General features: G+C 33.4%; 92 protein-coding genes and 2 tRNA genes (2 of these 94 only partly in view). 74 read left to right on the top strand and 20 right to left on the bottom strand.

Annotated features, from left to right (window positions below):
- Nucleotides 1-473: the 5' portion of a hypothetical protein gene (locus tag Q0X14_RS03460; protein WP_297842469.1), read on the bottom strand. It extends 190 nt beyond the left edge of the window; the window shows 473 of its 663 coding nt (coding positions 1-473); it begins with the start codon at nucleotides 471-473; the stop codon falls past the left edge of the window.
- A 174-nt stretch (nucleotides 474-647) separates the two neighbouring features.
- Here Q0X14_RS03460 and Q0X14_RS03455 point away from each other — a divergent pair, with 174 nt between their 5' ends.
- Genes Q0X14_RS03455 through Q0X14_RS03440 form a run of 4 tightly spaced genes read left to right on the top strand, consistent with a single transcriptional unit; the run spans nucleotide 648 to nucleotide 5,637 of the window.
- The gene (locus tag Q0X14_RS03455; RefSeq protein WP_297842467.1) at nucleotides 648-2,483 is read left to right on the top strand and encodes an alpha-amylase family glycosyl hydrolase; all 1,836 of its coding nucleotides are present in this window, start codon (nucleotides 648-650) and stop codon (nucleotides 2,481-2,483) included.
- 14 nt (nucleotides 2,484-2,497) lie between these two features.
- A complete protein-coding gene (locus tag Q0X14_RS03450) occupies nucleotides 2,498-3,961 on the top strand; it encodes an MFS transporter (protein ID WP_297842465.1) in 1,464 nt (487 codons plus the stop codon).
- 27 nt (nucleotides 3,962-3,988) lie between these two features.
- Nucleotides 3,989-4,798 (top strand): hypothetical protein, encoded by an 810-nt coding sequence (locus tag Q0X14_RS03445; RefSeq protein ID WP_297842463.1) that lies wholly within the window; start codon nucleotides 3,989-3,991, stop codon nucleotides 4,796-4,798.
- Nucleotides 4,795-5,637, top strand: coding sequence for an EamA family transporter (locus Q0X14_RS03440; protein ID WP_297842460.1), 843 nt, complete (start codon nucleotides 4,795-4,797; stop codon nucleotides 5,635-5,637). The genes Q0X14_RS03445 and Q0X14_RS03440 overlap by 4 nt, the downstream gene beginning before the upstream one ends.
- A 140-nt stretch (nucleotides 5,638-5,777) precedes the next feature.
- Here the strand turns inward: Q0X14_RS03440 and Q0X14_RS03435 are convergent, their stop codons facing one another.
- The 3 genes from Q0X14_RS03435 to Q0X14_RS03425 all read right to left on the bottom strand — a co-directional run bounded on the left by Q0X14_RS03435 (nucleotide 5,778) and on the right by Q0X14_RS03425 (nucleotide 8,602).
- The gene (locus Q0X14_RS03435) at nucleotides 5,778-6,272 is read right to left on the bottom strand and encodes a transposase (protein ID WP_297842457.1); all 495 of its coding nucleotides are present in this window, start codon (nucleotides 6,270-6,272) and stop codon (nucleotides 5,778-5,780) included.
- Nucleotides 6,273-6,616: 344 nt separating this feature from the next.
- Nucleotides 6,617-6,931 (bottom strand): hypothetical protein, encoded by a 315-nt coding sequence (locus Q0X14_RS03430; RefSeq protein WP_297842453.1) that lies wholly within the window; start codon nucleotides 6,929-6,931, stop codon nucleotides 6,617-6,619.
- A 162-nt stretch (nucleotides 6,932-7,093) separates the two neighbouring features.
- On the bottom strand, nucleotides 7,094-8,602 hold the full coding sequence (locus Q0X14_RS03425; RefSeq protein WP_297842451.1) for an MFS transporter: 1,509 nt from the start codon (nucleotides 8,600-8,602) through the stop codon (nucleotides 7,094-7,096).
- A 165-nt stretch (nucleotides 8,603-8,767) separates the two neighbouring features.
- Here Q0X14_RS03425 and pabB point away from each other — a divergent pair, with 165 nt between their 5' ends.
- From pabB to Q0X14_RS03305, 24 genes are all read left to right on the top strand, one after another.
- Entirely contained in the window at nucleotides 8,768-10,597 is a 1,830-nt protein-coding gene (gene pabB / locus Q0X14_RS03420; RefSeq protein WP_297842448.1) for an aminodeoxychorismate synthase component I, read from the top strand.
- A 71-nt stretch (nucleotides 10,598-10,668) separates the two neighbouring features.
- Entirely contained in the window at nucleotides 10,669-12,240 is a 1,572-nt protein-coding gene (locus Q0X14_RS03415) for a type I restriction-modification system subunit M (protein WP_297842445.1), read from the top strand.
- 107 nt (nucleotides 12,241-12,347) lie between these two features.
- Complete coding sequence (locus Q0X14_RS03410; RefSeq protein WP_297842442.1) at nucleotides 12,348-13,658, top strand: restriction endonuclease subunit S; 1,311 nt, start codon at nucleotides 12,348-12,350, stop codon at nucleotides 13,656-13,658.
- A 92-nt stretch (nucleotides 13,659-13,750) separates the two neighbouring features.
- Nucleotides 13,751-14,128: an endonuclease domain-containing protein gene (locus Q0X14_RS03405; protein ID WP_297842437.1), complete on the top strand. Its 378-nt coding sequence runs from the start codon at nucleotides 13,751-13,753 to the stop codon at nucleotides 14,126-14,128.
- A gap of 202 nt (nucleotides 14,129-14,330) precedes the next feature.
- Nucleotides 14,331-17,264 (top strand): HsdR family type I site-specific deoxyribonuclease, encoded by a 2,934-nt coding sequence (locus tag Q0X14_RS03400; RefSeq protein ID WP_297842433.1) that lies wholly within the window; start codon nucleotides 14,331-14,333, stop codon nucleotides 17,262-17,264.
- On the top strand, nucleotides 17,257-17,580 hold the full coding sequence (locus tag Q0X14_RS03395; protein ID WP_297842430.1) for a M48 family metallopeptidase: 324 nt from the start codon (nucleotides 17,257-17,259) through the stop codon (nucleotides 17,578-17,580). Before Q0X14_RS03400 ends, Q0X14_RS03395 begins: the two co-directional genes overlap by 8 nt.
- Before the next feature lie 96 nt (nucleotides 17,581-17,676).
- On the top strand, nucleotides 17,677-18,717 hold the full coding sequence (gene fni / locus Q0X14_RS03390) for a type 2 isopentenyl-diphosphate Delta-isomerase (RefSeq protein WP_297842427.1): 1,041 nt from the start codon (nucleotides 17,677-17,679) through the stop codon (nucleotides 18,715-18,717).
- On the top strand, nucleotides 18,714-19,709 hold the full coding sequence (locus Q0X14_RS03385) for a polyprenyl synthetase family protein (protein WP_297842424.1): 996 nt from the start codon (nucleotides 18,714-18,716) through the stop codon (nucleotides 19,707-19,709). Before fni ends, Q0X14_RS03385 begins: the two co-directional genes overlap by 4 nt.
- Entirely contained in the window at nucleotides 19,709-19,975 is a 267-nt protein-coding gene (locus Q0X14_RS03380; RefSeq protein WP_297842422.1) for an HPr family phosphocarrier protein, read from the top strand. The genes Q0X14_RS03385 and Q0X14_RS03380 overlap by 1 nt, the downstream gene beginning before the upstream one ends.
- Nucleotides 19,972-21,738: a phosphoenolpyruvate--protein phosphotransferase gene (gene ptsP, locus Q0X14_RS03375; protein ID WP_297842420.1), complete on the top strand. Its 1,767-nt coding sequence runs from the start codon at nucleotides 19,972-19,974 to the stop codon at nucleotides 21,736-21,738. Before Q0X14_RS03380 ends, ptsP begins: the two co-directional genes overlap by 4 nt.
- A gap of 6 nt (nucleotides 21,739-21,744) precedes the next feature.
- Nucleotides 21,745-22,779, top strand: coding sequence for a bifunctional phosphoglucose/phosphomannose isomerase (locus Q0X14_RS03370; RefSeq protein ID WP_297842417.1), 1,035 nt, complete (start codon nucleotides 21,745-21,747; stop codon nucleotides 22,777-22,779).
- Between the two features lie 18 nt (nucleotides 22,780-22,797).
- On the top strand, nucleotides 22,798-25,611 hold the full coding sequence (locus tag Q0X14_RS03365; RefSeq protein ID WP_297842416.1) for a hypothetical protein: 2,814 nt from the start codon (nucleotides 22,798-22,800) through the stop codon (nucleotides 25,609-25,611).
- The gene (locus Q0X14_RS03360) at nucleotides 25,608-26,741 is read left to right on the top strand and encodes a PQQ-binding-like beta-propeller repeat protein (protein ID WP_297842413.1); all 1,134 of its coding nucleotides are present in this window, start codon (nucleotides 25,608-25,610) and stop codon (nucleotides 26,739-26,741) included. Before Q0X14_RS03365 ends, Q0X14_RS03360 begins: the two co-directional genes overlap by 4 nt.
- 16 nt (nucleotides 26,742-26,757) lie before the next feature.
- Entirely contained in the window at nucleotides 26,758-27,444 is a 687-nt protein-coding gene (locus tag Q0X14_RS03355; protein ID WP_297842410.1) for a PEGA domain-containing protein, read from the top strand.
- A 26-nt stretch (nucleotides 27,445-27,470) separates the two neighbouring features.
- Nucleotides 27,471-28,325 carry a peptide chain release factor N(5)-glutamine methyltransferase gene (gene prmC, locus Q0X14_RS03350; RefSeq protein ID WP_297842407.1) on the top strand — a complete coding sequence of 285 codons (855 nt, stop codon included), beginning with the start codon at nucleotides 27,471-27,473 and terminating at the stop codon, nucleotides 28,323-28,325.
- Nucleotides 28,322-28,786: a D-aminoacyl-tRNA deacylase gene (dtd, locus tag Q0X14_RS03345; RefSeq protein WP_297842404.1), complete on the top strand. Its 465-nt coding sequence runs from the start codon at nucleotides 28,322-28,324 to the stop codon at nucleotides 28,784-28,786. Before prmC ends, dtd begins: the two co-directional genes overlap by 4 nt.
- Nucleotides 28,783-29,688, top strand: a complete 906-nt coding sequence (locus Q0X14_RS03340) for a metalloenzyme (protein WP_297842403.1) — start codon at nucleotides 28,783-28,785, stop codon at nucleotides 29,686-29,688. Before dtd ends, Q0X14_RS03340 begins: the two co-directional genes overlap by 4 nt.
- A complete protein-coding gene (locus Q0X14_RS03335) occupies nucleotides 29,685-32,072 on the top strand; it encodes a DNA internalization-related competence protein ComEC/Rec2 (RefSeq protein WP_297842400.1) in 2,388 nt (795 codons plus the stop codon). Before Q0X14_RS03340 ends, Q0X14_RS03335 begins: the two co-directional genes overlap by 4 nt.
- A complete protein-coding gene (locus Q0X14_RS03330; protein ID WP_297842397.1) occupies nucleotides 32,073-33,224 on the top strand; it encodes a 5-(carboxyamino)imidazole ribonucleotide synthase in 1,152 nt (383 codons plus the stop codon).
- Between the two features lie 8 nt (nucleotides 33,225-33,232).
- Nucleotides 33,233-33,727 carry a 5-(carboxyamino)imidazole ribonucleotide mutase gene (gene purE, locus Q0X14_RS03325; protein WP_297842395.1) on the top strand — a complete coding sequence of 165 codons (495 nt, stop codon included), beginning with the start codon at nucleotides 33,233-33,235 and terminating at the stop codon, nucleotides 33,725-33,727.
- A gap of 214 nt (nucleotides 33,728-33,941) precedes the next feature.
- Entirely contained in the window at nucleotides 33,942-36,125 is a 2,184-nt protein-coding gene (locus tag Q0X14_RS03320; RefSeq protein ID WP_297842392.1) for a T9SS type A sorting domain-containing protein, read from the top strand.
- Between the two features lie 150 nt (nucleotides 36,126-36,275).
- Nucleotides 36,276-38,405 (top strand): T9SS type A sorting domain-containing protein, encoded by a 2,130-nt coding sequence (locus tag Q0X14_RS03315; protein WP_297842389.1) that lies wholly within the window; start codon nucleotides 36,276-36,278, stop codon nucleotides 38,403-38,405.
- Between the two features lie 142 nt (nucleotides 38,406-38,547).
- Nucleotides 38,548-39,738 (top strand): choice-of-anchor J domain-containing protein, encoded by a 1,191-nt coding sequence (locus Q0X14_RS03310; protein ID WP_297842386.1) that lies wholly within the window; start codon nucleotides 38,548-38,550, stop codon nucleotides 39,736-39,738.
- Between the two features lie 83 nt (nucleotides 39,739-39,821).
- On the top strand, nucleotides 39,822-40,259 hold the full coding sequence (locus Q0X14_RS03305) for a hypothetical protein (RefSeq protein ID WP_297842383.1): 438 nt from the start codon (nucleotides 39,822-39,824) through the stop codon (nucleotides 40,257-40,259).
- Here the strand turns inward: Q0X14_RS03305 and Q0X14_RS03300 are convergent.
- From Q0X14_RS03300 to Q0X14_RS03265, 8 genes are all read right to left on the bottom strand, one after another.
- The gene (locus tag Q0X14_RS03300; RefSeq protein WP_297842379.1) at nucleotides 40,242-41,357 is read right to left on the bottom strand and encodes a glycosyltransferase family 9 protein; all 1,116 of its coding nucleotides are present in this window, start codon (nucleotides 41,355-41,357) and stop codon (nucleotides 40,242-40,244) included. The genes Q0X14_RS03305 and Q0X14_RS03300 overlap by 18 nt on opposite strands.
- Nucleotides 41,347-42,504, bottom strand: coding sequence for a glycosyltransferase (locus Q0X14_RS03295; RefSeq protein ID WP_297842376.1), 1,158 nt, complete (start codon nucleotides 42,502-42,504; stop codon nucleotides 41,347-41,349). The genes Q0X14_RS03300 and Q0X14_RS03295 overlap by 11 nt, the downstream gene beginning before the upstream one ends.
- 38 nt (nucleotides 42,505-42,542) lie before the next feature.
- Complete coding sequence (locus Q0X14_RS03290) at nucleotides 42,543-44,051, bottom strand: magnesium chelatase (RefSeq protein ID WP_366522795.1); 1,509 nt, start codon at nucleotides 44,049-44,051, stop codon at nucleotides 42,543-42,545.
- 4 nt (nucleotides 44,052-44,055) lie between these two features.
- Nucleotides 44,056-45,156, bottom strand: coding sequence for a VWA domain-containing protein (locus Q0X14_RS03285; protein WP_297842370.1), 1,101 nt, complete (start codon nucleotides 45,154-45,156; stop codon nucleotides 44,056-44,058).
- Between the two features lie 83 nt (nucleotides 45,157-45,239).
- On the bottom strand, nucleotides 45,240-46,724 hold the full coding sequence (locus Q0X14_RS03280; protein ID WP_297842368.1) for a serine hydrolase: 1,485 nt from the start codon (nucleotides 46,722-46,724) through the stop codon (nucleotides 45,240-45,242).
- A 59-nt stretch (nucleotides 46,725-46,783) separates the two neighbouring features.
- Nucleotides 46,784-47,404: an ATP-dependent Clp endopeptidase proteolytic subunit ClpP gene (gene clpP / locus Q0X14_RS03275; protein ID WP_014560568.1), complete on the bottom strand. Its 621-nt coding sequence runs from the start codon at nucleotides 47,402-47,404 to the stop codon at nucleotides 46,784-46,786.
- Nucleotides 47,394-48,713: a trigger factor gene (tig, locus tag Q0X14_RS03270; protein WP_297842362.1), complete on the bottom strand. Its 1,320-nt coding sequence runs from the start codon at nucleotides 48,711-48,713 to the stop codon at nucleotides 47,394-47,396. The genes clpP and tig overlap by 11 nt, the downstream gene beginning before the upstream one ends.
- Before the next feature lie 36 nt (nucleotides 48,714-48,749).
- Nucleotides 48,750-48,835 (bottom strand) — tRNA-Leu (locus tag Q0X14_RS03265).
- 166 nt (nucleotides 48,836-49,001) lie between these two features.
- Between Q0X14_RS03265 and Q0X14_RS03260 the strand changes: the two genes are divergently transcribed.
- The 10 genes from Q0X14_RS03260 (at nucleotide 49,002) to Q0X14_RS03215 (ending at nucleotide 62,512) form a co-directional block, all read left to right on the top strand.
- Entirely contained in the window at nucleotides 49,002-49,739 is a 738-nt protein-coding gene (locus tag Q0X14_RS03260; protein ID WP_297842360.1) for a protein phosphatase 2C domain-containing protein, read from the top strand.
- Entirely contained in the window at nucleotides 49,717-51,603 is a 1,887-nt protein-coding gene (locus tag Q0X14_RS03255; RefSeq protein WP_297842357.1) for a protein kinase, read from the top strand. Before Q0X14_RS03260 ends, Q0X14_RS03255 begins: the two co-directional genes overlap by 23 nt.
- A gap of 11 nt (nucleotides 51,604-51,614) precedes the next feature.
- Nucleotides 51,615-52,880 carry a UDP-N-acetylglucosamine 1-carboxyvinyltransferase gene (gene murA, locus Q0X14_RS03250; protein WP_297842355.1) on the top strand — a complete coding sequence of 422 codons (1,266 nt, stop codon included), beginning with the start codon at nucleotides 51,615-51,617 and terminating at the stop codon, nucleotides 52,878-52,880.
- Complete coding sequence (locus Q0X14_RS03245) at nucleotides 52,870-55,059, top strand: tetratricopeptide repeat protein (protein ID WP_297842352.1); 2,190 nt, start codon at nucleotides 52,870-52,872, stop codon at nucleotides 55,057-55,059. The genes murA and Q0X14_RS03245 overlap by 11 nt, the downstream gene beginning before the upstream one ends.
- A complete protein-coding gene (locus tag Q0X14_RS03240; protein WP_297842349.1) occupies nucleotides 55,056-56,471 on the top strand; it encodes an HD domain-containing protein in 1,416 nt (471 codons plus the stop codon). Before Q0X14_RS03245 ends, Q0X14_RS03240 begins: the two co-directional genes overlap by 4 nt.
- A gap of 170 nt (nucleotides 56,472-56,641) precedes the next feature.
- A complete protein-coding gene (locus Q0X14_RS03235; RefSeq protein ID WP_297842346.1) occupies nucleotides 56,642-57,991 on the top strand; it encodes a TolC family protein in 1,350 nt (449 codons plus the stop codon).
- A 25-nt stretch (nucleotides 57,992-58,016) separates the two neighbouring features.
- Nucleotides 58,017-59,294 carry an efflux RND transporter periplasmic adaptor subunit gene (locus Q0X14_RS03230; protein ID WP_297842342.1) on the top strand — a complete coding sequence of 426 codons (1,278 nt, stop codon included), beginning with the start codon at nucleotides 58,017-58,019 and terminating at the stop codon, nucleotides 59,292-59,294.
- Nucleotides 59,295-59,306: 12 nt separating this feature from the next.
- Nucleotides 59,307-60,029, top strand: coding sequence for an ABC transporter ATP-binding protein (locus Q0X14_RS03225; protein WP_297842339.1), 723 nt, complete (start codon nucleotides 59,307-59,309; stop codon nucleotides 60,027-60,029).
- Entirely contained in the window at nucleotides 60,026-61,261 is a 1,236-nt protein-coding gene (locus tag Q0X14_RS03220) for an ABC transporter permease (RefSeq protein WP_297842337.1), read from the top strand. The genes Q0X14_RS03225 and Q0X14_RS03220 overlap by 4 nt, the downstream gene beginning before the upstream one ends.
- A 27-nt stretch (nucleotides 61,262-61,288) precedes the next feature.
- On the top strand, nucleotides 61,289-62,512 hold the full coding sequence (locus tag Q0X14_RS03215) for an ABC transporter permease (protein WP_297842336.1): 1,224 nt from the start codon (nucleotides 61,289-61,291) through the stop codon (nucleotides 62,510-62,512).
- A 3-nt stretch (nucleotides 62,513-62,515) separates the two neighbouring features.
- Here the strand turns inward: Q0X14_RS03215 and Q0X14_RS03210 are convergent, their stop codons facing one another.
- Together Q0X14_RS03210 and traF are read right to left on the bottom strand one after the other, a co-directional pair.
- Complete coding sequence (locus tag Q0X14_RS03210) at nucleotides 62,516-64,534, bottom strand: helix-hairpin-helix domain-containing protein (protein WP_297842334.1); 2,019 nt, start codon at nucleotides 64,532-64,534, stop codon at nucleotides 62,516-62,518.
- The gene (traF, locus tag Q0X14_RS03205) at nucleotides 64,534-65,379 is read right to left on the bottom strand and encodes a conjugal transfer protein TraF (protein WP_297842331.1); all 846 of its coding nucleotides are present in this window, start codon (nucleotides 65,377-65,379) and stop codon (nucleotides 64,534-64,536) included. The genes Q0X14_RS03210 and traF overlap by 1 nt, the downstream gene beginning before the upstream one ends.
- A 72-nt stretch (nucleotides 65,380-65,451) precedes the next feature.
- Here traF and Q0X14_RS03200 point away from each other — a divergent pair, with 72 nt between their 5' ends.
- A complete protein-coding gene (locus tag Q0X14_RS03200) occupies nucleotides 65,452-66,333 on the top strand; it encodes a DUF4835 family protein (protein ID WP_297842328.1) in 882 nt (293 codons plus the stop codon).
- On the opposite strand, the gene Q0X14_RS03195 is transcribed toward Q0X14_RS03200, so the two are convergent.
- From Q0X14_RS03195 to Q0X14_RS03185, 3 genes are all read right to left on the bottom strand, one after another.
- On the bottom strand, nucleotides 66,334-68,313 hold the full coding sequence (locus Q0X14_RS03195) for a peptidylprolyl isomerase (RefSeq protein ID WP_297842326.1): 1,980 nt from the start codon (nucleotides 68,311-68,313) through the stop codon (nucleotides 66,334-66,336).
- Nucleotides 68,295-69,416: a hypothetical protein gene (locus Q0X14_RS03190; RefSeq protein WP_297842324.1), complete on the bottom strand. Its 1,122-nt coding sequence runs from the start codon at nucleotides 69,414-69,416 to the stop codon at nucleotides 68,295-68,297. Before Q0X14_RS03190 ends, Q0X14_RS03195 begins: the two co-directional genes overlap by 19 nt.
- A gap of 64 nt (nucleotides 69,417-69,480) precedes the next feature.
- A complete protein-coding gene (locus tag Q0X14_RS03185; protein WP_366522794.1) occupies nucleotides 69,481-70,617 on the bottom strand; it encodes a pyridoxal phosphate-dependent aminotransferase family protein in 1,137 nt (378 codons plus the stop codon).
- 158 nt (nucleotides 70,618-70,775) lie between these two features.
- On the opposite strand from Q0X14_RS03185, the gene Q0X14_RS03180 reads away from it, so the two are divergent.
- Nucleotides 70,776-71,768, top strand: a complete 993-nt coding sequence (locus Q0X14_RS03180; RefSeq protein WP_297842319.1) for an NAD(P)-dependent oxidoreductase — start codon at nucleotides 70,776-70,778, stop codon at nucleotides 71,766-71,768.
- On the opposite strand, the gene Q0X14_RS03175 is transcribed toward Q0X14_RS03180, so the two are convergent.
- Nucleotides 71,765-72,163 (bottom strand): c-type cytochrome domain-containing protein, encoded by a 399-nt coding sequence (locus Q0X14_RS03175; protein WP_297842317.1) that lies wholly within the window; start codon nucleotides 72,161-72,163, stop codon nucleotides 71,765-71,767. The genes Q0X14_RS03180 and Q0X14_RS03175 overlap by 4 nt on opposite strands.
- Before the next feature lie 116 nt (nucleotides 72,164-72,279).
- Between Q0X14_RS03175 and Q0X14_RS03170 the strand changes: the two genes are divergently transcribed.
- The 13 genes from Q0X14_RS03170 (at nucleotide 72,280) to Q0X14_RS03110 (ending at nucleotide 82,628) form a co-directional block, all read left to right on the top strand.
- Nucleotides 72,280-72,352 (top strand) — tRNA-Ala (locus Q0X14_RS03170).
- Between the two features lie 74 nt (nucleotides 72,353-72,426).
- Nucleotides 72,427-73,791: an MATE family efflux transporter gene (locus tag Q0X14_RS03165; protein WP_297842314.1), complete on the top strand. Its 1,365-nt coding sequence runs from the start codon at nucleotides 72,427-72,429 to the stop codon at nucleotides 73,789-73,791.
- Nucleotides 73,792-73,880: 89 nt separating this feature from the next.
- Nucleotides 73,881-74,267, top strand: a complete 387-nt coding sequence (locus Q0X14_RS03160) for a hypothetical protein (RefSeq protein ID WP_297842311.1) — start codon at nucleotides 73,881-73,883, stop codon at nucleotides 74,265-74,267.
- A gap of 81 nt (nucleotides 74,268-74,348) precedes the next feature.
- Nucleotides 74,349-75,527 carry a SpoIID/LytB domain-containing protein gene (locus tag Q0X14_RS03155; protein WP_297842308.1) on the top strand — a complete coding sequence of 393 codons (1,179 nt, stop codon included), beginning with the start codon at nucleotides 74,349-74,351 and terminating at the stop codon, nucleotides 75,525-75,527.
- Nucleotides 75,520-76,098, top strand: coding sequence for a Maf family protein (locus tag Q0X14_RS03150; protein WP_297842305.1), 579 nt, complete (start codon nucleotides 75,520-75,522; stop codon nucleotides 76,096-76,098). The genes Q0X14_RS03155 and Q0X14_RS03150 overlap by 8 nt, the downstream gene beginning before the upstream one ends.
- Nucleotides 76,099-77,052, top strand: coding sequence for a lysylphosphatidylglycerol synthase transmembrane domain-containing protein (locus Q0X14_RS03145; protein WP_297842302.1), 954 nt, complete (start codon nucleotides 76,099-76,101; stop codon nucleotides 77,050-77,052).
- A 114-nt stretch (nucleotides 77,053-77,166) separates the two neighbouring features.
- On the top strand, nucleotides 77,167-77,586 hold the full coding sequence (locus tag Q0X14_RS03140) for a YtxH domain-containing protein (RefSeq protein WP_297842301.1): 420 nt from the start codon (nucleotides 77,167-77,169) through the stop codon (nucleotides 77,584-77,586).
- Between the two features lie 10 nt (nucleotides 77,587-77,596).
- Nucleotides 77,597-77,983: a hypothetical protein gene (locus Q0X14_RS03135; RefSeq protein WP_297842300.1), complete on the top strand. Its 387-nt coding sequence runs from the start codon at nucleotides 77,597-77,599 to the stop codon at nucleotides 77,981-77,983.
- A gap of 48 nt (nucleotides 77,984-78,031) precedes the next feature.
- Complete coding sequence (gene fusA, locus Q0X14_RS03130) at nucleotides 78,032-80,125, top strand: elongation factor G (RefSeq protein ID WP_297842298.1); 2,094 nt, start codon at nucleotides 78,032-78,034, stop codon at nucleotides 80,123-80,125.
- Nucleotides 80,126-80,161: 36 nt separating this feature from the next.
- The gene (locus tag Q0X14_RS03125; RefSeq protein ID WP_297842296.1) at nucleotides 80,162-80,665 is read left to right on the top strand and encodes an HIT domain-containing protein; all 504 of its coding nucleotides are present in this window, start codon (nucleotides 80,162-80,164) and stop codon (nucleotides 80,663-80,665) included.
- A gap of 12 nt (nucleotides 80,666-80,677) precedes the next feature.
- Nucleotides 80,678-81,208, top strand: a complete 531-nt coding sequence (locus Q0X14_RS03120) for a hypothetical protein (protein WP_297842294.1) — start codon at nucleotides 80,678-80,680, stop codon at nucleotides 81,206-81,208.
- A 20-nt stretch (nucleotides 81,209-81,228) separates the two neighbouring features.
- Nucleotides 81,229-81,720, top strand: coding sequence for a tetratricopeptide repeat protein (locus Q0X14_RS03115; protein ID WP_297842291.1), 492 nt, complete (start codon nucleotides 81,229-81,231; stop codon nucleotides 81,718-81,720).
- Nucleotides 81,720-82,628, top strand: coding sequence for a DUF58 domain-containing protein (locus tag Q0X14_RS03110; RefSeq protein WP_297842290.1), 909 nt, complete (start codon nucleotides 81,720-81,722; stop codon nucleotides 82,626-82,628). The genes Q0X14_RS03115 and Q0X14_RS03110 overlap by 1 nt, the downstream gene beginning before the upstream one ends.
- Here Q0X14_RS03110 and glmM read toward each other — a convergent pair.
- Complete coding sequence (gene glmM, locus Q0X14_RS03105) at nucleotides 82,620-83,969, bottom strand: phosphoglucosamine mutase (RefSeq protein ID WP_297842289.1); 1,350 nt, start codon at nucleotides 83,967-83,969, stop codon at nucleotides 82,620-82,622. The genes Q0X14_RS03110 and glmM overlap by 9 nt on opposite strands.
- Before the next feature lie 233 nt (nucleotides 83,970-84,202).
- Here glmM and nth point away from each other — a divergent pair, with 233 nt between their 5' ends.
- From nth to Q0X14_RS03055, 10 genes are all read left to right on the top strand, one after another.
- Complete coding sequence (gene nth, locus Q0X14_RS03100; RefSeq protein WP_297842288.1) at nucleotides 84,203-84,913, top strand: endonuclease III; 711 nt, start codon at nucleotides 84,203-84,205, stop codon at nucleotides 84,911-84,913.
- 96 nt (nucleotides 84,914-85,009) lie between these two features.
- Nucleotides 85,010-86,128, top strand: coding sequence for a 4-hydroxyphenylpyruvate dioxygenase (hppD, locus tag Q0X14_RS03095; RefSeq protein WP_297842285.1), 1,119 nt, complete (start codon nucleotides 85,010-85,012; stop codon nucleotides 86,126-86,128).
- A gap of 110 nt (nucleotides 86,129-86,238) precedes the next feature.
- On the top strand, nucleotides 86,239-87,405 hold the full coding sequence (locus Q0X14_RS03090; protein ID WP_297842283.1) for a homogentisate 1,2-dioxygenase: 1,167 nt from the start codon (nucleotides 86,239-86,241) through the stop codon (nucleotides 87,403-87,405).
- A 78-nt stretch (nucleotides 87,406-87,483) separates the two neighbouring features.
- Nucleotides 87,484-87,933 (top strand): four helix bundle protein, encoded by a 450-nt coding sequence (locus Q0X14_RS03085; protein ID WP_297842282.1) that lies wholly within the window; start codon nucleotides 87,484-87,486, stop codon nucleotides 87,931-87,933.
- A gap of 86 nt (nucleotides 87,934-88,019) precedes the next feature.
- Nucleotides 88,020-89,054, top strand: a complete 1,035-nt coding sequence (locus tag Q0X14_RS03080; RefSeq protein WP_297842279.1) for a fumarylacetoacetate hydrolase family protein — start codon at nucleotides 88,020-88,022, stop codon at nucleotides 89,052-89,054.
- Nucleotides 89,055-89,084: 30 nt separating this feature from the next.
- Nucleotides 89,085-90,059, top strand: a complete 975-nt coding sequence (locus Q0X14_RS03075) for a flavin reductase family protein (protein ID WP_297842276.1) — start codon at nucleotides 89,085-89,087, stop codon at nucleotides 90,057-90,059.
- 17 nt (nucleotides 90,060-90,076) lie between these two features.
- The gene (locus Q0X14_RS03070; protein ID WP_297842275.1) at nucleotides 90,077-92,032 is read left to right on the top strand and encodes an acetoacetate--CoA ligase; all 1,956 of its coding nucleotides are present in this window, start codon (nucleotides 90,077-90,079) and stop codon (nucleotides 92,030-92,032) included.
- A gap of 153 nt (nucleotides 92,033-92,185) precedes the next feature.
- Nucleotides 92,186-98,842 (top strand): hypothetical protein, encoded by a 6,657-nt coding sequence (locus tag Q0X14_RS03065; protein ID WP_297842273.1) that lies wholly within the window; start codon nucleotides 92,186-92,188, stop codon nucleotides 98,840-98,842.
- Nucleotides 98,843-98,853: 11 nt separating this feature from the next.
- Nucleotides 98,854-100,956 (top strand): fibronectin type III domain-containing protein, encoded by a 2,103-nt coding sequence (locus Q0X14_RS03060; RefSeq protein WP_297842270.1) that lies wholly within the window; start codon nucleotides 98,854-98,856, stop codon nucleotides 100,954-100,956.
- Nucleotides 100,957-100,970: 14 nt separating this feature from the next.
- Entirely contained in the window at nucleotides 100,971-102,941 is a 1,971-nt protein-coding gene (locus tag Q0X14_RS03055; protein WP_297842268.1) for a hypothetical protein, read from the top strand.
- 3 nt (nucleotides 102,942-102,944) lie between these two features.
- Here Q0X14_RS03055 and trxA read toward each other — a convergent pair whose 3' ends face one another.
- Nucleotides 102,945-103,760, bottom strand: coding sequence for a thioredoxin (gene trxA, locus Q0X14_RS03050; protein ID WP_297842266.1), 816 nt, complete (start codon nucleotides 103,758-103,760; stop codon nucleotides 102,945-102,947).
- 146 nt (nucleotides 103,761-103,906) lie between these two features.
- Here trxA and Q0X14_RS15590 point away from each other — a divergent pair, with 146 nt between their 5' ends.
- The 11 genes from Q0X14_RS15590 to Q0X14_RS03000 all read left to right on the top strand — a co-directional run.
- Entirely contained in the window at nucleotides 103,907-104,293 is a 387-nt protein-coding gene (locus Q0X14_RS15590) for a Rieske (2Fe-2S) protein (protein WP_366522789.1), read from the top strand.
- A gap of 4 nt (nucleotides 104,294-104,297) precedes the next feature.
- The gene (locus Q0X14_RS03045; protein WP_297842263.1) at nucleotides 104,298-107,027 is read left to right on the top strand and encodes a hypothetical protein; all 2,730 of its coding nucleotides are present in this window, start codon (nucleotides 104,298-104,300) and stop codon (nucleotides 107,025-107,027) included.
- Nucleotides 107,028-107,115: 88 nt separating this feature from the next.
- Nucleotides 107,116-108,747: an alkaline phosphatase PafA gene (gene pafA / locus Q0X14_RS03040; protein ID WP_297842260.1), complete on the top strand. Its 1,632-nt coding sequence runs from the start codon at nucleotides 107,116-107,118 to the stop codon at nucleotides 108,745-108,747.
- Between the two features lie 377 nt (nucleotides 108,748-109,124).
- Entirely contained in the window at nucleotides 109,125-109,571 is a 447-nt protein-coding gene (locus Q0X14_RS03035; protein ID WP_297842257.1) for a MerR family transcriptional regulator, read from the top strand.
- Nucleotides 109,568-111,772, top strand: coding sequence for a molybdopterin-dependent oxidoreductase (locus tag Q0X14_RS03030; RefSeq protein WP_297842254.1), 2,205 nt, complete (start codon nucleotides 109,568-109,570; stop codon nucleotides 111,770-111,772). The genes Q0X14_RS03035 and Q0X14_RS03030 overlap by 4 nt, the downstream gene beginning before the upstream one ends.
- A 1-nt stretch (nucleotide 111,773) precedes the next feature.
- Complete coding sequence (locus Q0X14_RS03025; protein ID WP_297842251.1) at nucleotides 111,774-112,313, top strand: 4Fe-4S dicluster domain-containing protein; 540 nt, start codon at nucleotides 111,774-111,776, stop codon at nucleotides 112,311-112,313.
- Nucleotides 112,314-112,323: 10 nt separating this feature from the next.
- Nucleotides 112,324-113,289: an NrfD/PsrC family molybdoenzyme membrane anchor subunit gene (gene nrfD, locus Q0X14_RS03020; protein ID WP_297842248.1), complete on the top strand. Its 966-nt coding sequence runs from the start codon at nucleotides 112,324-112,326 to the stop codon at nucleotides 113,287-113,289.
- Between the two features lie 14 nt (nucleotides 113,290-113,303).
- Nucleotides 113,304-113,879 (top strand): YeeE/YedE thiosulfate transporter family protein, encoded by a 576-nt coding sequence (locus tag Q0X14_RS03015; RefSeq protein ID WP_297842245.1) that lies wholly within the window; start codon nucleotides 113,304-113,306, stop codon nucleotides 113,877-113,879.
- Nucleotides 113,876-114,481, top strand: a complete 606-nt coding sequence (locus Q0X14_RS03010) for a YeeE/YedE thiosulfate transporter family protein (protein WP_297842243.1) — start codon at nucleotides 113,876-113,878, stop codon at nucleotides 114,479-114,481. The genes Q0X14_RS03015 and Q0X14_RS03010 overlap by 4 nt, the downstream gene beginning before the upstream one ends.
- Nucleotides 114,478-115,152, top strand: coding sequence for a rhodanese-like domain-containing protein (locus Q0X14_RS03005; RefSeq protein ID WP_297842241.1), 675 nt, complete (start codon nucleotides 114,478-114,480; stop codon nucleotides 115,150-115,152). The genes Q0X14_RS03010 and Q0X14_RS03005 overlap by 4 nt, the downstream gene beginning before the upstream one ends.
- Before the next feature lie 35 nt (nucleotides 115,153-115,187).
- A protein-coding gene (locus tag Q0X14_RS03000; RefSeq protein WP_297842239.1) for an outer membrane protein transport protein crosses the window boundary here: on the top strand, nucleotides 115,188-115,343 show its start. It continues 1,110 nt past the right edge of the window; the window shows 156 of its 1,266 coding nt (coding positions 1-156); its start codon is at nucleotides 115,188-115,190; its stop codon lies off the right edge, out of view.

Raw genomic sequence — 115,343 nt, 5'->3', positions numbered from 1 at the left:
CGAGCAGTTACAGTTCGAGTAATAGTTTTACCATCTGATTTTGTGAGCTTATATTGATCTCCAACCTTTGCATCATATTTAACTAATGTATGTGGTTTTTGATCTTTATTGAAGAAGTCCTGAATTCCGGCAGTGGTGATTTTAAATTGAACTTCGGCATCTATATTTCCTTGAGCATCGTAAACATTACCAGGAATTTTATCAAGAAGTTGTTTGATTTTGTTTGATTGCGAAACATTGGCTTTTATTTTAAAGGTAACCAAACCATTATTGTTGCTTACAACTTTTATTGTGTCATTCAGATCAACATAGTCATTCCCAACTTGAACACTTAAAAAAAATTCATCTCCAACATTACTTATTTCAGTATTTACATCTCCACCAAGACTGTTAGGATCATTTGAATCTTCTTTGTCGCAAGCAAAGAACAAGAAACCTAATAAAATTAAACCAGCGATTTTTACTGCTTTCATTTTCCCCTCCTGAAGGATGTTGATTGTTAAATATTATTATTTCGATAGCAACATAAAATAAAAGTTACTAAAAATAAATTTGCGATTTATCAACAATTATTTTGAAAAAAATATTTTATAAAAATGTTTAGTTAATAGTATTTCACTATCTTTGCCAAAATTTTTAAGAGAATTATGATTAAGAAGATAATATTTTTAAGCTTTTATCTGGTCTCGTTTTCATTTCCACAAAAATTTAATGTGGAAAGAATCGAGCCGCCTAATTGGTGGTTTGGATTAAAAACAGATACAATTCAGATTCTTATCTATGGAAAGAATGTTGGTAATGCTGAGATTTATCCTTCGCATAGAGGAGCAACTGTAATTGATTATCATAAAACAGAAAGTCCAAACTATCTTTTTATTGATTTAGTTGTTGATAATTCAATTAATGAAAATCTGAATTTTGAAATCGGGTTTGCAACAAATGAATACGATACAGTAATAAGCTTTCCAATTCTTAAAAGAGAAAAAAGAGAGAAAGCTTTTCAGGGATTTAATCAAAGTGATGTTGTTTATTTAATTATGGCAGATCGTTTCTGCGATGGCAATCCTGAAAACAACAATCTTGGTGATAGTCTGGATGAATTTACAGAAAAAGATTTAGATGGAAGAAAAGGTGGGGATATTGAAGGAATAATTTCAAAACTGGATTATCTTAGAGAACTTGGTGTGTCTGCAATCTGGATTACTCCAATGCTCGAAAACAATATGTGGATGAGTTATCACGGCTATGCTGCAACAGACTTGTATAAAATCGATCCAAGATTTGGAAGCAACGAGTTATTTAAAAAACTTGTTGATGAAGCACATAAAAAAGATTTGAAAATTATAATGGATCATGTTTCAAATCATATTGGAATTAATCATTGGTGGATTAAAGATTTACCATTTAAGAATTGGATAAATGGAGAGCCGGGAAATCATCTTCCTGCAAATCACAATAAAATGACTTTCCCTGATCCTTACAGTCCTGGTGAATCAGTCGCTTTAACCTGGAACGGATGGTTTACCGATTATATGCCCGATTTAAATCAGAGTAATCCATTTCTGAAAAATTATCTTATTCAAAACACAATATGGTGGATAGAATATCTTGGTATTGATGGAATTCGTGAAGATACTTATCCCTATGTTAATCAATATTATTTATCTGATTGGGCAAAAATTATTCTGAATGAATATCAAAACTTTAATATTGTTGGAGAAATCTGGACAGGCGAACCACCTTTTTTAGCAGCTTATCAGAGAAATAATAAATTCGGATTAAAACTTAATTCCAATTTGCCATCAATAACTGATTTTGCTTCGGCGGATGCATTCCGCGATTATCTTTCAGGCAGAAGAGGATTAGAAGCGATATTTAATATTCTTGCGATGGATTACATTTATTCAGAACCCGAAAATCTTCTAACCTTTATTGATAACCACGATATCGCACGTGGATTATATTTAGCTAATGAGAATATTGAAAAGTTTAAAGTCGCACTAACAATTCTTTTAACAACTCGTGGCATTCCAAAAATTCTATATGGAACTGAAATCGGAATAGTTGGAGATGATAGACACGGAACTATAAGAACACCTTTTCCCGGAGGTTTCAAATCAAGTGATCATAATGCATTTAGCAAATGTGGAAGAAATGATACGGAGAATAATCTTTTTAATTATACTCAAAAATTAATTTCGTTAAGAAGAGACTTTAAATCATTATCAACAGGAAACCTTACACATTATTATCCCTTCAATAATGTATATGTTTATTTCAAAAATTTGAACGATGAAACAACAATGATTGTTGTAAACGGAAGTGATAAAGAACAAACAATAGATTTTTCTTCATACAGTGAAATGCTTTCTTCAAAAAGTAAATTAATTGATTTGATGAATGATGATGAAATAACATTGTCTAAAAATTCTAAAATGGAAATTGAGCCATTGAGTTCTAAAATCTTTCTTATAGAAAAATAAGCTGAGGAAATTTTATGCTTGAGATTCAAAAAAAATTAACCAATGCATTTTATGCGTTGCTTGCTTTACCGGCAACAGCAATGGGCTTTGCATTATCAATTCAGATTTCAGCTTTAAGCTGGATACTTAGTACTAAATACAAACTTGATATTCACGATGTTGGATTGGTTTGGGCAGCAGGACCGATTGCAGGAATTCTTGGACAAGTAATAATCGGAATTATCAGTGACAATGTTTGGTTTCTTAATGGAAGAAGAAGACCTTTCATTTTGATTGGTGGATTTCTCGCTGCAATGATGCTTCTTGCTTTGCCTAATATTGATGTTATTTCATCAACACTCGGAATTGATGGAATACTTGGAGTTGCAATTGCAGTTGCTTTAACTCTCGATTTAGCAATCAACATTAGTTTTAATCCGACGCGTTCAATCATCGCCGATGTAACTCCGGAAGGCGTAGAACGAACCAAAGGATACACCTGGATGCAAACAATTTCAGGAACATTTGGTGTACTTGCTTATGTAATCGGCGCAGTGTGGAATAATTATGTTTTAATTTATTTCGGAGTATTTCTGGTTCTTGTTCTTTCAATTGTTCCAACTCTTTTTATTGAAGAACCAAGATATCTTTCAAAAGGTGCAAATCAACAGGATAAACACGAAACAAAAGCATCATTTGGAGCCATTCTTGGTTACATCGAACCGCTTTGGGGATTTTTGATTTATTCTATTTATGCAATTGTAATGCGAGTGCTCAATATTCACTTTGATAATTACTATGCAGAGATAATTTGTTTTGCTATTACTATAATCTTCATCTTAAAAGTTTTATTTCAGAAAACTGATGGAAAAAGTGCTGCAGAAAAAGGTTTGATTGGATTTAAAAAAGTTCTTGCAGCACATTCATTTACCTGGGTTGGAATCCAGACAATGTTTGTTTATATGTTTGCTTATGTTCAATACAAAGTCTTTGGTTATGATGCTAATTCTGTAATTCCTGAGGATGTATCAATACAAATGGGAAAAGTTGTTACAATTTCATTTTTAATCTTCAATGCTGTTGCTGCAGTTCTTCCGGTTCTGGTACTTGAACCTATGGCAAGAAAGATTGGAAAAGTCCGAACACACTTTCTGAGCATTGCATCGATGGCTATTGCTTATGCTGCAATGCTTTTCTTTGGTTTTTCTCCTTTAGTTATTTACATCATTATGGCTTTGCTTGGAATCGGTTGGGCATCAACAATCAGTTTGCCTTTTGCAATTATGTCGCAACAAATTGATCAGACAAGAATGGGTCTGTTTATGGGATTATTTAATCTTTCAGTAGTATTACCACAGTTGGTTGCAAGTTTTGGAATTGGTCAGGCGATAAGTGCTGCACAAGATAAAAGTTTAATATTCATTATAAGTGCAGTAACTCTTTCAATTTCTGCAATCCTTTGGATGTTGGTTAAAGAAGAGAAAGTGCATACTGATTAAAAGTAATTTTAATTACATTTTAATAATATGAGAACGATTAGTATTCTTGGTTGTGGTTGGCTTGGTTTACCTTTAGCAGAATCACTCATTAGTGATGATTATATTGTTAAAGGTTCAACAACCTCTGATTTGAAATTATCTTTGCTACATAGCAAATCAATCGAGCCGTATAAAATTTTACTCAACCCGCAATTAATTGGCGAAAATGTAGAAAAATTTTTTGATTGTGATATTCTGATAATAAATATTCCTCCTTTACGAAGAGACGACCTAATTGAATATCATTTTCTTCAGATAGAATCTGTTGTTAAGCACTTAAAAAATTCACATTGCAGAAAAGTTATTTTCATCAGTTCAACTTCAGTCTATGGAAACAAGAATAACGAAGTTGACGAAGACAGTAAAACTCTACCTGATACACTATCTGGTGAAGCGTTAGTTATTGTAGAAAACTATTTAAAGAAGAATGAAATTTTTGATACAACTATCATTCGTTTTGGCGGTTTGATTGGTTCAGACAGAAATCCCGCTAAGTTCGCTTTAACCAGAACTGTAATTGAATATGCAGATACACCATTAAATTTGATTCATCTTGATGATTGTATTGGAATAATCAAAAGTGTTTTGGAAAAAGAGATTTGGAATGAAGTGACAAATGGCGTCTGTGAATATCATCCTACAAGAAGAGAATTTTATTCATTATCTGCAGAAAAACTTTCACTTCCAATACCTGAATTCAAAGATGGAAAAGAGCCGTATAAGATTGTTAAATCAAAGAAAATTAATTCACTATTAAATTATCAATTCAAATATTCTAACCCGTTGGACTCATTATGATTTATCTTCTTCTTGCTATAATCTGTTCAAGCAGTCTTGCATTGATTCTTAAACAGGGAAATGTTAAAAAATCAAACACGGCTATTCTGATAAATGCAAATTATCTGACTGCCTCTGTTCTTTCTCTTGTTTTTGTTTTTTATAAAGGTTCATTAACAATTTCATTACAAGCGTTTTTATTTGCAATGTTTCTCGGATACTTATTTGCAGCTACATTCTTTATCTATTCAAAAGCTGTTGGTCTGGCCGGAACAGCATTAGCAACAGTAAGCGCCAGATTATCAGTACTTATTCCGGTTTTATTTTCAATAATTCTTTATGGCGAATCACCAAACATTAAAATGATATTTGGATTTGCGATGGCTTTGGTGACTCTCTATTTGTTTTATCTGTCACTTAAAAATCATGATGGCAAACCACATTCAAAGGGAAGTTATTTAATTCTGATTTTATTGTTATTTGGAATCGGCTTAGTTGATTTCTCAATGAAAATATTTGAAAGAAATTTTCCATCAGAAGAAAAAGGAACTTTTGTCTTTACAATTTTCTTTTCAGCTTTTGTTTATACTTTAGGATATATTCTTTATAAGAAAATTAAATTTGAGTCGCATACATTTAAATTAGGTTTGCTGCTTGGACTTCCGAATGTTTTAGCGATACATTTTGTTCTGGCAGCATTGAGTGAATTGGAAGCCATTGTAGTTTTCCCAATTCAGAATATCGGTGTAATAGTGTTTACTGCAATTATGGCGTATATAATCTGGAAGGAAAAAATTAACAATTATGGAATCGCAGCATTAATCGCCGGAATAATTTCAATAATATTATTGAGAATTTAATCTAAGGAGACGGTCTCCCGGTCGTTCCGGATTCAAAAACCGTAAAAAAAATGGAATGAACAGGAGTCCATTCCCTGCAAAGGAAAATAAAATTTAATAATAAAAATGTAGGGAACGGTCTCCCGACCGTTCCGGATCCCTTACATCAATAAATTTTCTGGATTTCCTTTTTCTATTTCCCATTTAATTGGATTCTCTTGAATATACTTTCTGATTTCGTAAAATTCTTTCTCATTTCTAATTATTCTGTCAAAAAATGATGTTTGCCAGTGAAATTCGTTTGGAGGTTTTAGCTTCTCTCTGATTTTTTTAGTTGTGAATGACTTGAATTTACCAATTATGTCAGATAAGGAATAATTTTTAATACTACTTAACTCGTTATCAAGTACGAGGATTAAATGAATATGATCAGGCATTATTACAAAATAATCCACTTCTACAGGATAAAAACGATTAAGGTTTTTTAGGATTTCATTTAAGATTTTTCCATATTCTGTTAAGACCACTTTGTAATCAATTATATTTGAGAAAAATTCTCTTCTATCTTTAATACAAAGAGTTACAAAATAATACCCGTATTGAGAGTAATCATATTCTTTTAGGCGAGTTCTTTTTCTGTGTGGTAATTTATTCACTGTAAGAAATCATTAAATATATTATAAGTATGTTTTACTATTTACTTAAATAGTCCGAACAATCAACTTACAAAAATAAATAATTGTTGGTAACGGTCTCCCGGTCATTCCGGATTCAGAAGTAATAAAAAATAAACGGAATGGACAGGAGTCCATTCTCTACAAATGAAAATAAAAATTAATAATAAAATTGTAGGGAACGGTCTCCCGACCGTTACGGATTCAAAAGCCATAGAAAAAACGGAATGGACAGGAGTCCATTCCCTACAAAGGAAAATAAAATTAATAATAAAAATGTAGGGAACGGTTTCCCGACCGTTCCGCAAAATTTATGATGTTTTAATTTACGATTTGATTTCTTGCCAGACTTGTTTGATTGACTTACTATCAGAATTATCTGATTTCATTCCTTCAAGATAAGGGCAGGAGTTTTTATCTGATTTAATTTCTCCGTTCAGAAATGGACACTGCTTACCAGCTTCACTTTGTAACTTATCCTCAGATGATTTTCCGGAATAAGGACATTCTGATTGTGCCTGCTGCTGAAGATATGGACATTTTGCTTTGGAATCAGATTTCTTATCATCGTTCGAAGTGGAGAAAGCAAAACTGAAACTCAAAACTGTTAAAACTGCTAAAGATAAAATGAACCTTTTCATAATGACTCCTTTTATTTTCAACAACCATATACCAAAAAAATTAGTTCCATACAATCCCTAAAATTCAGGAAATAATTTTCCAAAGTTTAATCTTAAACAGAATATGAAATTAAGTTATAACTAATGAGAAAAAGCTAATTAACATAATTTGAGCATTCAAGCTCAATCAACATCATCAACAAACATTACCATCAATCCGGCAATAGTCATTGATATTCCACCGAGTAATAAAGCATAAATTGCTTCGCCGGAGAAAATTTCTCTTACAAAAAATCCAAGAATAGCTGCTGCGGTTATTTGTGGAATCACGATAAAGAAATTAAAAATGCCCATATAAACTCCCATCTTTTCGGGAGGTAAAGAGCCGGCAAGAATAGCATAAGGCATTGCAAGAATTGAAGCCCACGCAAGTCCAATTCCCAGTTCAGATATCAGAAGCAGTTGAGGATTTTTAATTACATAAAAAGATGCAAAAGCAATTCCACCTACAATTAAACTTATCATATGAACTGTTTTACGATTGGTTTTCTTTGCAAGCCAAACCAATACAAAAGCCATCACAGCTGCAAAACCATTATAAACTGACATTAGAACTCCAACCCAATCAGCACCTTCATTGTATAACTCTGAAGTTGGATCTGTTGCACCGTAAATATGATGCGTTACTGCAGGAGTGGTGTAAATCCACATTGCGAACAGAGCAAACCAACTAAAGAACTGAACAACCGCGAGCTGACGCATAGTCTTTGGCATTTTGTACAAGTCATTGAGAACAACAACAAAACCGCCATCTGTTTTGCCTCTACTCGTCAGCATTCCAGCTATAATCTGTAGAATACCAAAAATTATTGAACCAACGAACAACACATACAATCCATAATCATTTTCACGCAAAATAAAATGAAGAATTGCAGAACCAATTATTCCGACGATTGACCAAATAAATCCGAGTTTAATGAATTTGTTCTGCGGAATTCTTTCATCAACTCTGGATGAAGCATCCTTGTGTTTTTCTGTTTTATCTTCCTCAGAAAATCTTTTTAATTCCTCCGGTGAATATTCTTTTGTGCTGATTACTGTCCATAATACTGCGAGAAAGAAAACGGCTGCACCGATATAAAAAGAAAATTTAACTGAAGCGGGAATTTCACCTTCCGGTGCAGTGTTAGAAATTCCAAACCAGTTTGTCATCATATAAGGTAATGCAGATGCAATGATTGCTCCTGTTCCGATGAAAAAACTTTGCATCGAAAATCCAATTGTTCTTTGCTCGGATGGAAGCATATCTCCAACAAAAGCTCTGAATGGTTCCATTGAAATATTTATTGACGCATCCATAATCCATAACATTCCAGCAGCAAACCAAAGAGCCGGAGAGTTAGGCATTATAACAAGTGCAAGTGATGCGAGTATTGCACCAATTAAAAAATAGGGTCGTCTTCTGCCAAGTCGGTTCCAGGTTTTATCACTCATATGTCCGATAATTGGTTGAACAATCAATCCGGTAACAGGTGCAGCAATCCAGAGTATAGGAATTGAATCAATGCTTGCACCAAGTGTTTCAAATATCCTGCTAACATTTGCGTTTTGAAGTGCGAAACCGAATTGAATACCGAGAAATCCGAAACTCATATTCCAGATTTGCCAGAAAGAAAGACGAGGTTTGCCCATAAATAATCCTTAGTATTGTTAAATTAGCGACATCGAAAAATAAGTAATGCAACATAATTAGCGTAATTGTTGTTCAATCTTTTACTATGTTGCCTTAGTGCCGGTAATACAGAGGGATTTTACCACTTAGTTACTAAGCGCACAAAGATACACTAAGAAAGTTAAATGAAAATTTCAGAAATCGTAAATAAAGTTTTATCAAATCCTTATTCGGCATTTTTTTATACTCCACCGATTTATCCAAATGCAAAATCATTTTTATTTGATAAACCATCAGAGATTCTGACTATTTATGGACTGAATGATTTTGAACCAATGCTATCAAAAGCAGATAAAAAGATTGCGAAAAATTTATTTGGTTATGCAACTCTCAACTATGAGTTAGGTTATTTATTTGAACAAAGGTTACACAAATTTCTAAGAGAAGATAAACCACTCGCTCATTTAGTATTTTTTAATGATAAAAATGTTAAAGAGATAAATTCCGAATCCATAAAGTTATCTGCTGAACTAAATTTTATAGTTTCTGATTTTCATCTCAATACATCTAAAACTGAGTACATCAATTCAATAAGAAAAATTAAAAAGTACATTGCTGACGGTGATACTTATCAAATCAATTATACAGTAAAGGGTAAGTTCAATTTTGAAGGAGACATTGCTTCGTTCTTTTCAAATCTGATTTTCAATCAGTCGGCAAAATATATTGCTATCATTAATCTTGTTGATGAAATAATAATTTCAATCTCACCTGAATTGTTTTTCGAAACAAATCTGAGAAATATTATTACCAAACCGATGAAAGGAACGATTACTCGAGGAGTAAGCTATCAGGATGATCAGATGAAAAAACACGAGCTTGAAAACAGCATTAAAAATCAGGCAGAGAATGTTATGATTGTTGATTTGTTGAGAAATGATTTAGGAAGAATTTGTGAATTCGGTTCTGTTCAAACAACAAAATTATTTGAAATTGAGAAATATGAATCATTGTATCAGATGATAAGTACAGTTAAAGGCAAGCTGAGGAAGTCTGTAAAGTTTTCGGATATAATTAAAAATATTTTTCCTTGTGGCTCTGTTACAGGAGCACCAAAAATAAGAACGATGGAAATAATCAGAGAGCTTGAAAAGGAAGAAAGAGGAATCTATACAGGAGCAATCGGTTTGATGCTTGGGAAAAATCTCGTTTTCAATGTAGCAATCAGAACAATTCAGTTTGACCGTGAAATGAAAAAAGGTACAATTGGCCTTGGAAGCGGTGTAGTTTGGGACAGCAAACCTGAAAAAGAGTATAATGAAGTGTTGCTCAAAAGTAATTTTCTCATTAAGCCAGAACCTTACTTTGAGATTTTTGAAACTGCAAGAGTTGAAAATGGCGAAGTAACTTTTCTAACTGACCATCTTCAAAGAATGAAACAGGCAGCAGATTATTTTCTATTCAATTATGATGAAAAGAAAATTGTTAAGAAAATAAATAATGAACTCAAGACACTTGACGCAAATAAGGTTTATCGGTTAAAAATAATTTTAAATAAAACAGGGAAAGTCGAATTACAAATTCAGGAATTCACTCAGAAAAAATCAGTTATAAAGATCATTCTTTCAAAAAATAAAATTAACAGCTTAAATAAGTTTCAGTATTTCAAAACGACAAACAGAAAACTATATGATGAAGAATATAATCATTTTAAAGCAAAGGGTTTCTTTGATGTAATTTATCTGAACGAAAATGAAAATGTTTCGGAAGGTTCAATCACAAATATTTTTATCAGGAAGGGTAATGTAATTACAACTCCAACTGTGCAATGTGGAATTTTGTCAGGCATTTACAGAAAGTATTTCATAAGGACTCATCCCGAAACAAAAGAAAAAAGAATTTCATTAGATGATTTACTAACTGCAGACGAAATAATTCTCACAAACTCTTTAAGAGGAGCAGTTAAAGTTGATGAGTTTTATCTGAATGAGAAGGAATATATTGCATATTTATGAATACGAAATCTGTGTTTCTTTTTACGATCATAATTAAATAATTTTAAATAAATTTATGGGAAAATTTTTGGATGAGTAATAATAATAATTCTAAATCCCTCGAATCCTGGATTTGGGATGCTGCTTGTGCAATCAGAGGAGCACAAGATGCACCCAAGTACAAAGACTTCATACTACCACTCATTTTTGTAAAACGACTGTGCGATGTATTTGATGATGAAGTTCAGAAAATTACTGATAAGATTGGGGATAAAAAGAGGGTATTAAAACTAATCGAAAAAGACAGAAAGCTTACACGCTTTTATATCCCATTCAGACCTGAAAATATAGATGATCCAACCTGGTCTGTCATTCGTAAACTATCAACTAACATTGGTGAAGAACTAACAAACAAGCTGAGAGATATTGCGAGAGAAAATCCACGTTTGCAGGGAATAATAGATCGTGTTGATTTTAATGCAACCACACACGGACAAAGAGATATTGATGATGATAAACTTAGTAACCTTATTGAAGAAATAAGCAAGAAGAGATTAGGACTCAAAGATGTTGAACCTGATATTATTGGCAGAAGCTACGAATATCTTATAAGAAAATTTGCTGAAGGTGGAGGACAAAGTGCAGGCGAATTCTACACTTCCAAAGAAGTAGGAATGATTATAGCTCGTATACTTGATCCCGAACCCGGAATGGAAGTTTATGATCCTTGCTGTGGGTCTGCAGGATTACTTATTAAATGTCAGTTGGTGCTTCAGGAAAAAATGGAACTTCGGTCAAAACAAAAATATGCACCGTTAAAGTTATATGGTCAGGAATTTATTGGAACTACCTGGGCAATGGCAAATATGAATATGGTTATTCACGATATGGAAGGCACTATTGAAATTGGCGATACAATGAATTCACCAAAGTTTAAAGAAAGAAACAAACTTAAAAAGTTTGATCTGGTTACTGCTAATCCAATGTGGAATCAGGATAATTTTAATCAATCAACTTATGAGAATGATGAATTTGAAAGATTTTCAGCAGGATTTCCTCCAAACGGTACTGCGGACTGGGGATGGGTTCAACATATTCTTGCTTCACTGAAAGAAAATGGAAGAGCAGGAATTGTTTTGGATACTGGTGCTGTATCGAGAGGTTCGGGAAATCAAAGTACTAACAGAGAAAAGGAAATTAGAAAATGGTTTGTTGAAAAGGATTTGATTGAAGGCGTGCTTTACTTACCTGAAAATCTTTTCTACAATACTTCTGCACCGGGAATTGTTTTATTTCTTAACAAGAAAAAAGATAACCTGCCTGCCGGCAAGGCAGGAAGCAGAAAAAATAAAATCCTTTTAATAAATGCTTCCAAAGAATTTCAAAAAGGACAGCCAAAGAATTTCATACCAGAAGAGAACCAAAATAAAATTGTTGATACCTATCTCAATTGGAAGGAGATTGAAAAGTTTAGCAAGGTAATAGACAAAGATGAGATAGTTAAGAATGATTATAATTTATCTCCAACACGATACATACATACAGCGGAAGAAGAAACATACAGACCAATTGGTGAAATACTCGAAGACCTGCGTGAACTTGAGCAAGAACAGAAAGAAATTGATAGAGAATTAAAAAATATTTTTAAAAAATTAGGTTACTAATTTGAAACCTTTGAAACGGTTTATAACCTTTGACCATATAAATAACCCCCGACTTAAGTCGGTAGCTAATGAAACCAAGCTGCAAATAGCAACTGTTTTAACAGTTTATGAATAAGAAAACAAAAAATAACTCACAACAAATCCCAACCGGCTTTAAGCAAACCGATATTGGTTTAATCCCTGAAGATTGGGAGTTGAAAAAATTAAGTGAAGCTTCGGAAATCATAATGGGGCAATCTCCACCTTCCAGCACATATAATTCTGAAGGTAATGGATTACCTTTTTATCAAGGGAAGGCTGATTTTGGGAATGTGTATCCTACTCCGAGAATTTGGTGTACCTCACCTGCAAAGATCGCTGAAAAAAATGACATATTGATTTCTGTTAGAGCACCTGTTGGTCCAACCAATTTGTCGTTTGAAAAAAGTGGGATTGGTCGTGGCTTATCGGCTATCCGAACAAGAGAGAATCACTATCTTTATCTTTATTATTATCTAAATAAAATTGAAAAAGTAATTGAGAAGCTTGGGACTGGAAGTACTTTCAAAGCGATAAATAAAAGTCAGTTATACAATATTGAAATTCCTCTCCCTCCTCTTCCCGAGCAAAAAAAAATTGCTTATGTGCTTTCGAAAATACAGCAGGCAATTGAGGTGCAGGAGAAAATAATTAAAACCACTCAGGAGCTTAAAAAAGCTTTAATGCAAAAACTCTTTACCGAAGGGCTCTACGGCGAACCACAAAAACAAACAGAGATTGGTCCCATCCCAGAAAGTTGGGAAGTTAAGGAAATGAGTGAAATAACAAAGATAACAAGTGGAGGGACACCAAGTAGAAAAATTCCTAAATATTATACGGGTGAGAATTTATGGGTAAAATCAGGTGAATTAGAAGATAATATAATAGAAGATACAGAAGAGAAAATTACAGATGAAGCTATAGCAAATTCATCCGCAAAAATTTTTCCACAAGATACAATACTTATAGCAATGTATGGTGCAACAGTTGGTAAAACCGCTATTCTTAAGAAAAAATCTACAACGAATCAAGCTGTATGTGCGATATTACCTAACTATGACCTCTTCGATCCTGAATTTCTTAGACATTATTTTATTACAATTAGAGATAAATTTCTTAGCCAAAGGTATGGAGGTGCACAACCTAATATTAGTCAGACTATAATCAAGAATACAAAGGTTCCAATTCCATCGATTACCGAACAAAAAGAAATATCTAAAATATTTAAAAATTTAGATCTCAAAATAGTCCTACAAAATAATCATCTCAGTATTCTAAAAGAGTTTTTTCATACTACCTTAAATCAATTAATGACTGGTCAAATTCGAGTTAAAGATATTGAATTCAAAATAGAGGAAACGCAGCTATCCCTTCTTGAGAAGGGACAAAGGGATGTGTAAGAATGTTGAGTGACTTTAAAATAAGATTTGGACACACCCCTCGGTCTTCTCAAGATGCGACAATACGCTTTTTTAACAGAAGGGGTGTGTAGATGAGAAGGAAAATTATCCTATACAACCCCTCACTAAAAGAAAAAGCCAGACAGTTACGCAACAACAGCACATTTACTGAAATAATGCTCTGGCAGCAGCTGAAAGGCAAACAAATTAAGGGATACGATTTCCATCGGCAAAAACCACTTGACAACTACATAGTAGATTTCTTCTGCAACGAACTTATGCTGGCAATTGAGGTTGATGGTGAAAGTCATTACGGAAATGAAGAACACGATAGAATGCGACAAAAGAAACTGGAAGAATTTGGTATCAGCTTTTTACGTTTTGATGATATGGAAATAAGACATAATCTGGATGGAGTAATAAAACGGATTGAAGAGTGGATTGATGAATTTGAGAGTAAAAAGGTATGATAAGCTTAAGTAAAGACACACCCCTCGCCCCTCTCAAGAGGGGACGGTACGATTTAAAAATACAAGTCTATCCCTTCTCGAGAAGGGACGAAGGGATGTGTAATTTATTGTGGCTCACAAATGAGCTACAATTTGATTTGTGGCTCACATATTGAAATTTTTGAGCCACAAAACTTGAAAGAAATTAAAAACTTTTACGAATATGAGTAATTCATTCACTGAACATACAACAGTTCAAAAAAGAATTTTAGAGTATGCATCTCAGATTGGCTGGCAGCTATTGTCACAAGCCGAAACAGAAAAGTTAAGACACTTTGATACTTCATCAACATTACCAGCAGAAAGAGCTAAAAATTCTTATCCATTCTTAAAAGATTTTTTACTTCAAAAAGTAATGGAGTTTAATCCCAAATACTCGGAAAAAGACAACAACCTTTTTTCAAAACTAAATGGTCTTAGAACCGATATTCACGGCAATAAGGACTTTCTTCAATATCTCAAAGGAGAGAAAACATTCTTCTCTTCAGAGGATAATCGTGAATATAATCTTAAACTTATTGACTTTGACAATCCATCGAACAACACCTATCACATTTCGGAGGAATATTATTTTAACAACAGCAGATATGGAAACAGGGAAGATGTTGTATTCTTCATAAACGGAATACCTGTAATTTTCGTTGAATGTAAAAACGCAACCAAAGATGAAGCTCTTGCAATCGGAATTGATCAGATAAGGCGCTATCATAGAGAAACTCCGGGAATGCTGATTCCTCAGCAGATTTTTACAGTTACAGAGGCAATCGGATTATTGTACGGTGTAACCTGGAATACGAACCGTAAAAATCTCTTCTACTGGAAAGCCGTAAAAGATGAAAATGAGATTGGAAATCTTGAATCAAAAGTAAAGACATTTTTTGATATCAGAAGCATTCTCGCATTTCTTAAAAATTACATATTATTTGTTGAAAAGGATGAAGAGTTAAATAAATTTATTTTGCGTCAGCATCAGGTTGAAGCTGTTGAGAAAGTTGTTGAGAGAGCTTTAGATGATGAAAAGAAAAGAGGATTAGTCTGGCATACTCAGGGTTCAGGTAAAACTTATACTATAATCAAATCAGCGGAGATATTGTTCAAACACCCGCAAGCTGATAAACCAACTATCATTCTACTGATTGACAGAAATGAACTTGAAGATCAGATGATAAGAAATTTGAGAAGTTTAGGAATTGAAAATGTGAAACACGCCAATAGTATTGCTGCAATGAGAGATTTGTTGAGGGAAGATTATCGTGGGTTGATACTCAGTATGATTCATAAGTTCAATGATATGCCACCTGATATCAACAAACGACAAAATATTTATGTTTTAGTGGATGAAGCTCATAGAACAACTTCCGGTGATTTGGGAAATTATCTGATGGCTGCAATTCCAAATGCAACACTGATTGGATTTACAGGGACACCGATAGACAAGACAGCTTATGGCAGAGGAACATTTAAAACTTTTGGAATTGATGATCCGAAAGGTTATCTGGATAAATATTCAATCTCAGCTTCCATAAATGATGGAACAACTTTACCGCTTTATTATTCTCTTGCACCGAATGAATTAAGAGTGCCGGAAGAAATTCTTGAAAAAGAATTCCTGAAACTTGCAGAGGCTGAAGGTGTAAGTGATATTGAAGAATTGAATAAAATTTTGGAAAAAGCTGTTCAGACAAAAAACTTCTTAAAAGGTAAACGAAGGATAAATAAAATTGGAAAGTTTGTTGCAGAGCATTATAAAACTTATGTAGAAAACCTTGGTTACAAAGCATTTTTGGTTGGAGTGGACAGAGAAGCTTGTGCTCTTTACAAAAAAGCATTGGATAAATATTTACCTACGGAATATTCACAAGTTGTTTACACAGCAGGATATAATGACACAGAAGAATTAAAGGAATATCATCTTGACAAGGACGAAGAAAAAACAATTAGAAAAAATTTTGCTAAAAGCGGAACTCTACCTAAAATTTTGATAGTTACAGAAAAACTTCTTACAGGATATGATGCTCCGGTACTTTACACGATGTATTTAGATAAACCGATGAGAGATCACACATTACTTCAGGCAATAGCTAGAGTTAATCGTCCCTATGAAGATGAAGAAGGAAAGAAAAAACCTTTCGGATTGGTAATTGATTTTATTGGAATATTTGATAAGCTGGAAAAAGCCCTTGCATTTGATTCGGATGATGTTAAAAGTGTAATTAGAGATTTAGTCCTATTAAAAGAATCATTCAGAAAACATTTGGAAAAACAAGCACCGAAATATTTAAATCTGATAAAGCCGCCTTACAGTGATAAAGAAGTTGATAAGCTGATTGAACATTTCAAATCAAAATCTAAGCGTAAAGAATTCTTTAAGTTCTTCAAAGAAGTTGAAATGCTCTATGAAATCATTTCACCGGATGCATTTCTAAGACCTTATATGGAAAACTATAAACTTCTTACTCAAATTTATTACATAGTCCGTAATGCTTATGCAAATAAGGTTTATGTCGATAAAGAATTTCAGAGAAAAACAATTGATCTGGTGAAAGAGACGGTTGATATTACAAATATTGAATCCGTTACTGATGCTTACGAATTGGATGCAAAGACGATTGAATTGATTAAGGAAGGTCAGAAACCGGATAATGTTAAAGTAATTAATCTCATCAAAACAATTCTCAGGCAAGCTGAGGAACACAGCGGTGATCTTGTACTTATTTCCATAAAGGATAAAGCGCTGGCAATTCAGGAAAATTATGAGAACAGAATCATTACTACGAAGGCTGCTCTTGAAGAGCTTGAAGCATTAGTTAAAGAAATAATCAATCAGGAAGAAGAAAAAAAAGCTAAAGGTTTTGATGATTTAACATTTTTCTTCTCAAAAAAACTCTCTGAGTATGGATTGAGTAATAGTGATAACATTGCAAAAAGCTTTATTGAGAGCTTTAAAAAATATCCCAACTGGAAACAAAGCGAAGCAGAAACAAGAGAACTTCGTCAGGACTTATATTTAAATCTATTATCTGAGATTGATGATATAGACAAAGCCAATCAAATCATTGATGAACTGTTTAATATAATCTTAAAAGCTAATGAGTAAATGGAAAGATAAAACTGAGTTTAAGAAAGAAGTGGTAAAGTACGCAGTCAAGTTAGATATTACATTAAAACGTATTTCCATTCGTCCAATGAAACGTAAATGGGCATCCTGCTCAACTGATGGCAACTTAAACTTTAATGATGAATTAATTAATTTGGATAAAAGACTTGGCAGATATGTCATTGTTCACGAGTTATTGCACTATCATTATCCCAATCACGGTAAGCTCTGGAAAAGCTTAATGAGAGCTTATTTGGGGAATTATGAAAATTTAGAAAAACATTTATCAAAACTGTCGAACAGGAAACAAGAATAAAACATCTGAGCAGATACTAACTCTCTGCAACTTTTATTTTATTTTAATATCTTGCATCAAAAATTATAAACCTTTACCTATGTTACATATCATTATATGAGTGAGTCGGCTTCAAATACTTCTCAACGAAAATCTGAACACATCCGTTTGTGTCTGACTAACGAAGTTTCTTTCAGACAGAAAACAAATGGATTTGAAAATTATGAGTTCATTCATTCCGCAGTAACTGAAGTTGATATAAATAAAATTTCATTTCAAAAAAAACTTTTTGGTAAGAAAATAAATTATCCTTTTCTTATTTCCTGTATGACCGGCGGAACAACTGAAGCAGAAAATATAAATAGTATGCTTGCTGAAGTTGCTGAAGAGATAAAAATTCCGATTGGAGTCGGAAGTCAGAGACAGGCACTTGAGAATGCATATTTTCATAACACTTACAAAGTAATTCGCAGCAAAGCTAAAGATGTTCCTGTGTTGGGGAACATCGGAGCAGCTCAACTTGTTCATCTGAATGTTAAAGAAATTCAGAAACTTGTTGATATGCTTGATGCCGATGCATTTGTTGTTCATCTGAATCCTTTACAGGAATTACTTCAACCTGAAGGTGAACCTTATTTTGTTGGCTTATTAAAAAAGTTGGAATCTGTTTGTAAAAAACTTTCAGTGCCTGTGATAGCAAAAGAAGTCGGCTCAGGAATAGATAAAATCTCTGCCAAAAAATTACTTGATGTTGGTGTAAAAGGTATTGATGTTGCGGGTGCTGGTGGAACAAGTTGGGCCGGAGTTGAACTTATCCGAAAGAATGAAATTGAAAATCCTTTTTGGGATTGGGGACTTCCGACAGCTTATTGCATTAGAACAGTAAATGAATTAAAAAAGAATTATAATTTCCTGTTAATTGGCTCTGGTGGCATTAATAGTGCATCAGAAATGGCTAAAGCTTTTTCGCTTGGAGCAGATTTAACAGCTTCTGCAAGAATAGTGCTGCAAAAATTAATGAGTGAAGGTCAGGAACAGGTTAAACTAATGATTGAAAGTTGGTTTAAATATCTTCGCGAAGTAATGTTTCTTACCAATTCGCAGAAATTATCCGATTTGCAAAAAAATAAAATTCAAAAAAAGGAATTACTGACTTGAAAAAATTTAATCCGTTAAAGTACGCAGCACTTTATGAAGAAGAGAGAAAGAAAATTGATAAAATGCTGGCTTCTTCATTAAAGAAAAGAAAACCAAAATCTCTTTATGAACCTGCATCTTATATTTTACAAAGTAGTGGCAAAAGACTAAGACCTTTACTGGTTTTACTTTCTGCAAAAGCAGCCGGTGGAAAATTTAAAGATGTTTATAATGCTGCAGTTGCCGTCGAGATAATGCACAACTTTACACTTGTTCACGATGATATAATGGATAACGCAGACTTAAGAAGAGGCAATCAAACTCTGCATAAAAAATATGATTTGAACACAGCAATACTTGCAGGTGATAGTCTTCTCTCAATTGCCTATGAATTTCTATTGAAAGATTGTAACGGAAATACTAAAGCCGCAGTAAGTGCGTTCACTCAAGGTTTGATTGAAGTTTGTGAAGGTCAGAGTATGGATACAGATTTTGAAACAAGAAATGATGTTCAGCTTAAAGAATACATTGTAATGATTACCAAGAAAACTGCTGCGATGGCTAAAATGTGTTGTGAGCTTGGTGCAATTTTAGTTGATGGAAAAAAGTCAGACATCAAATCACTCTCAAATTATGGACTGAATCTCGGAATTGCTTTTCAGATTCAGGATGATTTGCTTGACATCATTGGTGAGGTAGACAAATTCGGTAAAACTGTTGGTGGTGATTTAATTGCCGGTAAAAAAACTTTTCTCTTTATAAAAGCATTTGAAAAAGCTGAAGGACAGGATAAAATTGATTTACAAAAAATGATGGACAATAAAGGTATCAAACCCGAAGAAGTTCAGCATTACAAAAATATTTTTGAAAAACTTGGAGTTCTTGAAGATGCTAAGAATGAAATCAGAAAATACACGAACAGAGCATTGTCATCTATTGATATGATTTCAAAAAAATCAGAAACAGGAATTTTTCACTGGTTAGCAGATTCACTAATTAAAAGAAACAGATGATGATCGAGAAAAAAGTTAAAATCATTAACAAGGCAGGACTTCATACAAGACCTGCTGCAACAATCGTTAAAATGGCTTCAAAATATAAATGTGATTTTTATATCAATCGTGATGGGATGAGCATCAATGGTAAAAGTATTATTGGAGTAATGACATTAGCTGCTGAAATGGGCTCTGAGCTAACACTTGTATTTGATGGTGAAGACGAACAACAGGCAGCTGAAGAAATTGTTTCATATTTTGAAAGGGGATTTGATGAATTATGAAATCATTTAAAGAAATAATCTCAAAAGCTCAGAATAAAATTCCTGGTATTGCCGCAGCTCCAGGAATTGTAATCGGAAAAGCATATCTCTTCACAAAAGAAAAAATCGAAATCTCAAAAGCTCCTATAACTGATATTGACGAAGCAATAAAAAACCTCAATGAAGCACTCGCACAATCAAAAAAAGAACTACAGAAAATTTTTCAGATTGCAAAAGAAAAAATGGATGATACGAGAGCAGGAATTTTTGAAGCTCATTTGATGATTCTCGATGACCCTGTTCTGCTTAAAACGATTGAAGAAAGAATTAAAAAGGAAAAAGTACAACCTGAGTTTATTGTTGCCGATGAAATATCCAAATATCAGGAATTGATGATTATCTCAAATGAATCATATATGAAAGAAAGGGCGCAGGATATTGAAGACATTAAAAACAGAATAATCAGAAATCTCCAGAAGAAAAGACTTCATTCAAAAATTGAAGACGGTGTAATTGTTGTAAGTGAAACTTTAACTCCAGCCGATACTTTGCTTTTTTCGAAACATAATTCACTTGGATTTGTAACTGATCACGGTGGATTGACTTCACACGCTGCAATAATTTCAAGATCACTTAACATTCCCGCTGTAGTTGGAACTCACAATGCTACACAAATAATTAAAGACGGAAGTATAATTATCGTTGATGGTTTTCACGGTTATGTATTTTATGAACCAACCGAAGAACAAATAAATTTCTATTCTGAAAAACAGAAAAGATTATTTGAATTACAGAAAGGACTTGAAGAATACAAGGACAAAGAAGCAATTACTTCAGACGGCAAGAAAATAAGTGTTGAAGCCAATGTCGATGTAAGCGGTGAAATTGATATAGTAATCTCAAGTGGTGCAAATGGTATCGGGCTTTATCGTTCTGAACAAATTCTTGATGAACTTGGTGAATTTCCGAATGAAGAAGAACAAACAACAATTTATACAAAACTTGCCAGCCGAATGTATCCGCTTTTTTGTACTATCAGAGCATTTGATATTGGCGGAGATAAATTCCGTTTTCAGGAATATAAAGAACCGAATCCATTTCTCGGTTTGCGCGGAATAAGATTCTTACTTGAGAACGAAGCTTTATTCAGAACACAGGTTCGTGCAATACTCAGAGCAAGCAAACACAAAAACATCAGATTGATGTTACCTATGGTTTCCACGATAGATGAGATATGGCGTTCAAAAAAAATTATTGACGAATGTAAGAAAGAACTAAGAAAAGAAAAGATTGAATTCGATAGCAAAATTAAAATCGGAATTATGATTGAAGTTCCATCCGCTGCTGTTATGGCAAGAGATTTTGCAAGTGAAGTAGATTTCTTCAGCATCGGTACAAATGATTTGATTCAATATCTGATGGCTGTTGATCGCGGTAATGATCTTGTTGCTGATCTATATCAGGAATTTTCGCCTGTTGTTGTCAGAACTATTCATCATATTGTTCAAGGTGCAAAAGAGTTTAATACACCAGTAAGTCTTTGTGGCGAAATGGCGGCTGATACACTTGCAATTCCTTTGTTGGTTGGTCTTGGATTGGATTCATTGAGTATGTCACCTGCAACAATTCTTTACGCCAAAAGAATTATCAGTTCCTTCGCATTCAAAAAAGCAAAAGCAATGGCAGAGGAATGTCTGACTTTTAAAACTCATAACGAAATTGAAGAGAGAATTAAAAAATTCTTTGAAGAAAATAAAATTATCAGAACCAGAAACATTATTTAGGTGATTATGAAAATTTCAGAATTCATTCAGAAGTACGATACACAAAATCAGTATCAGATATTAAAAGAAACATACAAACAAATTGAGTATGCAATTAATAATTCATATCCTGATTTTGGATTTTCAAAAAATCAGATTAACAAAATTATTATTAGTGGTTTGGGAGGTTCTGCAATAAGCGGCGATCTTCTTAAAAATTTTTTGAAAGATGAACTAAGTATTCCTGTTATCGTCAACAGAAATTATTTTTTACCATCATTCGCAGATGATAAAACTTTACTGATTGCTTCATCATATTCAGGTAACACAGAAGAAACTTTATCATCATTTAATGAAGCAGTTAAAAAAGGATGTAAGATTATTTGTATTTCAACCGGCGGAAAATTAGAGAAGCTTGCTGAGGAAAATTCAGTTCCATTTGTAAGATTACAAAAAGGGTTTCAACCTCGATATGCATTGGGATTAAGTTTTTTTACTTTACTAAAAGTATTTGAAAAACTTGAATTAATCTCTCCACAAAATGAATTTGTTGATGCTACACTTCAACTTTGGAAAAGAAAAGCCGATGAATACTCAACTGAAGAAAATCATGCTGTTTCAGTTGCTCAGCAATTGTTAGGATTTATTCCTGTTATTTATTCTGCTTCCGATTACACAAATGCAATTGGTTACAGATTAAAATCGCAGATTAATGAAAATTCAAAACTTCACGCGTTCCATCACGAATTCCCGGAGATGAATCACAATGAAATTATTGGCTGGGAATCTCATCAACAAAAAAAGCTTCACACAAAGGTTATTTACATACTCGATGAAATTTATCATCCTCAAATCAAAAAACGATTTCAAATCGTATCTGAATTTATAAACAAAGCTGATGTTGAAATAATTTCACTGCAAAGCAATGAAAAGAATTTTAAGGTACGCATTATGGATTTGATTTTTTTAGCTGATTGGATAAGTTTTTACTTAGGCATATTAAGAGGATTTGATCCAAGTGAAATCGAGTATATCAATCTTCTTAAGGAAAGATTATCCTGAAACTAAACTGAGAGAGTCTTGAAAATTCTTTTCAAGTTTATTACTGTAATTTTGCTATCCATTACAGCGGAATTACAAGCGCAATATTTTTTCTTCGGCAGAAATAAAGTTCAGTATGAAGATTTTGACTGGAAAGTTCTTCGTACAGAACATTTCAATATTTATTATTACGGAGAAATGGAAACCATTGCGGAAATTGGTGCTGCTTATGCCGAAGAAATTTACTCCGAACTTGCTGAAAAACTAAATCATGTTGTTACGAGAAAAATTCCACTGATATTTTATAACACTTCAATTCATTTCCAGCAAACGAACATCACGCCCGGATTTATTCCTGAAGGTGTTGGAGGTTTTTTTGAATTTCTGAAAGGAAGAGTAGTTATTCCTTCAACCGGTTCGCTATCAGATTTCAGGCATGTAATAAGACACGAACTTGTACATGTCTTTATGACAAACAAAGTATTTCGCGTTCTTCGTGATCACCGCCAACCGACTGATATGCTTCCTCCGCTTTGGTTTGTTGAAGGACTTGCCGAATATCTTTCAACAGAAGTTGATGCTCAGGCAGAAATGGTTATGCGTGATGCAGTGATAAATAATTACTTTGTTGGGTTAAAAGACATCTTTAAAATCTATGGTTCATTTCTTATGTACAAAGAAGGTCAGAGTTTTCTGGAATTTGTTGAAGAAAAATATGGAGCAGAAAAAATCCCTTTGATTCTTGAAAATTTCTGGATGTATAAAAATTTCAGTGAAGTTCTTGAACATACTCTGGGCAAATCAATAGATGAATTAGATAATGAGTGGAGTTATTATCTTAAAAGAAAATACTTCCCATTACTTTCCGATAAAGTTCCGCAGGAAATAGGTGCAAAAAAATTAACTTATTGGGGATTTAATTTCTCTCCGGTTTATCATCAAAAAAAAGATAGTAGTTTTATTTTCTTTAGTGCTAACCGTGATGGCTATTCTTCGCTTTACAAATTAGCTCTTGATAAAAATTATAATCCGGTTGATGAACCGGAACTTGTTTTACGCGGAGAGAAAACCGATGAGTTCGAATCTTTCCATCTTTTTCAGTCGAGTATTGATGTTTCAAAAAATGGAATTTTAACATTTGTAACAAAGAGTGGCGCAACTGATGTAATTCATTTTTTAGATGCTAATTCTTATCAACTTATTAAAACATTTCAAAGAGATTATTTGATTTCAATCAGTTCACCAAAATTTTCTGATGATGGAAATAAAATAGTTTTTCAGGCAGTTGATCAGAAAGGATTCAGTGATATTTATTATTATGATTTATCAATTGATACTCTTATTCGTTTAACGAACGATTACTATGACGATCGCGATCCTTGTTTTGGAATTTCAAACAAAATAATTTTTTCATCTGACAGAACTTCTGGTGAGTATTCAGGCAAGTATAATCTGTTTTCAGTTAGTCTTGATGATAAAGAAATAAGATATGTAACTCTTGCCGATGCAAATTTTTCAAATCCGGTTATTTCAAAAGATAAGACGAAATTATTTTTTACAAGTGACATTGATGGAGTTCGGAATATCTGGATGCAGAAAATTACTGATGGAAAATTTGAAAATAAGATTTATCAGATTTCAAATTTCTTTACGAGTGCATTTGACCCGAGAATAATAAACGATTCGATAATTGTCTTTTCAGGTTTCCAGAATTTCTCGTTTCATCTATACAGAAAAAATATGAACTTAAATCAGACCGATTCGCTTAACACTCTAACATTTGAATCCGAAAAACCAAAAGGCAAATGGCTTGCTTCGTCACTTCATTATGAAAGTGAATTCCAAAAATTAAAATATGAGAAAGAGTACGCATTGGATTATGCTCAAAGTGTTGTTGCAACTGATCCTGTATTCGGCACACGAGGCGGAGCAATTCTTACATTAAGTGATTTACTTGGAGATGATCAGTATTATATTCTGCTCTACAATACGGCTGAAGTTCAAAGTGATTTTCTGAAAAGCTTTAATGTTGCAATCACAAGAATTAATCTTTCGAAGCGGGTAAATTTTGGTTATGGAATTTTTCATTTTAACGGAAGAAGATATGACATCCGTGAATCGAACGAATTCTTTTATGAAAAAAGTTATGGCGGAACTTTTCTTTTAAGCTATCCTCTCACAAAGTTTGAACGCATTGAAGCTGCAACAACTCTTGCCGATACTGAAAGAGAAATTGTAGAAGGAATATCAGAAAGAAAAGCATTCCTTCTGAGCAATTCAATTTCAATAGTCCACGATAATTCTCTATGGAGTACTTCAGGTCCGGTTGATGGCTCGCGATGGCTCGTTCTTCTTGGTTATACGACTGACATCAAATTCAGTAATGTGAATTACTTTAGTGTTATTGCCGACTACAGATATTATTTAAGATTTGGACTAAGAACAGCGCTTGCAACACGAATTGGAATTTTTTATAACGAAGGTAAAGATGCAAGAAGATATTTTATGGGTGGAAGTTGGGATTTACGCGGCTGGCCCCGATGGTCAATTCGTGGTGAGAAAATGTGGTTAACTTCTCTCGAGTTTCGTTTTCCTTTGATTGATCAGTTGAATATTAAATTTCCTTTTCTTGATTTGGGTTTCTGGGGATTTCGTGCAGCAACATTTTTTGATGCAGGAAGTGCCTGGGATAAAGAATACAAAACAACTTATGGAAGTGTAGGAGTTGGTTTCAGATTTAACATATTCGGTGTGCTGGTTTTGAGATATGATATTGGTAAAAAAATAGAAAATGATTTCAGACAATTTCAACCGGGATTATTTTATCAGTTTTTCTTCGGATGGGATTTTTGAGAAAATTAATTTTAATAATATCAGCTTTGATTATTGCAGGTTGCGCTAAATCTCTGATTCAGTTTAGCAGCAAAAAAGTAGAAAATATTCATCCGATGTTTGGAAAAAACAGCGAAAGAAATTTTTATTATAATTTCATTTCATCAGACAGTTTAAAACTTATCTGGACAGCAGATGCATTCGGTAGTTTCAATAATTCTTCAGTTGTTGCAAATGATTCATTAATCTTTATTGCTGATCTTGCCGGAAGAATTCATGTTTTTAATCTTGAAAACGGAAAGCAAAGAGGAGTTCTTAAAACAAAAGGAGCAATTTTCTCAACACCGTTACTTTATAGATTAAGAATTTATTATCCACTTGTAAAAGATGGAAAGAAATTAACAGAGTTTATCGTATATGATTACTTTGCCGGAAAGGATTTGTACATAATAGAAATCGAAGACCTGATTACAAATCAAATGCTTTCAGATGATGAAGCAATTTATCTCTTTGCTGAAGATGGAACAATTTATAAATATGATTACGAAGCAAAATTACTCTGGTCAATCGAAACAAATCAGAATAATCATTTTGTACCGGCAATGAAAAAAGACAAAATATTTTTTGGTAATGATGCTGGTGAATTTATTGTTGTTGATTCAAAGCAAGGAGGAATTATTCATAGAGAAAAAATTACATCAGGTTTCTTTTCAGGCGCTTCAATAGATAACAATTTATGTTATCTCGGTGATGATGAAGGAAATCTTTATGCTATAGATATTGATACTTACAATATAAAATTCAAAATCAAAACTGATGGAAGAATACTGATGAATCCGGCTGTTGATGAGAAAAATATTTACTTCGGAAATATGAAAAGAATGTTTTATTGCATTGATAAAAATGATGGGAAAATTGTTTGGTCAAAAAAAATGAAAGGTTACTTTAATTCAACACCAGTTGTAACTAAATATCATTTGTTCGTGCCAAATCTGTTTAAATCATTATTGATTGTTGATAAATCAAACGGAGAATTGCTTAAAGAAGTAGAATTGGATAATCGCGCTAAATTATCTCCGGTAATTATCAACAATAAAATTATAATCGGATATGATGAAGGAGTTATTGCTGCGTATGAATTTATTAACTAAAATAATTTTGTTTTTTATGCTCACTATTTTTTCAATTCTTGCACAGGATTGTCACAATGTTCTGAAAATTAATTCTGATATAACTGAAGCAAATATTTATTTGAATGATTCGTTAGTTTCAAACAACGGAAAAATTGAATTAGAACTTCAGGATGGTGAGTATATAATCGTAGCAGATGAGATAAGTGACAGATGGAACTCAAAATCATTTTCGGATACAATTGAAATTTCTGGCTGTGAACAAAAAATCATTAATTATTTTTTCAAATCCGAAACACTTTTAGAATCAATACCTGAAGACGCTTATGTATTTTCAAACGACTCACTAATTGGATTTACTCCAATTAAAGTTCCGGGAACTTTTCAGGAATTAAGAATTTCAAAACCAGGTTTTATTGAAAAGAAAATTTTTCTGGATGGTAGTCCAGTTCAAAAAGTAAATCTGGATTTTAATGGAGTGACAAAATCTGAACCTTTTGTAAATACTACAATGTTCAAAATTCTCACTGGCTCTGCTATAGTACTTGGTGCAGTTACAGCATATTTCAAATTGAAAGCAGATGATAAGTTTGATGAATACAGATTTTCAGGTGATAAAAAATTTCTTGATGAGACAAATCGCTTTGACACTATAAGTGGAATTTCATTAGCATTATTTCAGATAAACTTTGGCTATATCATTTACAGATTTTTAGCTGAATAAATTTTCCTTCCTTATTTTTGCTTTGTATGATTACTGTTTTAGAAGCTCTTAATCTTTCAACCGATTATCTCAATAAAAAGGGAATTGAATCTGCCAGATTAAATGCAGAACTGATGCTTGCTTCAATTCTTAACTGCAAGCGATTGGAATTGTATCTTATGTTTGACAGACCTTTGGACGATAATGAACTTCAGCTATATAGATCATTCCTTTCGAGAAGAGCACAAAGAGAACCGCTTCAGTATATTCTTGGAGAAGTTGAATTTTTTAATGTAAAGCTGAAAGTAAATAAAAGCGTTCTGATTCCCAGACCTGAAACTGAACTACTTGTAGAAAAAATTATAAATGACTTTAAAGAGAAAACCCATTTCAGATTTCTTGATATTGGAGTTGGTTCAGGAAATATTTCAATTGCTGTATTGAAAAACTTGATTCAGGCAAATGCCGTTGCAATCGACATTAGTGAAGAAGCATTGTCACTTGCAAAAGGAAATTCTGTTTTGAATGAAGTAAACGACCGGATTGAATTTTTGAAGTTTGATATTCTGAATGATGATATAAAAAATTTGGGAAAGTTTGATATTGTTATTTCCAATCCTCCTTATGTCTCTGCAGATGATTATGAAACTCTTGAACCTGAACTTAAAGTTTACGAACCGAAAATTGCTCTTACTGATTTATACAATGGTTTTACTTTTTATAAAAAAATTATTGAACAATCTTCTTTGTTATTAAATGAAAATGGAAGGATTTATTTTGAGTTAGGGAAAGGTCAATCAGATGATGTGAAGATGATGCTAAAGGAAAAAGGATTTGACAAGATTGATATAATCAAAGACTATCAGGGAATTGAAAGAATCATTTTGGGAGAACTCAAATGAAAGTTGTTGTTCAGAAAGTTACTGAAGCAGGAGTTTATATTAACGATGAAAATTATTCTGCAGAAATCGGAAAAGGTTTGGTAATATTACTTGGAATTAAACACGATGATTCGATTGAAGATGTTAATTTTCTTGCGGATAAATGTTCGAACCTTCGAATATTTCTTGATGAGAATGAAAAGATGAATTTATCAGTTAAAGATGTTGATGGCGAAGTGCTGGTCATCTCACAATTTACACTTTATGGAGATGCTCAAAAAGGAAATCGACCGAGTTTTACCGACGCTGCAAGACCTGAAACAGCAATTCCACTTTATGAAAAATTTATTCAACGAATGAAAGAGAATCTTGGCGGGAGTAAAGTTAAATCCGGAATATTTGGTGCAATGATGCTCGTTAAAATTTTTAATGATGGTCCGGTTACTATAATTATTGACTCAAAGAGGCTGGAGAAAAATTGAATTCAGTTCTGATGGTTTTTATAGATGGTGTTGGAATTGGTAAAAAAGATTATGAGTATAATCCGTTTTTCAAATTAGGATTTAAGACATTTGAAAATATCTTCAAACAAATTCCTCACCTTCAGATTCCTGTTCTTCAAACTGATTCAATTTATCTTAAACCAGTTGATGCAAATCTCAGCGTTGATGGATTGCCACAAAGCGGTACCGGACAGGTTTCAATATTTTGCGGAGTTAACGCTGCTAAGTTAGTCGGAAATCATTTTGGACCTTTTCCTCATTCAAAAACAATTGATGTGCTGCGTGATAAAAATATTTTCAGAGAATTTCTGAACAGAGGCAAAAAAGTTTTTTTTGCAAACGCATATCCCAAAATATTTTTTGATTATCTTAAATCGGGCAAAACGAGATTGAGTGCTACTTCACTTAGTTGCAGATTGACAAATATAAGATTGAATACCGCAACTGATGTTCGTAAAGCGAAAGCTTTAACAGCGGAGATAACTAACGAGCGATGGAATAAAAAATTACATTATAACATACCTGTTATTTCTGCCCGAGCCGCTGCAAGAAGACTTTTACGAATTTCTTCAAATTACCATTTTACTTTGTACGAATTTTTTCTGACTGATCATCTTGGTCACGGAAGAATAAAAGATGAATTTCAGAATGTTCACAAAAATTTAGATGAGTTTTTATTTGAGTTGCTTACAAAATTCAATAAAGAAAAAATGGATATTATTATTTGCTCAGATCATGGCAATTACGAAGATTTATCAGTTAAAGGTCATACAAGAAATCCGGCTCTGTTTATCGCAGCAGGAAAAAATGCAAAGCAAATCGCTGATTCGGTTAATGATCTTACGCAAATTAAATCTGCAATAATCAAAAATTGTATGTGAAGAATTATCCTTTCATAAAATTTGCTATTCTGTTCATCATTGGAATCGTTACGGGAAGCTTGCTTTCTGTTTCAAACATACTTGTCTTTACTTTAACAATATCTTCAATAATTCTTTATATCACCTCAAAGAAAATTTTTAATTCGAAAATTCTTCAAATAATTTTATTTGCGGTATTTTCAATATCACTCGGATTATTTATTCAATCAATTCAAAAAGAAGAAATAAATTCAAAGCTGTCATCCTACCGGAAAGAAAAAAATGTTTCGGTAGTCGGAACAATTAAGGAAATAGAATTAAAAAGAGATTATGAAATTTCGTTTATTCTTCAAACCGATAGTGTTTCAATCGAAAACCGGGTTATCAAGACAAATGAAAATCTTTTATGCAGATTAAGAAGTGATAGCATTGACAGAAAGATATTTTACGATAATGCAAAACCCGGAAATAAAATTTTAGTCAAAGGAACATTTCAGCAGGGCAGAGATGTCCGGAATCCTGGTGAATTTGATTACAGAAAATTTCTTCTTTCCAAAGGAATCACAGGTTTAATAACCTCTTATGATTCTGCCTCTATTAGTTTCCTTTCTTATGAATATGATTTTTTCAATAACTTGATTTTCCAAACCAGAATAAATATTGATGAGTTGATTCATCAACTTCACAATTCTCAAACTGCTGGTTTATTGAGAGGATTACTTCTCGCAGACAGAACAGAGATTGACTACGAGACAAAACAAAATTTTGTTAACTCAGGAGTAATTCATATCCTTGCTGTATCAGGTTTGCATGTCGGATACATTTTATTATTCTTTGTGGTTTTGTTCGGACGGTTCAATATTTACACAAGATCATTCCTTACAATTCTCGGATTAATTTCTTTTATGATTATAACAGGTATTCCAGCTTCAGTTTTTCGAGCAACACTGATGTCAGTTATTCTTATAATTGCTTTTCTTTCCGGAAGAAGTACAAATCTTTTAAACTCAACCGCACTCTCAGCAGTTATAATTTTAATTTTCAAGCCAAATGAAATTTTTAATCCCGGATTTCAACTTTCATATTCCGCAGTACTTTCAATTGCTATCATTTATCCTGTAATTCAAAAAATTATACTTGAATTATCAATCACAAATAAATATTTGAAAAATATTTTACTGTTTGCCGGAGTTTCCCTGAGTGCTCAGATAGGGACTTTACCTTTCACACTTGCTTACTTCAATAAGTTATCTGTCATTTCATTGTTAAGCAACTTAGTTGTTATACCATTAGCAGGAATAATAGTTGGTTTAGCAATCATCACTTTAATGATTGGAAGTTTTATTCCGTCATTTGCAATTTATTTTGCAATAGTAAATAATGTTATCACTTCGTTAATGATGGATTTGATAAGATTCACCGGAAGTCTGGATTTTGCTTTCATTAGAATAAATAATTTTTCGCTGTTGGACTCAATTATTTTCTATTTATTCATAGCAATACTGATTTATTTATTCAGAATTTCTGAAAGTATTAAAATCAAGCTTGCAGTAACCTTAATAACATTTGCAAATATTTTTGTATTCACTCAATTCGATGACAAAAAACTTTTACCTGATGGAGTTTTAAGTGTAATGATGATTGATGTTGGTCAAGGCGATTCTTTTCTCATCAAGTTTCCAAACAACAAAACAGCAATCATTGATGCAGGTGTTGTTGATCCTTATTTTGATACCGGTGAAAGAATAATTATTCCATTACTTGATTATCTTGGAATTGAACAAATTGATTATGGATTTGTCAGTCATCTTGATACAGATCATTATGGAGGTTTTGCATCTTTACTTTATAATAAAAGAGTGAATGAGATTTACCGGCCAAAACCCGATTCATCCGATAAATCAATAAGGTTTGAAAAGGTTTTAGATAAGCTGAAAATTCCGAAATACATTTATGAAAAAAATAAAAAAGAAATTGGAAATGTGTCGTTATACATTCTGAATGACTTTAATGAAGAAGATTTCAATTCACTATCTTCAAATGACAGAAGCGGAATATTAAAGATTGTATTTGGTAAAACAAGTTTTTTATTTGTCGGTGATGCAGAAATTCCTGCTGAAAAAATTTACTTGCATTCAAACCGAAAATTTCTTGATTCTGATGTATTAAAAGTCGGGCATCACGGAAGTAAAACAGGATCTTCGATAGAATTTTTAGAAGCAGTCAGTCCGGAAATTTCTTTGGTTAGTGCCGGAATTAAAAATAAATTTGGACATCCATCTGAAATAGTTTTGCAAAGATTGAAAGAAATAAAGTCTGAAATTTTAAGAACGGATTCTCTCGGAGCAGTTCTGCTGCAATCTGATGGAAACAAAATTAAAGTTGTGGATTGGAGAAATTTCTGAATGGCAGTTTTAAGAAAAGATAGAAATACAGTAATTGGAATATTAGGTGGTGGACAGCTCGCTCGCATGTCTGCTATGCAAGCAATTCAATTGGGTTTTGATGTTGCGATATTGGAAAAAGAAAAAAAATCTCCTGCAGGAATTCTGACTAAAAAAGAGTTTATTGGTTGGGTTGATCAAAAAAAAATATTTGATGAATTTATAGAAGCAAGTGACATTATCACGCTTGAAAATGAATTCATTGATTATAAATATCTTGAGTACATAGAAAATAAAGGAAAGAAGGTCATTCCGGATTCTAAAACTATCTCATTAATTCAGGATAAGTTCATACAGAAAACTACATTTCAAAACTCAGGAATTCCTGTTCCAAAATTTCTGAATGTTAATGAAACAACTACTTATGAATTTATTAAGTCTGAACTTGGTAGCAAGTTTGTCTTGAAGTCAAAAAAAATGGGTTATGATGGATATGGAAATGCAACAGTAAAAAATAAAAGTGAATTTACAGAAGCTCTGCAAAGACTATCTGAAAGGCACACAGAAATTTATGCGGAAAAGTTTGTTCCTTTTGTTAAAGAACTAGCAATAATGGTTGTACGAACAAAAAAAGAAATTAAAACTTATCCCATAGTTGAGACAATTCAAAAAAATCATATTTGCCATACAGTTATTGCACCTGCCAGAGTAAACGAAAAAATAATCCGTTCTGTAAACGAAATTGCTGTTGAAGCTGTTAGGTCAATCAATGGCTTTGGGATTTTTGGAATAGAATTTTTTCTGCTTGAAGATGATTCTGTTTTGGTTAATGAAATAGCCCCTCGACCACATAACACTGGACATTATACAATTGAAGCTTGCACAATCTCACAATTTGAAAATCATATCAGAGCAGTTCTTGATTTACCATTAGGAAATACTGAATTAGTTCAACCCTATGCTGTTATGATAAATTTGTTAGGAAAAAGAAATGGTGTAGGTGTAGTGCAGAATTATTCTGAAGCTTTGAAAAGTAATAATGTCCATCTGCATATTTATGGTAAAGCTGAATCGAGAATAGGAAGAAAGATGGGACATATTACAATCATCGGTTCGGATTTGAATAAAATTCTTTTGCAGGCGAAAAAAATAGAAAAGCAAATAATCATATGAGGAATAAAATGAAAAAATCTAAACCTTTAGTTGGAATAATAATGGGCAGTGATTCAGACTTACCGGTAATGAGTGAGGCAGCAAAGATTCTTGATGAGTTTAATATTCCTTATGAAATTAAAATCGTTTCAGCTCATCGAACTCCGGACTTGATGTTTAGCTATGCAAAGAGTGCTGCAAAGAGAGGACTCAAAGTAATTATAGCAGGTGCTGGTGGCTCAGCGCATTTACCTGGTATGACTGCATCGAATACAATTCTCCCGGTGATAGGTGTTCCGATAAAGTCAAAATCACTTGATGGTTTGGATTCATTATTATCAATAGTTCAGATGCCGGTAGGAGTGCCAGTCGCTACTGTTGCTATTAATGGAGCTAAGAATGCAGGCATTTTAGCTGCTCAGATATTAGGTTTGGAGGATTCCTCTTTATCGGCTGCACTAGTCAGGTATAAGTTGAAGATGAAGAATGAATCTTTAAAGAAAAATTCTAAATTGAATAATTGAGTAATACTCTGGCACAAAATTTTTTTTTACAATTATTCAAATATTTCTTGTATTTAATTCCATTTATCAATAAAATTCCATTGTAAAAATTACTACTTGCTTAAACGAAATAGATAATTAAATCCTGGACTGCAATATTTTCTTACAGTAAGAAATTTTTTGCTTCCATTTTGAATTAACTAACTAATCGTTCAACAATCTCAAGGAGGGTCTGATGACCAAATCTATTCAATCTCTACTGATGGGATTAGCTTTAATATTTAGCTTTTCTCTATCAGTTCTTGCTCAAAGTTCTGAACATTCCTTCGGTCTAGCACCTAATGTGCAGAATCTGAAAGGGGAAACCGCTTATGGTGAAGGAGCTAATTTACCTGAATCATTATATGGTTATGGAACTGATGCTCTATCTACACCAGCTAACGCTTTCGTTCAATTTCCATTTCCTGCTGGTTCGCCGCTTACTCCTGTTTCAAACGGACCAGATTGGTTATCTGGTGCAGATTTTGGACCAGGTGGACTAATATATGGTTGCGGTTATGGAACCGGTGCTGCTCCATTTACTTTGTATTCAGTTAATCCGTCGACGGGTGCTTTCAGTGTTATTAGTAACAGTGTAAATGTGACAGGAACAGTTACAGGTATGGGATACCACGAAGCAAGTAACACAATGTATCTTGCCTCAACAACTGGAACAGTTTCTTACCTTTACACAATTGATGTCAATACTGGTAACACATCATTAATCGGCACTGTCACAAACTCAGCACTTTTAATTGCAATTGCTGTTAATTGTGCAGGACAAATTTACGGTGTTGATTTAAGTGATGTACTTTTGAGCATTGATCCTAATACCGCTGCTGGAACAGTAATTGGTAATATAGGATTCGATGCTAATTTTGCGCAGGATGCAGATTTTGATGCTACAACCGGAGTTATGTATCTTGCTGCATATAATAATACATCTAGCCAGGGACAATTCAGATCAGTTGATTTGAATACAGGAAATACAACCTTAATTGTAGCCTGGTCTGGTTCAGAAATTACAGGAATGGCTTTAGATGGTACTTGCGGACCACCTTGCCCGGTTGGTCAACCTTCTAATCCAAATCCTCCAAGTGGTTCTATAAATGTTCCAATCAATCCTGGAAACGCTACCTGGACAAATGGTGCTGGTACTACTGCAGTAGAAGTTTGGTTTGGTCCTGTTGGAAATCTTTCTCAGGTTTACAATGGCTCCCCAATAACTTCAATCGCTATTCCAGGTCCATTAAATTATAACACTAATTATGGTTGGAAAGTGGTAAATAAAAATGATACTTGCAGTGTATCGGGTCCAGTCTGGACATTCAGAACAGAACTTAATCCAGGAACTTTGTTTAGCGAACCGTTCAACGATCTTTCGAACTGGACGCCGGTAGGTCCACTTGGTTTAACAAACTGGTCTACTCAGAGTTCAAATAATGCAACAGGTCAGTCAGCACCTGAATTAAGATTCAGCTGGAATCCTTCATTTAATGGTGCTTCATATCTTAAGTCTGTTGCAATCACTGGTCCAACAAATCAGGAATTAACACTCACTTTGAAACATTTCCTTGACTGGTACGCAGACCCAAGCGGTTCAATGGGTATTGCAGTAACCTATGATGATGGCGCAACATATACACCATTATGGCAATTAACTGACCCAACAGGAAATGTCGGACCAGAACAAATTTCTGCTAACTTTACTGCAACATCTTCACCATTTAAGTTGGCATTGTTCTACAACGGTAATTCATTCAATATCGACTTCTGGTATGTTGATGATATTGAAGTTACTTATATAATTCCTGTTGAATTAACTTCATTTGTTGCAACTTCAATTGGAAATAGTGTTGAACTTAATTGGTCAACCGCAACAGAAACAAATAACCAGGGCTTTGAAATCCAGAGAAGCAATGGTGGTGAATTCGTAAAAGTTGACTTTGTAGCAGGCAATGGAACAACTGCTCAGCCACAATCATACAGATTTGTTGATCAGAATGTTCCTGCAGGAAAATATACATACAGATTAAAGCAGATTGATTTCAACGGTCAATTTGAATATTCACCTGCAGTTGAAGTTGATGTAACTGGAGTAACCGAATACTCATTACATCAGAATTATCCTAATCCATTTAATCCATCAACATCAATCAGTTTTGATTTGGCAACCGAATCAAAAGTTACACTAAGAATATTTGATATTCTTGGACAGGAAGTAGTAACAGTATTTTCTGGTAATCTCAATGCAGGAAATCATAAAGTTGATTTCAATGCAAATGGATTAAACAGTGGTGTTTACTTCTATCAGATTGATGCAACCGGAATTGATGGTAAAACATTCTCAGCAACAAAGAAGATGATTTTGAATAAGTAACTATTCAAAAGATAATTTTCTCGAAAAGCCGGCTGGAAACAGTCGGCTTTTTTTATGAGTAATATTGACTGGTAATTAATTTTTATATAAGTTCGTTTTCGGATTTCAACCAACTAACTAATTTCACTCTATAAATATCAAGGAGGATCTATGCAGAAAAAACTATTCTTTCTTTTTTCTCTAATTCTTCTTTGGTCTGTCATTCCTGTAATTGCTCAGGACAATTCTAAAGAAGTTAACAGAGACAGAACTTATTCTGAACCACAGAAACTGGAATATCAAACTATTCCACTTGAAAGTTCAGAAGCAGTACTGTTTGATAACGGACCATTAGTAACATTGCCGGGAGGTGGCTGTAGTGGTGGAGATGCCAGTATTCTGGATGGTACTCTTGGTTTAACAGTTTATGGCTTTGGTGCGCAACAAGCAAGCGGAAATTATATTGCAGATGATTTTACAAATACTGCAGCGTGGAATATTGATTCGTTGAAATTTTTTGCATACCAAACCGGTGCGACCACAGTTACCATAAATGGAATTTATGTACAAATCTGGAATGGACAGCCAAATGCAGGTGGTACAGTTATTTGGGGAGATTTAACTACAAACAGACTTTCAGCTGCGAGATTCACAAATATTTACAGAGCATTGAATACAACACCTACTGATTGTAACAGAAGAATTCAGGAAGTAGTAGTAAACACAAGCGGATTAAATCTTGCACCTGGAAATTATTGGATTCAATGGGGATTTACCGGAACAGGTACTTCTGGTCCATGGCAACCTCCAGTTACTATCTCAGGACAAACTAATACTGGTAACGGATTACAAAATTTAGCCGGAACCTGGGGAGACTTGCTTGATGGAACCTTCCCTCAGGGAGCCCCATTTATTGTTTATGGAACTTCAGGGCCACCTTGTCCTGTAGGTGCACCTAGCAACCCAAATCCTGCAGATGGTTCAACCAACGTTTCCATAAATCCGGGTAATGCTACCTGGACAAATGGTGCAGGTACAACTCAGGTTGAAGTTTGGTTTGGTCCTCAAGGAAATTTACAACAGGTTTATAACGGTCCTGCAATAACTTCTTTAGCTATTCCTGGTCCACTAATGTACAATACCACTTACGGTTGGCGAGTTGTTTGTAAGAACGATACCTGTGGTGTAAGCGGTCCAACCTGGACTTTTACAACAGAACAGGACCCCAATCTTTGGTGCTTTGTTGACAATTTCGAAAGTGGTACGGGCAATTGGACAATAGTTGACAATGGAGGCAATCCGCCTACCTGTGTTTGGACAATTTATACCCCTCCATATCCAAATGCCTACACGATTCCTAATTCCTCAGGTGGTGTTTTTGCAGCAGATGTTGATGAATGCGGAAGCGGTTCCAGCTTAAATTCTACCGCAACAATCACTAATCCTTTTGATTTCTCTATTTATCAAACTGTTGTAATTGAGTTTGATCAGGACTTTAATGCATTAACTGCAAACGATGCTTGTTATGTTGAAGTAAGCACTGATGGAACAAATTGGAATATAGTTTGGCAACAGGTAGGAGTAGATTTGAGAAATACTCACGAAATTGTAGATGTAAGTTCTTCGGGTGCATTGCAATCAACATTTTATGTAAGATTACGCTCAGTACAGCCCGGATGGGATTGGTGGTGGGCAATAGATAACTTCAAGGTTTGTGCAAGCAATCCAATTCCAGTAGAATTAACTTCTTTTGTTGCATCTGTAACTGGAAATAATGTTACACTTAATTGGTCAACTGCAACCGAAACAAATAACCAGGGCTTTGAAATTCAGAGAAGCAACGGTGGTGAGTATCAGGTTGTTGGTTATGTTGCCGGACACGGAACTACAGTTGAACCAAAATCTTATAGCTACACAGATCAGAATGTTGGTAGAGGAAGATATCAATACAGATTAAGACAGATTGATTTTGATGGTAAATCTGAATATAGCTCTGTTATTGATGTTGAAGTTATTGGACCAAAAGAATTCAGCTTGGCTCAGAACTATCCAAATCCATTCAATCCATCAACAACGATTGACTTTACATTGGCAGTTGATAGCCGTGTAACATTAAAGATATTTGATGTATTGGGACAAGAAGTAATGACATTAGTAAACGGAAATTATACATCAGGCAGCCATAAAGTTAATTTCGATGCAAGTGGATTGAATAGTGGAGTTTATGTTTACAGAATTGATGCAACCGGAATTGATGGTAAAACATTCTCAGCAACAAAGAAGATGATTTTGAATAAATAGTATTCAAATAAATCTTACTATTAAGCCGGCATTGGAAAACTTCTAATGCCGGTTTTTTTATAAACTATTGACAACTATTAAATTTTTTTTTATTATTGCCGCAGAATAACTAATCATTCCAACAAATAAAAAAGGAGAAATAATGAATAAACTTCTAACATTTTTGTCTGTTTTTCTATTGTTTAGCAGCACTTTGTTAATTGCACAGGATGAGCAATTAACTCAGGAACAAAAACTCTATCTTGATCAGTTTGGAAACCCGTCGGTTGCAGAGAATATTCCCGTTAGAACAAATGGTGTGATCAAATGGTCGGAAGGTTTTGAAGATGCTACATTCCCTCCAAGCGGATGGAATGTTTATAATGTTGATGGAGGAACTCAACTATGGTTGCGCTATACAACCACTCCAATTTTCGGTTCCGCATCTGCTGCAATAAGGTGGGAAAGTTCAACTCTTACAAATGACGATTGGTTGGTAACTCCACAATTTCTTGTTGATGCAGGAGATACACTAAAATTCTGGGCTAAAATGCAAAGCACTTTTTATACTGATTCTTGTCAAATTTATTATTCTACAACCGGAGGAACTCCTCCAACCGATTACAGTTACATTACCACAATCATTCCAACTACAACCCCTGAACTTTATCAGGTCGATTTAAGTTCTCTGGCTGGTCAAAATGTTTTCCTGGCTTTCAGGTACAATGCACTTGATCAGTTCAGATTATATCTTGATAGTGTTTATGTTGAAAACTCAGTTGTACCGGTTGAACTGACTTCTTTTGTTGCAAGCATTACAGGAAACAATGTTAAACTTATGTGGAAGACCGCAACTGAAACAAATAATATGGGATTTGAAATTCAAAGAAGCAATGGTAGTGATTTCAAAGCAATTGGTTTTGTAAATGGAAAAGGTACAACCACTGAGACTCAAACCTATTCATTTGAAGATAAAGGACTCCAAACAGGGAAATATTCATATCGACTTAAACAAGTTGATTTTGACGGTACATCTGAATATAGCTCTGTTGTTGAAGTTGAGATCCTTGGACCAAAAGAATTTAGCTTAGCACAGAACTATCCCAATCCATTCAATCCATCAACCACAATCAATTTTAGTTTAGCATCTGATAGCAAAGTTACCTTAAAAGTATTTAACATACTTGGGCAGGAGTTATTAACTTTAGTTAATGGTAATTACTCAGCAGGAAATCATAAAATTATTTTCGACGGTAGTAATCTAAATAGCGGTATTTATATGTATAGGTTAGATGCAACCGGAATTGATGGTAAAACATTTTCATCAGTTAAGAAAATGATTCTGAATAAATAATCTTAAATATTTTTTTGATAAGCCGACTGAAAATCAGTCGGCTTTTTTTATTATTTTCTTGAAGAATTTTTGAAACTTATCTAATGGCTATACAAAACATTGAACTTCTCGAAAAGCTGAAACAAACCCTGGATTTGGAAGTAACATATCCTCCGGTTTTAATTGCAGTTTCATTTTTTATTTTTCAATCAGTTGATAATTCATTACCAGTTCTAACTATGTTAATTATTGCAGCAGCAAAAATGGCGATTCCGTTTATTGTTTATGTTTTAATTAAGGAAAAGAAATTCGGTTGGATATTATCACTATTGGTTTTTATTGTTATTCCATCGGTTATAATTTATTTTATAATCAGAGAATCTATTTTCAGTAAATACTTTTTGCTTATACCATTTATTATTTTCTTCTTTTATTGTCTGCTGCTAAAGAATTCTGTCAGAGATTGGTTAGCTGAAGCTCAGGCAAGAGAAGAAAGAGAAGAAATGAAAAGTGAATCAGCTAAACTAAAACTTGATGAGTGAATTTATTTTTTCTAAAATCATATCAGATGTAATCTTATCCATACAGTTCGGAACAAAATCACAATCCTGTTTATAGCAAACCAAACAATCCATATCAGGAGTAATTTTTATTATTCTTCCATAATCCTCAATTTCATTACTTGATGTCGGACCAAATAAACAAATTACTCTTTTGTTTAATGCAGTTGCTGCGTGTAAAGCTAATGTATCACCGGTTACAAGAACATCAACTAACTCTATTAATGAAAAAAACTGTCGTAAAGAATTGTTTGTACCTGTGTCAATAACGCGATCTGAAAATGATTTAAGGGTATTAACAAGTTCGATTTCAATTTCACCACCGAAAAGCAGAATTCCAATTTCAGTATTTTCACTTAAAGCTTTGATTACTTCTTTGAATCCTTCAATTCTCCACTTTTTATATTTCCAACGACGACTGCCGCCTGTATTTAAGCCAACGATAAATTTGAATCGGTCAAGTTTGTTCTCATTAAAAAAATTCTCTCGAAAATTTATCTCTTCTTCAGTCAGATTTAAGATGATTTCATCTTTGCGATATTTTAGTTTCAGCAGAGAGTGAATTATTTCCTGATAAGTTTTTTTATTTGCTTTTTTCAACTGATCAAAAGCACCCATTTCAAACCATTCAATCGCTTCTTCGTTGCATACCTGAACTTTACCTTTATCATCTAAAGTAAATCCTCTTTTTTCTTTTGCAGGAATAATTTTAGCGTAGGCAGAACTAACAGGATTAGCATCAGGATGTAAAATCAAATCAAAGTTTTGTGATAATAGTTTTGGAAGAGTAAAATTATTTTCGACTGCTAAAACCTCATCAACTAAACCGTTGCCAATAAAAATATCTGTTGCATTTGATTTCGTTAGCCAGCTAACACGGCTTTCAGGAAATTCTCTTTTTATTGCCGGAAGAATTGATGTGGTTCTTAAAACATCACCTATCGCATCAAACTTTATTATTAAAATATTTTCACCAACTTTTTTATAATACTCACAATCATTACAAGTCTTTCCAAATTGCTTATTTGCAAAGCAAGGTCTGTCACCAGGAAAATGAATACAATCAGTCTTAAGAATCATTGTTATCCTCTAAAACTTTGTTGATGATTTCATTTAAGTTGTTGAACCTATTTGACTTAACAAATTCAGCAATGTTTTTTCTAAAATCAATTTTGTTTTCAATTTCAAAAAATTTTTTAATTGTATTTGCAAGTGAATCTGCTTTAGCTTCATCAACTACTAAACCTGTAAATTGGTCAATAACAAATTCTGCTAAACCACCGACTTTGGTAACAATAACCGGTTTTCTGAATCCATAAGCTAAATTTAATATCCCACTTTGTGTTGCATTTCGATAGGGAAGAACGACCACATCGGAAACAAGAAAATATTCCTTAACCTTTTCGTTTGGTATGTATTCATTTTGCATAATTACTCGTTTTTCCAAATCGTACTTTTTTATTAATTCAGAATAAAATTCTTTATCATCGTAAAATTCACCAGCTACAATCAATTTAATTTTTTGAGATTCAGATTTAAGAATATTTAATGCTTCTAATAAAATATCGAGTCCTTTATATTTTCTGATATATCCAAAGAACAATAAAACTTTTTCATCTTCTGATATGGAAAATTTCCGTTTCAATGAGTTTATATCTTCTGCATTACCCGATAAATGATCATATATCGGAAGTTCGGAACGATAAATCTTTTTGTTCTTGAAATTTTGTTTTAATTCATCCTCAACTTTTTGAGAAAGCGCAATGAAATATTTTGCATGATGAAGTCCAATTCTGGTAAGCCATCTATCAATAAAATGTCCTTCGTGAGAAATATAATTTTCAGTTATAAAGAGAATTCTTTTCTTAAGTTTTTTATTTATGAATGAACTTATAAAGAAATGACATAAAGCAAAATAAGGATGCCACCAATCGAATATTATTAAATCAGGTTTTTCAGAATTAATTCTTGAAGCAATACTAATCCAATTGAATGGATTTAATGAATTTACAATTCTTTCCGAAGGAATTTTTTTTATTTCACCACTTGTATCGAACTGTGTTTTACCAGGGAATAAGAATGAAGGATATAAAAGTTTGTAATTAAAAATTTTTACTTCGAACTCTTTGGAAAGTGTTTCATAAACAAATGAAACATATAAAGAATTACCACCACGATAAGGATAAGTTGGTCCGATAATGATTATTTTCTTTTTGCGAGAATTCAAAATTTAACCGGAAAATTTCTTCGGCAAAGATAAAAATATTATTTGAAGAAATCAGAATCCTCATCAATATCAAAATCATCTTCAGGTTTCATATTAAACATTGAACTCAACATATCCTTGAACTGAATGCCATTTTCTAATTTGAATTTACTCAGCATAGAAAATTCAGATAAACCATAAATAACAAATTCCATAAATAACAAAGTAAGTCGTTCATCTGCATCGGGTTGAAATTCGTCAACAACTTTTTGTAAACCCGGTATTGAGCGCAATGTCTTTGAATATTCTTTATCTGACATCGAAGTTAATAAATCAACACTGTTACCCTTACCAAACCAGCTTATGATTTGAGAGTATGGATTGTTTGCCTGCTTTTTCTTTATCTGTTCAGGGTTTGGGAAGTACTGTTCAAACGCAGAGCGAATAGCTTTACCGATGAGAATCTGTGCAACTTTAGCAGGACCTTCTTGTTCACCTTCGTAAACTAGTTCAATCTTACCGGTGATTGCCGGAATTACCCCAACCAAGTCACTAATCCTCGCTGTTGTTTGATTTTCATTATTCAAAATTCTTCTTCGCTCAGCAAAGCTAACAAGATTTTCAAATGCAGAAATTGTCAATCTTGCAGACACTCCACTTTTCTCATCAACATATTCACTTTCACGAGCTTCAAAAGCAATTTGCTCGATTATTTGCTTCAATAACTCAGGCACGATGATTTTTTCTCTCTGCTCATTAGTGAGCTGAGCTTCCTGTTCAGTAATCATTTGTGAAACCAAAGTTGATTTCGGATAATGCGTGAGAATCTGGCTATCAATTCTGTCTTTTAATGGCGTTACAATTGAGCCACGATTTGTATAATCTTCAGGATTTGCAGTAAAGATAAATTGAATATCAAGTGGTAATCTGATTTTGAATCCTCTTATCTGAATATCATTTTCCTGAAGAATATTAAAAAGTGCAACTTGAATTCTTGCTTGCAGATCCGGTAATTCGTTTATTACAAAAATTCCACGATGAGATCTTGGAATTAGTCCAAAGTGAATTACTCTTTCATCTGAGTAGGGAAGTTTTAATGCAGCTGCTTTAATTGGATCAACATCACCAATCAAATCTGCAACAGTAACATCAGGAGTTGCAAGCTTTTCCGTATATCTTTCCGAACGATGAAGCCAGGAAATTTTAGTATCATCACCAAATTCTTTTATCAAATCTTTTGCGTACTTTGAAAGAGGATTAAAAGGATCATCATTTATTTCAGAACCTTCAACAACGGGAATATATTCATCAAGAAGATTGGTAAATAATCTTGCAACTCTGGTTTTAGCTTGTCCTCTTAATCCAAGCAAAATTATATTATGTCTTGAAAGAATTGCAGTTTGAAGTTCAGGAATGACTGTATCATCATATCCAATTATTCCTTCAAAAGGATTTTTTCCTTGACGAAGGAATTCAATCATGTTTTTTCTGAGTTCTTCTTTTACAGATAAAGTTTTGTAACCGCTTTTCTTTAAATCTCCGATGGTTTTGATTTTACTAATGTTCATACTGCTATCTGACTTTCTTTCTTCTGTTTCTGATGTAATCTTCAAAAATGAAATCACCTAAATTATTAAGCGAACTGTAAAAAGCTCTTCCGTTATTTATCCTGGTAAATTCTCGAACAAATTCCTGAAGATAAGGATCGCGAGCTATCATATAAGTCGTGATTGTTATTCCAAGTCTCCTGCATATCGCTGCCTGATCTAAAGTTTTATTCAAAATTTTTCTATCAAGTCCAAAACTGTTTTTGTAATATTTAACGCCTTCTTTCAAACAAGTTGGTTTGCCATCCGTAATCATGAAAATCTGTTTGTTGTTGGTTTTCTTTCTTCTCAGAATGTCTGTAGCTAACTGAATTGCTGCAACAGTGTTTGTATGATAAGGTCCAACCTGAAGATAAGGAATGTCTTTTATATCGATTTGCCAGGCATCGTTACCAAATACAATTACATCCAAGGTATCTTTGGGATATTTAGTGGAAATCAATTCTGCCAAAGCAATTGCAACTTTTTTTGCAGGAGTAATTCTGTCTTCGCCATATAAAATCATTGAATGAGAAATATCTATCATTAGTACTGTTGAAGTAAGCGCTTTGAAATCTCTTTCCTCAACTTCCAGATCATTTTCTGTTAATTTGAATTCATCAATACCATGGTTTATCTGTGCATTTCTGATTGAACCTGTAATATCAATCTGTTCAATCATATCACCGAAAAGATATTCTCTTCTTTCCGAAGTTGGTTCATCACCAATACCGGGACTGAAAGTTTGGTGATTTCCTTTCATAGATTTTTTTATTTTACTGAAAATTTCCTCAAGAGATTTTTTCCGTATTGTTCGATCGGTCTTTGAAGTTGGTATAAGTTGAATCCCGTTTTCATCTTCTTTGATGTAACCTTGTTTCTTTAAATCCTCAATGAAGTCACCCATTCCATAATCATCGTTTGTAATTTTGTATTGTCTGTCTATATCATTCATCCAATCTAAAGCTTCAGCAACATTTCCTGAAGTAATAAGTAAAAGATCGAGAAAAATCTTCAAAAGATTTTCAAATGCAGTTTTTGATTTCTGCTTTGATGGTATGTATTTAGTGAATCTATAGCCAATCATAATTATTAAAACAAAAAGTATTATTGAAAGTTCAAATGAATTTATGAATGGAAAAATCTTAACTGTTTTCCTGTGGCAAAGTATTATTTTTTGGTGAGCTTGTCAATCATATTTTTTACATATGAATCGTCGGGCTTGAGGGCGAGTGCTTCGCGATAATATCTGATTGCCAGACCATCATTCTTATCTTTATTGTAAGTATCGCCAAGCGCTTTTAGAATTGAAAAGTTATTTGGATTTCTTCGGTTAAGGACACGAAGATATCTGACTGCATCAGAAATTCTGTTTATTTCGGTAAGTGCTGTCCCGACATAAACACATTCGTCAATGCTTAGATTAAATTCAGGATCCTGTATATCATAAAGTCTGTTGAATTCAAAAAGCAGACTATCAATTCCGAAAGAATTATATTTGTCAAAAAGATGATCTGCCAGGGTTTTAGTGATTCGTATTTCTTTTCCTTTTATTATTTGAATTAAATCTCTTGCAGGATTGCCCAAATTTCGATCACGGATATTTATAAGATAAACAGCAGCCAACTTCTCTTCTGGCAATATCATTAAACCCGAGGAAAATCCTGTTCCTCTGCCTTCGTGTCCAAACCATTTTAATGAATCAGATGGATCAGATAATGAAAATCCAAAACCATAATTTATTCTCTGACCGGTTTTAAGAAATGTTGGTTTGATCATCATTTCAAGTGTTGAATTCGAAATCAAAGTCCCATCAAATAATGCTTTGACAAAAAGAAGTAAATCTTCAGATGTGGAAATCAATCCTCCACCGGCAACTTTCAAACTCAAATCTGCAAGTGGTGCGTTAATAAATCTTCTGTCCGGAGATTTTTCATACCCTCTGACTCTTTCATAAATAATGCTCCTTTGCCTATCAACTCTTGTTGATTTCATTCCGGCAGGTTCGAAAATGTTTCTTCGCAGATAATTCTCGAAAGCAGTTTTTGAAACATTTTCAATCAAAGCAGCTAACAGAGAATAACCGAGTGAAGTATAATTATATTTTGTTCCGGGTTCGAATAATAAATCATCATTAGCGAAAGTAAGAACAGCATCACGAGTCGTTGAATAAAACATTTTACTGTTAAATTCTTCTTCACTTTTATATGAACGAATACCACCTGTATGAGTTAAAATATGCCTTACTGTTAGCTTCCATTTTTTCTTTGGAAAGTAGGGAACATAAGTATTTATTTCTGCATCAAGATCAATCAATCCTTTTTCATAAAGCTGCATTACAGCAACAGCTGTTATTGATTTTGTAATTGAAGCAATTCTATAAAGAGAACTGTTTTTTGCTGGAACAAAATTTTCAAGGTCAATTAGTCCTTTTGCATCGAGCCAATAAATTTTATCCTTTCTGTAAACTCCTGCAGAGATTGAGGGAATTCGTTTATAGTCAATGTAAGTTTGAAGATATGATGATAACTTTTTGAAAGTCTCAATATCATTCTTCTGTGAATAAAGGTTACTTGAAAAAATTAAAATAAAAGAAGCAAACAGAAACAGTATTCTGACACAAACGAAGGGAGATTTTCTTTTTGATAGATTCATAATAAAAAAGCGTTACACGATTATATAATCGTCTAACGCTTAAAAGTTTTTAATCAATTTTATTTTTTCGGACTTCTTTTTTCGATAATATCATCAATCAAATTATACTCTTTAGCTTCCTGAGCTGTTAAGAAATAATCTCTTTCGCAATCTTTTGCAATTTGTTCGTATGGTTTTCCAGTATGCTCAGCAAGAATATTGTACAGAGTTTCTCTTGTTTTAAGCATTTCTTTTGCGTGAATTTCAACATCAGTTACCTGACCACCAATTCCTTGAGTCCACGGTTGATGAATTAAAATTTTTGAATGTGGAAGCGCAAATCTTTTTCCTTTAGTTCCACCTGCTAAAAGAACAGCAGCCATACTTGCAGCCATTCCGACACAAATAGTTGAAACATCAGGTTTAATAAATCTCATCGTATCATAAATTGCGAGTCCGGCAGTCACACTACCGCCAGGAGAATTTATGTAGATATGAATATCTTTTTCGGGATCTTCAGCTTCAAGAAAAATTAGTTGAGCTATTGTTAAACTTGCAATATGATCATCAATTGGAGTTCCGATGAAAACAATTCTTTCGCGCAACAGACGTGAATAGATATCCATTCCACGTTCGCCGCGTCCGGTTTGTTCAATTACATAAGGAACAAGTTGATTAAAGATTTCGATTTTACTGCTCATTTATTTCCTCTTTCTGTGGATATAAGGTTTTAGGATCAACTCTTTTTATTTTGTTGTTTGATTTAAGAAAGTCGAAAAGTTTTTCGTCAATAATTCTTTCAACCTGATTAGAAGCTTTGTAATAATTCATCAACTTATCAACTGATAATCCGGTTTGCTCAGCTTCTTTTTGAGCGAACTCTTTAAGTTCATCTTCAGTCACAGAAATATTTTCAACTTTCTGAATTTGTTCTTTTATCAAATACCATTTGACTTCATTCTCTGCACTTTTTCTTAAACGGTTTCTTGCTTCTTCTTTATTAAATGAAATTTTGTTCTGCTTAGCATAGTTTTCTTCGCTCTTCAGATATTCCTCAAGAACATTATTCACAAGAGTTTGAGGAGGAGTAAAATCATTATTCTTGATAATCTCAGAGAGCAATTTAGTTCTGGTTATTTCTTCAACTCTTTGATCATAATACTTTTGAATATCTTTTTTAATCTCGTCTTTGAAAGCTTCGACATCAGAGAGACGATCTTTGGTAACTTTCTTCACTAATTCTTCATTCAATTCTGGTAACTGCACTTTTTTAATTGAAAGTATTTTAGCAGTGTAGTAATAGTTATCAGTTACATCTTCTTCAACGCCTTCGCTATTAGTTTGTTTTCTCTGATCAGCAAACTGAAAAGTGAATGACTCTCCGACTTTTTTGCCTCTGGAATTCTCTATAATCTGCGGATGAATCTGTTCATTTGTAAGATCAATTGTTAGCTTTTCTGGTTTAGTATCAGGTAAGATATTACCTTGCTCATCAGTACGATTTATTTCAACCTCGATATGATAGTTTCTATCGTCACCAACTTCATCTGCATCAATCAGAGTTTGATTTGCTTTCAGGATGAACTCAATTTCTTTTTGAACTTCTTCATCTGTGACAACGAAATCAGGTACTTCGATTTCAATATCTTTATAATTCTGAACAATAATTTCCGGCAAAGTTTCATACTTCACTTTGAATGTAAGATGTTTTTCCGGCTCAAAGTCAAGACTTGTCATTGCAGGTTTGCCTATTGGTCTCAGGTCTTTTTCATCAGCAACTTTCCAGAAAAATTCAGTAGCAACTTTATCTGCCGCTTCGTATTCAAGTGCATCACCAAACATTTTCTTCAAAATATTTCGTGGTACTTTTCCTTTCCTGAAGCCGGGAACCTGAAGGTTTTTGGTTTGTTTCTTTACTTCATTTTCAATGCTCTCTTTAATTTCATCGTATGAAAGCTTAATCTCGACTTCTTTTACAGAAGCATTTAATACATTTACATTGTATTCCAAATTATCCTCTCGATTTTCCTTTTAATAATTAAAATTTGGTGCGAGAACGGGGACTCGAACCCCGACACCTTGCGGTACTAGATCCTAAGTCTAGCGCGTCTACCAAATTCCGCCATTCTCGCAAAGTTTGAATTTTTTTGAGTGGTAAATATAAATTTGAGGTGTTTGTTTATCAAATAAAGCTTTGGTCATAAAGCACAGTACAACACAATAATCTCTCGATAAATACTTATTTTTGAACATTAAAATAATAGTGCGAATTATACAAAATCCCTAATGGAAAAGTATTTGATTTCAAAATTCACTGCCAAGGGCGCAAATAAAACCACAAATGAAGATGCTATTGAAACAGTATTTGTTGATGATGGTTTACTTTGCATACTTTGCGATGGAGTAGGTGCTGATTATGATCCCGAAGTTGCCTCAAGAATAACAGTTTCAGCAGTCAAAAATTTATTCGATGCTTCCAATCAAAGTGACTACCTTGAAAGAATCAAAGAAACTATTGTTGATGCAAATGATTTTCTTATAAAATATTCTCAGCAGAAAAAAGATAAAAATCAGATGACCACAACTCTGGATATGTTGTATCTTAAAGATAACTTTGCTTATTGGGGTCATCTTGGTGATTCAAGAATTTATTACTTAAAAGGAAATACTCTTAGATTATTAACAAAAGATCACACTCTTATTCAGAAATTGATTGAAGAAGGTTTTTTAACTTTAAAGCAGGCGAATAATCATCCAAGCAGTAATATAATATTAAAAGCACTTGGAAAAGAAAATCCCGAACCTGACTTAAGCAAAATGCGTTTGAGTAACCTTGAAAATCACCGTTTCTTCCTTTGCTCAGATGGCGTTTCTTCTCTTATAAATGAAACAGAGCTTCAGCAAATTCTTTCCGAGAAAGATTTTGATTCAATTCAGAATACAATCATCTCTCTTGTTCGTAGTCGTGGTGCAGCCGATGATTATTCCTTTATCTTAATCGAAAAAGTAAATAATGGTTGGAAAGAGAATTCTTAATTATCAAATCATTTCTCTTCTGGGCGAAGGTGGAATGGGAAGTGTTTATAAAGCTTATGACCTTCAGTTGGAAAGATATGTTGCAATTAAGATAATCAACCCAAAACTTTTAAAGGATCCAATCTTTGTTGAGCGATTCCGAATTGAAGCAAAAAATCAGGCAAAACTTAACCATCCGAACATTGTTACAGTTTATGGTTTTATCGAAACAAGAGAAGCAACCGGCTTTGTAATGGAATATGTTGACGGTTCGACTATAAGTCAATTAATAACAACATATGGAAGACTTGATTTAATTTATTCACTAAGAGTTCTTCAGCACGTTTTACTTGCAATAGATTACGCACATTCAATGGGATTTGTTCATAGAGATTTGAAACCCTCAAATATTATTATTGATCGTAATGGTATTGCAAAAATCATGGATTTTGGAATTTCAAAATCACTTAATGAAAATCAAAGAATTACTCGTGTTGGCTTCAATATCGGAACAATCCATTATATGAGTCCAGAACAAATAAAAGGATTAGAACCATCGCCACAAACGGATATTTATTCTCTTGGAATTACATTATATGAGATGCTTTCTGGTTCACCTCCATTTACTTTCAAATCTGACTATGAAATTTATGAAGCACATCTGAAAATGATTCCAGGAAAACTTTCTGAAACTTTTCCCGAAATACCAAACGAAGTTGATGACTTGATCCTTAGTGCCTTGAATAAATCAAATAAGAAAAATTTCCTAAATGCTTATGAATTCAGAAGTTCAATAGAACAATTGATATTTAATTTGCCATTATTGGTCAGTAGACCTTCAGTCAATCAATCTCAAACTACTTCAATATCTCAGAAAAAGACCCGTTCGGCAAACTTCATAGTAGCTTTTATTGTTTTACTTACTGTTTTGATAATTGGGTTATCCTATGTACTTGTTGAAAAATTTATAATTAAAGAAAAGATAAACTCATCGTCAGAGAATGAGAGCGAAGTAAATTATTTAAGTAACGAACATTATTTTTCTGCTCCGTGGCAAGTTGTAAAAACCAATATTCCAGCAAACCTTAATACAATTGCTTTCATCGGTTCAAGTTTATTTGTCGGTGGAACAAATGGAAGTTTACTAATATCAAAGAACAATGGTCAAAGCTTTGATAAAATAAACTTCAATGAAAAGGTTGATATACATTCCTCAGTAAATATATCTGGAAAGGTATTATTAACTGCTTCTGATGGAAAAATATTTTTATTGAATGAAAAGGGGAAGATATTACAATCAATTAAACTTACTGATGAAAATCTTTTATCATCCTTCATAAAAGATAAAATTTATATTTGTGGAAGTGATGGTATAATACTTAAATCAGATAAATCTAAACTGAATTTTCAAAAAATTAATTCTCCTGACAAAAGCACTTTATATGACATTATTGAATTAGGCAATTCATCGTTTATAATCTGTGGCTGGAATGGAAGCGTTTACAAAACTACCAATGATGGACTAAGTTTCAGTGAAAGTAAACTAAGTCAAAGCTATCTGAAGAAACTTTTCTTCATTAATCAATTTCTTGGATTTGTTGGTGGAGCAGACGGTAATCTTTTCAAAACTACAGACAGTGGTGAAAGTTGGACTAAAGTTAAAATCAATACTGTTGCAACAATTAATGATATTATTTTTGTGAATCAAAAAACCGGATACATCGTTACATCAGATGGCGAACTATTTATCTCAGAAAATTCCGGAGAAGATTGGCTAAAAGTTTCCCTGAATATTAAAAGTTCATTAAATAAGGTTTTGGTTCTAAATAATGGTTTGATCTTCTTAATAGGAAATAATGGACTAATTTTAAAGAATAAAATTTAATAGGAGTTGAATTGGATAAATTTATTATTCACGGCGGAAAAAAACTCAAAGGAACCGTAACAGTAAGCGGTGCAAAAAATGCATCTTTAGCTCTTATGCCTGCCGCATTACTAACTAACGGTGTGAACAGATTCTACAACACTCCTGAATTAAATGATGTTTATACAATGTTAAAGTTATTATCTCAGATGGGAGTTAAATATTCATTTACAAATCATTTACTTGAGTTAGATACAACAAATATAACAAGCTATGAAGCTCCTTATGAACATGTAAAAAAGATGAGAGCTTCGATTTATGTTCTGGGACCATTGCTTGCACATTATGGATATGCTAAAGTTTCTATGCCTGGCGGATGTGCCTGGGGTCCCCGACCTGTGAATTTACATTTAATGGCAATGGAAAAACTTGGTGCAGAAATTCAGCTTGATCAAGGTTATATAATTGCAAAATCAGACCGATTAAAAGGTAATTACATTAACTTCGATATACCATCAGTTGGTGCTACCGGAAATACTTTAATGGCAGCTGTGTTAGCAAAAGGTCACACTATTATTAACAATGCTGCCTGTGAACCTGAGATTACCAACCTTTGCAACTATCTTATTAAAATGGGAGCAAAAATTAATGGTATTGGTACATCGATAATTGAAGTTGAAGGTGTTGATGAATTAAAACCAGCTGATATTGAAACTATACCGGACAGAATTGAAGCGGGAACACTTTTAATTGCCGGTGCAATAACCAAAAGTCATATTAAAGTTATTGGTGGAGTTACTCACCACTTGCATTCAATCTTATCTAAACTTGAGGACAGTGGTTGTAAATTGTTATATAATAAAGAATTTATCGAAATAAATGCAGAAAATATTGAGATAACACCTGTTGATGTAACAACTGCAGTCTTTCCCGGCTTTCCAACTGATATGCAGGCACAATGGATTGCCTATATGTCTCTTGCAAATGGAACATCAAATGTTACTGATACAATTTATACAGATAGATTTAATCATGTTCCTGAATTAATCAGACTTGGAGCTGATATAGTTGTGAATGAAAATACTGCAAGAGTTGTTGGAGTAAAGAAACTAACTGGAGCAAAGGTAATGTCTACTGATTTGCGAGCGAGTGCTTCACTGGTTCTGGCAGGATTAGCTGCTGAAGGAACAACAGAAGTTTTGCGCGTTTATCATATTGATAGAGGTTATCAGAAAATTGAAGAGAAGCTAAAAACTTTAGGCGCTGATATTGAAAGAGTTGAGGGTAGTGAATACTAATTTCTTCCATTCAAAAATAATCTTCGGATTATCACTAACATTTATTGCAATTTTTTCTTTTATCCTCTTTCAACTACCACTTACTTCGTCATTTGGATACGAGTTTGCTGTATTGTTCGCAATTTTGTTTTTCCTTTTAGGAGGACTATTAAATTTCTGGAGATTAAAACAGAAAATTTCCTTTTCAGTTTACTTGAAATTTTCTTTGTCTGTAGTTCTTGTTCCTATATTAATAACACTTCTCGTTTCACTTACAAAAGACATTTGTTCATTCTGGTTTGGAATTTCATTTTATCTGACTCTTTCAGTCGTTTCATATATTCTCAGCTTTTTTCTTAGTGAAATAATTTTCCGATCATTCTTAAAATATCATAAAATATTTTTCATTATTGCATTTGTAATTCTTGCTTTAATTCCTATAGCCGAGATTTACTTTAATCCACAAATTTATTTCTATTCACCAATAATTGGATTTTTCCCCGGTACGATTTACGACGAGGACTTATCAGTTAATTCAACTCTACTAATTTATCGTGGATTGAATTTAGTTTATTTTGGAACTTTCTTTTTATTCCTCAGAAAAAATTTCATAAAGAATAAATTATTAACAATACTTTCATTTATCATCATTGCAATCTTATTCATTTTCTTCTCATCTGAATTTGGTTTTGCAACCAGCCATGATAAATTGAAATCAATATTAAACAGCAGAATTGAATCAGAAAATTTTGTTCTTAATTATGATGAGGAAATTATAGATTCCTCGGAAATAAAAATTATAATCTTAAATCACGAGTATTATTTTGAAAAGCTGAAAAGAGAATTAGGTTTTTGTCCGGAAGAAAAAATTGTATCTTTTCTTTTCAATGACAGAATGCAAAAGAAAAACTTTTTCGGATCAGAACAAGCTGATGTTGCAAAACCTTGGCTCAATGAAATTTATCTAAGCAGAGATTCGTGGGAAAGCACATTAAATCACGAATTAGTTCATATTTTTTCCGCTGAAATTGGAGCCGGAATTTTCAAATTGGCAGACTCATTTAATCCTGCTTTGATTGAAGGTTTTGCTGAAGCAATTGATAACGCGTATGATGATATTGATTTACATTTACTTGCTTCAGCCGCTTATCATTATGGATTTATAATTTTCATTCCGGATTTATTCAGTGGTTTAAATTTCTTCAAATCATTTTCCGGTTTATCATATTTATATGCTGGTTCATTCTCAAAATATCTTATTGAAAAATATGATATAGAATCTTTCTCATTATTCTATCATTCGGGAAATACTAATAAAGCATTTGGTAAATCTTTAGATGAATTATCTGATGAATACATTGAATTTCTTAAATCACAAAAAATTCTTCTATCTAAAAATCAGATTGAATATTATTTCGGAAGGCAATCAATCTTTCAAAGAGTATGTCCAAGACAAATCGCCTCGGATTTGAAAGAAGCGGAAAAATTGATACTAAATAAAAAGTACTCCGAAGCAGAAAATCTGTTTACAAAAATTTTAAATAAAACTTCAAGCTATTCAGCATTAATCGGATTAGTGAATATTTATATCGAACAGAAAAAATTTGATGAGGCAAAAGTTTTAATCAGCAAACACATAAATGAATTTGAGAAAACTCCATATTATTACTTGATGACATTGCTTGAAGGTGATGTTCAAACTTTACTTTCTAATGACTCGATTGCCGAATCCAATTATAAATTCATTTCTGAAAGTTATCCTCATATTCAATTAAAGTTACTCGCAGACCTTAGAATAGAATTACAAAAAAATGAAGTACTTAAAAAATATTTGATATCTTCTGACTCTATTAAATTCCAGATTTTATTGGAATTGAACAAAGAAAAAAATGTGATTTCTTCAATACTTCCTATAATAAGTCTGGCAGAGAAAATAAATATCCCAACAAATGTATTATTGGAATCCTTTCATTCACCACTGATTCCTGAAAGCATTGAAGATGCTTATGTATTATTCAGATTTTCAAAATACTTATTGAAGAAAGGCGATTTGGTTAATGCCAGAAAACTTGCGTCACTTGCAAATAGAAAATCATTAGATTCTATTTATTATATTGCAATCAAAGAACAATTTGAAAAATGTAATTGGTTCATAAAAAACTTTGAAAATCTACAATTTCAGCTTTATAAAAACGAATGAACTTTAGTGAAGAGATAAATAAAATTCCGATCATCAAAATCATTTCATCATTTGCAGATGAGAGCAAAACAGAAGTTTTTATGGTTGGTGGTGTAGTAAGAGATTTAATCCTGAAAAGGGAAAGAAGTGATCTTGATTTTCTTGTGATTGGAAATAGTCTTGAGTTTGCAGAAAATGTAGCAAAGCAGTTAGGGATTAAGAAAGTATCCAAATTCAAAAATTTTGGCACAGCTCATTTCAGATATGAAAATTTTGATGTTGAATTTGTTGGTGCAAGAAAAGAATCTTATAACCGAAACTCCAGAAAACCCATTGTTGAAGATGGAACATTTGAAGATGACATCAAACGCAGGGATTTTACCATCAATGCGATGGCAATCTCACTAAATAAAAATAATTTCGGTGAGCTAATTGATTTGTTCAATGGTTATGAGGACCTTCAAAGTAAATTAATCCGAACTCCGCTTGATCCTTTTCATACCTTCGATGATGATCCTTTAAGAATTATGAGAGCATTTCGTTTCGCTTCACAGCTCGAATTTAATGTTGATGATTCAATTATGAATGCTGCAAGACAGATGAAAGAACGATTACGAATTGTTTCTCAGGAGCGAATTACAGATGAATTTCTTAAAATTCTTTCTTCGCCAAAACCTTCAATCGGATTAAAACTTTTATATGATGCTGAAGTTTTGGAAATAATCTTTCCTGAAATTCATAATCTTGCCGGAGTAGATCAGAGACAGGATTATCATCATAAAGATGTTTTTCTTCATACATTAATTGTTGTGGATAACATTTCAAAAGCGACAGAAAATGTATGGCTAAGATTTGCTGCTTTGGTTCACGATATTGCAAAACCCCAAACAAAAAAATTTGTTGAAGGAATTGGTTGGACATTTCACGGACACGAAGAACTTGGTGCAAGAATGATGAAAAATATTTTTCATCGTATGAAGTTACCTATGAATAAACTTGAGTATGTGGAAAAGCTTGTCAGACTTCATCTCAGACCAATTGCTCTTGCAAAAGAGGAGGTTACTGATTCAGCAATCAGAAGACTAATTGTGCAGGCAGGTGAAGACTTGCAAGATTTAATCACATTGTGTCGTGCAGACATAACGAGTAAAAATCCGCAGAAGGTCGAAATGTATCTTGCTAACTATGATGCAGTAATGAAAAAAGTATTGGAAGTTCAGGAAAAAGATAAGTTGCGTGCATTTCAATCTCCGGTTAGTGGTGATGAGATAATGAGAATTTGCAATCTAAAGCCATCAAAAAAAGTTGGAGAAATTAAAAAAGCAATTGAAGATGCTATACTTGATGGTGTGATTGAAAATAATTATGAAGCTGCAATGTCTTACCTTTTGAAGATAAAAGATAAATTCCTTAAGAGCGAAGATTCAAAATAAATCCTCCTAATAGAACCATTATCATTTTTATTTCGTTATGAAGGTTAATAATGCCATTAGTGTAATTATTTTGCCGTTCATAAAGTTAAAAACTAAATGAAACTGAATTAAACTATTTTTGAACAGTAATTATTAAAATCTTAACAAATCAACTTATCATTGGAGTATCAATGATTACAAATTTCAAGTACTTATTTCTGATAATTCTTATAAGCGGGCTTTCATTTGCTCAAACTAAAATTACTTTGAAAGACGCAATTCAGTTAGCACTACAGAAAAATACAATTCTCAATCAAGCTGAAAATAATATATTGTCACAGGAATCCGGTGTAACAGCAGCTTACGGAAATTTTATGCCGTCATTAAGTGGCTTTGCTTCCTGGGGTTGGGATAGAAATGAACAAGCCGGTTCGATTCGTTACATAAATGGAATTCCTTTTAACATACCTAAAATCACAAGTGAAACAAGAAGTTACATCGCTTCCGTAAATTCTGATGTTACTTTGTTCGATGGACTTTCAAACATTGCGAATTTATCAGCGGCAAACAATAATCTGAATTCAACAAGATTATATGTTGAATTCCTAAAACAGCAAACTGTTATAAACACAATTACAAGATATTATAATCTTATGACTCAAATGGCATTATTAAAAGTCCGTGAAGAAAATGTTAAAAAGCAGGAAATAAATTTCAAAACGATTGAAGAGAAAAACAGACTTGGAGCTGCTACTTTAGCTGATTTATACCAACAACAGGTTGAACTTGGTAATGCTGAATTACAGGTGATAAATCAGAATCTTGAAGTTCAGAAAGCAAAAAATAATCTTTTAATATTCTTAGGTCTTGATGTTACTGGTGATTATACGTTCGAAACTGATTTTACTTTACGCGAAGAAAGCATACTAACAACAGACCTTGAAGAAGATTATAAAAATATTCAGGAAAGAATAAGCGATGCATACAATAATCGACTTGATTATAAAAGTAAATTGTATGAATTGGAAGGTTCATTGAATCAGGTTACGATAGCACGTTCGGGGCATTTTCCAAGATTGACCGGCTCACTTGGATTTTCTTCTTACTCAAACAAATTTGATGAACTGTTCAAATCAAAAACATACTCAGTGGGATTGAATTTAAACATTCCAATCTTTTCAGGATTCTCAGTTAGCAATCGTGTTCAGATAGCTGAGGTTCAATCAATGAATAAGGAACTAGAAGTAAGAGAACTTGAAAGAAAAATTAAACAGGAAATTAATGAATCATATCTTTCTCTGATTGCAGCAAAAAAATCTTTATCTGTAAGTGAAAAGAATGTTAAAGCAGCTGAGGAAAGATTAAAGATTGAACAGGAAAGATATAATCTCGGCTCAGGTAAATTGCTTGATTTACTGATTGCAAATTCATCATTCATTACTGCTAAGACTGATTATGTTAATGCGCAATATTCATACATCATAATCAGTGATCAGATAAAATATTATCTGGGAATTCTTGATATAACTAAGTACGAATAAATTTTAATCATAGGAGAATATTTAAATGGCTAACGGAAAATCTAAATCGAAAAAGAAACTTTTTATTTTCGGTGGATTAGGATTATTGCTCGTAATCCTGGTCGTTGTGGTTTTAACTGCCGGAAGTAAAGAAGATATAGTTTTGGTTACAACAGAAAAAGTTGAGAAACGAACAATCACTCAAACTGTCGCTGCAACTGGTACAATTGAACCAGAATTTAAAGTAGTAATTACTCCCGAAGTCACCGGTGAAATTATTGAGTTACCGGTTAAAGAAGGTGATCAGGTTAGAAAAGGTCAATTGTTAATTCGTATCAAAGGAGATCAGTACAAAGCGCAGAAAGAGCAGCTTGAAGCAGGTTTACAATCTGCAAAAGCGTCGTTGAAAATAAGAGAAGCTGAACTTCAGAAAATTACCTCTGATTATAACAGAATTAAAGAACTTCATGCTAAAAATTTAGCAAGTGATTCTGAGAAAGAAACAGCTGAAGCAAACTACCTAACAGCAAAAGCTTCATATGATGCTGCTGTAGCTAATGTTCTTCAAAGTGAAGCAAGATTAAAAGAAGTTCTCGAATCACTTTATAAAACTACAATTTATTCTCCGATGGATGGAATTATTACATCACTAAATGTTGAATTGGGTGAGAGAGTTCTCGGAAGCGGATTTACGCAGGGTACAGAGATAATGACTGTGTCAGATTTAAAGAACATTGAAGCAGTAGTTGAAGTCGATGAAAATGATGTTATCTTAATTTCAAAAGGTGATACTGCAATTGTTAAAGTTGATGCTTTTAAGGATAAAGAATTTAAAGGAGTTGTTACACAGATTGGCAATAGTGCAAAGACAAAAGGATTAGGAACACAGGAGCAGGTTGTTAACTTTGAAGTAAGAATTAAATTACTGAATCCTGATGACAAATTAAGACCAGGAATGTCCTGTACAGCAGATATTCAAACGGAAACAGTTTCAGATGTTTTGGCTGTTCCGATTCAAAGTGTTACTATAAGATCAAAAACTCCGGAGAAAGCAATGGAAGAAGGCGAAGAAGTTGTTGAGAGAAAGAGCAATGGTAAAAACGATAAACCAAAAGAGATTGTTTTCATTGTTGCAGATGGAAAAGCCAAAGCAGTTGAAGTTACAACCGGAATAAGTGATGCTGACTATATTGAAATTAAATCAGGACTTAAAGGCGGCGAAGATGTTGTATCAGGAAGTTATCGTGCAATATCAAGAGAACTTCAGGATGGTTCTAAAGTTCGCGTTGAAGAGAAAAGAAAAACTGCAGTTACCAAAAAATAGTTTGAGTTTAAAATGAACATAATCAACATAGAACATATTGCAAAAATTTATAAAGTCGGTCTTGAAGAAGTACACGCACTTCGTGATGTATCTTTAAGAATTGATAAAAATGAATATGTTGCAATTATGGGTCCGTCTGGTTCAGGAAAATCAACTTTGATGAATATGCTTGGATGTCTTGACACACCAACTTCAGGGAAATATGAATTCAAAGGCGTTAGTGTAAGTGAGATGTCAGACAACGAGTTAGCAATAATCAGAAACAGAGAAATTGGTTTTGTGTTTCAGACATTCAATCTTCTTGCAAGATCAGATGCTGTTCACAATGTTGAATTACCTTTAATATATGCTGGTGTACCAACTGCAGAAAGAAGAGAAAGAGCAATTCAGGCACTGATTGATGTTGGTTTGAAAGATCGACTTCATCATAAACCAAATGAGCTTTCTGGCGGGCAGAGACAGCGTGTTGCAATTGCAAGAGCACTTGTTACGAACCCGTCAATTATACTTGCGGATGAACCAACAGGAAATCTGGATTCAAAAACAGGTGAAGAGATTATGGCTTTATTTCATGAAATTCATGAAAAAGGCAATACAATTATTCTTGTTACTCACGAAGAATACATTGCCGAGCATGCAGCCAGAATTGTCAGACTGAAAGATGGTTTAATTGAAAAAGATGAAAGAGTTGAAAGAAGATATATTCCAAAAATTAAATCTACAGTGGCACAATGAGAGTTATTCTTTTTGAATTTAAAGAAGGAATGATGATTGCATTAAGAGCAATCGCTTCGAATAAGATTCGTGCAATGCTAACAATGCTTGGAATATTTATCGGAGTTACAGTTGTTGTTACAATGTCAACAGCAATCAAAGGAATTGACAACTCTTTTCAGCAAGGAATAAGTTCACTTGGTTCGGATGTTTTATATATTGATAAATGGGCATGGTTTTCAAATGTTGAGTGGTGGAAGATGCGTAATAGAAAAAACATCACTATGGAAGAATTTGAAAAGTTCAAAAACCTTGCAAAGCTTCCTGTTGCAGTAGCGCCAGTTATCAACACAGTTCAAACTGTAAAATACCAGGAAAGAAGAGTTGAAAATGTTTTTATCAATGGCTCAAATGCGGATTATGTGAAAACAACTAACTTCACTTTTTCTGAAGGAAGATTTTATTCTGAGATTGAAAGTAATGGCTCAAGACAGGTTGCTGTAATTGGAAGCGAAATTGCTAAAAAACTTTTCCCGAATTTATCACCCCTTGATAAAACTATTAAGATAGGTGGCGAGAATTTTCGTGTTGTCGGTGTATTGGCTGAGCAGGGAAGTTTTATTCTTGGACCCTGGAATCCTGATAATCAGATTTATGTTCCGATTGGTACAATATTCAAAAATTTTGCTAGTAACAGATGGAGATCAATCACAATCAATGTGAGAGCTGCAGGTCCTGCTATGGTTGAAGAAACAAAAGCAGAAGCAGAAGGAATTATGAGGAAGGTTCGCGGACTTTCTTATGATCAGGAAAATGATTTCTCAATAAATCAACAAGAGGGTTTACAGGAAAATTATAATTCAGTAGTTGGAGTTATTCAGATTGCCGGATTATTTATTACGGGATTGTCTCTGTTTGTTGGTGCAATCGGAATAATGAACATTATGTTCGTTTCAGTTAAAGAAAGAACAAAAGAAATTGGTTTACGTAAAGCAATCGGTGCAAAAAGAAGAACAATTCTTGCACAATTCTTACTTGAATCATCAGTGATTTGTTTAGTTGGTGGACTTGCAGGTTTAATAGCTGCTGTTATTCTAAGTATGTTAATCAATCAGTTTATTCCAACTTCAATTCAGATTGGTTCGGTCATTTTAGGAATCGGAATTTCACTCATTACAGGAATAGTATCAGGAATAGCACCTGCATATACAGCAGCTAAAATGGATCCGGTTGAAGCTTTGCGTTATGAATAATTATTTAAATTTTACTTTTGAAGCAATATGAATATCAGTCAAACTTTTTCGATAGCTGTTCAATCACTTAAAAACAACAAGTTAAGAACCGGACTCACAATTCTCGGAGTTGTTGTAGGAATTTTTTCAATAATTGTGATTATGACAATTATTACAATGCTTCAGAGAAGTATTGAAGAAGGATTATCACAATTAAGTAAATACACTTTTCAGATTCAGAAAAATGACCCGACTTTTGGTGGTGGACCAAGGTTCAGAGAAAACAGACCGGATATTAAAATCGAAGAAGCTTACAGATTGAAAGAGCTGTTAACCAATGCTAAATATGTCGGAGCTGAGCAATGGCAATTCGGAGTTGTAGTTAAATATGGAAACAAAGAAACCAATCCGAATATTCAGGTTGCAGGCATAACTGTTGACGCAATGAAAACAAACAACTGGAATATTGAATATGGCAGAGAAATAAGAGAGACAGATGTTCAGTATTCTTCAAATGTTTGTCTGATAGGAAAAGATATTGTTGATAAACTTTTCCCCAATATCAATCCAATTGGTCAAACTATCAGAGTTGATGGAAGACCTTTACAGGTTATCGGTGTTATCGAAGCACAACCAGCATTATTCGGACAAAGCAGAGATAATTATATTGTTCTGCCGATTACAACCTGGCAGTCCATGTATGGAAAATATGGTAGAAGTGTTAACATTACAGTAATGGCTTATGGTAAAGAAGATTATAACGATGTAATTGAGGCCGCTACAGGTTATATGAGGAAAATAAGAAAATTATCACCGGGCGAACCTGATAATTTTTATATCTACAGTAATGAATCTATGATTAGTCAGGTTAATGATATTACCGGACCAATCAAGATTGGTGCACTTGCAGTTTCTATTATTGCTTTGATTGCTGCTGGAGTTGGAATTATGAATATTATGCTTGTTTCAGTTACTGAGCGTACAAGAGAAATAGGAATTCGCAAAGCATTAGGCGCAAGAAAGACCTGGATACTTACTCAGTTTTTAATAGAAGCAGTTGTGTTATGTTTTCTAGGTGGCATTATTGGAATTTTACTCGGAGTTGGAATTGGAAATTTTGCCGGAAGTTTTTTGAATGCACAGACAGCTATTCCGGTTGATTGGGTAATAATTGGAATAACACTTTGTGTTTTGATTGGAGTAATTTTCGGAACTTATCCGGCTTACAAGGCAGCCAATCTCGATCCGATTGAAGCTTTGAGGTATGAATAATATTCAGTAATTCACATCTATCTGAAAACTGATTCTGTTATCTATATTGTTGTTTATTAAATTATTTCCTGAACTCAATGTTTTAGTATTTGGTTTGTAAGTCTCCGAGTATTTCATCGAAAGAGTTATAATATCAATTGGTTTATACCTTATCAGCAAATACCATCTCATTCCATCATCATACATAGGAAGGTTTGTCAAAACGCCTGTTAAATCGTTTTCAAATTCATATACAGCAGAATTAAATGAATCAGTATCGAAAAAAATAATTCTTCCATAGATGAATAAATATTTTTGAAGTTCATACCGGAAATCCTGAAAAATCAGAAGTCCCTTTTCATTCAAATCAGATTTATCAATTCTATATGTATTGTATTCAACTCTGGATTTCATCTGTAATTTATTTGTAATTACATAACCAAGTTCAACTCTGTAAGAATTTCTAATTCGCATAAACACAGATTTTAATTCATCTGAATTTTCTGTAACATCTTTCCGTTCAGTTTTGAATCGTAAAAAAAGATTTGTCTTTCCGATAAATTTAATTAAATAACTTAGATAAATTTCATCTCCTGAAGATGGAACAGGATTTTCAAATGTCTTGTACGGAAACCTGAACTGATCGTAGTAAAGATTTAACAAACCAAAATCGCTTTTCCATTTTAATCCATAATAAATTCCAAATTCATTACTGGTTTTTCCTGATTGCTCACCAAAAGCAAATCCGTGTAAGTTAATGTAGTTGGCAGGATAGCTTCTGATACTTGCAGACAGAGTAAAATTTTTAAGTGGTGATAATATTAAACCATTTATTGATGCTATAGATTTTTCGTTATAAACAAATTCGCCGAAAAAGTTTAATTGACCAATATTTAAATCATAATCAAAAGAATAAAATCTGAATTGATCTCCTTTTAAGTCGTAAACAGAATTTGCTTCAAATTCATTGCTGAACTTTGAACTATAAGCTGACAATCCAACATTCAGTTTATTTTGAAATTTATATGAAATTCTTCCACCGAAAAGATTTTCTTTTACAAGGTTCTTTTTATTCAAATCATTTTCGGTCAGATGCAATCCGGTTTTTGGAGTTGATGTAATTTTATTCGTTATTGAATCAACATTCGCATCAATTTTTTTTGAAGAATAGAAGACTGTAAATGATAAATCGGAGTAATTAAATGTTGAAGTAACTCCGCGCATAAAGTCATACTCGGTTGCACTTGTGTAAGGTTTGATTGTTCTGCCTTTTCTTTTAACTGGAAAAATTGCATCAGCTCCTTTGGAAAAGCTGTAAGGACTCCAAAGCATTAATCCTTGACCGAATTCGAGAACATAATCGCCTGCAATAAAATTGCTGATTGGTCCGATGTCTTTAGCATTTATATGAAATGAGCTGAAGTCATTAAAATCTTTTTCTCCGGCATCTTTTTCAAAAATAATTCCTGCTTGAATCTGTTTTGAATATTTGACTATCAACCGGTTATAAGCTCTTAACTTACTCCCGACATAAATTCCTTCTTCAAATCCTTTTCGTGTTTGGAAATCGTTTCCATAACGACTTCGCAAATGTAATTTCAGTTTTGATGGAAGCTTTATTTCATCAGAAAAGTTATCTTCATTTATTGTTGAATCAATTTGAAAATATTTTATTTCAACTTTTAAGAACGGAATAATTTTATCAATCAATTCTCTGTCTAATTCTCTCATTGCATAAAGTTCATTGACAGAATAGAAAGGTCCAAACTTGTTTCGATACGAAAGAATAATTTCTGCAATATTTGAAGTTACTCCGGGAATTTTTTGCAGCTCGAAGATATCTGCTGAATTTAAATCAATAGGATTCAATATTAATTCTTCAATCGAATTGTATAAATCCGAATTATCCTCTTCTTCAAAAGATTCTTCAAGAAGTTCATCCAAAGTTTCTTCAGTTTGAATATCAGTGGAATCAATAACTTGTGGGAAAATATAAAGTGAAAAGATTAGAATAATTAAAAAAATTAGTGAATGTAATTTCATTACTTAATCTCAAGATGGTTCCTGATAACTTCTTTGCGACTTCCATCTCTTCCAAAACTTATTATCAAACCAACCTGATGTGTTAGTCCTAAATCAGAGTGAGTGAACATCGCATAATCAAGACTTATCAAAGAATAGTTTATTCCAATGCCAGCTGAAAATCTTGATGGCTCATTTGAGAACCCGGACCGAAGTGAAAGATATTCAATTAAATCATAGTCAACACCAAACATAAAAGAAGCTTTTTGTTTAATGTCTTTTTCTATTGCGGCGTTTAATGTAAGTGTTGGTATTAAATCATAACTTATTCCTGAATTCAGAATTACCGGAATCTGGTCATCTTCATTACCGAAAGAAGCACGGTTAATGTTGTGAAATGAAAAACCAACTCTGAAATTATCAGTAAGATATGCTAATCCACCAATGTTCAGATAAAATGCATTATCATTTCCGTAATTCTGTATTGAGACCGTATGAAAATTTATCGAAGCGCCAACAAAAAATCTATTCTGATAATTATAAGCATACGCAGCACTGATTTTTGATTCTCTGTAAATTTCAAAACCATAAGTCATTCCACCAACGGATAAAGAGCCAAAACTGAAAGGTTCATTAAATGCGATATATCCATTAGCAAGTTCGGTTAATCCAAATGGAGCAGGAGAGTAATAAATTCCGACTTCTCTCCAGTTAAGTTGGGATAAACCTGCGGGATTATTAAACAGAGCAAATACATCATTGCTTAAAGCAACATCAGAATTTGCCAGAGATATTTGTTTAGCTCCAGGATTGAATTGAGCCAGACTTAATGAGGTGCAAAGTAATATCAGTGAAAGATATTTCATCAACAATTTAATTGATTGTCAGATATATGCTAAATCTATATATTAAACTTGTAAAAAATAGCTGGTTCAAATATGAAAAAAAATATTTTGATAATCTTCACTTTATTCTTTACTATTAACATTTCAGCGCAGGAATTGAATTGCAGAGTTACAGTAAACTACGAAAAACTGCCAATCAACAATCGTGAATTGCTTGCTAATTTTGCTTCCGAAATTGAAACATATATGAATAAAACTCAATTTACCAATGAACCATTTGAAGGTGAAAAGATTAATTGTGCATTAAACATTTTCTTCACAAGTGCTTCAAGTGATATAGAGTATTCTGCTCAGGTGGTTGTAACCAGCACAAGACCAGTGTTCAAATCAGATAAACAGTCACCAATGTTAACCATCAATGACGCAAACTGGAATTTTAAGTATGAAAAAGGTCAGCCACTTTATTCAAATCAGAGTATCTATGATCCAATAACAAGTTTTCTTGATTTTTATGCAAACATAATTATCGGTTTTGATTATGAAACCTGGGGAGAATTTTATGGAACAGAATTTTTTCAGAAAGCATTTAACATTGCCAATCTTGGTATGAACAGCAATTATAAAAAAGGTTGGGAGCGTACAAGTGATGCTTATAACCGGACAAGATTATGTGAAGACTTGCTCAACGATAAATTCAGACCATTCCGTGAAGCATTTTATGAATATCATTATGGATTAGATTTATACCAGGTAAACAAAGAAGAAGCTCAGGAACACATTGCAAATCTTGTAAATGTTTTGAATGATATGAAAAATAAAACAGACATTAACAGTGTTCTGCTCAGAACTTTTTTTGATGCAAAGAATGGTGAGATAACTGATTTGCTGAGAGATTATCGTGATATAAATATTTTTAATCGATTAAAAAGAATTGACCCGGCGCATATTTCGAAGTATAATGAAGTGCTTAAGTAATTATTTTAATAACTCAACTGATATTATCTGATCATCTTCAGAAATTTTCATTACCACATCAATTCCGCTGACCACATCAGCGAATAATGTGTAGCGTGAATTCAAGTGCGGATAATAACCTTGCATAATAAAGAATTGTGAACCTTCCGTATCTTTTCCTGCACTTGCAATTCCAACAGCACCGGTTTTGAATTCTTCTGGTGAAAATTCAGAGATAATTTCATAGCCCGGACCACCCCAACCAGTACCTGTTGGATCGCCTGCCTGAATTACAAATCCAGGAACAACTCTGTGAAAAATTATTCCGTCATAAAAATTCTTCTTTGCAAGATGAACAAAATTACCAACTGTGATTGGAGCTAATTCAGGTTTAAATTTTATAGTTATTATTCCTTTATTAGTTTTAATTACTGCACCGGAAAAATTGAAAGCTTCTTTAATAAAGTTTGATAAATGATTGATGTTCTTTTCTGTGAGTCCAATACTATTATCAAGTCGATTTAAGAATTTTGTTAATGAGTAAAGTTTGGTGTCAGATAATTTTTTAACCAATTCTTTCTGAAAGTCATGTGAGATTTTATCTGAAAGATTTATTAGAGAAATTTCTGCTTCAATGAAGTCAGAATTATCTTTAAATCTGTTTGCCTGATATAAAATTATTTCTTTCAATTCTTCAGAATGATTTGCTATAAAAATTGAATCAATTCCATCTGCGACAATCGAAATGATTGCAGGATTATCAGATTTTAATTCATTAAGAATAAATTGAACATAATTTGTATCTGAAGAGAAGTCTTTAATTAAACTAATTAGTATTTCTAAAGCGACCAGCATTTGCTTTGCAACTGTGATGTTGTTGTAGTGTTTTAACAAAATAGAAAATGGTAAATCTTTTTTTGCAATCACCAGAAGTTGAATAACATTAATATCTGACAAATTCTTAAGAAATAAACTATCACTTTTCAAATCATCAAAATCAAAAAGATGTGCATAAGTTTTGATAGTTTCATTTAAAATAAAATTTTTTTTGTGGTTATGAATTAACTTTTTAAGATGTGTTGAAATTTTATTCCCATTCAATAAAGCAGAATTCCATTTCTGAACTTGAAGTGCTTTTACTGTTTCGATAAGTAAATTTTCATTTATGCTTTCGTTAGATAAAATTGAAGTAAAATATTTTAATGATGAGGTTTCGTTATTGAAATAGGGAAGACATTTAACTAATTCTATTTTAACTTCGTCATCTGCTTCGTTAAACAGTTGGTCTATCAAATCATAATTAACTGAAAAATTTTTTTGTACTCTGAAATTCATCAGAGCTAATTGTAACATCTCATTATCAGTATTAGAATATAAAATCTTAACTAACTCATTATTAATTGTGCTATCGCTACCTAATCTGGCAAGTGTAAATAGAATCTTTTTCTTTCTTTCGAGCGAAGTTTTTTCAGATAGATATTGATTAACTAAAATTGATTTGCTCAACTCGTTTGTAATGTTTCGGTTGCGAAACTGAAGTATCGCTTCTTCAATTCCAATTAGTTCAGGATTATCGTTATAATATTCAAGTATTGTGGATAAATCATTTTGATTCCCAAGTTTCCCCAGAGCATTAAAAATATATTCCGGATTGGAAGAATTTTTTTCAAATAGTTTCTTCGCTAAAAATTCTTTTGCTAAATAAGAATTTCCAATTTGACCTAAAGCAAAAGAAATCCACTTTCCATATCTGATAAAATGAAGTTCAGTAATTCTTTTAACAAAAGTTGTGTCTTCTGAATGAGAAACAGAAAGCAGTGCAGCTATTACATCCGATGTATCAGAGGAAGAAAAATATTTTTCCAGAATTCTTTTGTTGAAATCGCGTTTAGCAGTCGTCTCAATTAAATCGGTTTTATCAGGACTATATTGAGCAATTCCAATATTCTCAAAAAGTATAAAGCAGAAAAATAAAAAGTAAGTTAAATAGGAATTTCCCATACGCGATATTTTTTATAAATCTCTGCATTCAATGCCTGAGCACCACGATTCATCATATCGTTATCTTCGAGAATCCAGCTAGCTTCACCTTTGAATATACCAACTTTTGCAGCCCGGTTAACAATCTCCCAATAGAATACTGCATCCAAACCTTTCTTTTGGTATTCAGGAATAATACCCAAAGTGATAATTCTTGCCCAGGTTATATTTTTCTTTTTTGTGTAAAGCTTAATGAAATTGAAAGGGAAGAGGTGCCCATTCATCTCTTTGAATATCTGATTATAGTCAAGCATAACAAGAGCAAAACCTACTAATTGATTATTAATTTCGCCAAACAAAACAAGTGATGGTTCAGCTAATGGTTTCAAATCTTTTGCAGCAGCATCAATCTCTTCATCAGTCATTGGAACAAAACCCCAGTTTGGCGCCCATGCTTTATTGTAAACATATTTAACTTTCATCAGTTCATTTTTAAAATCCTTCATATTAAGTGAAGTAATTATAATTCCGGTTCTTTTCTGAGCAATCTCTGCAACTCTTCTTACTTTATCAGAAGAAACAACTTTATCATGTTCAAGACTGTAAGCGTAAAGATCTTTTGCTTTTTTGAAACCGTAATTTTCACAAAGGGTTATGTAGTAAGGTGGATTATAAGTCATTAACAATCTTGGTGAATCATTGAAACCTTCAAGAAGCATAGCATATTCATCGTTGCTTGAAGGATTTGCAGGACCTCTCATTGCATTAAATCCTCTTTCTCTCAACCAACTTTTGGCTGCGTCGAATAATGAATTTGCAACTTGCTGGTCATTTATACACTCAAAAAATCCGAAGAACCCAACTTTATCGTGATGATATTTATTGTGTAAATCATTTCTTATTGCAGCAATTCTTCCAACAAGTTCACCGTTTCTTTCAGCAAGAAAATATTCTGCATCGCCGTGTTTAAAGAAAGGATTTTTCTCTTTACTTAAGAGTTTTTTTCTATCCATTATCAGTGGAGGAACCCAATATGGATCTCCCTGATAAATTTTCCAGGGGAATTTTATAAATCGCATTAAATCTGATTTAGATTTAACAACAGAAATTTTTATTTCGCTCATGTACTTTCCTCTTAAATAAAAAAAGCATACTCAAAAGAGTATGCTGTAATCGAAAATATCTAAATTAAATTAATCCAAGTTTTTTACCGGCAGTCTCGAATACATTTAGTATTTCATCAAGATGATGCTTTTCGTGAGTGGCCATATAACTTGTGCGCATCATTTGTCTTCCCTGAGGAACACCAGGGGAAATAAACACATTAACGAACACACCGTTATCATATAACATCCTCCACATTTGAAAAGCTAATGCATCATCTCCAACAATTACAGGAACAATGGCAGTTCTGCCTTCGAGTACATTAAATCCCAGCGAACGAAGATTAGTTCGCATATAATTTGCATTATCAATTAGTTTATTTACAAGTTCAGGATGTGCTTCAAGAATATCCAGAGCAGCTAAAGCTGCTGCAACTGAAGCAGGAGTTGGTGATGCACTGAAAATCAAAGCTGGTGAAAAATGTTTAAGATAATTAATGACACGCTCAGCACCTGCAACAAATCCACCTAAAGAAGCGAATGTCTTGCTGAATGTACCCATTGTAAGATCAACTTCTTTTTCCAGGTTAAATTCACTTGCCGTTCCTCTTCCACCTTTACCAATTACACCAACAGCGTGAGCATCATCGATTAGAATTCTTGCATTATATTTTTTTGCAATCTCATTTAATCTTGGTAGTTCAACAATTTCACCACCTGTACTAAATACTCCATCACTCACTATTAGTTTACCTGCATCAATAGGAACCTTTGAAATAACTCTTTCAAGGTCATCCATATCGTTATGTTTGTATCTTAGTAATTCACCCATTGAGCCTTTAGTCATCAATGTACCAGCAACAATACAGGCATGATTATCTTTGTCAGAAATCACATATTCATTTCTTTGAACAAGCGTTGGAATAATTCCCTGAGCTGTCTGATAGCCGGTGCTGTAAAGTAACACAGCTTCAGTATTAAAAAATTTAGCTAATCTTGATTCAAGCTCTATGTGTAAATCAAGAGTTCCGGTAAGATAACGAGAACCTGAACAACCGGTTCCGTATTTTTCAACAGCTTTGATTGCTGCTTCTTTAACCTTGGGATGTCCTGTGAGACCAAGATAATTGTTTGAACCTGCCATAATAATTCTTTTACCTTCTATTTTTACAACAGGTCCTTCATTTTCTTCGATGGGTCTGAAATACGGATAAACCCCCATTGCCTTAACTTCATCTGCTCGTGTAAACTCGTAACATTTTTTGAATAAGTCCAATATTCCTCCTGTATTAAACGATTAATAGGATAAGTATTCTTTTTAGTAATTTTGTCGGCGAAAATTAAAATATAAGTTTGTAAAATCAAATAAAGCAGAGGTATATGAAGGATAAACAAATTGCAGTTGTTACCGGTGGAACCGGTTTTGTTGGAAGTCATTTAGTTGATTTACTTCTTGATAAAGGTTATGAAGTAAGATGTATTACAAGGAAATCTTCTGATTTAAAATGGTTGCAGGGGAAAGATGTTAAAATATTCGATTGTGGATTATACAATAAAGATGCATTGAAAGATCTTATTAAGGATTCAGATTATGTTTTTCATGTAGCAGGTGTTGTTAAATCTAAAACTAAAGAAGGATACTTTAAAGGAAATGTTGATACTACCAAAACATTGATTGAAGCCGCTTTGGAAAGTGGTGCAAATCTAAAAAGATTCCTGGTGGTTAGCAGTCAAACAGTAACAGGTCCTTCTTACGATGGAAAACCGGTGAATGAAGATACCGAATGCAGACCAATAACAACTTATGGTAAAAGTAAATTAGAGGAAGAAAAGTTAGTCCTTTCTTATAAAGATAAATTACCTGTTACTATCTGTCGGGCACCAGCAGTTTACGGTGAACGAGATACGGAGATATTTATTTACTTCAAAACATTTAGTAAAGGATTAACAACAACAATTGGATTTAATGAAAAGAAATTAAGTTTAATTCATGTTCTTGATTTGGTAAACGGATTTTATCTTGCCGCAACTAATGAAATCGCAAAAGGAAAAATTTATTTTATAAGCTCAGAAGAATTTTATACCTGGCCTCAAATAAATAATATCACTTCGGAAATCATAGGTAAGAAACCGATAGTAATTAAAGTACCACATTTTATGGTCTATTCAATTGCTGCTATCGCACAATTTGCAGCTTTGTTCAGTTCAAAACCTGCAACACTTAACATTGAAAAAGCGAAAGATATCACTCAGCAATATTGGATTTGTGATACATCAAAAGCAGTAAAAGAACTTGGTTATCACCAGAATGTTTCAATAGAAGAGGGAATCAGAAGAACTGTTGAATGGTATAAAAAAATGAAGTGGATTTAATTATCCAATGCTCCTTCAGCAATCCAGATTTTAATTCCTCTGATCTGGTTTGATGTAAGCTGAGGCATAAATTCAGGAGGCATAGGATTAAATCCTGCTCTGGGTGGTCTGTCAATTCTCCAGACTAAAATGCTGGTTAAAGTATCGCCTGGAACAACGATTCTTCCATCAACAAACCTTGAGCGAAGTGTAAGATCAAGTCCTGCTTCATAAATACCATTTCCGTGACAGCTAAAACATTTTACTTGAAAAACCGGATAGACATGTTGTGAAAAACTTACATTGGAAGATGGTATAATCATATTATCAACATCCTGATTTGTGATTGTATCGTCACAACCAAAGAGACTGATGGTAATAATAGCAACTAAAATTATTTCACTGAATTTTTTCATAATTTCTTAACAAAACTATTTAAAGGGTAAATAGAAAAAAAGTCAGAATTATGAGTGCTGGACAATTGTAAAAAGTTCATTATTGAATTAAATTTGTTTTGTAAAATTAAAGACTTGGGGCTATAGCTCAGTTGGGAGAGCGTCTGAATGGCATTCAGAAGGTCAGGGGTTCGACTCCCCTTAGCTCCACTAAATAAATTTATACTCAGAATTCGTGTCAGTTCTTAAAAAGGGCTGACAATTTTTTTTAAATAATTTTTTTAATGAATACTCTTTTACCAGTAAACAATTTCTATAAAAAAATCCTCAGAATTGCTTTACCAGCGATTGCAGGTCTTTCAACTCAAATGGTCGTTTCACTGGTAGATACAGCAATGGTTGGAAGACTTGATGAAGCTACTTATGCATTGGCAGCAATGGGAATTGGAGTACTTGCAACCTGGGCACTAATAAGTTTTTTTTCAAGTCTCGCTACAGGAACACATGTAATTGTTGCAAGAAGGTTTGGCCAGAAAGATTATGTTGAGTGTGGTAATACATTAAATAATTCTCTATTGATTTCATTATCAATTGGAATAATTGTCGCAGCAATCGGTGCCTTCTTCGCAAAACCCATTTCTGATTTATTTGCATCTGATGATCAGGTTGCTTATTATGCTTCAGAGTACATCTTCTATAGATTTCTTGGAATACCATTTTTCTTAATATCGGTTTCTTACCGGGGATTTTATTTTGGAATAAGTAAAACAAAAATTTTTATGATTTCCGGTATAATCACCAACCTATTAAATATTATCTTCAATTACATTTTCATTTTTGGAAATTTTGGTATGCCGAAAATGGGATTAGCTGGAGCAGGTCTTGGATCAACATTAGCTTCATCATTTGATTTCTTTTTCTACACTGCGATAATGTTATTGCCTTCATACAGGAACAGATTTCAAAACTTCAGGAGAATTAAAATTGATTTTGATGTCATAAAATCTATCTGGAAAATTTCAATTCCAGTTTCACTTCAGAATGTTTTTATATTAATTGGATTCTTAATCTTTGTTGCAATTACAGGTATAATAGGAACAAAGCAGCAGGCTGCCACTCAAGCAACAATCAGCACTTTGTTTATTTCATTCCTTCCTTGTTTCGGATTTGGAATTGCTGTACAAACATTGGTTGGTAATAATCTTGGTGCGGGTAAATTTAATCTTGCAAAAATTTATGGAATTGAAACTGCAAAAGTTGCTACATTCTATACTCTTGCATTAGGTATTCTATTCATTTTAATGCCTCAGTATGTTTTACTAATCATAACCAACGATGCTTCAATTATTGAAGCAGCTAAACCTGCTCTTAGAATTGCCGGCTTTGCACAGATTTTTTATGCAATTGGTGTAGTTCTGGCAAATGCTCTGCAAGCAGCCGGAAAAATGTTATTCGTAATGAAAGCAGAAGTAATTACAAATTTATTTATTTTGGTTCCGTTGTCTTATTTGTTTGGAGTAACATTTGGTTACGGTTTAACAGGAGCATGGTTAGCTATGCCAATTTATATTATTATATATTCCGGAATAATTCTCTTTAAGTACTTATCAAAAGATTGGTATGAAAAAATTCCATTAAAAAATCAATAATTGCAGGAATTTTCCATAAAACTTTATTTGTAAAAAGTATTGACAATAAGAACTGCTTGAAATATATTTTGGTCGTGAAAAATACACTTTTGAAAATATCTATCGTTTTATTACTTATTGCTTCGGTTTTTGCATCAGCATTTATTCAAAGCATCACTGCCAGAAGTGATGGTGAAAATATAATAGTTGAATGGAAAACCGGTGAAGAGACTGCATCTCTCAGTAAATTTATTGTAGAAAGAAAAACTCCCAACAATGGATTCATTGAAATAGGAACCGTTTATCCCAAAGGTTCAAATTCTTTTTATACATTTATTGATAATAATATTTTCAAAGGCAACGATTACATTTTCACATACAGATTAAAAATAGTTGATAACAACTCTCAAGTTTCATATTCAAGTGAAGTCTCAGTTTCCCACAGCATTTCCGGTGTTAAACGCACCTGGGGAAGCATTAAAGCTATGTTTCGGTAAGCAATCTTGATTCTGGATATCCTTTTTAACTCAAATCTTAAAAATCACTCAATAATATTCCTTCTAGTTCTAGTTTTAATTTTGATTCATTCTTCTTGTGCACCTTCTAAAAGATTTACTGAATACAAAGAATCTCTGATTAAAGATTATAAAAATGAAGTTAGGGTCTTGCTTGGTAACTCTGCCAGGGAACTACAAATTGATAATGATGCCTATATAATCTCTGAAAATGAAAAACTCGCATTAGTTAAAGCGGGTAATAAAATAATAGTGGAACCAATCTATGAGGATTTACTAATTCAACTCGGCTCAAAAAATTTTAACAGAAAAGAATTTTATTTAGAATCAGTAAATGATTCAGTAATAGAAATAAATAATAAAAAATATCGTGGTCGAATAAAGTTGATAAATGTTGATGGAGTTGTAAAAACAATCAATCAGCTTTCTCTGGAAGATTATATAAAAGGAGTGATGACTAAAGAAATGCCAGTGGGTAAGGGAACTGAAAATTATGAAGCTCTTAAAGCGTTCGCTATTGCAGCACGTACTTATGCATTAAATAAAATTTTTAGCAGCAGAACATATTACGACTTGCTTCCAGATGTTAGTGATCAGGTTTATGGAGGAGCAGATTCTGAACATCCTCTTTCGAATAGTGCCGTCGATGAAACCAGAGGTTTAATATTAACTTTTGATAATCAACCTGCAATTATTTTTTATCATTCAACTTGTGCCGGGTATACCGAAAGCTCTGCGAATGTCTTTACAAAAGAAGAAATAGAATATTTGAAATCTATTAAAGATGGAGATACACCTTACTGTTCCATTTCACCAAACTTTAATTGGAAAGAAGTTATTCCGGAAAAAACATTTATTAAAAGATTATTTGATGCAAAGCTGCTGAAGAGTGAAAACTACTCTATCGAAAAATTTAAAATCAAATCAAGATTTCCATCAGGTAGAATTAATGAGTTAGAAATACTTCTTAAAAATGATGATGGAATAAGTTCAATTAGTATTTTTGGAAACCAAATCAGAAGTATTATCAAAAATCAATCTGGTAATGGCATTTTGAAGAATAATAATTTTGTAATTGAAATCAATCCCGAAGGAAATATTGAGATAATTGGCAAAGGTTACGGACACGGAGTAGGACTCTGTCAATGGGGAGCGATTGCTCAGTCAAGAGCAGGCAAATCTTATCAAGAAATTCTTTCTCATTATTTTCCCGGAACAGAAATAAAAAAGTTGAATGATTAAAACTGCCTTACCGATATATCTCGCTTCAAAATCTCCAAGAAGAAGAAAGCTTCTTAAGCAGCTAAATCTTAAGTTCAAATCTTTATCTGTTGATTCAGATGAATTAGTAAAACCAAATGAATTACCACAGCATTCGGTGATGAGAATTGCTAAAGAGAAAATGCAGCTTGCCAGGAAGAAAATTAAAAATGGAATCATAATTACTGCTGATACAATAGTTTTTCTTGACAACAAAGTTCTTGGAAAACCTAGAGATGAAAAAGATGCTTTCAGGATGTTACTTAAACTCAGTGGAAGAACTCACCAGGTTTTTTCTGCTTATTGTATTCATAATACATCAACCGGAAAAACTATAACTGAGTTTGTTAAAACAGATGTAACTTTCAGAAAGCTAACTAATCAGGAAATAAAAGATTATATTAAAACAGGTAGTCCGATGGATAAAGCAGGAGCTTATGGCATCCAGGATGACTTTGGGGCAGTATTCGTTGATCATATAAACGGATGTTATTATAATGTCGTTGGTTTACCATTATCAAAATTTTATCATGCACTTTTAAGGATTTTATAATTGCTTGAAAAACTAAAACAGAGAACTCTTATCTCGATTGCCTTTGCAGGGATTCTTTACCTTGCAATAACTATCTATATTGATTTTGATTTGTTATTACTTTCTTTTGCTAAATTTAATTTGTTACTTATTCCAATTCTGCTCTTACTTTCTCTGGGAAATTATTTCGCTCGATACTTTAAATGGAATTATTATCTGTCAGAACTGAAAATCAAACTTGATAAAAAAGATTCGTTATTGATTTTTATGTCAGGTTTATTGATGAGTGTTACTCCCGGTAAAATAGGAGAATTGTTAAAAGCATATCTGGTTAAAACGGTTAATAAAACTCCTGTCTCAGTAACTGCTCCAATTATTTTTGCTGAGCGTGCAACTGATTTTCTTTCTCTTACAATTCTTGCTCTAATCGGAGCTTACATTTATGATTATGGCAGAGATGCAGCACTGATAATAACAATTATAATTTTTATCGGAATTTTAATTCTCACTAACAGAAAACTTTTTGATTCTATAATGTCGGTTTTATCCAAAATAAAACTTGTTGAAAAAAGAATTGAGTCAATCGAAAGATTATATCATTCAACTTATACTTTATTAAAAATTAAACCACTTATAATTGCGGTCATGATTAGTGTTGTTTCGTGGGGATTTGAATGCTTTGGATATTATTTAGTGATTAATAATTTTAATGCTGCTATTGATGTAAGCTGGTCATTTTTCAGCTATAGTTTTTCAACCATCGTAGGAGCTGTGTCGATGCTACCAGGCGGACTTGGAGTAACAGAAGGTTCGTTTTTATTGATGTTAACCTCGAAAGGTTTAACAGCAAATGATGCTGCTGCTACAACATTCATAACAAGAGTCGCAACATTATGGTTTGCTGTTCTGGTTGGAGTTGTTGCAGTTATTTTCTTCCAGAGGAAATTCGGTAAAATAAATTTCAATAATGAGTAACACTCTATTGAGGTAGTTACTTTGACATTAATTAAAAGCAATAATTAAGTCATTTACCTTGATTTTAAGAGGCATCAGCAATATTTTTTGAATGTAAAAAACAAAGGAGTTGATATGGCACAGGATAATAATAATTTAGGTAAAGGTTTTCTTATCGGCTTTCTTGCCGGAGGTGCTGTTGGTGCTGCAATTGCACTTTTATTCGCACCTAAAAGTGGAAAAGAATTACGTGCTGATTTAAGACAAAAGGGAGAAGAATATCTTGATGATGCTGAAAGATATCTTTCCGAAGCAAGAGAAAAAGCCCGAGAGCTTATAAATGAAGGCAAGAAAAGATCAGAAAAGATTATTACTGATGCTAAACAGAAATCTCAGGAAATTATAAAAGATGCTGAGAAGATAATTCTTGAAGCAAAAGAAAAAACTTCTGAGGTTGTACACTCAGGTAAAGAAAAACTTGAAGAAGAAGCTGAGAGACTTAAGAGTTCTGTTAAAGCAGGAATAGATGCTTACAAAGAAGCTAAGAAATCATAAGTTGATTTAAATGGATATTATTCAGATCCTTACTGCGCTTTTACTTTTATCAGCTGCTATGCTTTGCATAGCGCTGATAATTTATTTCAAAAAAATTGTTGGTTCAATGCTTGAACTTGAAAAAGAAATTAAAGATCTCAATTCAACTTTAAAACCTTTAATCAGTTCAACACTTGAATTAACTAAAAACCTGAACGAGGTTTCTGAAACTGCTAAAAAACAATTACAAGTCTCTAAATCCATTCTTGATGATGTTAGATATCGTGTTGATAAAGTTCTTGAACTCGAGGAAAAAGTTCGTGATGGAATTGATTACGCTGTTACACCATTGATTCAAAACTTATCTGCTATTGGAAAGGGTATTGAGACATTTTGGAGGAAATTCAAAGAAAGATAATTACAATCAATCATTTCTCACCTATTTAACTGATTAGGAGGAACTTCCGTGAAAGAACATGGCCCAGATACAATCCGTAATATTGCATTTATAGGACACGGTGGAACCGGAAAAACATCACTGTCCGAAATAATTTTATATACTGCTCATGAAATAAACAGAATCGGTTCTGTGACAGAAGGAAATACTGTTTCAGATTATTCACCAAATGAAATTGAAAAACAAATTTCTATATCAACTTCTCTGATGCATATCGAGTGGGAAGGAAGCAAAATTAATATTCTTGACACACCTGGTTACAGTGACTTTATCGGTGATGTAAAATCGGCAATGAGAGTTTCAGACACCGCAGTTATGTTACTTAAGTCAGCTGAAGGAATTGAAGTTGGAACTGAGCTTACTGGTGGTTATATAAATGAGTTTGCACTTCCTTCTGCAATAGTTATAAATAAAGTTGATAATGAGCATTCAACATTTTTTGAGACATTAGAAAAAGCAAAGAAGAGATTAACAAGTGGTGCTGCAGCAATAACTTTTCCTGTTAAAGAAGGTGTTGGTTTCAACACTGTTGTTGATGTTCTTAAAATGAAAGCTTATGAATACGGTGAAGTTGGAAGCAGAAAAGTTACTGAGAAAGATATTCCAGCAGAATTAAAAGACAAAGCCGAAGAATTAAGAACTTATCTTATCGAGAAAATTGCTGAAACAAGTGAAGAACTGATGAATAAATATTTCGAAGAAGGTTCATTAAGTGAAGATGAAATTACAAAAGGAATTAAAGCTGCAATAATTGGAAGAAGCTTAACACCGGTATTTGCAGTATCTGCAACCGGTGCTGTTGGAATAAATAACTTCCTGGATTTTGTTGCCAAATATTTTCCAACTCCTTTAGATCGTGGTGGAGAAGAAGCAACATTAGCAGATAAAAAAGATAAAGTTCTGGTTAAGCCAGATCCAAGCGGAGAACCTGTTTTATTTGTATTTAAAACTCTGTCAGAACAACATGTTGGTGAGTTATCTCTATTTAAAGTTTATTCTGGAACTGTAAGACCTGGGATGGATTTAATAAATCAATCAAACAATAAAGTTGAGAGATTAAGCCAGCTTTCAATTCTTAATGGTAGAAACAGAAAAGAAGTTCCTCAGTTATTAGCAGGTGATATAGGTGCTGTAGTTAAACTAAAAGATACTCATACTAACAATACATTATCTTCAAAGAATTTTCCGGTGATAATAAAACCAATTGTCTTTCCTGAACCCGTTATACACGGTGCTGTAATTCCAAAGGCAAAAGGTGACGAAGATAAAATTTCTGCAGGACTTCACACTTTACACGAAGAAGATCCGTCATTCAATGTAAAATATGATCCGGAAATTGCTCAAACAGTTGTATCTGGCCAAGGTGAACTTCAATTGGCACTTGCGGTAAAAAGATTGAAAGAAAGATACGGAGTAGATGTTGATCTTGTCGAACCAAAAATCCCTTACAGAGAAACAATAAAAGCAACAGTTAACGATGTTGAATACAAGCACAAAAAGCAATCAGGTGGTAGAGGTCAATATGGACATGTTCATTTCAAAATGGAACCACTACCAAGAGGAAAAGGATTTGAATTTGTTGATGCGATAGTTGGTGGTGTAGTGCCGGGAAGATTTATTCCCGCTGTTGAAAAAGGTATTCAGGAAACTATGGCGAAAGGTGTGATATCAGGTAACAAAGTCGTAGATGTTAAAGTCACACTTTTTGATGGAACTTATCACACTGTTGACTCAGATGAAATGTCTTTCAAAATTGCTGCTTCAATGTGTTTCAGAAAAGGATTTATGGAAGCAAAACCATGCTTGCTTGAACCAATCTATGAAATAGAAGTAAAGGTTCCTGAAGAATATATGGGTGATGTAATGGGAGATATTTCAAGCCGAAGAGGAAAAATTCTTGGAATGGATTCAGATGGACAATTTCAGGTAATTAAAGCATTAGTACCGTTAGCAGAACTTTATAAATATTCTTCCCAGTTAAGAAGTTTAACACAGGGAAGAGGATTATTTAAGAGAAAATTTTCTCATTATGAAGAAGTTCCAAAAGAAATAGAACAAAAAGTAATTGAAGAGTATAACAAATCAAGAGAAGAGGAAAAGTAATTCATCAGGCGGATGAATAATCCGCCTTAATTTTATATGGAAAAACTTTGGTCACCCTGGCGTTCTAAGTATATCGAATCATTCAAATCTGATGAAGATAAATCAAAATGTATCTTCTGTCAGATGAGTGATCTTAACGCAGATGATAATGATAATCTTCTTGTCTACAATGGAGATAAAGCTTTTGTAGTTTTAAATTTATATCCATATAACAATGGTCATTTGATGATTGTACCAAAACGGCATACAAATGATTTCCCAAATCTTTCTAAAGAAGAATTATCAGAATGTATGGATTTACTTCAGAAATCTGAATTAGCTCTCAGGAAAGTAATGTCACCTCATGGATTTAATATCGGAGCTAATATTGGTCGTGTTAGTGGTGCAGGAATAGAAGAGCACATTCACTTTCACATTGTTCCAAGATGGAATGGTGACACTAATTTTATGCCTGTTATCGGAGAGGTTAAAGTCATATCACAAGACTTACTTGAGACCAAAATTAAATTGTTACAGGCATTCAAAGAATTAAAAAATTAATACAGGATATAAATGAACAACTCAAGAATTCTGCTTTTACCTTTTATAGTTTTTATTTCATTATTGTTCTTTTCCTGTGAGCAGGCGAAGAAAAGCGATATCGAGCAACCACTTGTTCTGAAAAATGGTTTGCTTTACAAAGACAGCACGACAACTGTCCCATTTACAGGAATACACAAATCAAAAGTAATGGATAAAGTGATTGAGTATGAAGTTAAAGACGGAATAAAGAATGGTGATTTTATTCTTTATTATCCCGATGGCAAAATTGAAATGAAAGGCAAAATTGTTAATGATAAGAATGAAGGTGAATGGAAATATTATTTGCCGGATGGAACTCTTCAGACAGTTGGAATTTTTGTAAATGATGTGCCTGAAAGTACTTGGACCTGGTATTATCAGGATGGGAAAATTTTTGAGCAGGGAAATTTTAAGAATGGAATAAGAATAGGCGAGTGGAAAACATTTGATCAGTACGGAAAGCTGAGGGTTTCAAGAAAATTTGAAAAAGGTGAAGTAAAAGATTCAACAGTTTTTAATTAAATAAATTACGAGAAGTCAATATGAAAAAATTATTTGTTGTATTTATTCTTCTGGGTTTAATTTCCTGTTCAAAGTCACTAGAAAGTAATTTTAATCACGCAAACGAATTATTAAAGCAAAATAAAATTGAAGAAGCTGTTGCCGAATTCACTAAGATTGCAGAAAGTGGTGACAAAAACTTTGCACCTAAAGCATTGGTTCAGCTTGCTACAATCTATCAGAACAGAATGGATAAAAACATATCCTCCATTGAATCAGCAGATAAAGCCCAATACTTTTTCAGAACAATTTATGATAAGTATCCCGATAATCCGGATGCTCCAAAATCATTGTTTATGTCTGCGTTTATTCTTGCAAATGAATTAAATAAATATGATGAAGCAACAAAAACATATAATCTTTTTCTTGAAAAATTTCCAAATCACGAATTAGCTGCTTCAGCAAAACAGGAATTAGAATACATTGGATTATCTCCTGAGGAAATTCTAAAGAAGAAAATGGCTCAGCAATAATGGAGTTTAAGTTAACTGATTATAAAAGTTATCTCAATCCTTCTATCATTCCGAGAATAAATAATCTTGAATTAAGAGCGAGACTTGTAGTTGAAGGTTTTATGGTTGGACTTCACAAAAGTCCCTATCACGGGTTTAGTGTTGAATTCAGTGAACACAGACCATATATGCAAGGCGATGATTTAAAGAATGTAGATTGGAGAGTCTTCGGAAAAACAGAAAAATATTTCATTAAACAATTTGAGGAAGAGACAAATTTAAAAGCATACATAATTCTCGATTGCAGTAAGTCAATGTCATTTTCCTCAAGAAAAGATTATAATAAACTTGAATATGCAAAAACTCTTGCTGCAGCACTTTCATATCTCCTGATTAAACAGCAGGATGCAGCAGGACTAATAACTTACTCCGACTCAGTCAAAAAATATCTGCCACCAAAAGCATCAAGATCTTATTTACATCAAATTCTTTTTGAACTCAATCAAACATCTGCTTCTGATAAAACAAACACATCAGAGTCTCTTTCAAGAGTTGCAGAAAAAATTAAGCGAAGAGGTTTAGTAATTATAATCTCAGATTTTTTTGATGATATTGAAAAAACGATAAAAGCATTAAAACATTTTTCTTATATGAAAAATGAAGTGATCGTTTTTCAGATATTAGATCCGATGGAAAGAACTTTTGGTTTTGGTAAAGACGCAATTTTTATTGATATGGAAACAGAAGAAGAAATGGCTACACAACCATATCAGATTCAGAAAGCATATCAGCAGGCAATGAATGAATTCACAGATAAAATCAAACGCGAATGTCTGAATTCAAATTTTGATTACACTTTGATTGATACATCCACATCATTCGATAAAGCACTGTTCAGTTATATCCAAAAACGAAAAAGATTATACTAATTCCTGAATTTCTTTCAGATATTTTTCTGCTAAACTTTCTGCAAGCTCTTTGTTCTTTGCTTCAACAATTATTCTTATGATAGGTTCTGTGTTAGATTTTCTTAAATGAACCCAGTGATCTGCGAAATCAATTCTTAGTCCGTCATCAGTATTTAAGTTTTGATTTTTGTACTTAAATATCAAACTGTTGATTATTTCATCCGGACTAACATTTTGTAATTCAATTTTTTTCTTTGCAATGAAATATTCCGGCAGACTTCTTTTCAAATCTGATAAAGTGATATCCTTTTCAGCCAGATGCTGCAATGTTAGTGCGATACCAACCAATGCATCTCGTCCATAATGAAGTGAAGGATAAATAACTCCGCCACTTCCTTCACCACCGATTACTGCATCAACTTCCTTCATTCTTTTCACAACATTTGCTTCACCAACAGGTGATCTGAAAACCTTACATCCAAATTCTTTTGCCACATCTTCAACAGCTCTTGTTGTTGAAAGATTTACCACAACATTTCCCGGAGTTTTTGAAAGAATAAATTTTACCACCTGAGTGATTGTGTTTTCTTCACCAAATGGTACACCTTCATCTGTAATTAAAACAAGTCTGTCAACATCCGGATCAACGACAATCCCTAAATCAACTTTGTTTTCTTTAACTGCCTTCATTGTTTCAATAAGATTTTCAGGAAGTGGTTCTGGTAACCTTGGGAAAATTCCGGACTTATCACAATTAATTTGAATGAATTCAACACCAAGTTTATCCAACAGTCTAGGAACAGAATAAACTCCGGCACCATTAACACAATCTAAAAGTACTTTGAATTTTTTCGATTTAATCTTCTCAACATTTATAAGATTAAGCTTCAGGATTGATTCTATGTGATTATCAATTGCTTCAAAATGTTCAGAATATCTTCCAACCTTTTGCCAGGACTCATATAATACTTCTTTTGATAAATAAGTCTTCATCTCTTCGTGTTCTTCAGGACTCATAAATTGTCCGGTAGAATTCAGAAGCTTCAACGCATTCCATTCATTCGGATTATGTGATGCAGTAATTGCAATTCCACCTTGTGCTTCCAGAGTTTTAACTGTGAATTGAACTGTTGGAGTTGGAACAATTCCAATATCAATCACATCAAGACCTTTTGCGAGCAAAGTTCCTATAACAATCTTACTAACCATATCACCCGTGATTCGGGCATCTCTTCCTACAATCACTTTTCCTTGTTTTATAAAATCAGCATAAGCAGAAGTGTATTTAACAATAACTTCAGGAGTAAGACCATCTCCAACTATTCCACGAATTCCAGAAATACTAACCATTAAAGTGGGCATTAATTTTCCTCAATTTTTTGTTTCAAAGTTAAGAAAATGAATGATATTTGGCTAAAGCAAAAAATTGATGGATTATATTCATGCTTTCCCATTCCCGCCCTGAAGGTCGGGCAATTCTAGTTTATATCAAAAACTAATTTTAAATAATCAAACTAATTGACCCGAACTTAATTTCGAAGTGAAAATTTATTTTCGATTTTATATTCTGCTAAGATTTTAGAAAATTTGTATATATGAAAAAGCAAATAGAAAAAATAAATCAGCTTTTAATTAATCATTTCGGAATACCGGAAAGACAAAAGAAACTTCCAAACCCACTTGATATAATTATTGGAACAATTCTTTCGCAGAACACAAATGATAAAAATTCATATAAAGCATATCTGAATCTCAAAAGTAACATCAAAAGTTGGAATGATGTACTTGAAATGAAAACTTCACAACTTGAAAAGCTTATTAAAGTTGCCGGCTTGGGAAAACAAAAATCTATGGCAATTAAAAATCTTTTGAAGAATCTGAAAAATAAAAATGAAAGACTCTCACTGAATTATCTTAAGCGAAAGAATGATGAAGAAGTTATTGGAGAGTTAACTTCTCACAAAGGTATTGGGGTGAAGACTGCCAATTGTGTTTTACTTTTTGCATTTGACAGAAATGTTTGTCCGGTTGATACTCATGTTCACAGAATACTAAACAGAATTGGAATGGTAAAAACATCAAACCCTGAAAAGACTTTTAATGAAATCAAAGCCCACATACCGGAAGGTGCAGCTCATTCATTTCATACAAATCTTTTAAGGTTGGGAAGGGAATATTGTACACCAACAAATCCCAAATGTTACGAATGTCCACTTGAAAGAGTCTGTGCATACAAAGAAAAAAATTTTGACAGAAAAAAAATTATAAAGCAGAATAACTTCTTTTTACTTGATAGCATCAAATAATTATTCAGCAGATATCTGTTTGAACTTTTCTATTACCATAAAATTCATTTAAATTTGAACAAGAAAATTTCCCTCAACTAATCCAAGGAGTTTAAAATGGCAGACAAAGCAGGAATAATCGGGTACGATTATGTTGAATTTTATGTCGGCTCTGCAAAAATGTGGGCTTACTGGCATGCAAAAGCAATGGGATTGAATATTGTTGGTTACAGCGGACCAGAAACCGGTGTCAAAGATAAAGTATCTTATCTTCTTTCATTAAACAATATCAACATTGTTATTTCATCTGCAATCAAACCTACTAATTATGAAATAGCATCTTTTGTCGAAAAACATGGAGATGGTGTAAAGCGTTGGGCACTGAAAGTTTATGATGTAAAGAAAACATTTGAAGTAGCTGTAAAGAATGGCGGAATACCAATTCGTTCTCCAAAGAAGTTTGAAGATGAAAATGGTTTTGTTGAAGAAGCTGCAATTCGTTTGTATGATGATTGCGAAATAGTTTTTATAAACCGTGATAACTACAAAGGAATATTCAAGCCGGGATTTGGAAAACCTATTCAGAATATCACTATTCAAAGAGAAGAAACCGGATTACAAACAATTGATCATATTGTTGGTAATGTAAGAACAAATGAAATGAATCTTTGGGCAAACTATATCAACACAACTTTGAACTTTGAGACTTTTATTGAATTTGGTCCGGGAGATATTTCAACTCAGTACTCTGCATTGCTTTCAAAAGTTGTTCGTTCAAAAGAAGCTGTAGTAAAAAATCCAATTAACGAACCATATGAAGGATTAAAGAAATCGCAAATAGAAGAATTCATTGAAGAGTATCTTGGAAGCGGAATTCAGCATGTTGCGATCACAACAAACGATATAATCTCTACTATCAAGGCAATGAGAAATAATGGTGTTGAATTCCTGAGTAATCCACCGGATACTTATTACGAGATGTTGAAAGAAAAAGGCATTAAAGTCAAAGAAGATATTAACGAATTAAAGAAGTACGGAATACTTTGTGACACAGAAGGAAAAGGATATCTGCTACAGCTATTCACAAAACCAATCAGCGACAGACCAACATTTTTCTATGAAATAATTCAAAGATGTGAAGGCGCCGAAGGATTTGGACAAGGAAACTTCCAGGCATTGTTTGAATCTATCGAAAGAGATCAAATGCAAAGAGGAAGTTTTGATAAGGAAGAATAAAAAGTAATTTCTTGACCACTCAATCGAAAGTTTGACTTTAAAATGATCGGTTGAGTGGTTGATTAACTGAATCAAGCAAATGGATATTAAAATTTTAATGGAGGTTATTTATGCCTTATTATGTTAGACTTGGAAAAGTTCCACCAAAGCGTCATATAACTTTTTATAAGGAAGATGGAACTTTATATCGCGAAGAATTATTCAGCACAAAAGGTTTCTCTGGAATTTATTCTAATAAATATCATCTTTATTTGCCACCTGAAACCGAAAAAATTAGTGAAGTGGATATTGACACTTCTGCAAATGATTGGAAAGATGCTCCGTTGCAGTATTTTCATTTCATTACCGGCAAAAAGGAAAGTAAAGGAAATATCATCACAGCCAGAAATGAATTTCTTAAGAATAATCATATAACAATTTCAACTGCAACAATTACTGAAGATACTGAATTCTTTTATCGCAATGCTCAGATGCACGAAATGATTTTTGTTCATTATGGCAGTGGTCATTTACTATCTGAATATGGTGATTTGAAATTTGAGCAATGGGATTATTTAATTATTCCTAAAGGAACAACTTATCAGTTAAAGCTTGATGATTATAAGAACAATAAATTGCTTATTGTTGAATCGTACACACCTTTTGAAATTCCAAGACATTTCAGAAATGAATACGGACAATTAACTGAAGATGCTCCTTACTATGAAAGAGATTTTCGTCCGCCTGCTTATATGGAACCGATTGATAAAAAAGGTGATTTCAGATTAATGTTGAAAGTAAGAAACAGAATGTTTGAGTACAGATTGCCTCATCATCCTTTTGATGTTGTTGGGTGGGACGGATTCCTTTATCCTTATGCATTTAACATTAAGGAATATGCACCCAAAGTTGGTAAGATTCATCTTCCTCCACCGATTCATTTGGTGTTCGTAACAGAACATTTTGTTGTATGCAACTTCGTTCCGCGTTTATATGATTTTCATCCACAGGCAATTCCTGCTCCTTATTATCATTCGAATGTTGATAGCGACGAAGTACTTTATTATGTGCACGGTGATTTTATGTCAAGAACAGGAGTTCAGGAAGGTTCAATAACATTACATCCGATGGGAATTCCACACGGTCCTCAGCCGGGTAAAACAGAAGCATCGATTGGCAAAAAAGAAACCGAAGAATATGCTGTGATGATTGATACTTTCCAACCACTTCAGGTTACAAAAAATGTAAAGGAAACAATGGTTGAAGATTATGCTCAATCGTGGCTGGAGAAGAGGTAGTTGAAAGGTATGAGGAATAAGGTATAAGGTATAGGGTATAAGGTTTAAGAAATAAGTATAAAGGGAATAAAATTTTTAATGATTGTTGAAATGACTGAAGAATTTTATAAATACAATAGTGATGATGATCTATGGAATGAACCGGAAGAATTTTATAATGGAAATAAAGATTTTACGACTCTGATTGCCTGGCAGAAGTGTCGTGATGTAAAATTATTTTTCTACAATAAAATCCTTCCTCTGTTACCATCAGAGGAAAGATATAATTTGGATAATCAGATTAGAAAAGCTTCAGTAAGTTCAACAGCTAACATAGCCGAGGGTTATGGCAGATTTCATTTTCAGGAAGGAATACAGTATTACCGAATTTCCCGTGCTTCGCTTTATGAACTTAAAGATCACTTATTTAGTTGTTTTGATTTAAATTTTATAGATACTGAATTAAAGAATGAAGGAGAATACTTGATTGAAGAAGCTAAAAAAACTTTAAATGGTTATATCAACTTTGTTAAATCTAAAGTTAAATAATTAAAATGTGTCATCCTTATTCCATATACCATATACCTCATACCTTATGCTAGATTTCCAGTTAAACACTTATCAGGAAGTACTATATGAAACTAGTAACCTACAAAAAAAATAACGAACAACGACTTGGAATTTTTTATAACGACTTCATTTTCGATTTACAAAATTCTGCTCGTAAATTTAAACTAAAGTTACCTTCTACAATGAAAGAATTTCTTGAAGGTGAAAATGCTTCGATGAGACTTGCAAAAAAAGTTTTTACTGAAATAAAAAAAGGAAATATAAAATCTGAACTGAAACTTAAATCAGTTAAGTTGCTATCGCCTGTGCCAAATCCAACATCGATGCGTGATGGTTATGCATTTCGTCAGCATGTTGAAACTGCAAGAAGAAATCGTGGCGTACCGATGATTCCTGAGTTTGATCAATATCCGGTTTTCTATTTTACAAATCACAATGCAGTTTTTGGTGAAGGAATTATTGAAGTAGAAGATGATCATCTTCAGCAACTGGATTTTGAACTTGAGTGTGCAATCGTTATCGGAAGAAAAGGGAAAAACATTCCTGCTGAAAAAGCAGATAGTTATATCGCTGGTTATATGATAATGAATGATTGGTCTGCAAGAGTACTTCAAATGGAAGAAATGAAATTGAATCTCGGTCCGGCAAAGGGAAAAGATTTTGCAACATCATTAGGACCTTGGTTAGTAACTGTTGATGAACTTGAACCATACAAAATTTCTACTCCATACGGAAACAAATATGATTTGAGGATGGTTGCCCGACATAACGGCAAACAAATATCTGATGGTAACCTTAAAGATATGAATTGGACTTTTGCAGAATTGATTGAACGCGCTTCTTATGGAGTAACTCTTTATCCCGGCGATGTTATTGGTAGCGGGACAGTCGGTACCGGATGTTATCTCGAACTTAATGGAACCTGGGCTTTGGAAGCTAAAGCAAAAGGCGAAGAGTTCAAACCTGTTTGGCTGCAGGATGGAGATGAAATGGAACTTGAAATTACTGGTTTGGGTGTGTTAAAAAATAAAATAAAGAAATCAAAAGTTAGTCGTTCAATTCTTGCCAGGAAAAAGTTAGTGAATGTAAACGCGAATTAGACCGATTTAACAGATTTATTCGGATTAAAAATGAAATCAATAATACCTTCTGAAATTTCTGTCCCTGAAGTACAAAGATTACTACAAGGTGGGGTTGGACCAAGACCAATTGCTTTGGTTTCAACTATTTCCAAAAACGGAGTAAGAAATCTTTCTCCATTTTCATTCTTTAATGTTTTTGGTGCTAACCCACCAATAATAGCTTTCTCACCTTCAAGAAGAGGAAAAGACGCATCATTAAAAGATACTTATTTAAATCTGGTTGAAACAAAAGAATGCGTTGTGAATGCAGTTACATATTCTATGGTTGAACAGATAAGTCTTGCTTCTACAGAATATGAATTTGGTGTTGATGAATTTATAAAAACAGGATTAACTCCGATTGATTCAGATCTGGTAAAACCGAAGCGCGTGAAAGAATCGCCATTTCAAATGGAGTGTAAAGTGCTTGAGATAAAAAGTTTTGGTGAAGGCGGAGCTTCTGCTAACATAGCAATTTGCGAAGTACTAAAATTTCATGTTGCGGAGGATTTATTTGTAAATGGTGTAATTCATCCGAACAGAATTGATTTGGTTGCAAGAATGTCAGCTGATTTTTATTGCAGAGCTAGCGGTGATGCAATTTTTGAAGTTGAAAAGCCAATTCAGAAAAAAGGAATTGGTTATGATCAACTTCCGGAGTTTATCAAAGAATCATTTGTTTTTTCTGCTAATAACCTTGGCAAGTTTGCAAATGTTGAGAGAATACCAGATGAAAATGAAGTGAAAGAGTTTATTCAAAAAATTAAATCCGAAACACTTAGCGAGTATGAGATTTCTGAAGAAGCATTTTTTCGTTATAAGAGATTGGGAAATTTCAGATACATGCTTCGCTGTGCACTTGATTTAAATTTATCTGACATACAAAAAAAATATTTACTCGAATTAACTGCTAAACTAGCTTTGGAAAAAAATGATACTGACTTTGCTTGGAAAACTGCCTTGTTTTCAAATCAGATTAATTAAAAAAGAGGAGTAAAAATTTGAGTGAATTACTCTGGTCACCGTCAAACGAACGAATAACAAATTCTAACATAACCAAATTCATTTCATTCATTTCTGAAAAAGAAAAAATAAATCTTTCCGATTTTCATCAACTTTACAACTGGTCAATCAATAACATTGAAAAATTCTGGACATATGTTTGGGAATTCTCCGGAATTAAGTACAAAAAAATATTTGATAAAGTATTAATTGATAAAGGTATAAAAGATTCAAAATGGTTTGTTGGTTCTGAAATAAACTTTGCAGAGAATCTTTTAAGATTTGATGATGATAAAACGGCTTTAATTTCTTACCGTGAAAATTATGCTCCGGTAAAAATCACATACGAACAACTTAATTCAATTGTAAGAAAAGTATCAAATGCACTGAGAGAATTTGGCATTAAGCAAGGCGATAGAGTAGCCGGCTACATTGGTAATGTTCCGGAAGCAGTTATCGCCATGTTAGCAACAACTTCAATTGGTGCAATATGGAGCAGTACATCTCCTGATTTTGGAATCGAAGGAGTAGTTGATCGTTTCGGTCAAATCGAGCCTAAAATTTTATTTGCTACAAAATCTTATTTCTATGGTGGAAAGCACATTGATAATCTTGAAAAAATTTTCGAGGTAAAAAAAAGAATTCCATCAATTCACAAGGTGATATTAATTGATGAATATTTTGATTTCAATTCGGTGCTAAAAGATGCACCTGTTAAAAATGACATCATAAAATTTTCAGAATTGTTAAATCACTCTGAGAACGATTTTGAATTTACTTATAATGAATTTGACTATCCTGTTTACATTATGTATTCATCAGGTACAACAGGCAAACCAAAATGTATTGTCCACGGTGCTGGTGGAACTTTACTTCAGCATTATAAAGAACTGGCTCTTCACACTGACTTGAAAAGGGAAGACACAATTACTTATTTCACAACCTGTGGCTGGATGATGTGGAATTGGTTGGTCAGTTCTCTTCAAATCGGTGCGACAATTGTTCTTATTGATGGAAATCCAGTTTATCCAAATGAGAGATTATGGAAAATAATCGAAGATGAAAAAATCAACATCTTTGGTACAAGCCCCAAATATCTAACTCTGATTGAAAAATCGGGATTAATTCCAAAAGAAAAATTTAATCTGAGTTCACTCAAAACAATTTTATCAACTGGTTCGCCTTTAACTGATAGTAATTTTCATTGGGTTTATAAGAATGTGAAAGATGATGTTTTACTCTCATCAATTTCAGGTGGAACTGATATCATTTCTTGCTTTATGCTTGGTTGCCCAATTCTTCCTGTTTACGCAGGAGAAATTCAATGTCGTGGTTTGGCAATGAAAGTCGAAGCGTGGGATGAATCAGGTAACTCACTAATTGAAGAAAAAGGAGAACTTATTTGCGCTGCACCATTTCCATCAAGACCGATTTATTTCTGGAATGATGAAGATGGAGCAAAGTATCACAACGCTTATTTCAATTATTATCCTGGAGTTTGGCGGCACGGCGATTACATAAAGATTACTAAGAATGGTGGAGTAATTGTATATGGTCGTTCTGATTCCACATTAAACCCTGGCGGAGTTAGAATCGGAACGGCAGAAATTTATAAAGTTGTTGAATCCTTGGAAGAGATTGCTGATAGTTTAGTTGTTGGAAAAAATACTAACGGTGATGTTGAGGTGATTTTATTTGTAGTTACAAAGAATAATCAAATTCTTGATGAAGAGCTTATCAATAAAATCAAAAACGAAATCAGAAAAGCTACAACGCCAAGACATGTTCCTTCCAGAATCATTCAAATCAAAGAAGTTCCTTACACAATCAGCGGAAAGAAAGTAGAAATTGCTGTAACTAAAATATTAAATGGTGAAAAAGTAGATAACAAAGAAGCCCTTGCTAATCCAAAATCATTGGAGCAGTTTCTTCACATAACCCATCTATTGAGCTAATCAGAAATTTAACTTCTATAATAATTTTTTAACAAAAAATAATTTGCAAATAAAAATTATTTATTTATATATTTTAATTGAGGAAAGCAGTAAACTTTTCTTCAATCGTAATACAAATAAAGAACTTTAATTACTTTAGCTCTGGGAGGCACAATGATAAAAAATTTTACCTTTATTATCATAATTTTCCTTAGTTCTTTTGCCCACTCTCAATCAATTAACGGAAACTTAACTTTTAATTCTTATCCTTCTCCGTATGTTAGTGATTGGGAAACAAATCCTGCAGCACTTGGTGGATTAACGGTTTTTAACAATTCATCATCTGCAATTGAAGTTAGACTAAGAGCAATAGTAACAAAACAGGGCAGAGGAGAAGTTTTCAGAAGTTTGACGAATCCAATACCTTTGACAGGCGCTCCTGTTCAGGTAATAGATAATACCAGACTTATAAGTTTTGAAGATGCCTCCTATACCGATGCCGATTACAGAAATTCAGTTCAACAAACAGGTAGATTGCTTGAAGGAGAATACACTGTTTGTATAAACATTGAAAATTTAACGGGTGCAATTTTAGCTAGTAATATTTGTGCAGATTTTACAATTCTTTATCCATCTGCTCCACAACTAATTTCACCAGAAGACAATGCTAATTTAGATCCGATGGTTAGTTATCCGACTTTTCAATGGGTACCTGTAATTGTTCCTTCAGCTTATGAAATAAAATACACTTTAAGAATTGTTGAAGTGATGATGAGTCAAACACCACTTCAGGCAATCAGCGCTAATTATCCTGTTTATGAAAATAATCAAATATCAGGTAGCACATTTACATATCCACTTGATGCACCTGAACTTGAAGCTGGTAAAACTTATGCCTGGCAAATTCAGGCATTGGATCAGTTTGGTTTTCCTCCGACCCAGAATGATGGCAAGTCTGAGATATTCACATTTGTAAAAGGTTCTGGTTCTGGAACTGGAAATCTGACTGTTATATTTCCCGCAAACAATGATACTATACCCTGGGATTATTTTCCTGTGATTTTCAGATTTGACCCATATTCTGACTCATATTACAGGTGTAGTGTTATGTTTGAACTTTTTGAAAATGGTTCATCTCTTTATACACGAGACAGAACCGGATCGAATGAAATCCGGTGGCCTTTTGGACCTGAAAGATCTCAGGAAGAAGCATTAGGAGGTTTAAATATAACTCAGGAAGAATCTCAGCATTTAGCTATAAATAAACGTCTTGATGACTCTCCAACTCCACCAATGTTTGTTCACGGAAGGGAATACAATTGGACAGCTGACATTGAAATAAGAAGCAGAGCAAGAACTGAAATCAGTGGTAGATTAAATAGCAGCTTCAATGTAGGAATGGGAAAGCCAATCTTAAGACAACCAGCGAATAATGATACAATTTCACCAGGTGAAATAAATCTTTTATTTACAACATCATCAGCACCCAGGAAAATTGCACCACCGTATCCAATTCTTCAATCGGGAAGAGGAAGAACGCCAGCAACATTTTTTAATGGTGGAATTAATGAAAGATGGATTTTGGAAATTTCAAGAGATAGTTTCTTAACGAGCGGAACAAATTTAGCAGATGAAACTTTAGGTTCAGGTATTGATTTAAATGCAGCTATTGATAATCCATCGAGTATCATTTCTCAGCTTTATAAAGATGTAAATGTTCCTTACACTGCAAATGATACAGGTTGGTACTACTGGCGAGTCAAATGGCTATCTGACCCTTCAAATATCTCTAGCAATGCATACAGAGTTAGTGATATTTATAGATTTTATGTTGGTACTCGCGACACTTCAACAAGAGCTGGAGATACTACCGAAGTACCAACACCCGGAAGTTGTATCGCCGATTGTGAAGCTCCACTAATCCTGGCTTCAGAAAGAGTCCCTGTAACAACTGCATCGGTCGGAAGCCGTCTAACAATCGGATTATTTACATTAAATGTAACTGAAATAAATTGGTCTGGTCAGACTGCCAACGGAAGAGGTACCATTAATGTTCCATTCCTAAAAGCACCAATAAAAGTTTCATTCAGCAATATAAGAGTAAATGCAGCTAATAAAATTTACGAAGGTACTGTCAAAGCTGAATATGATAATGAAAGTGTAATTCCTTCTTCTTTACTTTCAGCAGGTGGTTTATTAACAGGTTTAACTGATACCGAACTACAGAATTTAAACAGCTTTGTAAGTCAGACATCCAGATTAGTTAGTGCATTTACCAGCACAACTCCAATAGGAATGCCTATAGGTTTAGATCAGGTAATAGAAGGAAGAAGATATACAATTGCGATAGTTGGATTGGACTTTACTCCTGAACGAGCTGAATTAAACGCTATGGTTGCATTGGATTTCCCTGAACTTCATGGTTGGTTAGGTTTGGGTGCAAAAGAAATTTGTTTCCATCCGAATGGACTTGGTGGATTAGGCAAAGGAATGCTATACCTTCCTATTGATAAAGACTATTTATGGTCTGATGACTTAACAATCAGACTAAAAGGGACCAGATTCAGTTCTGATTATACTACTGTGGTTGATTCAGGCACTTTTGTAAGATGGGACTGTAACGGATTTGTTAACCTGACTATCTCAGGTGAAGTAATTTTTGGAACGAATCTGTTGGTAGAAGATTTAACTGACGGTGGTATTGGTACCGACCAGATTAAAGCAGAATTCAGAACCACGATAAGAAAGCATAACAACTGGATTTCTTCTCTAACTTTTAATAAACCTTTCCAGATTAAAGGAATTGAAGGTTTTGGATTCCATATTCAGGAAGCCTGGCTAGATTTTTCTGATCGCGACAATCCTGCAACATTCAACTTTCCAAGAAATTATAATTTTAGACCTACCGAATTTGGTGATACCACTGGGGCAGGTGATTATCAATTATTATGGAAAGGATTTTATCTTAAGCGAGCAGCTTTCAAACTTCCAGGCGAATTCAGAAATAACGACTCTCCAACTCAAAGAGTAAGTTTTGCTGTTAACGATATGCTTATTGATAGAACCGGTTTTTCAGCAAGCGTAAGAGCAGAGAATGTTTTAAGAGCTGGAAATCTTGATGGATGGAGTTTTTCTATTGATACGATTTATTTTGATATGACTCAAACCTCCTTTTCGCAGGCGGGATTTAACGGACAGATCGGAACTTCGTTCACTGATTCAACCCTTATTTACAGATCAGTATTAAGTATGGACACCAGCAGAAATTTTAGTTATAATTTTATAGTTCAACCTCGTTCAAGAATTAATGCTAATATCTGGCAAGCAACACTTGAGTTAGAACCAACTACCAATATTCGTGTTACTATTGATAGTTCCGGATTTTTTGCAAGAGCTGAATTAAATGGTAGACTTTCTATCAATGCAAATCTTCCTGCGATAGGTCAGACTAACTTTACTGCAATGAGATTCCAAGGTCTGGCTTTCCAAACTAAATCTCCTTATATAGTCTGTCCGGATAGTTGCGTTAGATTTGGTACTGCTAGCCCGCAGAAGTTCATAGCACTTGAACAATATGATTATTCTCCTGAGTATCCTATTCCTCCAGATGGTGGTCAGGCGGGAGGATTTCCGATTTCAATACAAAATATTGGCATAACTACAAGAACAGGTAGCGATGGAAGTCCCTTAGCAGGTATTGTTTTTACAATGAGTCTTAACTTAACCGGTGAATCAAATACATTTTCTGCAGCAACAACTTTAGCAATTTTGGGGAGATTGAATTTAAGTGGTTCAGGTGGAAGACAATATTGGGAATTTAATAGTGTGGATCTTGATTCTGTTAATGTTTCAGGTTCGGTAGGAGTTGTATCATTAGAAGGAGGATTAAGATTTTATAATCAGGATGTAACCTATGGTAATGGAATCAAAGGATTCATACGTGCTACATTTCGCCCGACTATTGCTGCTCAAGTTACTGCACAATTTGGTAGTAAAAGTGGTTTCAGATATTGGTTTGTTGATGCTCAAGTAGTTTTCAATCCTGGAATAACTGTATTCTCAGGTCTTGATGTTTATGGTTTTGGAGGTGGTGCCTGGTACAAAATGACAAGAACCTCGCCTCTTCCAAATGCACAATCATTAACAACAGCTGATACATCAGGAAGAGGCAGACCCGGATTAACTTTAAGTGGAGTTACATTCGTTCCTGATAATAACTCAAATTTTGGTTTCCAGGCAACACTGATATTCGGGAACACAGGTGGTGGTCAGACTTATAATGCTGATGTTACTTTTGGTGCCGAGTTTAATGTATCAGGCGGTATCAGTCAAATGTACCTTAATGGAAATGTCTATTTCATTACAGAGATAAATGATAGGAGAGACGTTCCAATAAAAGGTTCAGCAAATATATCTTATGATTTTTCCAGAAATATTTTTAGCGGGATATTTACTGTAAACGCAAATGTCTATGAAGTACTTACCGGAAATGGTACAGTGAATATTTATGCTTCTCCTGAAACCTGGTATATTCATATTGGTACTCCAACACAGCCAATTAACTTAAACATTGCAAGTCTTGCGACATTTCAAGCATACTTTATGGTAGGTATGCAACTACCTCCACCTGCACCAGTTCCTGAAAATGTTATGAGCATAATAGGAACAAGCATGACTTTCCCGAGTAGAGACGAAACCGCAACAAGAAATGGTAATGGTTTTGCATTTGGTGCAAGATTCAGCTTCTCAACCGGAAGATTAGCATTTGGACCTTTTTATGCACGATTCGGTATGGGGCTCGGTTTTGATATGGCATTTAAGGAATATCCAGGGTTAACTTGTGAAGGATTACCACCCGGAACACCAATCGGAATTGATGGTTGGTATGCCACAGGCCAACTATATGCTTACATTCAGGGTGATATTGGAATTTATGTTGATATATGGTTTACTTCAGGTGAATTTAAAATTATTGAAGTTGGGGCTGCAGCGGCAATGCAAGGAGGACTGCCAAATCCTTCCTGGTTAAAAGGAGCTTGTGGTGGTTATTACAGCATTTTAGGTGGGTTGGTAAAAGGAAATTGCAGATTTGAATTCTCAATAGGACAGGAATGCAGAATTCCAACGGAATCTCCATTGGCCGATATAAAAATATTAGCTGATCTCGATCCTCCAAATGGTGCTACAAATGTAGATCCATATATTAATCCTCTTGCAGTTTTTAATGCAGAGGTAGAGAAAACTTTTGATATTGAACAGGTGAGAAATGATGGAACAAAAGTTAACAGAAGGTTCAGGTTTATAATTGAAAAGTTCGAACTTAAAAAAGGTTCGCAGATAATTAGTTGCCAAAGACAGGTTGCTAATGATAAACTTAGTTCTGTAATTATCCCTAACGATATGTTACTCGGAAATACATCTTATAATGTAACAATAAGAATTAGAGGCGAAGAATATAATTTCTTAACAGGCACCTGGGCTGTTGCCAGAAAAGTTGATGGCTCTGCAATTACTGCTGAGTTAAGTCATAACTTTTCTACTGGTAATGTTCCTGATTATATCCCCGCAAATCAAGTAGCATATTCTTATCCATTTCATACACAAAGATTTTTCCTTATTGATGAATGCAATCTTGGATTTGTAATATTGAAACAAGGAAGACCTGACCTATTTAGTATTAGTGAACCTGGCTATAGTATCAGTTATCAAATAAAATTTATTCCGATTGAAGGTGGTCAACCAATAACGACTGAAGCATCCTATAACAACTCAGCAAAATCTATAAATTTCCAAATTCCATCTTCACTTCAGACTTCAACTACTTATGCAGCACAATTAATCAAGAAACGAACTAAAATAGTTACACCTGGTCAGCAACTACAAGGATATTTAGGTCCCACAATTAGTTTAAACTATAACGAAAAACTTAAAAACATAGTTAGACTAGACACTACAGAAGTTTTTGCTGGTGTTAGAGTAAGACAAAACAGAATCGATGGAAGACTTGCAAGTAGTCCCGATGAAAAACTATATTATGTTTTCTTCTTCAGGACAAGCCAGTTCAGAAATCTCCAGACAAAAGTAAATGGAATGGCTAATCTTTCAACTGATAGAGTTTCACAAATAGCTCTATTTTTACTGACTGAAGAGCTTAAACCAACATTCAGCACTTCAGAAAAGTTTGATGTTTTTGATGTAAATGGTTATTCATATCGAATTGCTCTGACAAATTATAAGGTTCAACCTTTAGTAAGAGTTTTGGATGGCTTAGATAATAATTGGTATAATTCCTTTGCATACCCAATTATTTATGAATATTACAACACTTTGAAGAATTTTGTTACCTGGAGACTTCGTGATCCATTGCCTGCTGGAATACCACCAGTGAACACTATTGAAATTACTAATCCTTCAGATCCTTTATTGGAAAGTGAGTATTTGCCTCAAAGCCAATCTCCATCATCTCAGTTTGCATTATTATTTACTTCATTTGGATTTGGTAATATTTCTGGATTTGGTGGAGGTGGTGTACCAATGCCAACATACACGGGTCCTCAAGTAAAATTAAATATGCGTACAGCAACCTGGGTATGGGTTGATTATCAACTTCTGAAACAAAGGACAGCTAATTATATCAGACTTGTTGGGCATCCAAACACATCAGAATTTTATACAGAACCTTTAAGGTCTCAGATGCTAAGATTCCTGGGTTCTACATGGAGACCCTTATTCAGAGGTACTTATAAAGCGGGATTCTACTATTACCCAATACATTGTATTGACCCGGATCAATTTTATTTGCCAACCCATTACAAAAATTATAGTTACTAAAAGGTGGTGGTATGAACAATTTCAGCATAAAAATAATTTCAACAGTAATTTTTCTTTTAGCAGTAAACATTTTTGCTCAAACTGAAAATGAATCATTGGATTCAATTAAAAACATTACTGTTCTTGCAAACATTAAATCGAATGAAGTAATTATTCGATGGGCACCACCGGATTATATTGCCTGGTCAAGAGGAAATGACAATGGTTATAAGGTTATTAGATTTAGAGTGAATTTAGAAGGGAAAAAACCTGTTGAAGCACAACAAATTGGAAATGATACAATTAAACCTCTACCGCTTGAAGCGTGGAAATCAAAATTTCCACAGAACCATCAGTTTGCACCAATTGCTGCACAAGCACTGTATGGAAAACAATTTCGAATTAGTGAACAGAACTTTGACGCTGCAAATGTAAGAACTCTGTCCCTTGAACAGGAACTTCGTTACTCATTTGCATTATTTGCAGCAGATATGGATGCAGATGTAGCAGATGCTTTAGGGTTACGACTAGTTGATAAATCCATTGAGAAGGATGAGCAGTACCTTTATGCTATTATACCATATGATTTATCCAGAATGGATACAGGATTTGTTTTCGTTGATACAAGATTTCCAAATGAAATTCCTAAAGCTCCGGATCTTGAAAAAAATGAACTGGAAAATCAAATTGAATTGCGGTGGAGCAGAGAAGAGTATCAACCTGAATTTACTGCTTATTGGATTGAAAGAAGTGAGGATGGGAAAAACTGGAAGAGATTAAATCAAACTCCTTATCTTCAGGCAACACAGGACCCCACTCAGCAACCTGATAAATACATTTATTACACCGATACAACAATTGCAAGAAACTATCTTTTATATAAGTATCGTTTGATAGGAATTACTCCATTTGCTGAATTAAGCGAACCTTCAAACATTATAGAGGCAATGGGAAGAGACCGAACATCTCCTGAACCACCTGTCATAACTTCAATTATAGATTTAAATGGTAACATAGAATTGGAGTGGAAACTTGAGAATCCTCCATCAGATTTAAAAGGTTTTATCATTGGCAGAAGCGGTTCAATTGGTGGGCAATATGAACAAATCACATCTGATTTATTGAGCACATCAACGAGAAAATTTGTTGATAGAAATCCTGATCGAATTGATGAGAATTATTACATAGTATTCGCAGTAGATACAGCAAGCAATGTCAGTGCATCTATGCCTGCTTATGGATTTTTAATTGATTCTATTGCACCAGCTAAACCGATTGGATTAACAGGAGCTATTGATACTCTCGGAATCGTAACTCTTCGCTGGCCTTTGGGAGCCGATCCAGATATAACCGGTTACAGAGTTTACTTCGCAAATGCTGAAGACCACGAGTTTAGTAATCTCACACCTTATCCGATTCAGGATACTGTTTTTGTGGATACGATTAGTCTGAATACACTGACAAAAGAAATATTTTATCAGATTGCTGCTGTCGATAGAAATTTTAATCACAGCGTTCGCTCTGATATATTGAAATTAATAAAACCTGACATTGTTCCGCCGGTTACTCCGCTAATCTCCGATTATCTTGTAACAGATACCGCTGTGGTACTAAATATTATCCCAAGCTCAAGTGAAGATGTGGCTGAACACATTCTGTTCAGAAAAGGTGAAAAGCAAACTGGTTGGTCACAAGTTATGGCATTTAAAAATAATTTCGATTTCTCTAAAAGGATTATTGATAAAGATGTAACAGGTCCGAACTATTATTTGTACTCTCTGCAAGCTGTTGATAGCTCAGGAAATAAATCTGAATTATCTCCAACAGTTGGTGTCAAAGTAAAACAAAATTTAAAAGGTTTTCAGATAGATAATCTCACTGCAAGTTATGATACTCAAAAGAAAGTGGTTATGCTTAATTGGCAAAAGCCAAAGAGCAACTTTAACTATTATGTGATTTATCGAAAGGTGAATGGCGGAAAGTTTGAAAATTATGCCTCTGTCGATTCTGATAAGACAATTTTTACGGATAATGAGTTAATCTATCAAGGTGAGTATCAATATGGAATTAAAGCAGTTTCTGGTAATGCCGAATCAACAATAACAATTTCATCACCTGTTTTAGTTAAAAATTAAACTTAGAAATTCTTATGAAAATATCCGTCATATTTTTTCTAATCATAATTTTGATTATTGCTATTCCTTTATTGGCTCAGCAGGATTCACAATCTGAAAATTCAAATTTTGTCAAAGAAAATTTCAGAATAGGTGGTGAGATTGGCGCCTATGGAGAATACTACACAACCAATAATGAATTTGCCCGAAGACCAAATGCTACAGGAAGATTATTTTTCAGACCTACAATTGACTTATTCGATTTAATTCAGATACCTTTTGAATTTTTAATTTCAACTGAAGGTAGTTCCGCCCGACAAAATATCAATCAGTTCGGAATAAATCCTAAATGGAGTTGGGGTTCATTACATCTTGGTGATTTCAGCACTGAATATTCCCGGTACACCCTTAGTGGCGTACTTATTCGTGGTGGTGGAATTAATCTTAACCCAGGCAATTTTAGATTTTCGACTGCTGCCGGATTTACAAGAAGATCAGTTCCTGGTGGTGCGCAGGATGGAAGCTTTAAAAGATTTCTCCTTGCATCCAAAATTGGTTATGGAAATGAATCAGTCAGCTTTCTTGATTTAATTTTTCTCCGTGCAAAAGATGAAATTTCTTCATTAGATCGAAATGACAAAAGCATCACAATCTTATCTCCAAACGGAAATGATGTTCTTGATATTGGTGCCCTCATTTCAATTACATGGAATTCAGTCAATGTTGGTGGTGCTATTAAAATTGAATTATCAAGAGATGGCGGTTCAACTTTTGAAATTATTGCAGATAATCAACCTAATGTTGGTTTTTATAACTGGACAGTTACAGGACCAATTTCTTTTGAAGCTTTGATAAAAGTTTCAAGTCAGGATGATTCAACAGTTTTTGATTTAAGTGATAATTACTTTTCAATAGGTTCTGGTGTTCAGACTTCAATTGTTTCAAATAAAAATAATATTATAAATCAAAATTCTGTAACCCCACAGGAAAATTTAGTGCTCGGAACAAAAGGAAAAATTTCTTTTCTTAATAATGTTGTAAGTTTTGATTTCGATGCTGCCGGTAGTGTTTATTCAAGAGATTTAAGAGCTTCTGAACTAAATCTCGACTCATCAGATATTCCTTCATTCATATCTAAAATTTATAAACCTCGTGTGGGAACTAATTATGATTTTGCATTCAATACTTCACTTGCTTTGAGGTTCAGCGCTTTCAGTACAAAAATCGGATATCGAAGAATTCAACCTGGTTATAATTCACTCGGCACAGCTTATCTTCACAATGATATTCAGGAATTTTCGATAATGAATAACATCAGAATTTCAACTGTAAATCTCAATTTATCTTATATCAGACAAACTGATAATTTGCTTGACCAAAAAATATTTACAACAGCAAGAAACATTATTACAGCAGGCATTAATGTTAGGTTAACAAATAGTTGGACGAGTACTGTTACAGGCAATTTGCTTTTTATGGCTAACGATTCGAATAATGACTCAACTAAGATTGATTTCAATAATTTGGTGCTGAATTTCAATAATAATTTTTCTGTCGATCCGAAAGGTTTTATGAAGACGATTAACATAAATTATTCTTTGCAGAATACTGACAATAAATCATATCTGCTTAAAAATAATACAACAATTATTCATTCTTTGAATTTAGGATTAGGTTTTGGTATAACCTCAGATTTAAGTTCAAATTTTAGCGCGGGATTTGTTAACTCAAGTATTTTTGATACTGTAAAATCATTTACACATAATTACGCACTTAATTTTCAGAATAAAGCTTTTTCAAATAAACTGAATTCAGCATTGAATTTGTCAACAGCATTTAATCAAGGAAATAAATCTTACAGAGCAAGCTTAAGCAACGGTTATAATCTGACTGATGCAGATAACATTACCTTATCTTTTTCATTCATGAGATTTGATGGAAAAACTTTCAGAGGCGGTAGTTTTAATGAATTTATAACAAGCTTAAGTTATAATCATCGATTCTGATGATTAAACATATAGCGCTCTGCTAAATTCTCTTCTGTACTTTAATGTTGTTTCGTGCTCTTCACCAAGATACTTAAAAATTGCAATGCAGGCTTTTCTTGCTCCTTCATCATCGTATGCTTTATTTTCACGAATTACTTCAATGAATTTTTCAAGTGAGCTTTCGAAATTTTTATCACGTAAATCTTTTATAGCATCAATATAAATTTTCTTCACTGAATCCTCGGGTAGCTCATCAGGATTATTTAATTTCCCGAATAACTGACTCATTGTTGTTATTGCTTCAGCTAACTCCACAGTGTGGTTAGATAGCTGTGCACTTTCAACAAGTCTAAGAGCTTCTTTTGGATTTTCATAAACTAAAATTTTTGCAAGAAGAATTTTTACTTCACCATTGTTAATATCACCATTGTGAACCTGTTCGAGAATAACTTTTGCATCTTCTATTTTACCTTCGGCCAAAAGCTTTTTTGCTTTCTCGATCATATCAGAAAATTTACTCGGAATTGATTTGCGTAACCATTCTTCTATCATATGCTCGGGCAAAGCACCAGTGAATTCATTTATAACTTTACCTTTATGAAAAAGTTTAACATTTGGAATTCCTCTGATTCCGTATTCAGCTGCGATATCAGGATACAAGTCTGTATTTAATTTTACAAGTTTCCATTGGTCTTTATATTTTTCTGCAAGTCGTTCCAAAACAGGACCGAGAATTCTGCATGGAGCGCACCACTCAGCCCAGAAGTCAACTAAAACGGGTGTGATGAAACTTTGTTCAATTACATCTTTCTGAAAATTATCTGTATCGTATTTCATTTTCTAACCTTTTATTTAATTATCGGCAATAAGATGATTATGAATTAATTTGGTTTTAAACTTACATCACAAAATTAATTATTAACTAAAGTTTCTTTAATGAAATAAATCACTAATTTTGAAATAAGTTATATTCAGAATTTATTGTGAACAGAAAACAATTTCTTAAAATATTTTTTCCCTCATTCGGAGTTATTTTAATTTATCTCTGGGATAGACTTACAAAAAATATTTTTGATTCTAATTTTAGAGAAAAGCAAACAGCCCTTACCAATGATTTTCCAAATGGAATTACTTTACAGAAGGACTTCATAATAATTAAGAATAAAGACAAGTTAAAAATATTTAGTTCCAGGTGCTCTCATCTGGGATGCAGAATAAATAATGTGAATAAAAATATTTTTACTTGCCCTTGTCATGGTTCTCAGTTTGATTTAAATGGAATTCCGATAAAGGGTCCTGCAGCCAAAAGTTTAACGGAACTTAAATTCAAAATGGATTCAAAACAAAATCAGATAATTATTTTTTCCTGAAGTGTTGAAGAAAAGATTTAAAGCATTTAGTGATTTTTGGAATCTTCCTTTTGGAAATGTTGCTACAGCATCATTTATCATTGCTGTTGTAAGTGGAGTGTTTATCGCTCTTCCGTATGATGTAAAGAATCCTTATGAGTCTGTTTCGGAGTTATTGCTTCTGAGTCCTGCCGGAGTTTTTTTTAGAAATGTTCATTACTGGTCTGCACAAATTTTTCTTATCTTTACAATACTTCATATAATCGATCATCTTAAAAGAAAGACTGAGTATAAAGTAAAAGATGGAGTTTGGTTTCGTTTAACTGCTTCTATTGTAATAACTTTTTTTGTAATGCTCAGCGGATTCATACTGAAAGGTGACGCCGATTCTCAGCAAGCTTATTCAATATTTAGTTCGCTCCTAAAAGAAATTCCTTTTATTGGTGATAGTATTGCTTTTACTTTACTCGGAAGAGAAAGCGATTATCAGATTGTATATGTGAATCACATTGCTACTGCTACAATAATTTTATCAATATTAATTATCGAGCACTCTAAAATTATCTGGCCGAAGATTTCAGTTTTTTTATACTCATTAATTTCTTCTGCATTGCTTGGGTATGTTTTTGCGCCAATGTTGAACGATGGATTACATCAGGTTGTCAAAGGTCCGTGGTACTTTGTAGGATTGCAGGAAATCCTTCATTGGATTTCTCAAACTCAATTAGTGTTATTGTTTACTTTTCTTCTGCTCTTAGCATTTTATTACTTAAAAAAATCTTCTGATAAAATCGCAACACTTATTAAAAAATCATTCGTATTTCTTGGACTAATTTATTTGTTACTTACTATTATCGGATATTATTTCAGAGGAGAAAACTGGGAGTTTGTATTTCCCTGGAATAACACATATAAATTCATCTCTGATTTTCAACCTCTTGCAAGTTTTTCTGATATTGATGTGAATGAGATTTCTTCCGAGAAATTTAAAACAGTTTTGGGTAGGAAAGAAGGTTGTATAGTTTGTCATCAAATGGAAGGAATTGAATCATCACACAATCCTGAAGCAATCGGTTGCTATAGTTGTCATCGAGGTAATGCATTTACGCTTAATAAAAATTCTGCACATCGGGGAATGATTTTGATACCAGGAAATATTGAAGATGCTCATATTACTTGTGGTACTGCCCAGTGTCATTCTGATATTGTTCCGAGAATTAATAATTCGATTATGTCAACGCTTAGTGGAATAGTTAGTGTAAATCGGTTTGTTTTTGATGAGAGCAATTCACCAACAATGTTAAACCATATAAAAGATATTAAGCTGAGTGATGCTGATTCACATTTGCGAAATCTTTGTGCATCGTGCCATTTAGCAAATCCGAAAACTGAACTAGGACCAATCAACGAGCTTTCACGTGGTGGTGGCTGTAATGCTTGCCATTTGAATTACAGTTCGGAAGCAGAAGATGAATTAAATATTTATTTGAAGTCAAAAGTTAAATCTCTGAATTCAAATGAAAGTTCAATAAAAATTCCTTCGATACATCCTCAGTTAAATCTAAGCATCTCAAATAATCATTGTTTTGGTTGCCATAGTCGTTCAGGAAGAATTTCAACAAATTATGAAGGATGGTATGAAACATTGACTCAGTGGGATAAAGTAAATGAAAAACAAAAATTCAGACTATTAGCTGATGGAAGAGTATTTCAAAAAACGGATGAGGACATACATCATAAAGCAGGAATGGAATGTATTGATTGTCATATTGCTCAGGAGGTAATGGGAGATGGAAATCTTTACAAACACAAAGAAGAACAAGTAAAAGTTCAATGCACAGATTGTCATTCACAAAAAGTTAAATCAATCAGTTATAATGAATTGGATTATGAATCAAGAAAAATTATTGATTTAAGAAAATCATCTCGCTCAGAAGCAAAATTTATTTCTAGTGAAAACGGAAACATTGCCTTAACAAATTCATTCATTGATAAAGCAGGGAACAAATTTTTAATAACAAAAAGTGGTAATGATTCTTTGCAGCTAAAGTCACCAGCGTTTATTTGCATTGAAGGAAAATCACATCAAAGATTATCCTGCAATTCGTGTCATACTCAGTGGGTTTCTTATTGTGTTGGTTGTCATACGGAATATAATCCGAATGAAGAAGGTTTTGATTTGTTGGAAAATAAAGATATCAAAGGAAGCTGGATTGAAAATGCATCTGAGTTTTATCAGGATTATCCTGCACTCGGAATTAAAAAAGATAAGTCCGGAAAAGAAATTATAGATACTTTTATTCCCGGAATGATTATAAAACTTGAGAAACTTAAATCCGACAAGAATAAAAAAATATTTAAGAGACTTTTTGCACCGACATTTTCACATACAATAAACAAAAAGGGAAGAACTTGTCAATCGTGTCATAATAATTCTTTAACACTCGGTTATGGTAAAGGGGAAATGAAATTTTCTTCTGACGGTAAATGGAGTTTTAAACCGAAATTCAAACTTCTTCCGGAAGATAATTTACCTATGGATGCATGGATTGGATTTTTCAAAACAAGAGATAAATCATCAACAACAAGAGAAACAACAAGACCATTTAATGCAGATGAGCAGAAAAGAATTTTAACTGTCGGTGCCTGTTTAACTTGTCACGATGAAAATTCTGAGATTATGAAAGCAAGTTTATTTGATTGGGAAAGTGTTTTGAAGAAAGTCAGTAATAAATGTGTTTTGCCAAAATATTAATAAATTGTTAATGCGCATCATTTATTGCACAGTTTTTTAGAAATCATTTAAGTTTGCAACTCATTGTTCAATAAAATTTTTACTTTATATGAAATTCAAATCAATCACATTCATTTTTATTCTTATAGTAACTTCATCTTTACTAGCTCAGGTTCAACGACCAAAATTGGTAGTTGGTGTTGTAGTCGATCAGATGCGTTTTAATGATCTTTATCGTTACTATCATCTTTACGGTGAAGATGGTTTTAAAAGACTTGCGGAAAAAGGTAGCAACTTTACTTTTGCTCATTATAATTATGAATTAACAAGCACCGGTCCCGGACATGCATCAATTTATACCGGAACAACTCCGTTTTTCCATGGAATAATTGGAAATGATTTTTATGATAAAAGAAATAAACGGATGCTGAATTGTGTTCAGGATGATTCACAAACCTCAGTTGGAACTGAAAACTCAAATGGTAAAAAGTCGCCTGTCAATCTTCTTGCTTCAACTATAACAGACGAATTAAAACTTTTCACAAATAAAAAATCAAAAGTTATTTCTGTTTCGATCAAAGATAGAGGTGCAATACTTCCTGCAGGACATTTGGCCGATGCTGCTTATTGGTATGATAACAAAACCGGTAAATTTATTACATCAACTTATTATATGAGTAAGCTTCCTGATTGGGTTAATAACTTTAATTCAAAAAAATATCCGAACAAATATCTTTCAAATGATTGGAGCTTATTGTTAGATAAATCGGCATATGAAAATAATCCTTCTGATGAATCGAAATATGAAAAAGATTTATTTAATGAAGGTAAAACATCGTTTCCACATTCTTTCAAAAATCTTAAATCTGATGAAAAGTATAATGCATTTCAGTTTACACCGTTTGCAAATCAACTTGTTCTTGATTTAGCCAAAGAGGCAATTGTGAGTGAAAAGCTCGGACAAAATGAATATCCGGATTTTCTTGCAATCAGTTTTTCTACACCTGATTTAATAGCTCACGAAGTAGGGAATTACTCTTATGAACTTATGGATATTTATTTGCGAATTGACCGACAGATTGCTGAGCTTTTGAATTTTCTTGATCAGAAAATCGGAAAAGATAATTATCTATTATTCCTCACATCTGACCATGCAGGAATTGAAACACCAGCTTATCTGAAAGAAAACAGAATGCCTGTTGGTGGAATTGGAAATAGCAGAGTTAGAGATTCATTGATGGCTTATGCTAAAAGAGAATTCAGTTCTGAAGAAATAATCGAAAATTTTTCTAACAGACAAATTTTTCTGAATCGTGAATTCATAAGCCGTGAAGGATTGGATATCTCTTTAGTTCAAAGAAAAATAAAAAATTATCTGAGAGATACATTTTCAGAAATTCAAACAATCGTTACTAGAGAATTCCTGGAAACTCAGGTTGCCTCAAGAACAAATTCTAATTCAATATTAAATGGCTGGAATCCATCGCGTTCAGGAGATATTGCTTATAACTTAATGCCAGGTTATCTGAATAATTTTCTTGAGAAAGGAACAACTCACGGCTCAGCTTATTCTTACGATACTCATATACCTTTAATATTCTACGGCTGGAAAATTCCTGCTGAAGAGATTAATAAACCTGTGTTTGTAGTTGATATAGCTCCAACAATTGCTAACCTATTAAAAATTAATGAACCAAACGCTTGTATCGGAACTCCATTATTTGAAGAAAAGGAAGATTAGTTCTTTAAAATGGATTAATTATTTGAGTTTAGATCTCAATAAAAAATTTTTATTCTTGAAATCGAGGAGATATTAATCATTAAGGATTCTTATTTGGTATTTAAGTCATTAGTGATGAAGTAATTCCGTAATCTTTAACCATTCTTATAAAATCTCAAAAAATGCCAACAGAGTTTTTCCAGTCAGCAGAGTAAATACTTAATTCTAAAAAATACTTTACTTCACTTAATCATTTTTTATTTATAAAAAAATTTTTTGTCATTTTCTTAGTTCTGAAAAAAATCATTTGATTTTTTAACGAAAACAAAGAAAAAACTAAGAATTATATCTGGCAATTAAGTTGGTATTTATAAATATCAAAATTAAAAATTGAAAAGATGTTTTACGAAATACCACAAGATGAGCCAATTTATCCGATAAGCACTGCAGCTAAAATGCTAAACATTTCTGTTCATACTTTAAGAATGTACGAAAAAGAAAATCTCATTATTCCGTTCAAGAAGTCGACTAATCATCGTTTGTATTCCCAATCAGATATCGAGAGAATAAGATGTATTCGGAATGCAATTAACGAATCAAAGATTAGCATTAACGGAATTAAATCAATCTATTCTATGATGCCGTGCTGGGAATATATCGGTTGTTCTGATGAGGAAAGAGAAAATTGTCCTGCATATCATTCTCATAGTGAACCTTGTTGGGCAATAAAAGGCAAAGGTACTGTATGTGAAAAGAAAGAATGCAGAAATTGTGATGTTTATAATAAATTCAGTGAATGTTCAAACATAAAAAGTTTTATAAAAAATTTAACGAGGGTTAAATGAACTCAATTTCCCGAAGAAGATTTCTAAAAATTTCCGGAGCGACAATAGCTACTGCAGCCATACTAACAGGTGCCAGTAAGACACTTGTTAAAGGTGCGGATAAGATAAATAAAGAAAAAGTTAAAGGTATTCAAAAGATTCCTACCTATTGTGATTTGTGTTTCTGGAAATGTGGAGCCATAGCTTATCTGAAAGACGGAGAACTCTGGAAAGTTGAAGGAAATCCGATGGATCCATTAAGTAAAGGAAGACTTTGTCCGAGAGGAACAGGCGGAGTAGGTGCTCATTATGATGAAGATAGATTGAAGACTCCGTTGATAAGAAAGAATCTTCGTGGCGAAGAAAAATGGGTTGAAGTAACCTGGGACGAAGCATTCGATTTTATTGCTGACAAAATGAACAAGATTAAAAATCAATATGGACCTGAATCAGTAGCTTTGTTCAGTCACGGAATTGGTGGGAATTTTATTAAGCATTTATTAAGAGCTTATGGTAGTCCAAATGAAACTGCTCCATCTTTTGCACAATGCAGAGGACCAAGAGAAGTAGGATTTGAATTAACATTCGGAGATGTTGTTGGATCGCCTGAAAGAACAGATATTGAAAACACAAAATGTCTTGTACTGATTGGTTCTCACCTTGGTGAAAATATGCACAACACACAAGTACAGGAATTTTCTCATGCTGTTCAGAAAGGTGCATCAATCATTGTTGTTGATCCACGATTTTCTGTCGCTGCAAGCAAAGCAAAATTTTATTTACCAATAAAACCAGGAACTGATTTGGCATTACTGCTTGCATGGATGGGAGTTATAGTCAGAGAAAAACTATACGATGCTGACTACATTGCAAAGTATGGTTATGGCTTTGATAAGTTTGCTGCAGAAGTTTCTCATTACACACCTGAATGGGCTTACATTGAAACAGGAATAGAACCTGAATTAATAGTTGAAACTGCCCGAGAGATGGCCCGCTATAAACCAGCAACTCTCGTTCATCCTGGAAGACATGCTACCTGGTATGGTGATGATACTCAGCGAAGCAGAGCTATTGCTTTACTTAATGCACTTCTTGGTAGCTGGGGAAGAAAAGGTGGTTTTTATGTCCCTTATTCATTCTCAATTCCTAAATATCCTTATCCACCTTATCCTGAATTGAAAAAAGAACCATTGGATAATCCTGGTGGCAAATATCCTTTTGCAACAGGAGAACAAATTTCAACAGGAATCAGAGAAGCAACTATCACAGGTCAACCATATCCGATTAAAGGTTGGTTTGTTTATGGAACAAATCTGATGCAGGCATTACCAAACAGAGATGAAACGATTAAAGCCATACAAAATTTAGACTTAATGGTTGTAGTTGATGTTGTTCCAAGTGAAATTGCTGGTTGGGCAGATGTTGTTCTTCCTGAGTCAGTTTATCTTGAAAGATATGATGACTTAAATACTTCACCATTCAGAGAAGGTTTTGTAGGAATTCGTCAGCCGGTTATAGATGAACCAAATGATCAGAAACCAAACTGGTGGATTGCAAAAAAGCTCGCAGAGAAACTTGGTCTGGGAAATTACTTTCCCTGGAAAGATGTGGAAGAATATCTTGATACGAGACTTAAAGCTGCTGGATTATCATTGGATGAATTAAAGAAAGTAGGAATTGTCAAAGCACCTGAAAGACCAATTTATTTTGAAGATGGTGTTGAACCTGAATTTCCAACTCCATCAGGCAAGATTGAATTTTATTCAGATCAACTTGCTCAGGCAGGGTTTGATCCGGTTCCAAGATATACAAAACATGAGCAACCACCTGAAGGATATTTCAGATTACTTTATGGCAGAGCGCCGGTTCATACATTCTCGAAAACACAATCAAATCCTTTGTTGCGTGATATGATGAGTGAAAATGAATTGTGGATTAATGCTGATATGGCTGCAAAGATCGGAATTAAAAATGGACAGAAAGTTAGATTAAGAAATCAGGATGGTGTTGTGAGTGATGCAATAAAAGTAAAGACTACTGAAAGAATTCGAAGAGATTGTGTTTATATGGTTCACGGTTTCGGGCAGAAATCAAGACAGCTTCGCTCAACTTATAAAAAAGGTGCCAGCGATGCTGAACTAATTACTAAATACAATACAGACCCTTTAATGGGAGGAACAGCAATGAATGTAAATTTCGTAACTATTGAGGCGGAGGTGTAATATGCCAAGATACGGAATGGTGATAGATACAAAAAAATGTGTAGGTTGTCAGGATTGTGTTGTTGCTTGTAAAACTGAAAACAACATTCCTGAAGGTTATAACAGAGATTGGATCGTAACAGAAGTAAAAGGAAAGTTTCCTACAGTTCAAATGGAAATAAGAACTGAAAGATGTAATCACTGTTCAAATACACCTTGTGTTTCTTGCTGCCCGACTGGCGCAAGCCATATTCATGAATTTGGCGGGATTGTTTTAGTTGATCACGAAATGTGCATCGGTTGTAAAGCTTGTGTTGAAGCTTGTCCTTATGATGCAAGATATATCCATCCTGATGGGTACGCTGACAAATGTACTTTCTGCATTAACAGAGTTGAAAAAGGGCAAAACCCTGCTTGTGTAGAAGTTTGTCCGACTCATTGTATGTACTTTGGTGATCTGGATGATCCAAACAGTGAAGTAAGTAAATTATTACAATCCAGGAAATGGCATGTTAATCTTCCTGATGCAGGAACAGAACCAAATATCTTTTATTTAATCTGAGGTAATGAATATGATTTTAGCAGAACAAATAATTGAATTAACAACTACAAGACACAATCCACATGTTGATCCTTTTATGGCGATGTGGGAATGGCAAATACCGATTTATCTTTTTCTCGGTGGAATGGTCGCCGGAATGATGATCATTTCCGGTTACTTTATCTTTTCCAATAGATATAAGGTTACAAACTGTGCTTGTTTCTCAATACCATTTACTGCTTTGGTACTGATAAGTGTTGGAATGTTTGCATTATTTCTTGACCTTGCACATAAACCATATGTCTGGAGATTGTACACAACTTTTCAGGTTAAATCTCCAATGTCGTGGGGTGCCTGGATACTTCTTTTAATTTATCCTGCATTGATTGCAAATATTTTAATGAAACCTTCGCCCTGGATGTTAAGATTTATTCCTAAGCTTTCAGACATCTCCGCAAAAATTAATCAACATCCTTTTCTAATAAAGAATATAGGAATACTTAATATGCTCTTTGGCTTAATGCTGGGAGCTTATACAGGAGTTCTATTAAGCAGTATGGGTTCACGACCTTTGTGGAATACATCATTGTTGTGGGTATTATTTTTAACTTCAGGTTTATCAACTGCTGCTGCTTATGTTCATCTTATTGCAAAGAATAAAGAGGAAAGTGAGTTGCTTGCAAAAGCTGATAATGGTTTTATAACAGTTGAGTTATTCATTTTTGTGATGATGTTTCTCGGTTTACTTTCTTCAGCCAAACCGCATATTGAAGCAGCACAGCTTTTATTGACCGGTCCTTATGCTCCTGCTTTCTGGGTTTTTGTTATTGGATTAGGTTTAATAATTCCTCTTATCATTCAGCTTCTTGCTGTAAATCATAAAATAAAACATACACCGATAGCGCCAATACTTGTTATAATCGGTGGTTTGATACTAAGATTTATTATTGTTGAAGCTGGTCAATATAGTCATTGGTTCAACGCTCACTTTAAATAACGGAGAATATTTTTATGACAACATTAGTTCAGAAATTATCCAGTGTGTTAACCAAGGATAAGGAAGTGGTCGAAGTAAAAACTAAACCATATTCCAATCCTTATTTAACTGGAATTGGATTAGGACTCGTACTTCTTGCTGCATTTGTAATAATGGGCAGAGGTCTTGGAGCATCCGGTGCAATGTCAACATTAGTTGCAGTTGGAGTTAACACTGTTGCACCAGAACATACTCAGTCAAATCCATTCTATTCGGAGTATCTTGGCGATGGAACTACAAATCCACTAAAAGATTGGTTGGTATTTGAAGTGCTTGGAGTTCTTGCTGGTGGTTTTATTTCCGGTTCACTTGCAGGAAGAGTTAAAAAGGGAATAGAAAAAGGTCCGAATATAACATCAAAGAAAAGACTTCTCTACGCATTTGTTGGAGGAAGTCTTATGGGAATAGGAGCTAAACTAGCCAGAGGTTGTACAAGTGGTCAGGCACTAACCGGCGGTGCTTTACTGAATCTTGGTAGTTGGGCTTTTATGATGATGGTTTTTGCCGGTGGTTATGCAGCAGCTTACTTTTTAAGGAGACAGTGGTTATGAACGCACCATTTTATAAATTCGGTTTATTCAATACCGATGTGAGTTTAATTTTTGCTTTTATTATCGGTATAGGTTTTGGATTCGCACTCGAAAGAGGTGGATTCGGAAGCGCAAGAATTCTTGCAGCTCAATTCTATTTTTCTAATATGAGAGTTCTCAAAGTAATGTTTACAGCTATCGTAACAGCTATGTTAGGATTGTATTATCTATCGGTAATAGGTTTTGTTGATTTGTCTCTTATCTACATCAGCGAAACTTATATTTTACCTCAGGTTATTGGTGGACTAATACTTGGAATTGGATTTGTAATTGGAGGATATTGTCCAGGAACTTCAGTCGTATCTTTTGCAACAGGAAAGCTCGATGGACTGATGTATATCCTGGGAGTTATGTTCGGAATTTTCATTTTCGGAGAAATCTTTCCTTTCATAACTGATTTTTATTATTCAACAAATATGGGAAGCGTTACACTTCCGCAGTTTTTCCATCTTTCCTACGGCATGGTTGTATTTCTTGTTGTTGTAATGGCAGTTGGTGCATTCGCATTAGCTGAATGGAGTGAAAAGAAATTTGCTCATAGAAATCCGGAGAATCAATTATGAAAAAGTTATTCTCAGAACTCGATTTAAAATATAAGTTAGCAATCATTGCAGTATTACTTGGTGTGGTTGCTTTATTTGCCGGCGATCCATACAATGGAACTTCTGTTAAAGTAAATGTTAAAGATATTGCATTAAGCACTGTTAAAGAATCAGATAAAATTAATCCAACTGACTTAGCTGACTGGATAATTCAGGGGAAAGCTGATTATGTTTTAGTTGATTTGAGAACTCCAGATAAATATGCTGAGTACACTTTACCTGAAGCAGAAAACATTCCGCTTGTTGAACTTCCTAATTCTGATTTGTTGAGAAATCAGAAAATTATTTTATTCTCAGATGATGAAGTTGTTGCCGCTCAGGGCTGGTTTATTCTTAAAGCAAAAAAATATAATTCAGTTTACATACTTGAAGGTGGATTAAATGGTTGGAAAGACAAAGTCGTATTTCCAAAAGTACCTGCTAATCCAACTAAAGATGAATTGGCAAAATTCGAAAAGCTTAGAGCAGTTGCTCAATATTTTGGTGGCGATCTTGTAACCGAAACTTCTTCAAGTGAAATAAGAAAAGAAATTAAACTCCCAACTTCCACAGTTGCGCCTCAATCAACACAGCCAACTACAGGAAGTAGGAAATTTACTGCTCCTAAAAAGAAAAAGAGAGAAGGGTGCTAGTTCTTAACAATAACATTTAAAATCAGGAGAGATAAATGAAAAAATCTTTTGTTGTTCTAATTCTTTTGTTCGGATTTTTAAGTCAATCAACATTTGCAACTGACGGATACTTTCGTCACGGTTACGGAATAAAATATTCAGCACTTGCCGGTTCCGGCGTTGCTGTTTCATTAAGCTCTTTGGGAGCGATT

Origin of the sequence: Ignavibacterium sp. (genome assembly GCF_025998815.1) — a bacterium.
Lineage (GTDB): Bacteria > Bacteroidota > Ignavibacteria > Ignavibacteriales > Ignavibacteriaceae > Ignavibacterium.
The sequence above is the reverse complement of the archived record's forward strand: the minus strand, read 5'-3'. Positions and strand labels throughout refer to the sequence as shown.

What these genes read in the sequence shown, in the direction of transcription:
- Q0X14_RS03305 (WP_297842383.1), top strand. Translation starts at nt 39,822, where the DNA reads ATGGCTATACAAAACATTGAACTTCTCGAAAAGCTGAAACAAACCCTG.
- Q0X14_RS03400 (WP_297842433.1), top strand. Translation starts at nt 14,331, where the DNA reads ATGAGTAATTCATTCACTGAACATACAACAGTTCAAAAAAGAATTTTA.
- Q0X14_RS03180 (WP_297842319.1), top strand. Translation starts at nt 70,776, where the DNA reads ATGAAGGATAAACAAATTGCAGTTGTTACCGGTGGAACCGGTTTTGTT.
- Q0X14_RS03080 (WP_297842279.1), top strand. Translation starts at nt 88,020, where the DNA reads ATGAAACTAGTAACCTACAAAAAAAATAACGAACAACGACTTGGAATT.
- Q0X14_RS03075 (WP_297842276.1), top strand. Translation starts at nt 89,085, where the DNA reads ATGAAATCAATAATACCTTCTGAAATTTCTGTCCCTGAAGTACAAAGA.
- Q0X14_RS03440 (WP_297842460.1), top strand. Translation starts at nt 4,795, where the DNA reads ATGATTTATCTTCTTCTTGCTATAATCTGTTCAAGCAGTCTTGCATTG.
- Q0X14_RS03010 (WP_297842243.1), top strand. Translation starts at nt 113,876, where the DNA reads ATGAACGCACCATTTTATAAATTCGGTTTATTCAATACCGATGTGAGT.
- Q0X14_RS03425 (WP_297842451.1), bottom strand. Translation starts at nt 8,602, where the DNA reads ATGGGCAAACCTCGTCTTTCTTTCTGGCAAATCTGGAATATGAGTTTC.
- Q0X14_RS03370 (WP_297842417.1), top strand. Translation starts at nt 21,745, where the DNA reads ATGAAAATTTCAGAATTCATTCAGAAGTACGATACACAAAATCAGTAT.
- Q0X14_RS03150 (WP_297842305.1), top strand. Translation starts at nt 75,520, where the DNA reads ATGATTAAAACTGCCTTACCGATATATCTCGCTTCAAAATCTCCAAGA.
- Q0X14_RS03215 (WP_297842336.1), top strand. Translation starts at nt 61,289, where the DNA reads ATGAATATCAGTCAAACTTTTTCGATAGCTGTTCAATCACTTAAAAAC.
- Q0X14_RS03135 (WP_297842300.1), top strand. Translation starts at nt 77,597, where the DNA reads ATGGATATTATTCAGATCCTTACTGCGCTTTTACTTTTATCAGCTGCT.
- nth (WP_297842288.1), top strand. Translation starts at nt 84,203, where the DNA reads ATGAAAAAGCAAATAGAAAAAATAAATCAGCTTTTAATTAATCATTTC.
- Q0X14_RS03355 (WP_297842410.1), top strand. Translation starts at nt 26,758, where the DNA reads ATGCTCACTATTTTTTCAATTCTTGCACAGGATTGTCACAATGTTCTG.
- Q0X14_RS03395 (WP_297842430.1), top strand. Translation starts at nt 17,257, where the DNA reads ATGAGTAAATGGAAAGATAAAACTGAGTTTAAGAAAGAAGTGGTAAAG.
- Q0X14_RS03065 (WP_297842273.1), top strand. Translation starts at nt 92,186, where the DNA reads ATGATAAAAAATTTTACCTTTATTATCATAATTTTCCTTAGTTCTTTT.
- Q0X14_RS03025 (WP_297842251.1), top strand. Translation starts at nt 111,774, where the DNA reads ATGCCAAGATACGGAATGGTGATAGATACAAAAAAATGTGTAGGTTGT.
- Q0X14_RS03015 (WP_297842245.1), top strand. Translation starts at nt 113,304, where the DNA reads ATGACAACATTAGTTCAGAAATTATCCAGTGTGTTAACCAAGGATAAG.
- Q0X14_RS03430 (WP_297842453.1), bottom strand. Translation starts at nt 6,931, where the DNA reads ATGAAAAGGTTCATTTTATCTTTAGCAGTTTTAACAGTTTTGAGTTTC.
- Q0X14_RS03115 (WP_297842291.1), top strand. Translation starts at nt 81,229, where the DNA reads ATGAAAAAATTATTTGTTGTATTTATTCTTCTGGGTTTAATTTCCTGT.
- Q0X14_RS03455 (WP_297842467.1), top strand. Translation starts at nt 648, where the DNA reads ATGATTAAGAAGATAATATTTTTAAGCTTTTATCTGGTCTCGTTTTCA.
- Q0X14_RS03300 (WP_297842379.1), bottom strand. Translation starts at nt 41,357, where the DNA reads ATGATTCTTAAGACTGATTGTATTCATTTTCCTGGTGACAGACCTTGC.
- Q0X14_RS03090 (WP_297842283.1), top strand. Translation starts at nt 86,239, where the DNA reads ATGCCTTATTATGTTAGACTTGGAAAAGTTCCACCAAAGCGTCATATA.
- Q0X14_RS03120 (WP_297842294.1), top strand. Translation starts at nt 80,678, where the DNA reads ATGAACAACTCAAGAATTCTGCTTTTACCTTTTATAGTTTTTATTTCA.
- Q0X14_RS03330 (WP_297842397.1), top strand. Translation starts at nt 32,073, where the DNA reads ATGGCAGTTTTAAGAAAAGATAGAAATACAGTAATTGGAATATTAGGT.
- Q0X14_RS03005 (WP_297842241.1), top strand. Translation starts at nt 114,478, where the DNA reads ATGAAAAAGTTATTCTCAGAACTCGATTTAAAATATAAGTTAGCAATC.
- Q0X14_RS03235 (WP_297842346.1), top strand. Translation starts at nt 56,642, where the DNA reads ATGATTACAAATTTCAAGTACTTATTTCTGATAATTCTTATAAGCGGG.
- dtd (WP_297842404.1), top strand. Translation starts at nt 28,322, where the DNA reads ATGAAAGTTGTTGTTCAGAAAGTTACTGAAGCAGGAGTTTATATTAAC.
- Q0X14_RS03290 (WP_366522795.1), bottom strand. Translation starts at nt 44,051, where the DNA reads ATGAACATTAGTAAAATCAAAACCATCGGAGATTTAAAGAAAAGCGGT.
- Q0X14_RS03230 (WP_297842342.1), top strand. Translation starts at nt 58,017, where the DNA reads ATGGCTAACGGAAAATCTAAATCGAAAAAGAAACTTTTTATTTTCGGT.
- Q0X14_RS03280 (WP_297842368.1), bottom strand. Translation starts at nt 46,724, where the DNA reads ATGAATCTATCAAAAAGAAAATCTCCCTTCGTTTGTGTCAGAATACTG.
- hppD (WP_297842285.1), top strand. Translation starts at nt 85,010, where the DNA reads ATGGCAGACAAAGCAGGAATAATCGGGTACGATTATGTTGAATTTTAT.
- clpP (WP_014560568.1), bottom strand. Translation starts at nt 47,404, where the DNA reads ATGAGCAGTAAAATCGAAATCTTTAATCAACTTGTTCCTTATGTAATT.
- ptsP (WP_297842420.1), top strand. Translation starts at nt 19,972, where the DNA reads ATGAAATCATTTAAAGAAATAATCTCAAAAGCTCAGAATAAAATTCCT.
- Q0X14_RS03445 (WP_297842463.1), top strand. Translation starts at nt 3,989, where the DNA reads ATGAGAACGATTAGTATTCTTGGTTGTGGTTGGCTTGGTTTACCTTTA.
- Q0X14_RS03240 (WP_297842349.1), top strand. Translation starts at nt 55,056, where the DNA reads ATGAACTTTAGTGAAGAGATAAATAAAATTCCGATCATCAAAATCATT.
- Q0X14_RS03315 (WP_297842389.1), top strand. Translation starts at nt 36,276, where the DNA reads ATGCAGAAAAAACTATTCTTTCTTTTTTCTCTAATTCTTCTTTGGTCT.
- nrfD (WP_297842248.1), top strand. Translation starts at nt 112,324, where the DNA reads ATGATTTTAGCAGAACAAATAATTGAATTAACAACTACAAGACACAAT.
- Q0X14_RS03035 (WP_297842257.1), top strand. Translation starts at nt 109,125, where the DNA reads ATGTTTTACGAAATACCACAAGATGAGCCAATTTATCCGATAAGCACT.
- trxA (WP_297842266.1), bottom strand. Translation starts at nt 103,760, where the DNA reads ATGAAATACGATACAGATAATTTTCAGAAAGATGTAATTGAACAAAGT.
- glmM (WP_297842289.1), bottom strand. Translation starts at nt 83,969, where the DNA reads ATGCCCACTTTAATGGTTAGTATTTCTGGAATTCGTGGAATAGTTGGA.
- traF (WP_297842331.1), bottom strand. Translation starts at nt 65,379, where the DNA reads ATGAAATATCTTTCACTGATATTACTTTGCACCTCATTAAGTCTGGCT.
- Q0X14_RS03415 (WP_297842445.1), top strand. Translation starts at nt 10,669, where the DNA reads ATGAGTAATAATAATAATTCTAAATCCCTCGAATCCTGGATTTGGGAT.
- prmC (WP_297842407.1), top strand. Translation starts at nt 27,471, where the DNA reads ATGATTACTGTTTTAGAAGCTCTTAATCTTTCAACCGATTATCTCAAT.
- Q0X14_RS03055 (WP_297842268.1), top strand. Translation starts at nt 100,971, where the DNA reads ATGAAAATATCCGTCATATTTTTTCTAATCATAATTTTGATTATTGCT.
- Q0X14_RS03085 (WP_297842282.1), top strand. Translation starts at nt 87,484, where the DNA reads ATGATTGTTGAAATGACTGAAGAATTTTATAAATACAATAGTGATGAT.
- fni (WP_297842427.1), top strand. Translation starts at nt 17,677, where the DNA reads ATGAGTGAGTCGGCTTCAAATACTTCTCAACGAAAATCTGAACACATC.
- Q0X14_RS03410 (WP_297842442.1), top strand. Translation starts at nt 12,348, where the DNA reads ATGAATAAGAAAACAAAAAATAACTCACAACAAATCCCAACCGGCTTT.
- Q0X14_RS03110 (WP_297842290.1), top strand. Translation starts at nt 81,720, where the DNA reads ATGGAGTTTAAGTTAACTGATTATAAAAGTTATCTCAATCCTTCTATC.
- Q0X14_RS03225 (WP_297842339.1), top strand. Translation starts at nt 59,307, where the DNA reads ATGAACATAATCAACATAGAACATATTGCAAAAATTTATAAAGTCGGT.
- Q0X14_RS03320 (WP_297842392.1), top strand. Translation starts at nt 33,942, where the DNA reads ATGACCAAATCTATTCAATCTCTACTGATGGGATTAGCTTTAATATTT.
- Q0X14_RS03185 (WP_366522794.1), bottom strand. Translation starts at nt 70,617, where the DNA reads ATGGGGGTTTATCCGTATTTCAGACCCATCGAAGAAAATGAAGGACCT.
- Q0X14_RS03125 (WP_297842296.1), top strand. Translation starts at nt 80,162, where the DNA reads ATGGAAAAACTTTGGTCACCCTGGCGTTCTAAGTATATCGAATCATTC.
- Q0X14_RS03175 (WP_297842317.1), bottom strand. Translation starts at nt 72,163, where the DNA reads ATGAAAAAATTCAGTGAAATAATTTTAGTTGCTATTATTACCATCAGT.
- Q0X14_RS03140 (WP_297842301.1), top strand. Translation starts at nt 77,167, where the DNA reads ATGGCACAGGATAATAATAATTTAGGTAAAGGTTTTCTTATCGGCTTT.
- purE (WP_297842395.1), top strand. Translation starts at nt 33,233, where the DNA reads ATGAAAAAATCTAAACCTTTAGTTGGAATAATAATGGGCAGTGATTCA.
- Q0X14_RS03380 (WP_297842422.1), top strand. Translation starts at nt 19,709, where the DNA reads ATGATCGAGAAAAAAGTTAAAATCATTAACAAGGCAGGACTTCATACA.
- Q0X14_RS03310 (WP_297842386.1), top strand. Translation starts at nt 38,548, where the DNA reads ATGAATAAACTTCTAACATTTTTGTCTGTTTTTCTATTGTTTAGCAGC.
- pafA (WP_297842260.1), top strand. Translation starts at nt 107,116, where the DNA reads ATGAAATTCAAATCAATCACATTCATTTTTATTCTTATAGTAACTTCA.
- Q0X14_RS03450 (WP_297842465.1), top strand. Translation starts at nt 2,498, where the DNA reads ATGCTTGAGATTCAAAAAAAATTAACCAATGCATTTTATGCGTTGCTT.
- Q0X14_RS03220 (WP_297842337.1), top strand. Translation starts at nt 60,026, where the DNA reads ATGAGAGTTATTCTTTTTGAATTTAAAGAAGGAATGATGATTGCATTA.
- Q0X14_RS03030 (WP_297842254.1), top strand. Translation starts at nt 109,568, where the DNA reads ATGAACTCAATTTCCCGAAGAAGATTTCTAAAAATTTCCGGAGCGACA.
- Q0X14_RS03255 (WP_297842357.1), top strand. Translation starts at nt 49,717, where the DNA reads ATGGTTGGAAAGAGAATTCTTAATTATCAAATCATTTCTCTTCTGGGC.
- Q0X14_RS03195 (WP_297842326.1), bottom strand. Translation starts at nt 68,313, where the DNA reads ATGGGAAATTCCTATTTAACTTACTTTTTATTTTTCTGCTTTATACTT.
- Q0X14_RS03190 (WP_297842324.1), bottom strand. Translation starts at nt 69,416, where the DNA reads ATGAGCGAAATAAAAATTTCTGTTGTTAAATCTAAATCAGATTTAATG.
- Q0X14_RS03060 (WP_297842270.1), top strand. Translation starts at nt 98,854, where the DNA reads ATGAACAATTTCAGCATAAAAATAATTTCAACAGTAATTTTTCTTTTA.
- Q0X14_RS03210 (WP_297842334.1), bottom strand. Translation starts at nt 64,534, where the DNA reads ATGAAATTACATTCACTAATTTTTTTAATTATTCTAATCTTTTCACTT.
- Q0X14_RS03165 (WP_297842314.1), top strand. Translation starts at nt 72,427, where the DNA reads ATGAATACTCTTTTACCAGTAAACAATTTCTATAAAAAAATCCTCAGA.
- Q0X14_RS03200 (WP_297842328.1), top strand. Translation starts at nt 65,452, where the DNA reads ATGAAAAAAAATATTTTGATAATCTTCACTTTATTCTTTACTATTAAC.
- Q0X14_RS03405 (WP_297842437.1), top strand. Translation starts at nt 13,751, where the DNA reads ATGAGAAGGAAAATTATCCTATACAACCCCTCACTAAAAGAAAAAGCC.
- pabB (WP_297842448.1), top strand. Translation starts at nt 8,768, where the DNA reads ATGAAAATTTCAGAAATCGTAAATAAAGTTTTATCAAATCCTTATTCG.
- Q0X14_RS03285 (WP_297842370.1), bottom strand. Translation starts at nt 45,156, where the DNA reads ATGATTGGCTATAGATTCACTAAATACATACCATCAAAGCAGAAATCA.